101 protein-coding genes, 1 tRNA gene, 1 pseudogene and 1 riboswitch (2 of these 104 cut by a window edge) are annotated in these 115,343 nt (G+C 66.0%); of the genes and pseudogenes, 58 read left to right on the forward strand and 45 right to left on the reverse strand.

Annotated elements, in window-relative coordinates:
* Positions 1-465, reverse strand: the 5' portion of a protein-coding gene (locus tag CGLY_RS14455; RefSeq protein WP_038550306.1) for a response regulator. The gene continues 216 nt to the left of window position 1, outside the view; only the first 465 of its 681 coding nucleotides appear in the window; the start codon lies at positions 463-465; its stop codon lies off the left edge, out of view.
* Complete coding sequence (locus tag CGLY_RS14460) at positions 462-830, reverse strand: sensor histidine kinase (RefSeq protein WP_038550307.1); 369 nt, start codon at positions 828-830, stop codon at positions 462-464. Before CGLY_RS14460 ends, CGLY_RS14455 begins: the two co-directional genes overlap by 4 nt.
* 122 nt (positions 831-952) lie before the next feature.
* Here CGLY_RS14460 and CGLY_RS17865 point away from each other — a divergent pair, with 122 nt between their 5' ends.
* The 8 genes and pseudogenes from CGLY_RS17865 (at position 953) to CGLY_RS14500 (ending at position 9,183) form a co-directional block, all read left to right on the forward strand.
* A complete protein-coding gene (locus CGLY_RS17865; RefSeq protein ID WP_227590297.1) occupies positions 953-1,096 on the forward strand; it encodes a hypothetical protein in 144 nt (47 codons plus the stop codon).
* Positions 1,097-1,111: 15 nt separating this feature from the next.
* Positions 1,112-2,275: pseudogene (locus tag CGLY_RS14465) on the forward strand (IS256 family transposase).
* Positions 2,276-2,961: 686 nt separating this feature from the next.
* The gene (locus CGLY_RS14470; protein ID WP_052540295.1) at positions 2,962-3,897 is read left to right on the forward strand and encodes an ABC-three component system protein; all 936 of its coding nucleotides are present in this window, start codon (positions 2,962-2,964) and stop codon (positions 3,895-3,897) included.
* On the forward strand, positions 3,894-4,142 hold the full coding sequence (locus CGLY_RS14475; RefSeq protein WP_038550309.1) for an ABC-three component system middle component 6: 249 nt from the start codon (positions 3,894-3,896) through the stop codon (positions 4,140-4,142). The genes CGLY_RS14470 and CGLY_RS14475 overlap by 4 nt, the downstream gene beginning before the upstream one ends.
* Complete coding sequence (locus CGLY_RS14480) at positions 4,142-5,881, forward strand: ABC-three component system protein (protein WP_038550312.1); 1,740 nt, start codon at positions 4,142-4,144, stop codon at positions 5,879-5,881. Before CGLY_RS14475 ends, CGLY_RS14480 begins: the two co-directional genes overlap by 1 nt.
* Before the next feature lie 271 nt (positions 5,882-6,152).
* On the forward strand, positions 6,153-6,881 hold the full coding sequence (locus CGLY_RS16900; RefSeq protein ID WP_052540297.1) for a hypothetical protein: 729 nt from the start codon (positions 6,153-6,155) through the stop codon (positions 6,879-6,881).
* Between the two features lie 280 nt (positions 6,882-7,161).
* Positions 7,162-7,350 (forward strand): hypothetical protein, encoded by a 189-nt coding sequence (locus CGLY_RS14495; RefSeq protein WP_144313702.1) that lies wholly within the window; start codon positions 7,162-7,164, stop codon positions 7,348-7,350.
* Between the two features lie 627 nt (positions 7,351-7,977).
* Positions 7,978-9,183: a DUF4062 domain-containing protein gene (locus tag CGLY_RS14500; protein ID WP_052540299.1), complete on the forward strand. Its 1,206-nt coding sequence runs from the start codon at positions 7,978-7,980 to the stop codon at positions 9,181-9,183.
* A gap of 396 nt (positions 9,184-9,579) precedes the next feature.
* Here the strand turns inward: CGLY_RS14500 and CGLY_RS14505 are convergent, their stop codons facing one another.
* The 15 genes from CGLY_RS14505 to CGLY_RS14565 form a co-directional block, all read right to left on the reverse strand.
* Positions 9,580-10,314: an HIRAN domain-containing protein gene (locus tag CGLY_RS14505; RefSeq protein WP_038550317.1), complete on the reverse strand. Its 735-nt coding sequence runs from the start codon at positions 10,312-10,314 to the stop codon at positions 9,580-9,582.
* On the reverse strand, positions 10,311-10,463 hold the full coding sequence (locus CGLY_RS17630; protein WP_158407403.1) for a hypothetical protein: 153 nt from the start codon (positions 10,461-10,463) through the stop codon (positions 10,311-10,313). The genes CGLY_RS14505 and CGLY_RS17630 overlap by 4 nt, the downstream gene beginning before the upstream one ends.
* Positions 10,464-10,491: 28 nt before the next feature.
* Complete coding sequence (locus tag CGLY_RS17635) at positions 10,492-10,647, reverse strand: hypothetical protein (RefSeq protein WP_158407404.1); 156 nt, start codon at positions 10,645-10,647, stop codon at positions 10,492-10,494.
* Positions 10,648-11,177: 530 nt separating this feature from the next.
* A complete protein-coding gene (locus CGLY_RS14510; protein WP_038550318.1) occupies positions 11,178-11,942 on the reverse strand; it encodes a hypothetical protein in 765 nt (254 codons plus the stop codon).
* A 60-nt stretch (positions 11,943-12,002) separates the two neighbouring features.
* Positions 12,003-12,272: a hypothetical protein gene (locus tag CGLY_RS14515; RefSeq protein ID WP_038550320.1), complete on the reverse strand. Its 270-nt coding sequence runs from the start codon at positions 12,270-12,272 to the stop codon at positions 12,003-12,005.
* Between the two features lie 42 nt (positions 12,273-12,314).
* The gene (locus tag CGLY_RS14520) at positions 12,315-12,998 is read right to left on the reverse strand and encodes a TrmH family RNA methyltransferase (protein WP_038550321.1); all 684 of its coding nucleotides are present in this window, start codon (positions 12,996-12,998) and stop codon (positions 12,315-12,317) included.
* Positions 12,995-13,723 (reverse strand): lysoplasmalogenase family protein, encoded by a 729-nt coding sequence (locus tag CGLY_RS14525; protein ID WP_052540301.1) that lies wholly within the window; start codon positions 13,721-13,723, stop codon positions 12,995-12,997. Before CGLY_RS14525 ends, CGLY_RS14520 begins: the two co-directional genes overlap by 4 nt.
* A complete protein-coding gene (gene pyrE / locus CGLY_RS14530; protein ID WP_038550322.1) occupies positions 13,723-14,274 on the reverse strand; it encodes an orotate phosphoribosyltransferase in 552 nt (183 codons plus the stop codon). Before pyrE ends, CGLY_RS14525 begins: the two co-directional genes overlap by 1 nt.
* Positions 14,275-14,331: 57 nt before the next feature.
* Positions 14,332-15,981, reverse strand: a complete 1,650-nt coding sequence (locus CGLY_RS14535) for a type III secretion system chaperone family protein (protein ID WP_038553372.1) — start codon at positions 15,979-15,981, stop codon at positions 14,332-14,334.
* A gap of 92 nt (positions 15,982-16,073) precedes the next feature.
* Positions 16,074-16,466, reverse strand: coding sequence for a glycine cleavage system protein GcvH (gene gcvH, locus CGLY_RS14540; protein ID WP_038550324.1), 393 nt, complete (start codon positions 16,464-16,466; stop codon positions 16,074-16,076).
* A 59-nt stretch (positions 16,467-16,525) separates the two neighbouring features.
* Positions 16,526-17,710, reverse strand: coding sequence for a glycine cleavage system aminomethyltransferase GcvT (gene gcvT / locus CGLY_RS14545; RefSeq protein ID WP_038550326.1), 1,185 nt, complete (start codon positions 17,708-17,710; stop codon positions 16,526-16,528).
* A complete protein-coding gene (gcvP, locus tag CGLY_RS14550; RefSeq protein WP_038550327.1) occupies positions 17,710-20,625 on the reverse strand; it encodes an aminomethyl-transferring glycine dehydrogenase in 2,916 nt (971 codons plus the stop codon). Before gcvP ends, gcvT begins: the two co-directional genes overlap by 1 nt.
* 50 nt (positions 20,626-20,675) lie before the next feature.
* Positions 20,676-20,768, reverse strand: a riboswitch (glycine riboswitch).
* Positions 20,769-21,105: 337 nt separating this feature from the next.
* On the reverse strand, positions 21,106-22,008 hold the full coding sequence (locus CGLY_RS14555) for a hypothetical protein (protein ID WP_038550329.1): 903 nt from the start codon (positions 22,006-22,008) through the stop codon (positions 21,106-21,108).
* Positions 22,005-22,628: an ABC transporter ATP-binding protein gene (locus CGLY_RS14560; RefSeq protein ID WP_081803954.1), complete on the reverse strand. Its 624-nt coding sequence runs from the start codon at positions 22,626-22,628 to the stop codon at positions 22,005-22,007. The genes CGLY_RS14555 and CGLY_RS14560 overlap by 4 nt, the downstream gene beginning before the upstream one ends.
* Before the next feature lie 11 nt (positions 22,629-22,639).
* Entirely contained in the window at positions 22,640-23,194 is a 555-nt protein-coding gene (locus CGLY_RS14565; protein WP_038550331.1) for a DUF6886 family protein, read from the reverse strand.
* Between the two features lie 86 nt (positions 23,195-23,280).
* Here CGLY_RS14565 and CGLY_RS14570 point away from each other — a divergent pair, with 86 nt between their 5' ends.
* From CGLY_RS14570 to CGLY_RS14580, 3 genes are all read left to right on the forward strand, one after another.
* A complete protein-coding gene (locus tag CGLY_RS14570; RefSeq protein ID WP_038550332.1) occupies positions 23,281-23,880 on the forward strand; it encodes a TetR/AcrR family transcriptional regulator in 600 nt (199 codons plus the stop codon).
* A complete protein-coding gene (locus tag CGLY_RS14575) occupies positions 23,877-25,058 on the forward strand; it encodes an MFS transporter (RefSeq protein ID WP_038550333.1) in 1,182 nt (393 codons plus the stop codon). Before CGLY_RS14570 ends, CGLY_RS14575 begins: the two co-directional genes overlap by 4 nt.
* Before the next feature lie 110 nt (positions 25,059-25,168).
* A complete protein-coding gene (locus tag CGLY_RS14580) occupies positions 25,169-26,041 on the forward strand; it encodes an SDR family oxidoreductase (protein WP_038550335.1) in 873 nt (290 codons plus the stop codon).
* An 18-nt stretch (positions 26,042-26,059) separates the two neighbouring features.
* Here the strand turns inward: CGLY_RS14580 and CGLY_RS14585 are convergent, their stop codons facing one another.
* The 7 genes from CGLY_RS14585 to CGLY_RS14615 form a co-directional block, all read right to left on the reverse strand.
* Complete coding sequence (locus CGLY_RS14585) at positions 26,060-26,452, reverse strand: hypothetical protein (RefSeq protein WP_052540306.1); 393 nt, start codon at positions 26,450-26,452, stop codon at positions 26,060-26,062.
* A gap of 25 nt (positions 26,453-26,477) precedes the next feature.
* Complete coding sequence (locus tag CGLY_RS14590; RefSeq protein ID WP_081803955.1) at positions 26,478-27,062, reverse strand: PTS sugar transporter subunit IIA; 585 nt, start codon at positions 27,060-27,062, stop codon at positions 26,478-26,480.
* A gap of 103 nt (positions 27,063-27,165) precedes the next feature.
* The gene (locus CGLY_RS14595; RefSeq protein WP_038550336.1) at positions 27,166-28,050 is read right to left on the reverse strand and encodes a sulfurtransferase; all 885 of its coding nucleotides are present in this window, start codon (positions 28,048-28,050) and stop codon (positions 27,166-27,168) included.
* A gap of 63 nt (positions 28,051-28,113) precedes the next feature.
* Complete coding sequence (locus CGLY_RS14600) at positions 28,114-28,728, reverse strand: response regulator transcription factor (RefSeq protein WP_038550337.1); 615 nt, start codon at positions 28,726-28,728, stop codon at positions 28,114-28,116.
* On the reverse strand, positions 28,725-29,915 hold the full coding sequence (locus tag CGLY_RS14605) for a sensor histidine kinase (RefSeq protein ID WP_038550338.1): 1,191 nt from the start codon (positions 29,913-29,915) through the stop codon (positions 28,725-28,727). Before CGLY_RS14605 ends, CGLY_RS14600 begins: the two co-directional genes overlap by 4 nt.
* A 24-nt stretch (positions 29,916-29,939) precedes the next feature.
* Positions 29,940-30,785, reverse strand: coding sequence for an ABC transporter permease (locus CGLY_RS14610; RefSeq protein WP_038550339.1), 846 nt, complete (start codon positions 30,783-30,785; stop codon positions 29,940-29,942).
* An 11-nt stretch (positions 30,786-30,796) separates the two neighbouring features.
* Positions 30,797-31,750: an ABC transporter ATP-binding protein gene (locus tag CGLY_RS14615; protein ID WP_038550341.1), complete on the reverse strand. Its 954-nt coding sequence runs from the start codon at positions 31,748-31,750 to the stop codon at positions 30,797-30,799.
* Between the two features lie 166 nt (positions 31,751-31,916).
* On the opposite strand from CGLY_RS14615, the gene CGLY_RS14620 reads away from it, so the two are divergent.
* The 5 genes from CGLY_RS14620 to CGLY_RS14640 all read left to right on the forward strand — a co-directional run bounded on the left by CGLY_RS14620 (position 31,917) and on the right by CGLY_RS14640 (position 37,611).
* The gene (locus CGLY_RS14620) at positions 31,917-32,972 is read left to right on the forward strand and encodes an iron-siderophore ABC transporter substrate-binding protein (protein WP_038550343.1); all 1,056 of its coding nucleotides are present in this window, start codon (positions 31,917-31,919) and stop codon (positions 32,970-32,972) included.
* Entirely contained in the window at positions 32,969-33,832 is an 864-nt protein-coding gene (locus CGLY_RS14625; protein WP_038550344.1) for an erythromycin esterase family protein, read from the forward strand. Before CGLY_RS14620 ends, CGLY_RS14625 begins: the two co-directional genes overlap by 4 nt.
* Positions 33,833-33,872: 40 nt before the next feature.
* On the forward strand, positions 33,873-35,774 hold the full coding sequence (locus CGLY_RS14630) for a DEAD/DEAH box helicase (protein ID WP_081803956.1): 1,902 nt from the start codon (positions 33,873-33,875) through the stop codon (positions 35,772-35,774).
* Complete coding sequence (locus CGLY_RS14635; protein ID WP_038550345.1) at positions 35,774-36,352, forward strand: SWIM zinc finger family protein; 579 nt, start codon at positions 35,774-35,776, stop codon at positions 36,350-36,352. The genes CGLY_RS14630 and CGLY_RS14635 overlap by 1 nt, the downstream gene beginning before the upstream one ends.
* Positions 36,353-36,588: 236 nt before the next feature.
* Positions 36,589-37,611, forward strand: coding sequence for a hypothetical protein (locus tag CGLY_RS14640; RefSeq protein ID WP_227590298.1), 1,023 nt, complete (start codon positions 36,589-36,591; stop codon positions 37,609-37,611).
* Between the two features lie 91 nt (positions 37,612-37,702).
* On the opposite strand, the gene clpB is transcribed toward CGLY_RS14640, so the two are convergent.
* Positions 37,703-40,297 (reverse strand): ATP-dependent chaperone ClpB, encoded by a 2,595-nt coding sequence (gene clpB, locus CGLY_RS14645; RefSeq protein WP_038550347.1) that lies wholly within the window; start codon positions 40,295-40,297, stop codon positions 37,703-37,705.
* Positions 40,298-40,486: 189 nt separating this feature from the next.
* Between clpB and CGLY_RS14650 the strand changes: the two genes are divergently transcribed.
* The 5 genes from CGLY_RS14650 (at position 40,487) to CGLY_RS14670 (ending at position 46,646) form a co-directional block, all read left to right on the forward strand.
* On the forward strand, positions 40,487-41,674 hold the full coding sequence (locus tag CGLY_RS14650) for a ferredoxin reductase domain-containing protein (protein ID WP_038553386.1): 1,188 nt from the start codon (positions 40,487-40,489) through the stop codon (positions 41,672-41,674).
* Complete coding sequence (locus CGLY_RS14655; RefSeq protein WP_227590299.1) at positions 41,671-42,438, forward strand: AraC family transcriptional regulator; 768 nt, start codon at positions 41,671-41,673, stop codon at positions 42,436-42,438. Before CGLY_RS14650 ends, CGLY_RS14655 begins: the two co-directional genes overlap by 4 nt.
* Positions 42,439-42,544: 106 nt before the next feature.
* Entirely contained in the window at positions 42,545-43,381 is an 837-nt protein-coding gene (locus CGLY_RS14660) for an ABC transporter ATP-binding protein (protein ID WP_052540311.1), read from the forward strand.
* 11 nt (positions 43,382-43,392) lie between these two features.
* On the forward strand, positions 43,393-44,553 hold the full coding sequence (locus CGLY_RS14665; protein WP_052540313.1) for an ABC transporter substrate-binding protein: 1,161 nt from the start codon (positions 43,393-43,395) through the stop codon (positions 44,551-44,553).
* The gene (locus tag CGLY_RS14670; RefSeq protein ID WP_038550349.1) at positions 44,550-46,646 is read left to right on the forward strand and encodes an iron ABC transporter permease; all 2,097 of its coding nucleotides are present in this window, start codon (positions 44,550-44,552) and stop codon (positions 46,644-46,646) included. Before CGLY_RS14665 ends, CGLY_RS14670 begins: the two co-directional genes overlap by 4 nt.
* On the opposite strand, the gene CGLY_RS16905 is transcribed toward CGLY_RS14670, so the two are convergent.
* From CGLY_RS16905 to CGLY_RS14710, 7 genes are read right to left on the reverse strand one after another with little or no spacing between them, the layout of a single operon-like run.
* Positions 46,591-48,495 (reverse strand): FAD/NAD(P)-binding protein, encoded by a 1,905-nt coding sequence (locus CGLY_RS16905; RefSeq protein ID WP_052540315.1) that lies wholly within the window; start codon positions 48,493-48,495, stop codon positions 46,591-46,593. The two genes, CGLY_RS14670 and CGLY_RS16905, sit on opposite strands and share 56 nt — an antisense overlap.
* Positions 48,492-49,238 (reverse strand): LLM class flavin-dependent oxidoreductase, encoded by a 747-nt coding sequence (locus tag CGLY_RS14685; RefSeq protein ID WP_038550351.1) that lies wholly within the window; start codon positions 49,236-49,238, stop codon positions 48,492-48,494. The genes CGLY_RS16905 and CGLY_RS14685 overlap by 4 nt, the downstream gene beginning before the upstream one ends.
* A complete protein-coding gene (locus CGLY_RS14690) occupies positions 49,235-50,578 on the reverse strand; it encodes an NtaA/DmoA family FMN-dependent monooxygenase (RefSeq protein ID WP_052540317.1) in 1,344 nt (447 codons plus the stop codon). The genes CGLY_RS14685 and CGLY_RS14690 overlap by 4 nt, the downstream gene beginning before the upstream one ends.
* Positions 50,571-52,313, reverse strand: coding sequence for an ABC transporter ATP-binding protein (locus CGLY_RS14695; protein WP_038550353.1), 1,743 nt, complete (start codon positions 52,311-52,313; stop codon positions 50,571-50,573). The genes CGLY_RS14690 and CGLY_RS14695 overlap by 8 nt, the downstream gene beginning before the upstream one ends.
* Positions 52,310-53,209: an ABC transporter permease gene (locus CGLY_RS14700; protein ID WP_038550355.1), complete on the reverse strand. Its 900-nt coding sequence runs from the start codon at positions 53,207-53,209 to the stop codon at positions 52,310-52,312. Before CGLY_RS14700 ends, CGLY_RS14695 begins: the two co-directional genes overlap by 4 nt.
* Positions 53,206-54,237: an ABC transporter permease gene (locus tag CGLY_RS14705; RefSeq protein ID WP_038550357.1), complete on the reverse strand. Its 1,032-nt coding sequence runs from the start codon at positions 54,235-54,237 to the stop codon at positions 53,206-53,208. The genes CGLY_RS14700 and CGLY_RS14705 overlap by 4 nt, the downstream gene beginning before the upstream one ends.
* A gap of 2 nt (positions 54,238-54,239) precedes the next feature.
* Positions 54,240-55,868, reverse strand: coding sequence for an ABC transporter substrate-binding protein (locus CGLY_RS14710; RefSeq protein ID WP_052540319.1), 1,629 nt, complete (start codon positions 55,866-55,868; stop codon positions 54,240-54,242).
* 156 nt (positions 55,869-56,024) lie between these two features.
* On the opposite strand from CGLY_RS14710, the gene CGLY_RS17985 reads away from it, so the two are divergent.
* On the forward strand, positions 56,025-56,150 hold the full coding sequence (locus CGLY_RS17985; protein ID WP_265101952.1) for a hypothetical protein: 126 nt from the start codon (positions 56,025-56,027) through the stop codon (positions 56,148-56,150).
* Positions 56,151-56,390: 240 nt separating this feature from the next.
* Here the strand turns inward: CGLY_RS17985 and CGLY_RS16915 are convergent, their stop codons facing one another.
* Positions 56,391-56,654, reverse strand: a complete 264-nt coding sequence (locus CGLY_RS16915) for a hypothetical protein (protein ID WP_052540322.1) — start codon at positions 56,652-56,654, stop codon at positions 56,391-56,393.
* Positions 56,655-56,778: 124 nt separating this feature from the next.
* On the opposite strand from CGLY_RS16915, the gene CGLY_RS16920 reads away from it, so the two are divergent.
* Complete coding sequence (locus CGLY_RS16920) at positions 56,779-57,138, forward strand: ferredoxin reductase domain-containing protein (RefSeq protein ID WP_052540323.1); 360 nt, start codon at positions 56,779-56,781, stop codon at positions 57,136-57,138.
* Between the two features lie 6 nt (positions 57,139-57,144).
* Here the strand turns inward: CGLY_RS16920 and CGLY_RS14720 are convergent, their stop codons facing one another.
* Complete coding sequence (locus CGLY_RS14720; protein WP_038550358.1) at positions 57,145-58,035, reverse strand: carbon-nitrogen hydrolase family protein; 891 nt, start codon at positions 58,033-58,035, stop codon at positions 57,145-57,147.
* 36 nt (positions 58,036-58,071) lie between these two features.
* Between CGLY_RS14720 and CGLY_RS14725 the strand changes: the two genes are divergently transcribed.
* From CGLY_RS14725 to CGLY_RS18050, 12 genes are all read left to right on the forward strand, one after another.
* Positions 58,072-59,547 carry a SulP family inorganic anion transporter gene (locus CGLY_RS14725; RefSeq protein ID WP_038550360.1) on the forward strand — a complete coding sequence of 492 codons (1,476 nt, stop codon included), beginning with the start codon at positions 58,072-58,074 and terminating at the stop codon, positions 59,545-59,547.
* 161 nt (positions 59,548-59,708) lie between these two features.
* Positions 59,709-60,032 carry a hypothetical protein gene (locus tag CGLY_RS14730; protein WP_038550361.1) on the forward strand — a complete coding sequence of 108 codons (324 nt, stop codon included), beginning with the start codon at positions 59,709-59,711 and terminating at the stop codon, positions 60,030-60,032.
* Entirely contained in the window at positions 60,032-61,429 is a 1,398-nt protein-coding gene (locus CGLY_RS16925) for an alpha/beta hydrolase (protein ID WP_052540335.1), read from the forward strand. Before CGLY_RS14730 ends, CGLY_RS16925 begins: the two co-directional genes overlap by 1 nt.
* Complete coding sequence (locus CGLY_RS14740; RefSeq protein WP_038550363.1) at positions 61,429-62,574, forward strand: NAD(P)-binding domain-containing protein; 1,146 nt, start codon at positions 61,429-61,431, stop codon at positions 62,572-62,574. The genes CGLY_RS16925 and CGLY_RS14740 overlap by 1 nt, the downstream gene beginning before the upstream one ends.
* Before the next feature lie 96 nt (positions 62,575-62,670).
* Positions 62,671-63,756, forward strand: coding sequence for an LLM class flavin-dependent oxidoreductase (locus CGLY_RS14745; protein ID WP_038550364.1), 1,086 nt, complete (start codon positions 62,671-62,673; stop codon positions 63,754-63,756).
* A gap of 54 nt (positions 63,757-63,810) precedes the next feature.
* A complete protein-coding gene (locus tag CGLY_RS14750) occupies positions 63,811-64,737 on the forward strand; it encodes an exodeoxyribonuclease III (RefSeq protein ID WP_038550366.1) in 927 nt (308 codons plus the stop codon).
* A 143-nt stretch (positions 64,738-64,880) separates the two neighbouring features.
* On the forward strand, positions 64,881-65,534 hold the full coding sequence (locus CGLY_RS14755; RefSeq protein ID WP_038550367.1) for a GyrI-like domain-containing protein: 654 nt from the start codon (positions 64,881-64,883) through the stop codon (positions 65,532-65,534).
* A gap of 102 nt (positions 65,535-65,636) precedes the next feature.
* The gene (locus CGLY_RS14760; RefSeq protein WP_038550370.1) at positions 65,637-67,007 is read left to right on the forward strand and encodes an alpha/beta fold hydrolase; all 1,371 of its coding nucleotides are present in this window, start codon (positions 65,637-65,639) and stop codon (positions 67,005-67,007) included.
* A 21-nt stretch (positions 67,008-67,028) separates the two neighbouring features.
* Positions 67,029-68,546: an amino acid permease gene (locus CGLY_RS14765; protein WP_038550371.1), complete on the forward strand. Its 1,518-nt coding sequence runs from the start codon at positions 67,029-67,031 to the stop codon at positions 68,544-68,546.
* Positions 68,547-68,573: 27 nt separating this feature from the next.
* The gene (locus CGLY_RS14770; RefSeq protein WP_038550373.1) at positions 68,574-69,422 is read left to right on the forward strand and encodes a PhzF family phenazine biosynthesis protein; all 849 of its coding nucleotides are present in this window, start codon (positions 68,574-68,576) and stop codon (positions 69,420-69,422) included.
* Between the two features lie 11 nt (positions 69,423-69,433).
* Complete coding sequence (locus tag CGLY_RS18045; RefSeq protein WP_320406893.1) at positions 69,434-70,192, forward strand: MFS transporter; 759 nt, start codon at positions 69,434-69,436, stop codon at positions 70,190-70,192.
* Positions 70,189-70,713, forward strand: a complete 525-nt coding sequence (locus CGLY_RS18050) for an MFS transporter (RefSeq protein WP_320406894.1) — start codon at positions 70,189-70,191, stop codon at positions 70,711-70,713. The genes CGLY_RS18045 and CGLY_RS18050 overlap by 4 nt, the downstream gene beginning before the upstream one ends.
* Here CGLY_RS18050 and CGLY_RS14780 read toward each other — a convergent pair.
* Together CGLY_RS14780 and dnaJ are read right to left on the reverse strand one after the other, a co-directional pair.
* Positions 70,690-71,172, reverse strand: coding sequence for a heat shock protein transcriptional repressor HspR (locus tag CGLY_RS14780; RefSeq protein WP_038550374.1), 483 nt, complete (start codon positions 71,170-71,172; stop codon positions 70,690-70,692). The two genes, CGLY_RS18050 and CGLY_RS14780, sit on opposite strands and share 24 nt — an antisense overlap.
* 20 nt (positions 71,173-71,192) lie before the next feature.
* Entirely contained in the window at positions 71,193-72,413 is a 1,221-nt protein-coding gene (gene dnaJ / locus CGLY_RS14785; protein ID WP_038550377.1) for a molecular chaperone DnaJ, read from the reverse strand.
* A 190-nt stretch (positions 72,414-72,603) separates the two neighbouring features.
* On the opposite strand from dnaJ, the gene CGLY_RS16930 reads away from it, so the two are divergent.
* From CGLY_RS16930 to CGLY_RS14800, 3 genes are read left to right on the forward strand one after another with little or no spacing between them, the layout of a single operon-like run.
* Complete coding sequence (locus tag CGLY_RS16930; protein ID WP_052540339.1) at positions 72,604-73,659, forward strand: hypothetical protein; 1,056 nt, start codon at positions 72,604-72,606, stop codon at positions 73,657-73,659.
* Between the two features lie 17 nt (positions 73,660-73,676).
* Complete coding sequence (locus tag CGLY_RS14795) at positions 73,677-76,463, forward strand: hypothetical protein (protein WP_038553412.1); 2,787 nt, start codon at positions 73,677-73,679, stop codon at positions 76,461-76,463.
* 22 nt (positions 76,464-76,485) lie between these two features.
* On the forward strand, positions 76,486-77,592 hold the full coding sequence (locus tag CGLY_RS14800) for a hypothetical protein (RefSeq protein WP_038550379.1): 1,107 nt from the start codon (positions 76,486-76,488) through the stop codon (positions 77,590-77,592).
* Between the two features lie 133 nt (positions 77,593-77,725).
* On the opposite strand, the gene grpE is transcribed toward CGLY_RS14800, so the two are convergent.
* Positions 77,726-78,379 (reverse strand): nucleotide exchange factor GrpE, encoded by a 654-nt coding sequence (grpE, locus tag CGLY_RS14805; protein WP_038550380.1) that lies wholly within the window; start codon positions 78,377-78,379, stop codon positions 77,726-77,728.
* A 2-nt stretch (positions 78,380-78,381) separates the two neighbouring features.
* A complete protein-coding gene (gene dnaK / locus CGLY_RS14810; RefSeq protein ID WP_038550382.1) occupies positions 78,382-80,244 on the reverse strand; it encodes a molecular chaperone DnaK in 1,863 nt (620 codons plus the stop codon).
* Positions 80,245-80,464: 220 nt separating this feature from the next.
* Between dnaK and CGLY_RS14815 the strand changes: the two genes are divergently transcribed.
* The 7 genes from CGLY_RS14815 to CGLY_RS14845 all read left to right on the forward strand — a co-directional run bounded on the left by CGLY_RS14815 (position 80,465) and on the right by CGLY_RS14845 (position 87,621).
* A complete protein-coding gene (locus CGLY_RS14815; RefSeq protein WP_227590300.1) occupies positions 80,465-81,397 on the forward strand; it encodes an alpha/beta hydrolase fold domain-containing protein in 933 nt (310 codons plus the stop codon).
* Positions 81,398-81,527: 130 nt separating this feature from the next.
* The gene (locus CGLY_RS17715) at positions 81,528-82,667 is read left to right on the forward strand and encodes a hypothetical protein (protein WP_052540341.1); all 1,140 of its coding nucleotides are present in this window, start codon (positions 81,528-81,530) and stop codon (positions 82,665-82,667) included.
* A 92-nt stretch (positions 82,668-82,759) separates the two neighbouring features.
* Positions 82,760-84,016, forward strand: a complete 1,257-nt coding sequence (locus CGLY_RS14825) for a pyridoxal phosphate-dependent aminotransferase (protein WP_038550386.1) — start codon at positions 82,760-82,762, stop codon at positions 84,014-84,016.
* A 12-nt stretch (positions 84,017-84,028) separates the two neighbouring features.
* A complete protein-coding gene (locus tag CGLY_RS14830) occupies positions 84,029-85,345 on the forward strand; it encodes a sensor histidine kinase (protein ID WP_038550388.1) in 1,317 nt (438 codons plus the stop codon).
* A gap of 33 nt (positions 85,346-85,378) precedes the next feature.
* Positions 85,379-85,642, forward strand: a complete 264-nt coding sequence (locus CGLY_RS14835) for a hypothetical protein (RefSeq protein WP_038550390.1) — start codon at positions 85,379-85,381, stop codon at positions 85,640-85,642.
* 26 nt (positions 85,643-85,668) lie between these two features.
* Complete coding sequence (locus CGLY_RS14840; RefSeq protein WP_038550392.1) at positions 85,669-86,400, forward strand: response regulator transcription factor; 732 nt, start codon at positions 85,669-85,671, stop codon at positions 86,398-86,400.
* Between the two features lie 36 nt (positions 86,401-86,436).
* Positions 86,437-87,621 (forward strand): lipase family protein, encoded by a 1,185-nt coding sequence (locus CGLY_RS14845; protein ID WP_052540343.1) that lies wholly within the window; start codon positions 86,437-86,439, stop codon positions 87,619-87,621.
* 367 nt (positions 87,622-87,988) lie between these two features.
* Here CGLY_RS14845 and dcd read toward each other — a convergent pair whose 3' ends face one another.
* A complete protein-coding gene (gene dcd / locus CGLY_RS14850; RefSeq protein ID WP_038550394.1) occupies positions 87,989-88,600 on the reverse strand; it encodes a dCTP deaminase in 612 nt (203 codons plus the stop codon).
* A 104-nt stretch (positions 88,601-88,704) separates the two neighbouring features.
* On the opposite strand from dcd, the gene CGLY_RS14855 reads away from it, so the two are divergent.
* The 3 genes from CGLY_RS14855 to CGLY_RS14865 all read left to right on the forward strand — a co-directional run bounded on the left by CGLY_RS14855 (position 88,705) and on the right by CGLY_RS14865 (position 90,082).
* Positions 88,705-88,778: transfer RNA gene (locus tag CGLY_RS14855), tRNA-Gly, on the forward strand.
* Between the two features lie 101 nt (positions 88,779-88,879).
* Positions 88,880-89,389, forward strand: a complete 510-nt coding sequence (locus tag CGLY_RS14860; protein ID WP_038550396.1) for an adenylyl-sulfate kinase — start codon at positions 88,880-88,882, stop codon at positions 89,387-89,389.
* 135 nt (positions 89,390-89,524) lie between these two features.
* On the forward strand, positions 89,525-90,082 hold the full coding sequence (locus CGLY_RS14865; protein ID WP_038550397.1) for a hypothetical protein: 558 nt from the start codon (positions 89,525-89,527) through the stop codon (positions 90,080-90,082).
* A 36-nt stretch (positions 90,083-90,118) separates the two neighbouring features.
* Here the strand turns inward: CGLY_RS14865 and CGLY_RS14870 are convergent, their stop codons facing one another.
* The 4 genes from CGLY_RS14870 to CGLY_RS14885 form a co-directional block, all read right to left on the reverse strand.
* Positions 90,119-91,918: an oleate hydratase gene (locus CGLY_RS14870; protein WP_038550398.1), complete on the reverse strand. Its 1,800-nt coding sequence runs from the start codon at positions 91,916-91,918 to the stop codon at positions 90,119-90,121.
* 16 nt (positions 91,919-91,934) lie between these two features.
* On the reverse strand, positions 91,935-93,608 hold the full coding sequence (locus tag CGLY_RS14875; RefSeq protein WP_038550400.1) for an AMP-binding protein: 1,674 nt from the start codon (positions 93,606-93,608) through the stop codon (positions 91,935-91,937).
* A 55-nt stretch (positions 93,609-93,663) separates the two neighbouring features.
* Positions 93,664-94,662: a GDSL-type esterase/lipase family protein gene (locus CGLY_RS14880; protein ID WP_081803958.1), complete on the reverse strand. Its 999-nt coding sequence runs from the start codon at positions 94,660-94,662 to the stop codon at positions 93,664-93,666.
* Positions 94,663-95,075: 413 nt separating this feature from the next.
* Positions 95,076-96,545 (reverse strand): GntR family transcriptional regulator, encoded by a 1,470-nt coding sequence (locus tag CGLY_RS14885; RefSeq protein ID WP_081803959.1) that lies wholly within the window; start codon positions 96,543-96,545, stop codon positions 95,076-95,078.
* A 180-nt stretch (positions 96,546-96,725) separates the two neighbouring features.
* On the opposite strand from CGLY_RS14885, the gene CGLY_RS14890 reads away from it, so the two are divergent.
* Positions 96,726-100,352, forward strand: coding sequence for a proline dehydrogenase family protein (locus CGLY_RS14890; protein ID WP_038550403.1), 3,627 nt, complete (start codon positions 96,726-96,728; stop codon positions 100,350-100,352).
* A gap of 65 nt (positions 100,353-100,417) precedes the next feature.
* Positions 100,418-101,149 (forward strand): DsbA family oxidoreductase, encoded by a 732-nt coding sequence (locus tag CGLY_RS14895; RefSeq protein ID WP_038550405.1) that lies wholly within the window; start codon positions 100,418-100,420, stop codon positions 101,147-101,149.
* Positions 101,150-101,161: 12 nt separating this feature from the next.
* Here the strand turns inward: CGLY_RS14895 and CGLY_RS14900 are convergent, their stop codons facing one another.
* Positions 101,162-102,823: an MFS transporter gene (locus CGLY_RS14900; protein WP_227590301.1), complete on the reverse strand. Its 1,662-nt coding sequence runs from the start codon at positions 102,821-102,823 to the stop codon at positions 101,162-101,164.
* Positions 102,824-103,059: 236 nt separating this feature from the next.
* Here CGLY_RS14900 and CGLY_RS14905 point away from each other — a divergent pair, with 236 nt between their 5' ends.
* The 5 genes from CGLY_RS14905 (at position 103,060) to CGLY_RS14925 (ending at position 110,180) form a co-directional block, all read left to right on the forward strand.
* The gene (locus CGLY_RS14905) at positions 103,060-104,649 is read left to right on the forward strand and encodes a sugar transferase (protein ID WP_227590302.1); all 1,590 of its coding nucleotides are present in this window, start codon (positions 103,060-103,062) and stop codon (positions 104,647-104,649) included.
* On the forward strand, positions 104,650-105,759 hold the full coding sequence (locus tag CGLY_RS14910) for a glycosyltransferase family 4 protein (protein ID WP_038550408.1): 1,110 nt from the start codon (positions 104,650-104,652) through the stop codon (positions 105,757-105,759).
* Positions 105,737-108,466 carry a polysaccharide biosynthesis tyrosine autokinase gene (locus tag CGLY_RS16940; RefSeq protein WP_081803960.1) on the forward strand — a complete coding sequence of 910 codons (2,730 nt, stop codon included), beginning with the start codon at positions 105,737-105,739 and terminating at the stop codon, positions 108,464-108,466. The genes CGLY_RS14910 and CGLY_RS16940 overlap by 23 nt, the downstream gene beginning before the upstream one ends.
* Before the next feature lie 74 nt (positions 108,467-108,540).
* Positions 108,541-109,707, forward strand: a complete 1,167-nt coding sequence (locus tag CGLY_RS14920) for a hypothetical protein (protein ID WP_038550409.1) — start codon at positions 108,541-108,543, stop codon at positions 109,705-109,707.
* A 35-nt stretch (positions 109,708-109,742) separates the two neighbouring features.
* Entirely contained in the window at positions 109,743-110,180 is a 438-nt protein-coding gene (locus tag CGLY_RS14925) for a hypothetical protein (RefSeq protein ID WP_052540351.1), read from the forward strand.
* Between the two features lie 9 nt (positions 110,181-110,189).
* On the opposite strand, the gene CGLY_RS14930 is transcribed toward CGLY_RS14925, so the two are convergent.
* Positions 110,190-112,673 (reverse strand): glycosyltransferase, encoded by a 2,484-nt coding sequence (locus tag CGLY_RS14930; RefSeq protein WP_038550411.1) that lies wholly within the window; start codon positions 112,671-112,673, stop codon positions 110,190-110,192.
* A 172-nt stretch (positions 112,674-112,845) separates the two neighbouring features.
* On the opposite strand from CGLY_RS14930, the gene CGLY_RS14935 reads away from it, so the two are divergent.
* The 3 genes in view from CGLY_RS14935 to CGLY_RS14945 are tightly spaced (at most 22 nt apart) and all read left to right on the forward strand, a layout consistent with a single transcriptional unit that may run on beyond the window.
* Entirely contained in the window at positions 112,846-113,937 is a 1,092-nt protein-coding gene (locus tag CGLY_RS14935) for an acyltransferase family protein (RefSeq protein ID WP_038550412.1), read from the forward strand.
* Positions 113,934-114,458: an arsenate reductase/protein-tyrosine-phosphatase family protein gene (locus CGLY_RS14940; RefSeq protein WP_038550414.1), complete on the forward strand. Its 525-nt coding sequence runs from the start codon at positions 113,934-113,936 to the stop codon at positions 114,456-114,458. The genes CGLY_RS14935 and CGLY_RS14940 overlap by 4 nt, the downstream gene beginning before the upstream one ends.
* Positions 114,459-114,480: 22 nt before the next feature.
* On the forward strand, positions 114,481-115,343 hold the 5' portion of the coding sequence (locus tag CGLY_RS14945) for an acyltransferase family protein (protein ID WP_038550415.1). 229 nt of this gene lie beyond the right edge of the window; the window shows 863 of its 1,092 coding nt (coding positions 1-863); its start codon is at positions 114,481-114,483; its stop codon lies beyond the right edge, outside the window.

A 115,343-nucleotide genomic window follows, 5' to 3' on the forward strand; every position in this document is an offset into this window, starting at 1 on the left:
TTCCACTGACGGAGCCCTCGGGCATCCCAGACGCGCGAAGTCCGCGATCAAACGCCGAGTGATTGACGGAGCAATGATTGCATCACCGCTAGCCACCGTCCGGACAGCATCGGCAAGCTCACTGGCGGACGCTTCCTTCAGAAGAAACCCCGCAGCACCCGCCCGTAGGGATTCATAGACGTACTCGTCAATGTCGAACGTGGTGATGATCAGAACGTGGATAGCGGTCTCACCGCTTGCCTGGCGCGCGCGGGTAATGACACGGGTCGCCTCCACCCCATCCATCTCCGGCATGCGAATGTCCATCACCACCACGTCCGGTTCCAATTGTTCGGCCAGGTCCACGGCGGAGGCACCGTCGCCAGCATCTCCGACGACCTCAATATCTGGCCGGGACGACAGGAACGTGACAAACCCGTCGCGGACCATCTGTTGGTCGTCGGCCACGATGACCCGGATAGTCACTGGACCTCCACAGGTAGTTCCGCGTGCACCCGGTAGCCGGTCAGCGCGTGCCCGACTTCGAGGGTCCCTGCAACGCTGTTGACGCGTTCCAGCATGCCCTGCTGGCCATATCCGGCTTCCTGCCCCGACATGGATGGAGTCCGTGTCGGTTCACCGTTGGTGATGTCGACGACAACCGTGTCTCCGCCATGTCCAGCGTGCGCGGACCGCCTGATACGCACCGTCGTCGGTGCGCCTGGAGCATGGCGACGCACATTGCTCAAGGATTCCTTGACCACACTATGGATCACCGAGGCGACACGACCTGGCACTTCGCCCCCGGTGAGGTCGACGTTGAGTTCAACAGGATGCCCCGATTCTTCCAATGACCGAACGAGTCCTGAAAGTCCAGAGAGATCCCTGATCGCTGGCGCAAATGGTGTCTCCTGATCATCACGGAGTCGGCCCAACGGTTACGTCCTTTAGCGTGGTGTATCTGTAACTGCCGGTGACCACCCCGTCAACGACGACGGCGACCACCGCAGGTACCTTTCGAGTCAACTCCTACATCTCCTCGAAAGGGCACTCCACGATGGCCACCAGCCCCCATCATATCGACCCGTCCACCTACCTCGACGAACTGCTCACCTAAGCCTCCTCGGACCTGATGCGCCAGATACTGCAGAACTTCATCAACGAAGATCCTGTCCACCCAAGCCGGCCAGATCTGCGGCGCGGACTACGCCACCACCAGCGAGTCGCGCACCAACACCGGCAACGGCTACCACCACCGCGACCTCGACGCCCGCGTCGGCACTGTCGACGTGGCCGTTCCCAAACTCCGTTCCGCCGCGTTCTTCCCCGACTGGCTGCTGGAACGCCGTAGCCGAGCCGAACGAGCCCTGAGCACCGTCCGCAACGTGCTACCTCAAGGGCGTCTCCACCCGCAGGATGAATGACCTGGTCGCCAGCCTGGGGATCACCAACCTGTCAAAATCGCAGGTATCCAACATGGCCAAAGACCTCGACACCATGGTCGAGGACTTCCGAACCCGCCCCCTGGACACCGGGCCGTACCTGTACATGTCCTGCGACGCGCTGACGATGAAAGTCCGCGAAGGCGGACGAGTGGTCAAGACCTCCGTGCTGCTGGCCTGCGGAGTCAACAATGAGGGCTACCGGGAACTACTGGGCATGCAGGTCGCCACATCCGAGTCGGTGGCGTCCTGATCCGGCTTCTTCCGGGATCTCAAGGCCCGCGGGCTGGACCGGGTCTACCTGCTCACCAGCGACGCCCACCTGGGCATCCAGCACGCCATCGGCGAGATTCTGCCGAACGCACCCGTGGCAGCGGTGCCGGACGCACTTCGCCAAGAACCTGTCAGACATGGTGTCGAAGACCCAGTCGCCGACGTTGTCGGCGATGTTCCAGACAATCTTCCAGCAACCCGATGCCGCGGCGGTGTGGGCCCAGGCCCACGAAGTCGTTGAGTTCTGCCACCAGAAGTTCCCGCACGTCGCCAACTACCTGGAGGAGGCCCTTGATGAGCTCTTGGCGTTCACCAGCGTGCCGAAGGTTGTGTGGACGAAGGTGTGGTCCAACAACCCCACCGAGCGGCTCAATCGCGAGATTCGCCGGCGCACTGACGTGGTCGGAATTTTTCCGAACCGTGATGCGGTCGTCCGGTTGGTCAGGACGGTGTTGGCCGAGCAGCATGACGATTGGATCCAGCAGAACCGCTACATGTCGTTGGTGAGTCTGGAGTAGACGCGCACCATGATGAACGCCAACGTCTTTGACGCCGACGAGCCGGTGCCGGAGGCAGCATGAGCCGATCCCAGCATCAGCCTCTTGATGGTCCCTGACCTGGCGTCATGCGCACTGTTTCAGCGGAAGGGAGCTACACCACTTCCCAAGACTTAACCTCTGAACCTCGCCCATCACTAGATGTAAAGCAGGGCGTCACACGCTCCTAGACATTGTAGCCGTGTCATCGCGGCAGAGACACAGCCCCGATACAACTCAGTCCTAAGCGGCGGGGAAGCGACGGGCCTCATCGACTGACTCACCGATCATACGAGCAGTCCTTCTGACTCTAGAAGCAGGTCAGAACGCCTCTCGAAGTGCAACATGCCTGTGGCCGACCCCTCTGACGAGAGGATCCGCCGCCCGGGCAAGGGTGGTTGTCAACTCACGAGCCTCGTCGAGGAATGGAAAGACTCCCCGGTTGCTTGACATCCCCGGCCCCCTCGGGCACCCGCACGAGGCACCCGACAGATGTACAGCCAACCGACGAGGCCAACTAAGTCACAATCTTTCCGCCTCCGGAAGTGGCGGTAGCGCCTGGATCTTGACCAGGCGATCTCTGCTCAACCACAGACGCAGCATCCGGGCGATGACATTGTTAAGCCGAATGAAGGCGGACACGCCCGCACGAACACAGCGGTTTCATCACGACAGGCTCGCAGTCAGGTAACCTCTGCCTAAGAGAGGAAACATCAGAGAGGAGGGACCGATTGGACTTCTACGAGCGCCTTTCTATGCGTGGAGTGCTCTGGGCGCACCTACATGAGCTACACGGCAACTCCTTCGAAGCGTTCTTCCATGACGTGATGACCCTCTGCGTTCCCGGATTTGTGGATGTGCGCACTGCAGGTCAGCTCGGAGATCAATCAAGCGACGGTCTCGACTTGTTCGGCCACAAGCTCTACGCTTGCTACGCTCCTGAAACCGTCGACGCGAAGGCGACCATTCGAAAGTTTCATTCCGATCTTTGTGGAGCACTCGCCAAACGCTCCGGTCAGTTCACGACCTTTGTATTCGTGCACAACGACGTGCGCGGCGTACATCCAGAGATATCGACAGCACTTACACAGGCAAGAACCGATAACCCCGACCTATCTTTTGAGATCATGGGAATGCGTCACTTCAGAGACATGCTTGGGAGACAGGATTTCCACGATGTTGAAGCAGTCCTGCAGAAGCAGCTACCGCTGCAATATGCCGTATCTATAGGTCTGCAGGAGATGGAAGAACTGCTCACAGACTTAGCCGCTGAGCGAATACCTGATGCCGCGCCGGCCTCCATCGAGACAGTCTCCTCGAACAAGCTCAGTTACAGCGACCTAACAGAGGAGAGTCAGTCCGAGCTACGCTACGGTACGCGGCATTCAGCCATGATTACTAGGTACTACGCACGAAGAATTGACGTCACTGAGCGCGACGACGTCGCGGCCCGTTTCCATTCGGAGTATTTGGAAGCGGTGGACGCCGGACTGGAGCCGGAAGACGTGTTACTCAGGATCCGAGAGTTCCTGGCGGGCAATCGACTCACATCTGCTCCCATGTACCGCGCACAGACCGCTGTCCTGGCCTACTTCTTCGAAAGCTGCGACATCTTCGAGAACGCGCCCGATGGCTGGATGCCTAGCGACCAAGCGATCGCACGATGATCACCCCCACAAAAGGCATCGCGCCGCAACGGGCACTACTGACCGTCGGCGCTCAAATCTCGATGGTGCTCAAGGAACCTATGACTGTCAGCCAAGCTTGGAACGCCCTCAAGACGTGGCGTGCCCATCATGGCAACAGCCCCGTGCTACCGTTCTCCTGGTTCGCGCTTTCGCTGGATCTACTGTACGCGCTTGACGCGATTCACTACGAAGATGGGATGCTCTACAGAAAGCGGGTGAACTGATGCTCCAGCAGCTTCGATCCACCGATGAACGATTCAAGTCGATCAGTTTCAAGTCCGGTCGCAATATCCTAATCGCCGACAAAACGGAGCGGTCAACTGACACGGATAGCCGCAATGGCGCAGGGAAGTCTTCTCTCATCGAGATCTTGCATTTCCTCCTCGGGATGCGTGATCTCAGGGGATCTGTGTTGAAGAACCCTGCGCTTCAGGCCGATACGTTCACGTTGCGCTTGGATTGGCCAACTACACCGGACGAGTTGACCGTAAGCCGATCATTGAGTAAACGCAGTCGAGTGCTCCTGGAACCAAACGTCGCAGCTGAGTTGATGCCCTTAGAGACCGCTGGAAACGTCACGATCCCGGAATGGGTCACAGCAATCGGGCGAGATCTATTTGCGTTTCCGGAAGAACACACAGGTGTGAGTGCACGGAATCTGTTGTCGCTCTACATCCGCCGGGTCAACCAACATGCCCTAGATGACCCGGTAAAGACTTACCCAACCCAGTCAATTGCCGAGGCGACCACGAACGCCGCCTATCTCCTGGGTCTGGATTGGAGGCTTGCCGCAGGATATAAGCAACTCGCCGGTCGAGAGACACTCCGCCGCAAGCTCAAGGAAGCGATGAAGGATCCAGCCTTCGGGCTGGTCGTCGGCACTGTGTCAGAGCTACGCGGCCAAGTCGCTTCAGCCGGTGTGCGAGCCCGCAATCTCGAGAAACAGGTCGCAGCGTTCCGTGTCGTGCCTGAGTATGAGTTCCTACAGAACCGTGCCGACGAGATCGATGCCAGGATCCGCCGCATGCGAGCTGAGGATGCTGCCGATCGCCGCAATCTCCAAGACTTACAGGACTCCCTTCGCGAGGAACGCGAGCCGGCTACCGACTACCTGCGCCGCGCATATGAAGAGCTCGGGATCGTGCTTCCCGACGCACTTCTGCGACGTTACGACGATGTTCGGGCGTTCCACGAATCTGTTCTCTCCAACCGACGGTCGTATCTCGAAGAGGAGATCGCCAGTACCGAGTCGCGGCTTGAGACGCGGAAAGACGAGCGGGAGCGCCTCGGAGATGAGCAGGCAGAGCTCTTGCAAACCCTTCGCGATGGTGGCGCTCTGGATGCATTCACTGGCTTACAAGAACAACTATCCATTGCGCGCTCTGAGCTGCAGACCGTCACGGACAAGTTCGAGACGGCGAGACAGCTTGAAGCCACGCAAACCGAAATCAAGTTCGAGCGAAGTAGGCTCCAGCAAGAGATCAACCGCGACCTAGCCGAACGAGAGCCCCACATTGAAGATGTCAACATTCTTTTCCAACAGTTTGCCACAGCCCTCTACGGCCCCGGTCGCGATGCGTACATAGACATCAGAGCACTCGATACGAGTCTCCACATCTCCCCCCACATCGGAGGAGAGAACAGTCAGGGCATCGGCAAGATGGTCATTTTCTGTTTTGATCTAACGTGCGCTGTGCTTGCCCATCGGAACGGACGCGGACCAGATTTTCTCGTCCACGATAGCCATCTCTTCGATGGTGTAGACGAACGTCAGGTCGGTGAAGCTCTCAAGCTCGCAGCAAGAGTGTGTGCCGGGGAAGGCATCCAGTACATCGCGACGATGAACAGTGATGACCTTGCGAAAGCAGCCGCCTTCGACACCAGCGTGAAAGACGACATCATCGAGCCCCGCCTTACTGATGCCTACGATGACGGTGGCCTGTTCGGCTTCCACTTCGAATAGTAGTAGGGGTGAGATGGCCCGGCATGAGCCTAGTCATGCCGGCTACAGGTGAGAATCTACGCGGCGAAGTGATGCGCTCATGGCGGCTGATCCGTGTGCAATCTGTCAAACTTGGCCCATGACGAAGGCGTAGGTTCCTGACCGGTGCGAGCGGCTGCCCCTCTCCGCGGAGACAAAGCGTCGGCTGTGGGCCGAGCCCGGCGGCTACTGCCAAAGACCCGAGTGCCCGAACTACCTGTTCTCCGACCGGGGTGACGTTCACTTCGCAGAAATGGCCCACATCATCGCCGCCACAACCGGTGGTGCCCGCGACGTTGCCAAGAAGGATATGTCGGAGTGCGACAGGGCAAGCCACTCCAACATCGCGGTACTGTGTGCCAACTGCCACACATTCGTCGACAAAGATCCCAACAGCTACCCGACCGAGCTCATGCACGCTTGGAAGGCCCGTCATCAACAGGCCCTCGAGCAGGCGCTCAGCACGCCAAATTTCAAGGACAGGTCGTCCGCGCGTGCGTACATCGAATCTCGCCTCGCTGACAACCGCGCCGTATTCCTCACCTATGGTGCCGTCGAGGACGACTTCTCCGAGGAGAGAGCCCACCAAAGAAGTCAGCTGGCGGTCAAGCGACTAGTGCCGAACAACGCCGAAGTTACCCGAGCTCTACGGAAAAATCGTCATCTGTTCACCCCCGACGACCTGGAGCATACGAAAGAAGAGATGAGCGAACTACAGTTCGTCGTTGTCATCAAGCGCCCGATGGCGAACGCCGCCTACTCTCGTGCGGACGACCTCGGCGTCATCGTCGGTAGCGTGAGGCCCTACACGCGGCATTGCGTGATTGCGACGATGTCGGAACCTACAAGTCGAAGAACCACGAGTTCGTCCACTCGCGACTCTCAGGAAAACGCCATGTCGCCAACTAGCGGCGAGTCGGCTACGACGCATACGCGATTGAGCGTCGAGACGACTTGCGGACCCTTGTCATCGTCACACTAAACCCATATGAGGTCACCCAAGAGGAGGTCTACAGCCTTATCAACGCGCACCCCGAGGTCACCGTTGATGCCTTGGTGACCACTAACCCCAACTGCAGGGAGTCCTCCACGGCCACCCTCGAAGCGGCCTCGCACGCCAGGATCGAGATCCGGACGTTCCGCGATTTCTTGTCTTCGCTTGGAGACTCGTAGGAGGACTGACAAGGTGGCCGCATCTTGCCGGGCTGTATCGAGTGGTGCAGACCCGATCAGCAGTCCAAATGTGGTTGTTCGGGTCGGCGTTGACTAGCCACAGGTCGGCTGACCTCGACGTGCTCCTGGTCTACCGCGACCTTGCCGACATCGCGGCCATCCGGGTTGCACATGCCTGGGCGGATGAGATCCCACCGATCAACATCATTGCGATGACTGTCCAGGAGGAGAGGGATTACGCATTCATCCGGGGCACACGCGCCAGACGCGTCATTTGAAGTCAGCACTCTTTTCGGGGACGCTCCCAAAGGCACTGCTCATCGCTGTCTTCATCCTGTCCGGCCTCGCTACGTCCACGCCCGTCGCGCTTTGAGTGTCTCAGTACGTCCCTTATATCGTGACGGACGACAAGCCAAGGAACTGGCAACTCGAGCCACTTCAAGGTGACGTCGTTCTGCGCAGTTTGGCACTCGTATCCCCGTCTGTCGAGCACCTGAACGTCAACGCCAGCGGGGTGCAGTTGCCATTTCTGGAGCCTCAGCGCCCAACGGAAAGTACACCCCAGTTGACAAGATCCTGTCAGAGTACCCGTCCTGACTCGTTGCGCCAACTACGAGGACCTAAGACTCTTCTGAACGATGCATCAGATAGCGCCCCTTCACCGGGACAGGTCAGCGGACGAGTCTTACGGGACACCCACTCAGACATCCTGCCGTCGTCCGAGATCAAAGATGGGTGAGGTTCAGCTTGCGGGACACGACCGTAGATCGTTCCTCCGTCTGGACCAGGGAACTAGCGGTCGGCCGGAATGTACGGATATGCCATTGGAGGTAAATGTTCGAAGCTTCGACGGCAAGCCAATCTGGGGACACCTGCTGTCGGCCTCGGCGTCTAGGATTGTGGTCATGGCGATCGAGAAGCGCGAGCAGGTCTTCATCAGTTCCACGTTCAAGGACTTGGTGGAAGAGCGCCGCGCTGCCATTCAGACTCTTCTCGAGGCCGATTGCATCCCCGCCGGCATGGAACTATTCCCGGCGTCTGACACCGAAAAGTGGGACCTCATCAGGGGTGTCATTGACCTCTGCGACTACTACGTCGTGATCGTGGGTGGACGCTACGGCAGCATGGACGACGTTGAGCAGCTCTCATACACAGAGATGGAGTTCGACTATGCCGTGAAGACCAAGAAGCCCGTCATGGGCTTCTTGCACGGCGACCCAGGCAAGCTGCCTGGCAACAAACTCGACCTCGATGGGGAACTGCGTGAGAAACTGGACGCCTTCCGTGCCAAGATCGAAAAGAAGATGGTCAAATACTGGCACGAGCCGGGCGACCTTCCGGGTCAGGTCGCTCTTGCGATCATGCAGATCCGCAAGTCACACCCGGCCGTCGGGTGGATCCGGGCCAGCGAGGCTATGACGCCAGCGGTTAAGGCGGAGCTGGCCGAATTACGGGCGAAGGTACGTGAACTCTCGGCGGACCTCCACGACGAACAGCGGCAGAATGCTTCGGTAGTGGACTCATCGGATCTCGTGCAGGGCGAGGAGGGCGCCCCGCTCGAGTGCAATATCGAGTTCCACTGGAAACGGACGTTCGACGCCAGGAAGGCATATAAGCACAACCGATCGCACGGACTATGGACGGTTAATCCGACGTGGAATGACATCCTTAAACACCTGGGTCCCGAACTCATGGATGAGGCGTCCGAGGAGTACCTCCGCGAGCGGTTGTCGGCTCTGTGCGACAGGCTGGCTCGGAATGATCTCATCAAAAACGACGACAATGATGACAATGACACTGGCGAAGCGACGGTTGGTGACGAAGCGTCCGCCGACAAGTCCGGGGATGACGAGGCCGAGGAAGACGACCGTGTCGGGCGGATCTACGCCGTCGAGGTCACCATTGAGAGCTTCAACGACGTGAAAGTCCAGTTCGCGGCCCTCGGGCTCGTCGAGAAGGGAACTAAGCGCCGTCCAGGCAGTGACACGAACACGTACTGGTGTCTCACGGATCGGGGGCAGAAACAGTTGCTGCGGCTGCGCGCGATCCGCGAGGCCGTGCTGGTCGAGACCGAGCGTGAAGCAGTCGAAGGGGATCCGGCCACAAAGTAGCGGCACTTTCGCTGCCTAGCAAGATCAGAGGCCCCTTGTACGTTGACATGATGAACTGACATGAACGGCCGACTCGACCGATGGCGTCGGTCTTCACCAGTACAGGTGTATTAATTGGCATCCTTCTGCGGCACGGAACCTCGAAGTAGATGTGGTGGAGCGTCGGGCACCGCCGCGACACCCACTAACAACCTGTAAGCCGCAGGGGCGGTCACCCTAGCGATTGCTACGCTTGAAGCGTCCGACCACACACCCCACGATGTAACCCAATGATCCAAGAACCATGAGGCCACCAAGCACCACGCCAGTCGTGTCTCCAGGACCGAGTTCGCTCCGGGAGTAGTAAGCGAATCGCTGAGAATCCATCCGCCTTTGCGGCTTCCAGGGAGGGCAACACTACGCGAGCTTCTCTAGCCGCTGTTTGATCCGGCTGCCTTCGCGACGATCTGGCGGGCAGATGGCGAGCCACCTTCGAAGCACGGCAATCTCATCATCACGCTGATCAAGTTTGCGGTGGATGATCGCAGCCTGTTCTGTGTACCACGGCGCGGGCGCACGTCCTTCGCGGGCGGCTTCGGCACCTTGAATCGCCGAGTAGCAGAGCACCAGTGCGTCTTCCATGCGACCATCGCGCTTGAGCTGCTTAATCGGCTCGACGAGCTGAAGATAATGGACGCCGCGCACCATGCCTACTTCAAAGGACGCTGCTCGAGGACCACCGGTCGCGAGCGCATCGGCGACCATTTTGTTGATGTCAGCCTGGCGTGTTGCGACCTTGGCTCCAGATGAGAGCGGAGGGCGGTTAGTCTCCGACCATTGCCAGTTGGGATCACCGATCGCGAGCCACGCCCAAACTTCAGCGCGGAGTCCCTTGGGCAGAAGCTCCGTGAAGATCTGCACGCGCACTTCACGCGCAGCGCCAACCGAAAGGTCGACGTGCCGAGCAAGGTAGCCAGGGAGGTAGCCGATCTTCTCACCCTCAACATGTACCGCAACGGCCATCGGATCAGCGGGGTTTTCCGGCTCACGCTGGAGGGTCCCGCCGGACTCGAGGTACCCGCCGGTGTCTGTACCATAGCGCTGGGCGAGGCACGCGACGGCAACCTTCGCGAAAGTTGTCGTACCGGTCAACCGACGAGCTCCTGCTCGCCACCTGGTGAATAGGTGACCTCAAGGCGTGGCGTGTGCGGACTATCCGACGTCGATCCGGGCGCGGGCATCGCGACCTCCTTCGACGACGATGCATTCTCACCACCAAGGAGGCGCTTGAACAATCCCATACTCCGATACTGCCAGATACGACCCATATCAGAGACAGCCACACTGTCGAACCGTCTCTTTTCTCGCTCCGACCCCAGCAGCGACCACGTGGGTCGGATCGGTCGGCGGGGCATACTCCTGCCGCTGGTCAGCGATCATCAGCAGAGCCCGCTCCTTCACAGCGGCATCGATCTTCTTCGGCATGTGCTCACCCTCGTTGACTCACAAGGAAACGGCACCAAACCCGTGACGGCTCACTATCAGGTTCATCCGTGCCGCGGTCGGAGCGCCGGCCGTGTGATCAGCTCATCTGCTGGTTTCGATCCGCCGCGCTGGTCGCATTGACGTAGACCGCCTCGAGCTGATCGCGAGCAGATGGTCGGCCAATGTCCGGCACCGAGATACCCACATGACCTAAGGTTTTGACGGAAACGTCCACTAAGAAAGACTACTGGTGAGCACCTTCGTAAGACGTAGGGGATAGTACGAAACCCGCACTCACCCTGGGTGCCAGCCGGGCTCGCTAACTCATCAGCCGACAGCCTCATTGCGGCCATGAGTCAATGGCACCGCCGGGTGTAGCTATCATCTCTCGTGCCTCAGCGAGCAACAGGACACCCCCCATCCATAATCCTTGATTCTAGTGGCGGCGAATACGGTCGTCAACGCCATGGAATGAGTCGACATGAGAGTAATTTTTCTCGGAACAGGAGCTCAGTAAATATAGTCTATCGCTATGCTCCGACGCTGTTCATCCGCGCGACCTGATCCGCAGCCAGCTGCTGCACGACCTCATTATCGACCTGCCCGACCACGAGGAAATTGAACGTGCGGTCTCCGAGAGCGCCAGTGATGTAGCGGGCTGTCTGGCCTACCGTCTCGGCGCCGACGTCCTCACCGTCCAGAAGCAGCCCCGTCACCGTGATGTCGGCAGCGGCCAGGTCATCAACGCCGTCGACGCTGACATCCACCGGGGTTGCCTGGAATGACTTCGACATGGAACCGAACTCACTGTTCGACTCACTGGAGAACTCCCCGCACCCCGCAATGTCCGGCATGCCGCCCTCCGGTGCCCCGGTGGTCACCCGCACGAATACGCCGGACTCATCGTCTTGATCCTGCACAAAGGACGCGACCGCCGTCTTATCCGCTGGTTCCATCGACCACTGGAGGACCAAGCCGAGGTCGACCGCCAGCGGCGCGCACTGGGGCGGGGTGACAACGTCACCGCTATCCTCCCCTTCGTCTGCGAAGAGATCGCTGAGATCCTCGTCGCCTTCCGACCCCGCGGGTTCAAAGGTGTACCCCTCCGGGGTGCTTGCGTCATTCAGGATCAGGTCAGCCGGAGCATCGGACGCCGGCGGGTTCTGCAGTGCCTCCTGGGAAGCTGCGTCCTCCCCAGCAGCATCTGAGTCGTCTGAACTGCACGACACGAGGGCACCGGAAACTGCCAGTGGCAGCACGGCGAGGGACAGGGGCTTGGCGAAGCGACGGATCATAGGGAACCGAACATCCTTAACTCTCTGAAATATAACGTCCAGAGAAATGTACCCCGCCGCTCACAGCAACGAGAACTCGTCCCTCTCTCCGCGCGCATCACGTTCAAGCCGTTTCTTCCGGTACCGACGGAAGAAGACATAGTTCATTACGAAGAAGCCGACCAGATACCCCGCGCCCGTCGCGACTAGGTTCCCGTCCGTGACCAGGTACATCACCGCAGCCAGCACCACACCAAGTGCTCCGTCAATGAACGTCGTGTTGTACAGGGACTTCCGGTACAGCACGTCATCCGACTTCACGCCCGTGGTGAGGTACTGCCAGTAGTTCATGGCAGCGATGCTAACAACCCGTCGATACGTACGGCACCCTGGTCACCACGCATCCCCCAGGTCCGCGTGCTGGCGGACCCAGGCGTGCATGGCGATACCGGCGGCGACCCCGGCGTTGATCGATCTCGTCGAGCCGAACTGGGCGATCGACACCGTCAACGCCGCAGCGTCCTGCGCCTGGGCCGTCACCCCCGGGCCCTCCTGGCCGAACAGCAGCAGGCACCGCTCCGGCAGCCGAGCGGTCTCCAGCGGCACCGAACCCGGGGTGTTGTCCACCGCCACCACCGTCAGCTCATGCTCCCGCGCGTAGTCAGTCACCGACTCCGTGTCCACATGGTGCATCAAGTGCTGGTAACGGTCGGTGACCATCGCACCACGACGGTTCCACCGCTTACGCCCCACGATATGCACCGTGTCCACCGCGAACGCATTCGCCGTGCGCACCACGGTGCCGATGTTCGAGTCGTTCTCGAAGTTCTCGATCGCGATGTGCAGCTTGTGCCGTCGGGCGTCGATGTCCGCGACGATCGACTCCAACCGCCAGTAACGGTAGCCGTCGACGACATTGCGCCGGTCGCCGTTCTCCAGCAGCTCCGGGTCGAAATGGGCGTCCTCGGGCAACGGGATGCCCGGGTACTCCTCACCCCACGGGCCGACGCCGACCGGATGATCGAACCACTCCGTCGGGCCCCGGCCGGGTGACTGCTCTGCCGGCTCCCCACTCACTTCTTCCGCCCCGCCTGCCCGGTCTTCGCCGTATGCCCCGTCAGCCCCTCGACGATCAGCAGCTGCGCCGCCACATACGTCGCCATGACCAGGCCGTCCACCAGCCCGTCGAGCCGCTGCACCACCGGGGACCCACCACGCAAGAACGCCAGGCGCGCCAGGATCAGACCGTCCGACAGGACGAACAGATTGCCGCCAAGGCCGAGCCCGGACAGGTCCGCCGACGAACCGTCCGTACGCGCCCCCGGGTCCGCGGCCAGCACCGACGTCGCCGCCAACGCCGTGCCGTAGCCGGCGGCAGCAGGAAGAGCCGCGCGTGCACCCGTCGCCGCGGTGACGATCCCCGAGGCGAGCACCGGCGCGCGCAGCACCAGCGTCGAGCGACGCGGTCGATAGCCCCGGCGCCACAGCTCGCTGATGTAGGCCACCTGGTTCACGCTGAACGCGGCGGACCCCAGGTTGAGGTTGCGGGCGCGCACGGACGCATCGTCGCTACGGCCGTCCTTCCCCATGAGGATCACATCGCCCAGTAGGCCACCGGCAAGCCCGGCGAGCACCACGGGCAGACGGGCACCGCGGGAGGCCCGGGAGCACGCATGAGCACCCAGCAGCGGCATCAGCGCGGGCTTGACCACCCTGGTCACCCGGTCGCCGCGACGTCCCGCCGCAGCGGCCGCCACCGACACCGCACCGACGGCAAGGTACGCCGCCCGCCAGAACCGCATCAGGCCAGGCCCAGATCTTCCAGGCCGAGCAGGCTGCGGTACTCCACGCCCTCGGCCTCGATGACGTCCTTTGCACCGGTCGCACGGTCCACCACGGTGGCTACACCCACCACGGTCGCCCCCGCTTCACGGACGGCGGCGACGGCCGTCAGCGGCGAGTTTCCGGTCGTGGTGGTGTCTTCGACGACGAGCACGCGCTTACCTTCGATGTCCGGCCCTTCGATACGGCGCTGCATGCCGTGCTTCTTGGTCTCCTTGCGCACCACGAAGGAGTCGACGTTCTCACCGGCGTGCATCACGGCAGTGGCCACCGGGTCCGCGCCCAGGGTCAGCCCACCGACGGAGACGTAGTCCCAGTCGGCGGTGAGCTCGCGCAGCAGCTCACCGATCAGCGCCGAGGACTCGCGGTGCAAGGTGGCCCGCCGCAGGTCCACGTAGTAGTCGGCCTCTTTGCCGGAGGACAGTGTCACCCGGCCGTGGACAACAGCGAGGTCGGTGACCAGCTCGGCGAGGCGCTTCAACTTGTCGGCGTTGACGGTGGGCGTGCTCATGGAGGCGTCCTTACGTGTTTCAGACTGTGGCGGGTACTGCTGTGGATCTTACGGGGTTCAGTTGTCCTCGGGATCAACGACCTCGGCGTCGACCTCCGGATAGTCGGCCTGCTCACCGGACTCGCCTGCATGACGTGCATGCCGCGCCGACGGCGCACGGTGACGCCCCCCGGACGCCGGACCCGCTGCCCCACCGATGATGTCGACCTCGGCGGAGGTGGTGCCGGCTGAGTCCTCATCATCACCGAAGATGGTGGAACGCTGGTCGGCCGCACGGATCACCCGTGGGCCGCCCCCCGAGGCCGTCCGACTGTGCTCCGGATCTTCCCCGACGGCCGGAATCGGATCCGCATCGACGGCCTCCTCATCCTCCTCATCGGGGAAACCCGAAATGTCGCCCATCGTCTGACTTTCCGAGCGGGTCGGGAAATCGACCGGCGTGGTCGAACGCTCCATCCGGGGCCGGTCTACGCCCACGTCCCCGTCCGGATGGTTCTCTGCGGAGGTCTCGTCCACCCCGTCCGCCTCGTCGGGCGTGGACTCCGGTGGCGCCGTGTCCGGCACCGCGCGCAGGTGGCCCCGCTGAGCCGGCGCTTCGTCCTGCGACTCCTGCTCCTGTGCCTCCCCGGCGTGCTCCTCGACGACGGCCGCTTCCACCGTGCCGCGCACGCGCGGACGGGTCGGATCGGCGTTGGTCATGTCCAGCTCCTGCGAGGTCACCCGCGGAGGGAGCACACGGGACGCCGCCACCAGTGCACGACCCTGCACAATCACGTGGTCCCAGATCGGCGGGTCCGTGCGCCGGGCCATCTTCATCGCGACCCACGTTGTACTGAACGCGATATCCGACACCGAACCGGCCAGCGCGTGCAGGGACGCATCGACGCGACTGTCGAGCATCCGGTCGAGCGCCCGGTTGTCCGAGGAGTACCCCGTGTACGGGGGCCGGTCGCACAGTTCGGAATGTCGCATCCCCGCCGGCATCGCCGCCCCGTCGGACAGGTGCACCTGCACCGGGGAGAACACCTCACGGCGCAGCGCCACCACGGTGATCCCGTTGACCTCGGCAAGGTGGAACTGGTGGCCGCCGGTGAACCCGGAGACCAGGTCACGGGCCACGGTGGTGGCCGACCCTGCGGCGGCATCAGCCCTGATCAGCGTCATCAGGCTGTCCGGCCACTCCCCCGGCAGGTAGCGGTCCTCCTTGGCGTACTCGTAGCCGTGGGACTGCGCCCACTGCCGGCGTGCACGCCGCCCGGCAAACAGGCCGTTGGAGGACGTCTCGGACGCCGGTGACGCGGTGTCGTCTGCCTCGTCAACCCCGCTGGCCACGTCCTGACGGGACGCCGGGATCGGTTCCCCGACCGGCGCCGCACCCGGCGCAGGATCAGCGGGGACGTCCGCCTCCGTGACCACGTTCTCCAGCTCAGGTGCGGGCTCGGGGTCGGACACAGAGTCGGGTGCGGGCCGGGGTTCTTGCTGAGATTCTGGCTCAGGCGCGGGAGCTGACTCTGTGAGCTGGCCTGCAGGCGGGACCGCGCGCTGGTCCGTGAGTCCGCCCGACGTGGGGTCGTCTTCCACCTCCGCGGAAGCAGGGACCTGACGTGACTGCCGTGCCGACGGCTGTTTCGACGCACGCCAGAACAGGCCCGCGGCGGAAACCAGCAGCGCGAGCCCGAGCAGAAGAGCAACAACAGCGACAGACATCATGCCAAGCATAAACGAGGCAGCCACGACGGACGATCTCGGACAGCGTCCGACACGGCCCGAGGCAGCGCGGAGCCCCCGGCAGCCGGGAACTACTGGTTGGCCGCGGCGTACGCCTCGTGGTCGAGCAGGTCGCCGTCCGCGGGGGCAGCGGACACCGCCACCTCGTAGAGCCAGCCTTCGCCGTAGGGGTCGTCGTTGATCACACCGGCGTTGTCTTCCAGGTCCTCGTTCACCGCGGTGATCTCACCGGACACCGGGGCGTAGATGTCGGAGACGGACTTGGTGGACTCGACCTCGCCGTAGGGCTCCCCGGCCTCGATCTCGGTGCCGACCTCGGGCAGCTCGACGAAAACGATCTCGCCCAGAGCCTCGGCCGCGACGTGGGTGATGCCGACGCGGACGGTGTCGCCCTCGGAGACGTCGGTGGAGTTCACCCACTCATGCTCCTCGGAGTACAGGCGGTCGGTGGGCAGTGCAGTCATGGTTTTCTCCTCAGGGTCGTAGAACAGGGGCCGAACAGGACCTGCAGTCAGGGTGGATGTTACTTCTCGCGCGAGTAGAACGGCAGCGCAACGACGGTGTAGGGGTGGGCCTTCCCCCGGATGTCGACGGTCACCGTCGACCCCACGGCCGCGGCCCCTCCCTCGGCGGCGGCGTCGGCGGACACGTAGCCCATCGCCACCGGGTAGCCCAACGTCGGCGACAGGGCGCCGGAGGTGACCGCGCCGAGGCGGTTGCCGTCGCCGTCCTGAATCTCGTAGCCGCCGCGCGCGGCGCGACGTCCCTCGCCGACCAGACCGATGAGGGTCTGCGTGGTGCCTTCCTCCTTGGCGCGGACGATGGCGTCGCGCCCGACGAACTCCTCCTTGGACTTCGTCGCCGCGAGGATCCCCAACCCGGCGTCCACCGGGGTGAGCTCCAGGCTCAGCTCATTGCCGTAGAGGGGCATGCCGGCCTCCAGACGCAGCGTGTCGCGGGCGGCCAGCCCGCAGGGGCGGACCCCGTGGGGCTCACCGGCGGCCAGGGCCGCGTCCCACACGGCGGTCGCCTGTGCGCCGTCGGCCCCGTTCTCGACGAAGATCTCGAAGCCGTCCTCGCCGGTGTACCCGGTGCGGGCGATGATCGCCGGGACGCCGGCGACGGTGCCCTGGAAGGCGGCGTAGTAGCCGAGGCCGGCGACCGCGGTCTCCACGGTGTTGTCGGCACTCGATGCTCCCGACGCCTCAGGGGCATCGGTGACCGCCTCGACGATCTCCAGCATCACCGCGGCGGCCTGCGGGCCCTGCACGGCGATCAGCGAGATGTCGTCAGTCTGGTCGGTGAGCTGCACGTCGAAGCCCTCCGCCCGCTCACGCAGAGCCTCGGCGACGGCGGGGGCGTTGCCGGCGTTGGGGATCACCAGGTACTCGTTGTCTGCCAGAACGTAGGTGATCAGGTCGTCGATGATGCCGCCGTCGGCGGTGCAGATCATGGAGTACTTCGCCTTGCCGACCTTCACCGCAGACAGCCGGGAGATCAGCGCGTGGTCGAGGAAAGCGGCGGCGTCCGACCCGGTGACCCGGACCTCGCCCATGTGCGACAGGTCGAAGACGCCGACAGCCTCGCGGACCGCGCGGTGCTCCTCAAGCTCCTTGTCGTACTTCAGGGGCATGTCCCAGCCGCCGAAGTCGGTGAACTTCGCGCCGAGCTTCTCATGGACCGGGTGCAGTGCGGTGTGCTTGGTCATCAGTTCTCACTCTCGATGTCAGCTTCGATGTCGAAGTTCTCCAGCGGCGGGCAGGAGCACATCAGGTTGCGGTCGCCGTAGGCGTCGTCGATACGACGCACAGCGGGGAAGTACTTGTCGCGGCGCAGTGTGCGCACCGGGAACGCCGCCTTCTCGCGGGAGAAGTGACCGTGCGAGACAGCGTCCTCGAAGTCGTCGCGGATGACGGACTCGGCGGTGAACGGAGCATGGCGCAGGACGGAGTCCTCGACGGCGACATCCCCGGCGATGACCTCGTCGATCTCCGCACGGATGGTGCGAAGGGCGGTGATGAACCGGTCCAGCTCGTGCTTGTCCTCGGACTCCGTCGGCTCGACCATCAGCGTGCCCGCGACCGGGAAAGCCAGCGTGGGGGCGTGGAAGCCGAAGTCCATCAGACGTTTCGTCACGTCGGCGGCGGTCACGCCGGACTGCTTGGTCAGGTCGCGCAGGTCCAGGATGCACTCATGGGCGACCAGGCCGTTCTCGCCGGTGTACAGGGTGGGGAAACTGTCGGCGAGCTGGCGGGAGATGTAGTTCGCGTTCACCAGCGCCATCCGGGAGGCCTCGGTGAGGCCCTCGTCGCCCATCATCGCGATGTACGTCCAGGAGATCGGCAGCACGCCGGCCGACCCCTGGTTCGCGGCAGACACCGGACGTCCCTCCTGGGCATCCGGCTCCACGGTGACGTCGGCCCACGGGTCGGAGGGGAGGAACGGGATGAGGTGCTCGCCCACGCACACCGGGCCGACGCCCGGGCCGCCACCGCCGTGCGGGATGGTGAAGGTCTTGTGCAGGTTCAGGTGGCTGACGTCGCCGCCGAACTCGCCGGGCTGCGCCAGGCCGACCAGGGCGTTGAGGTTCGCACCGTCGATGTAGACCTGCCCGCCGGTGGCATGCACCTTCGAGCACACCTCGCGGACATGTTCCTCGAAGACGCCGTGGGTGGAGGGGTAGGTGATCATGATGCCGGCGATCTGCTCGCCGTACTTCTCGATCTTCGCGTCGAGGTCGTCCAGGTCGACCGACCCGTCCTCGGCATTCTTCACGCCGACGACCTTCAGACCGGCCAGGGCGGCGGACGCGGCGTTCGTGCCGTGCGCGGACGCCGGGATCAGGACGAGGGTGCGCTGGTCATCGCCGTTGGCGACGTGGAAGCGGCGGATCGCCAGCAGGCCGGCGAGCTCGCCCTGCGACCCCGCGTTGGGCTGGACGGACACGGCGGCGTAGCCGGTGATCTTCGCCAGCCGGCCCTCCAGGTCGTCAATGAGCTCCCACCAGCCGGTGGCCTGGTCTTCCGGGACCATCGGGTGGATGCCGGCGAACTCCGGCCAGGTGATCGGCTCCATCGACACCGCGGCGTTGAGCTTCATGGTGCAGGAGCCCAGCGGAATCATCGTGCGGTCCAGCGCCAGGTCCCGGTCCGCCAGACGACGCATGTAGCGCATCATCTGCGTCTCCGAGGACACCGAGTGGAACACCGGGTGAGTGAGGATGTCGTCGGTGCGCAGCAGGTCGGACAGCGGGCCGTCCTGCGCGGTGAACTCCGTGGTCGTCACCGAGCTGGCGACGTTACCGATGACCTGCAGCAGTTCGGCGATGTCGCCGTCCGTGGTCGACTCGCCGACAGAGACGCCGACGTGGGTGTCGTCGACGTGCCGCAGGTTGAAACCCTTGTCACAGGCCGCGGCGACGGTGGCCGCAGCGTCCTGCACCTGCACGGTGACCGTGTCGAAGAACCGGTCGTGTGCCAGGGTCAGCCCCGCCTCGGACAGGCCGACGGCCAGGGCGGTCGCCCGGCCGTGCACCGCCGTGGCGATCTCGCGCAGTCCCTGCGGTCCGTGCCAGACGGCGTAGAAGCTGGCGACCACGGCCAGCAGCGCCTGGGCGGTACAGATGTTCGAGGTCGCCTTGTCACGGCGGATGTGCTGTTCACGGGTCTGCAGCGACAGGCGGTAGGCCGGAGTGCCCTCCGCATCCACCGACACACCCACGATGCGCCCCGGGAGTTTGCGCTGCATGTTCTCGCGGCAGGCCAGGAACGCCGCGTGCGGGCCACCGAAGAACAACGGCACACCGAAACGCTGCGCCGAGCCCACCGCAATGTCCGCGCCCAGTTCGCCGGGCGAGGTGACCAGCACCTGCGCCAGCAGGTCGCAGGCGACCGTGACCAGGCCGTCCTGCTCATGGACCGCGGCGATGACCTCGCCGAGGTCATCGCGCAGCCCACCGGTGGTGCCCGGGTTCGAGACGACGACGCCGATGAGGGCGTCCTCGCGGGCGGCGACGGTCTCCGCCGTGATGTCGACGATCTCCACCGGGATATCCACCGCAGCGGCGCGGGCACGGGTGATGTTGATGCTGGAGGCGTGCAGGGCGGCGTCCAGCAGGACGACACCACCCTTCTTCGCCGCCTTGGTGTTCAACCGCGCCATCATCTGCACGGCCTCGGCGACGGCGGTGGCTTCGTCCAGGAGAGAGGCGCCGGCGATCGGCAGACCGGTGAGGTCCTCCACCATCGTCTGGAAGTTCAGCAGGGCCTCGAGCCGACCCTGGGAGATCTCCGGCTGGTACGGGGTGTAGGCGGTGTACCAGCCCGGGTTCTCGACCACGTTGCGGCGGATGACCGCCGGAGTGACGGTGTCGTAATAGCCGGCACCGATGAGCTGCTTCTTCACCGTGTTCTTCGCAGCGAAACCACGCAGAGTGGCCAGCGCCTCGGTCTCGTCCAGCGCGGGAGCGAGACCGATCGGACCCTGCTGGGCGATGCTGGCGGGCAGGGCTGCGGCAGCGAGTTCCTGCGAACTGCCGTAACCGAGGGTGGTGAGGATGTCCGAGGTGGCGTCGGCGTCAGGGCCGATGTGACGGTTCGGGAATGCGTCGTGGGGCGTTGCCATGTGTCAGGGGGTCTCTTCCTGTGTGCTGTCGTGCGGACACGGGTGTACTCCCTCCCCACTCTGTCGATGGTGCCTGAGAGCTTTTTCTCCTTCGGCGGCCGAGTCACGGACGACGGTGACCGGCTCTTTCCAGAGCTGCCTCGCCACAATGGTGCTGGTGCCTGAGAGTGTCGACGGGGAGGTGTTGCTCCTACGGCGGCCGGCGCTGGGCCTGGCCTCTCCCACAGTGGCTGCGAACGGCGGATTCAGTTGTGGATGATGCGTCGATCGGGGTCAGTATAACCGGAGAAGTGATGTGTCACACCTGGATCGACGGATTGCGGGCCCCTTGTCGCTCCCCCTGCTCCCCCTCCGTGGCGTTGGGAGCCTGGCATCGGATCTTTACGTCGACCCCTGGGGTCGACTGATCCTGGTTCAGGTTTCAGGATCAGTCGTTCCGTGGCAGCGAGACCCGATTCCGGTAACCCACCCCAGGATCACTCACGGAACGAGACCAACCGCCAGCACCGCCGGGATCACAGCGACCCACCCGGAGAACCAGTAGCCGATCATCCCGAAAGGAATTCCGCCGAAGAGTCCGTCCTCGATGACCGCGAAATCGTCATTCGCGCGCGGACGTCCCCGCAGGATCGCGCCCGACATGATCGTCACCGCAGCGAGAAGAGCGAACACTACCGGGTAGTCCGGCACTCCCAACAACCATTGCGCGCCCACTCCCACCGCGGTGACGACGCCGAGGACTGCTCCTCGCCACGGCATCTCACCGGCCATGCCCAGGCTCGTAGCGCGCCACACCGCCGATGACAGCACCGCCCACGCGAGAAGTACCGCGATCCTCGCACCGTTGTCGAAGGCGGGCACCGCGACATAGCCGAGCAACACGGTCACCAGGAAAAGCGCTGGAATATAGGAGCGTCTGCAGACCCTGCGGATCATCAATGCCGGCAGGATGGGGCCTCGTACAGGTCGGGGGTGGATCGTGGCGTTTCGCAACCATCCGGCGGCGTAGATGTTTGCGGCCGACTCCGAGTCGAAGAGCATCGAGGAAGCGGAGAACATCGCCCGGGTCGTGCCGTTGTCCAGCGTGCGCGGAAGGCGTTGTCGCCGGATGACACCGACGATCCACCGTGTAGCGGCGACAAGAATTCCACCGATCACTGCACCAATAAACTCCGCCAGAACATAGCCGGTCAGGAGACCGAGCCCCCCGAACAATGCGACGTGGCGGACGCTGAAAGAGTCAATACCAGGGAACATCCGCTGCGGCCGGTAGTGCCATTCCCATCTGTCACGTTCAACAGCCCGCAGCGGAAGAATACGTTCGGCCACCCCGATGAGGATGGCTACCGCAAGGACGGAACAGATGACTCTGACGATGATCACAGTGCGATGACCCGATCGGCGATGTCAGCGATCTGCGGAGCATGCGTGGCGACGATCACCGCGGAGCCGTCCTCAGACCGCTCCTTCAGACGTCGACACACTTCGTCGATCCAGGCAGCGTCGAGGTGCCGTTCAGGTTCGTCCAGTGTCGTCACAGCGGCCCTCTGGGCCAACTGCAGACCCAGGTAGGCACGCTGCCTCTGCCCGCTCGACAATCGGCTGGGGAGGCTACCGAGCAGTTGGGTGATATCCCACCGCTCCACAGCCACGAGGAGCGCCTCCTCAGAACGACCGACGTGGTGCGCCATGAGAGAGACGTGCTCACCGATCGTAAGGTCCGGGAAGAAAGACGGCTCAGAAATATGGAGGACCGCTCCTGCCCCCTCTGGTGACGCAGGATCAACGGCACCGTCAGAGGTGCGCACCCGGACAGTGCCCTCAAGAGGCTCCAGCTCCCCTGCGACGGTGTCCACCAACGTAGATTTTCCGGCACCGTTGGATCCGGTTACGGCGACAATCTGTCCCGGCGACACTGTCGTATCCACCGTCCCGACGATGTCCCGGTAGCCGAAAGTGCAGGACATGGTGAGAACGGGAACATCGTGGGACATCATTACCATCCGACAGTACCTTATGGACTTCCGCTACTCCCCTCAGCCCGGACTGCATTCCCCAGCCGTATACCGCTAAAACCGAGCGTGCTAGATACCACCTCGTCCCAGAAACCGAAGAGGTCCGGAAGGCAGCGCAACTGAATCCCGGCCTGCTCATGGAGCTCCACCAGGTTCCCGACCAATTCGGGCGGCCCCAACGGGACTACGGCGGTCCGCGACACGTGCGCGTGTGGAACCGGCGTTCCGAACTCCACAAAGTCGCGCGCATCGAAGCGATAGGCGAAAAGTTGCGTGTCCAGCATCCGTGACAGCCACCGGTATTCGATGACATGGACCCGGTGTCCGCCGCCCGGACCGATAATGCGTCGCTGGTCATCTGCCGTAGCCTCGCAGGTCACCCATGCCATGGCTCGCGGACAGTCCCGCGGAAACCAGTAGTCCGGTGCACGCGCCGCGCCTACAGCCCACACCAGAGGTTCACCCAGCTGTGCGGTGGCAGCGACATGTGGCTCGAAGACTCCGATACCGGGGTCCTCACTGAAATGGAGGACCTCCCCTGGGGCAGGTCGCATGGTCAGAGCCTATCGCGGGTCAGTGCGCGTACATGCGGATAAAGTAGATTTCAACGTTTTATCACACATGTGATAAATTAGCGCCCATGCCGAAAGTAGTGGACCCCGACCAGCGCCGAACACAGATCCTGGACGCCGCCCTCCGACTCGTCGACACCCGCGGGCACGACGGACTTTCCTTCCGCAACGTCGCGACCGAGAGCGGCCTGAACATCGGCAGCATCCGGCACACCTACCCCACCCAGCATGACCTGCTGGCGGATGCCGCCGTCCACGTCGGCCGGCAGATGGACGAGCGCCTCACCCGCCACGACCTCTCCGGAGATCCCGGCACCCACACCATCAGCAGCGCCGTCGACGCCCTCTCCGAGCTTCTCCCGCTGGACGACGACAGACGACGCGAGAACGTCGTGCTCGGCGAGTTCATGCTCGCCTCCCGTACACAGGCGGTTTTCCACAAGATCACCGACGAGATGTCGCGCTCCATGGAGTCCGTGGTCTCGCAGGTACTCGCCGGGCTGAGCGTCCCCGCCGACGAACTTCCCCGACGCGCGGCGACGGTCAAGTCCCTGATGGTGGGCATGACCTTCGACGTCACCACCGGGCACGGCGACCTCCACCCTGACGGGATGCTCAGCCTCCTGATTGACACCCTCCGAGACACGACGCACGGACACCCGTCATGACGTTCCCTCTCTGGCTCCTCGCGCTTCTGTTCACCGCGCTGGTCTTCTACACCGACGACTACGTGATTGCCGGTGTCCTCCCCGACCTCGCCGCCGACCTGGGCGTGTCCGAGCCACAGGCGGGGCAGCTGGTCACCGTGTTCTCCCTGACCGTCGCCCTGTCAGCGCCCGTCGCCGCGGTGACCCTCACGCGCGTGCGGCGCAGCACCCTTTTCACCGTGACCCTGACCCTGTTCACGCTCGCGAACGTTGCCGCCGCAGCCACGTCGCAGTTCTGGATCCTCATGATCCTCCGCGTAGTCGCCGCGCTGTGTGCAGGTGCCTCGACCCCTGCCATTTTCTCCTGGACTGCCCGCCAGGCCCCGGCGGAGAAGATCGGCCGCTACATCAGCGTCGTCGCCATGGGTGTGACCGGGGCGATCGCGCTCGGCGTCCCGATCGGCACCACCGTCGCACAGCTCTGGTCCTGGCGGGGCAGTTTCCTCGTACTGGCCGTCAGCGCCTTGGTGGCGCTGGTCGCCATCCGAAAGACCATGGTCACCGACGTACAGGGGGATGACGAGATCCCGGTGACGCACCAGCTCCGCGCGCTCACCGCCCCACCGGTCGCGCTCACCCTCGGAGTGAATGTGGTGGCGATGTCTGGCTCAATGATGGCCTTCACCTACCTCGCACCCTTCCTCGCCGGTGCCGCGCCAGGCCACGAACTACGCGCGGTCGCCTTCGCCGTCTCCGGTGTCGGCGGCATCATCGGCGTCTGGTCAGGCGGTGTCCTGACGGACCGAATCGGCCCCCGTCCGACGATCGTGCTGGCCCTGCTTACTCTCGGCACAGGGTGCTTCGGAGCGTGGCTGCTGTGGTCCCTGGCACCGCTGGACTCCGCCATGATCATTGTGCTTGTGGCGCTGGGCGCGGTCCAGGCCCTCGGCGCGTTCGCCCTGTCGCCCGCACTGACGGCACTCCTCTCCATGACCGCCGGTGACGGGGCGGATGCCGCGATCGCTCTGAACACCTCCGGAACCTATCTCGGCGTCACGGCTGCCGGGGCGCTCGGTGGCGTGGTCCTCGCGACGCAGGACGCAGGTGCCGTGGTCGCCGTCTCCGGCGCGATAGTCTGTCTCGCTGCGGGACTGTTCGCCCTGACCGCGCGAGCCCGCCCACATCCCGCGTCCACCTGATCGTGGCTGGGCGCCATAATCCAGGCTCCGCCGACGCGGAAACCCGTTTTCGGTAACCCAAACCAGGATCTGGCTCACGGGACAACGACGAAACGGGTATCACTGGTTGCATGGCGAAAACATCCTTCCTCTCCCGTTACCGGACCCCCAAGCTCCCCGTACCCCGGCAGGGCGACACAGCACTCGTCACCGGCGCCACCTCCGGCATCGGGCAGGCCACCGCGAAGGAACTGGTGAAGCGTCAGTTCCGGGTGATCGGCACCTCCCGTAACCCCGACTCCGATGCATCCCGCGCAAACACCCCCGACGGCGTCGAGCTCATCCCGCTGGATCTCGGCGATCCGGACTCCATCTCCGCTGTCCCCGATGAACTGGAGAAACTCGGCGCCGGACCGGTGACCGTCCTGGTCAACAACGCCGGCGAGAGCCAGAACGGCCCGCTCGAGGAGCTCCCCCGCGACGCCCTCGAGCGGCTCTTCCAGGTGAATGTCATCGGGCACGTCCAGCTCACCCAGGTTCTGCTCCCGCAGATGCGCGACGCCCGGCGCGGCCGCATCGTCTTCGTCGGGTCCATGCTCGGCAGCTTCCCGCTGGCCTACCGGGGCAGCTACGGCGCATCCAAGGCCGCGATCAAGGCCTTCGCGTTCTCCGCCCGGCGCGAGGTCAGCCGGTTCGGGATCGGGGTCAGCGTGATGGAGCCCGGCGCCATCAATACCGGCCTGTCGGAGCGTCGCACCATCTACATCGATGACGGCGGCCACTACGCCGACGAGTTCCAGACGATGCTCACCCACCTCAATGACAATGAGGCCACCGGCATCTCCGCCGAGCAGGTCGCCACGGAGATCCTCAAGGCCGTCGGTGACAAGCGCCCCCGCCCGCTCTACGCCACGGGGTCGAGTTCACATCTCGCCTTCCCCGCCGCACGCCTTCTGCCCCGAGACACCATGGGCGGGATCATTGCCGCCAAGCACGGGCTGTGAGGCTACGCCAGAGACAGGTCAGGGGCGTCGCGAGTAGAACAGGTCGCGCCACGGCCGGGCGGACAACGCCACAACCGCGGCACCGACAATGCCGGTGAACATGCAGGCACTGGCGATCACGTTGACCCACAGCAGCATCCCGCTGCCCAGGACGAGTTCCAGCATCAGGACGACCGCACCGATCGTTCCCACCCAGCTCAGCCCGGTGAACACCCGGTTGACCGGATGCCGGGCCGGACCGAAGTAGCCTCGCTCGGTGAAGACGATCGCGCTGAGCATCAGCAGTATCAGCACACCGAAGTACGAGTAGAAGATCAGTTCCCCCCACTGCGGATCCACCCGGTCCCCGAGGCGGGTGACCCCCAGCAGCATCAGGAGGACGCACGCTACGGTGGTGAATCGACGGAGCATGGCACCAGCATAGGCGTTGCCGGGGTCAGAACCGGAACAACACGTCCCCCGGTTCGGACGGCTCCCCCGGCATCAGCCCCTCCTCGACGCCGCCGTCCTGCTGCATCATCACCACGGACACGATGGGGTCGAACCCCAGACGGCCGATGGACAGCGGGGCATAGGTGGTGATCCGTTCCCCGACCTGCACGCGGCGCCCCTGCTCCACGTGCAGTGAATAGCCCTGACCGTCCAACTGTGCGGTGTCGATGCCGATGTGCACCAGCACTGGAAGCCCCTCGTCGGTGAGGATGAGGAAGAGGTGCGGCATCAACCGGGTGACCACACCCTCCACCGGCGCGCAAACGGTCACGTACTCGACTCCAGGGTCCGGGACGACCGCCATCCCCGGCCCCACGGTGCCGGCGGCGAACAGCGGGTCAGGCACTGCGGAGAGCGGGGCGACCGTGCCCGGCATGGGGGTCACGACATCAAGCGTTCCCAGGCGCCGTCCGGGACCGGCCGTGCCGGTGGCGTCGGCGGTATCCGTGGTGTCCCTGGTGTCCCTGGTGTCCCTGGTCTTCGGCGCGCTCGACTTCCCTGCGTCCCCTGTGTCCCCTGTGTCCTCCATGGGGCCTCCGTATCCTGTTGCGGTGATGTGTGGCGGTGGCAAAAGGATAAACCGTCAAACACCTCCGGCGCGGCGTAACCGCATTATTTCGCCGTGAAAAGTTCTACCCCAGGGCTGCGGGACGTGAACGGTCGGACGCCCACTGCGACCATCCGCCCACATAGTGCCGCGCGACCGGCAGGCCGGCGTGCTCCATCAGCGCGATGAACAACGCGGAGCTCACCCCGGACCCGGAGTAGACAACCGTCTCCGCTGCGACGTCGTCGCCGGTGACGCCGTGCCCCGCGAGACGCTCGCGCACGATCTCCGGCGGCGGGACACGACCCTCGTCCAGAAGCTCGGAGACCGGGACCCCGATCGCCCCGGGGATGTGGCCGGCGCGGCGGTCCAACCGCTCTCGTCGTCCCTCGAAACGGTCCGCGGGGCGCGTGTCGATCAGCAACGGCGCGGCGGCACCGGTCGTCGCCGTCGCGGAGATCTCCATGACGTCCTCCAGGTTGGCCGTGGGCATCGTCGGCGCACCACCTGCCAGCACCTCGAACGTCCCGCGGCCGCGCAGACAACCGATCCCGGCGGCAATGTCACCCCCCGCGGCGAGCCAGGCAGGCGTCCCGCCGTCCAGGATCCGGACGTCCGTGACCCCGGCCCACCGCAGGATCCACCACGCGCGGGCGGCGTAGATCAGCCCACCCCGGTCATAGATACGCACCGGCAGGCCGGGCTGGATGCCCCAGTCATCGACGTAATGCTGTAGGACGTGCTTGTTCGGTAGCGGATTCCGGCCGGCTTCCGCGGACGGTGAACCGGAGAGCATGGTGCCCGGGTCACAGAAGAAGGATCCCGGAATATGCCTGGTCACGTACAGATTCCAGGCGGCATGTTCGCCCCACTCCCAGTCGGAGTCGAGGACGGTGACAGGCTCGCCACGGCTACTGGCCTCGAAGAGGTCCTTGGCGGAAATGAACGGTTCGGTCTGGCTCGGCGTCATGGCGGCCAGTTTACGAGGGAAAGCGTCCGGCCGCTGCCCGGAGCGTCCGGTACATGCCCGGGATCACAACCAGCCACGCTCGCGGGCGATGCGCCACGCCTCAAAACGCGTGGACGCTCCCGTCTTCCCCATGGCCGACGACAGGTAGTTGCGGGTTGTCCCTGCCGCCAGATGCACCGCGGCGGCGATCTGCTCCACTGACCCGCCCTGACCCGCGACCTCGAGGACCTGGCTTTCCCGCTCGGTCAACGGTGACTCCCCCACCCCGATCGCCGCCGCCGCAAGCTCCGGATCCAGATAACGACGCCCGGCGTGGACGGTCCGCACCGCCGTGGCGAACTCCCCCGCCGAGGACGTCTTCGGGACGAACCCGAGCACCCCGCCTGCCAGGGCACGTTTGAGCTGGCGCGGACGGCCATGGCTGGTGACGATGAGGACATTCACCCCGTCCGGCAGGGACTCGGCGGTCTCGATGCCGTCGATGCCGCCCATCTGCAGGTCCATGACGACCACGTCCGCCACCGGGTGGCGTTGACACCAGTCGAGCACTTCCTCCCCGGAGCCGAGCGTCGCGACGACGTCGAGGTCATCCTCCAACGACAGCAGCGTCGACAGGGAACTCGCGACCAGGGACTCGTCGTCCACCACAACGACACGGATGACGGTGTCTGCACTCATGACTGCTCCTTGAGGGTGAGGGTGACGTGGAAGAGGCTACCGTCGCGTTCGGCGATGAGTTCCGCTCCCAGCGGCTCCGCACGGCGGCGGATACCGGCCAGGCCTGACAGCCGTTCGATACCTCTGGTGACGCCGTCGTTGCTCATCCGGACGGACTCGGTGTCACCGGACGAGAACGCCAGCCGCACCCGGGTCGCCGAGGAATGGCGGACCACATTGGTGGTGCCTTCGCGGACGAGCCATGCCGCCAGTTCCCGCATCGGCGCCGAGAGTTCTGTCGGGTCACCCTCGACCTCCAGATGGACTCCGGCGCTGTCCAACAGCTGGCGGGCTCCCTCCACCTCAGTGGACAGGTTGACCGCGCGGTAACCGTCGACGACCTCATGCATCTCGGTGACCGACGTCCGGGCCAGCTCCTGCAGCTCTGCAAGTTCGCCGTCCAGTCGGTCATCGTCCCGCTTCGCCAGAGCGCGGGCCAGCTCCGCCTTGACCGACATCGCCGCCAGCCGCTGCCCGAGGGTGTCATGGAGTTCCTGGGAGAACCGCAGGCGTTCCTCGCTGACCTGCAGCGCCGACTCCGTCAGGCGGGCACGGTCCAGCTGCTTGGCGACTCCGACCGTCCAGGCGGACAGTGTCGATGTGCAGAGCAGGAACGTCCCCCAGAACATCGGCCACCACATCAGATCCGACCACATCAGCACTGCCGTCACGGTGGTCAGCACCAGGGTGACAGGCCAGCGCCACCGCAACCACGGCAATACACCCAGCGGCGCCAACGTGATGGCCACGAGCATCAGGAAGATACCGGTCAGCGCCAGCGCACCGTCTCCCAGCAGGTACATGAGTACTCCCATGCCCCACACGACGAAGCTCAGCAACGCGGCCGCCAGCAGCAGTCGCTGCGTCTGAGGCCTCGCCCGGGTGTTGAACTCCGGACGGTACTCGGTGATCACCAAGGTGACCGTCATCAACACCAGGGCCAGACCGATGACGAGCAACTGCTGTCGGCCGGAGAGCGGCACATCCGGATTGAGGTTCAGCAGGGGCAGAACGATCGCGACGACACCGATGCTGACGATCACAGAGTGCATGGACAGCCGCGTGTACAGAGCGAGCTTTGCGCCCGCACCGAGACCCCGCCACGTACGGCGGGGCCGGGTGACGGCGTCGATGAGGGTCGTGGACATGTGCTCCATTTAATCAGTGGAGAATCAGTGCCGGACGTCCCAGCGGACGTACCGCGCTCCCGCCCAGACACAGACTGCGGCCCAGAGGATGAGAATGAGCATCATCTGCCAGGTTTCCCCGATCACTTCGCCGGACGTCAACGGAGCCACGTCATTCATCCGGTCCACCGTGGTGTTGCCGGCCCACCCGTACTGGGCGAGGTCGAAGATCAGGGCGAACGGAGTCCGGGAGAGGACGTCGTCGACGCTTTCCGGATACAGCTGACGGAAGTTGCCCATGGTGGCGAACATCAGCAACATCACCGGCATGGAGGTGATCTGTGCAGCCTCCGGATTCTTGGTGAATCCGCTGGTGACCAGGGCCAGACCACTGGTCACGACGAGTCCGAGCAGGACAGCGACGATGATAGGAACCACATTGACCGGACCCGGCGCGCCGAATGCCATGAGCAGTCCGGACATTACGACGGTGAAGAGGATGGTCAGCACGGCTCCGGGGAAGGACGAAGCGCCGAGGATCTCGGTGTCCCGGGCTTCGCCGGTGCGCAGCCGTTTCAGCACGCCTTCATCACGTCGGGTCGTGACCATGGACAGCACGGTGTAGAACTGCACGAACATCAACGCGAAGAGCAGGAAGTACTCCATGGCCATCGCGCTCGCCTCGATTTTCGACTGCTCGTCGTCCCCGGAGAGAATGAAGTACATCGCCATACCGAAACCCATGGGAACAAGGGTGGCGTTGACCAGCAACGTCTTGTTTCGGAGGAACTGCAGCGTCTCGGCCCGTGCCAGGGCGATGAAACGTGTGACCGGCGAACCGCCGGTGCGGGTGGGCGTGCGGTCGGTGGTGGGGGCTGTTGCGGTACTCATGGCTGGTCCTTTCAGACGGAGGTGTCGGTGCCGGCGATCTTGCTGAAGACGCGTTCGAGGCTGGCAGGGCGGGCGGAGAAGTGGCCGAGGGAGACGTTGTTGGTGGCGGCCCAGTCCAGCAGCCTGTGGGTGTCTTCCTGCAGTCGCGAGGTCTCGATCCGCAACTGTTCGCCGTCCCTGGTGACCTGCGCCCCGGGGAAGGACGGGAAGATGTCCTGCATGCGGCCACCACTTCCGGCGGCTCCGGACTGTGGCAGGGTGAAGCTGATCTCGGCGCCTTCGGTCGCGGCGAGCTCGTCCAGCCGTCCTTCCACGGCGATGACGCCGTTGTTCATGATGGCGATCCGGTCGGCGAGCCGCTCCGCCTCCTCCAGGTAGTGGGTCGTGAGGATCATCGTCACGCCACGGTTCTTCAGCGTGGCGAGCAGCTCCCACGTCCGACTGCGGGACTCCGGGTCGAGGCCGGTGGTCGGCTCGTCGAGGATGATGATGCTGGGATCGTTGAGCAGGGCACAGGCGAGGTCGAGCCGACGCTGCTCACCGCCGGAGAGCGAGCCGACGCGGACGTCGGTGCGGTGGTTGAGGTCAACTTCGCCGAGGACGTCGTCGACGGGCAGCGGGGTGGAGCACGTGCCGGCCCACATGCGCATCGTCTCGGAAACGGTGAGCTCCTTGGGCAGGCCGCCGGACTGCAGCATGATGCCAAGTTCGGGACGGATCTGCGCGCGGGCGGCGACCGGGTCCTTGTCCAGGACGCGGACGGTGCCGTTCGTCGGGGCGGCAAGGCCCTCGACGATTTCGAGGGTGGAGGTCTTCCCGGCGCCGTTGGTGCCGAGTAGTCCGTAGACCTCACCCGGCCGCACGTCGAAGGAGACACCCTTGACGGCGGTGTAGGCGTCCTTCTTCTTTTTCGACTGGTAGGTCCGTGTCAGGTCCTGAACGCTGATGGCTGGTGTCGTGGTCATGACATCGATCCTGCCGGGAGAACAACGCAGCAGGTAGAGGCGTTTGTCATGAGCTGCACCGCGGATGTCACGTGGTTTTCATGACAGATGTCACCACTGAGCACCTCAAAACAATAGTTTAGGCTATCCTTTTAAGAATTCCATCCGTTCATCACCGAGGATCCCCATGACCATCACCCTGCCCGCACCCGTACGCCGTCTCTCGGCAGTTGTCTGCGCCAGCGCCCTCGCCGTCTCACTCGCCTCCTGTTCCAGTGACTCCGGCGACTCCGACGACTCACGTACATCCGGCGACTCCGGCGCCAGCTCGTCGTCCTTCCCCGTCACCATCGACTCCGCCCTCGGCTCCACGACGATCGATGAAGAACCCGAACGCGTGGTCACCATCGGCTGGGGCAGCCAGGACGTCGCCCTCGCTCTCGGCGTCACACCCGTGGGTATGCCGGACATGAGCAGCGACACCACGGACGGCACCGGCATCCTGCCCTGGGACCGCGAACACATCGACAGTAATGACAGCAGCACTGGCCCCGAACTGCTCGACGCCACATCGGACGACCTCCCCTACGAAGACATCCTCAATCTCGAGCCGGACGTGATCCTCGCCGTCAACTCCGGGGTCACCGACGACCAGTACTCGCGACTCAGCGACATCGCGCCCACCGTCGCCTACCCCGGCGAGGCATGGCAGACCAGCTGGGAGGATCAGACCACCATCGTCGGCGAGGCACTCGGCTGCAGTGACCAGGCCGAGAAGCTTGTCGAGGACACCCACCAGCTCATCGCCGACGCCAAGGCGGAGCACCCCGAGTTCGAGGGGAAGACCATCGCCTTCGCCTCCGGCACCACTAACGAAGGTCTCAACACCTACCTCGCCACCGACTCACGGATCAGTCTGCTGGAACAGCTCGGCTTCACCGTCGCCCCCAGCGTCCCGAGCACCGGAGACTCCTTCGCCGTGCAGGTCAGCAAGGAGAACTGGGCGTCGATAGACTCCGACGTCCTGGTCTCCTGGTACCTCAGCGAGGATATCCGGGAATCGCTGGAGTCCGACCCCGGGTTCGCCCGCATCCCCGCCGTGGAACGTGGCGGCTATGTGCCGTTGACCGACCCACCGATGGTGTACGCCACCAGTGCAATCTCGGTCCTGAGCCTGCCGTGGATGCTCGACAACTACCTGCCGCTGCTGCAGTCCGCAGCCGAGGGTGAGTCCCCGCTGTGACTGACGGGAGCCTCCTTCCCGTCCTGGACCCCGCCAGCATCCCCGCCCTCGAGACCCTCGTCGCCGATGCACGCGTCGTCGGCTGGGCCGAAGGCCTACACAACTGCGCCGAGTACCTGTCAGCCCGCAACGCCGTGATCATCCACGGTGTGCGCTCAGGCTGGTTTCAGCTGATCGCGGCAGAAACCAATGTCGACGCGGCCCAGTCAGTCGACCGCTACCTCGCCGGTCACGGGCCTGACGATCCCCCGGACGATGTGGTCACCGCGATGTGGTCCTGGTTCCGGACCCCGCTGGCGCACAATGCCGCGCTGCTGCGGTGGCTTCGCGGACACAACGCCGGCGTCCCGTCCTCACGGCGGGTGACCTTCGGCGGGCTGGACGTCTTCGGCGACGGGGACAGCGGCGGCGCCCACCGGGACCTCGCCGTCCGTGACCGGGCCCAGTTCGACAACCTCCGCCAGCTCGCGGCCTGCCATCCGGGCGAGCGGATCCTGCTGTTCGAGCAGACCGAACACCTCGACCCCACGCTCGACGGCTCCCTCGGTGCGCACCTCGCCCGGGAAGAACTCGGCACCTACCGAGTCGCCGGCGCACTGTGGACTCCCGGTGACCCGCGGGCCCGCTACCCCCTCGGGGCATACAGGCCACTCGCCGAGGCCGCTGTTCGCGCGGGTACCAGTTCCACGCCCGTCGTCGACGGCATCACCCTGTTTCCTGGCGCCTGTGCAGGCCCATTCGACCTGCTCCTCATGTCGGACGTCCTGCACGATGCGCCGACACAGGCACCGCTCGGCCACACCCGAAAGTGTTGTACCCGCGCGCACTCCCATATGCGCGAAGACCCACGGTTCCCGTAGCCTTGCCCGGCGCACCTGCCCATCCTGCGAGACCGGAGAGATGATTCCTCTGGCCGTTCAGTCCACATCACGCCTGCAGGCGACCTATCTCCCCGACGAATACGGATTCGCCTGGTGGGGAGTCCCGGACATTCCGTCCACGATGGCCGCCGCAGGTCTGCCCGCCGGGCGCAGGACGACGACGCGCCTCGTCGTTCCCGAGGGCGAGACAGTCACCGTCGAGGACGTCGACGTCTGCGTCACGGACCTCAGCACGACCGTCCGCTGTCTGTCGACGCTGACCCGGGTACGTCACCTCGACGATTCCGCGAGAGCATGGCGTAGAGCGAGCCGGTTCGCCCTACGTCCACGCACCAGACAGGGACGCGGCGCCGACGACGTGTTCACCGAAGTCGCCACCACCCTCCCACCGGCGGGGCATGCCGTCCCGAACGCGGAGGGGACGGCGATCCCGACCGCCGACGCACTCGTCGCCCGGTTCCGGACGGACCTGGACACCGCCGAACAGCTCCACACCGGTCAGGTACAGGCCGACCTGCGCCCCTACCAGGCACACGGGGTGTCCTGGCTCCGGGACCGCGTGCGCGACGACGGAGGCGCGGTGCTCGCTGACGACATGGGTCTCGGCAAGACGCTGCAGGTCATCGCCCTACTTGCGACGCGCACCGCCGAACGCCCGCATCTCGTTGTCTCCCCGACCTCACTGCTGGGCAACTGGACGCGCGAGCTGCAGCGCTTCGCACCACATACAACGGTCCTGCGCTACCACGGTTCAGACCGTCGACTTCCCGACGAGATTCCGGCAGGCGCTGTCGTCCTCACCAGCTACCCGCTCCTACGCACAGGTGACGGGATACTGCCACGCGCATGGGACATCGCCGTCTTCGACGAGGCCCAGCAACTCAAGAACCCCTCCTCACAGGTCACCCGGGCCGCCGTGGGTGTGGACGCCACCGCACGGGTCATCATGACCGGCACACCGGTGGAGAACAACCTGGAGGAACTCTGGTCGTTGTTCTCGGTGGCCGTCCCCCAGGTACTGGGAACCAGGGCACGGTTCCGGACACGGTTCGCCACGCCGATCCGACAGCGGCAGTCCCGCACCGCGGCGGCCCGGCTGTCGAACACCATCGCGCCATACATGCTGCGGCGCACCAAGGACGAAGTCGCCCTCGAACTCCCGGAACGTCTGGACTCCACCGTGATCTGCGGCCTCACTCCGGTGCAGCGCACCCTCTACCGCGATGCGGTGACGGCCGCTTTCAGCACGGGTTTCCGTGCCGGCGCCGGTCGCAGCGGCCAGATTCTCACCCTGCTCACCTCGCTGAAGCAGATCTGCAACCACCCTGAGCAGTACCTGCGGACGGACGACCCGAACCAGCAGCTGGATCGGCGAGACGGTCGCTCCGCGAAGTACGACCGGGTTGCCGAGATGGTGGACGAAATCGCTGAGGCCGGGGAGCACACGCTGATCTTCACCCAGTACCGGACCATGGGCGAGATCCTGGCCACTGGACTCGCCGAGCAGCTCGGGTACGCCACCCTGCCGTTCCTCCACGGGGGTCTGCCCGCAGCAGAGCGGGACGAGATGGTCCGGCATTTCCAGGAGGACGAGGACGCCCCGCCCGTGCTGATCCTCAGTCTGCGGGCCGCTGGCTTCGGTCTGAACCTGACCCGGGCATCGCACGTCATCCACTATGACCGCTGGTGGAATCCGGCGGTGGAGGAACAGGCGACGGCACGGGCGCACCGCATCGGTCAGAAGAACAAGCTCAGCGTCCACACCCTCGTCGTCGGTGGGACGTTCGAGGACTACATCGAGAAGATGCACCGGGCGAAGAAAGGCCTGGCCGACGCCGTCACCGGTGACGACAGCGCCGAGCTGACCAGCATGTCTGACGAGGAGCTGCGCGACGTCCTCGAATTGAAGGAGGTCTACTGATGGTTGACGCAGAATTCGGGGCTACACCCTGGGGCCGGGCCTGGCTGCGCACCGTTGAACGCACCGACGGGTCACCCCGCCCCCAGCTCCCCAAGGCACGCAGCCTCGCCAGGAACCACAAGGTTGACCTGACGCTGTCCGGGTCACCGGGATCACCGACGGCGACTGCGACAGTGCGCGACGGGTCTTCGAGCCCGACCGTCACCCTGAACCTGTCTCCGTGGACTGAAGAGGAGGAAGCGGCGGCGTCCGCCGTGCTGGCCACGCACCGTCCGGATCCCAGCGGCGATCTGCCCGACGATCTGCTCACACAGCTCACCGAGGCCGACGTGTCGGTCACCCCTGCCGCGCCGGACGAAACCGCGACCTGCACATGCCGGGCACGAAAACAACCGTGCCCGCATATCCTCGCGGCGATCTACACCCTGGTACTGCAGATCGACGAGCGGCCCGTCACCGCGTTGGAGCTCCGGAGCACCGCGGTGCCCTGGGGCGACGGTGCGGGGACGTCGACCGCCTGGATTCCGCTGGACGCGATCGACGCGGCCACGTTCTTCACCGCACCGTCGACGCCGTAGCTGCCCCGGCGGAAATAGGCACCATCCTGTGAACGCAATCGGAGCGGATCGTGTGCACAGGATGGTGCCCATTCCCCGGGCTGTGGATAAGCCCCGGCCGCACCCACGGTGGTGGTGTTAGATCAAGTCCCATGGGGACACAATTCGGGGGATACGGCTGGAACAAGGCGGAGAAAAACGGGCGCATCAGGCCCGGGCGGGGACCGCTCTTCACGCGTCGCGTCTACCCTTCGCGGGTGCCCCGGCTCCGAAAAGACGCCCTCAACGCCGGGGTGTCCCGGCGCACGGCCGACAGGTGGGACGCCCCGGTTCGCAGCGTGCTGCTGCCACCCGCAGGCCCGACACCGCCATGGATGACAGGGCACCGCCTCGGTCCCGACGGTTGGACAGGTTGTGAACCGGAGCCCTACCAGTGGGACATTCTCACTCGACTCCGCTGCCACTGGCTGCTGGCCCAGGACTGCGTTGGAGCAGGCTGGTGTGCGGCGGCCGCACACGGGCTGCCGTACTGGGCGGACAATGAGCGCGTCGTCCTGCTGTCCCGCAGGCTACGTCGCAACCCGACTACCGCAGGCGGCCCCGTCTTCCGCAGGTTGCGTGACGACCTGCCGACTGTGAACGTCGACCCCCGGTTCCCCGGGCTCCGGGTCGTGGATGCACCGACCGCCGCCGCCCAGTGCCTGGCCACGGTCCTCGCCGGGAAGAAGACCTGGTGGACGCCCGCCGTTCCGGGACTCACGGACCGAGAGGTCCGTGCCGTGCAGTTCATCGACGCCTTCTACCAGTGCACGCTCGTCACCGCCGAGGAGGTTCTGGCTGGTGCACGACACATCGTGGACCACCGCCGGCTCCGGGGGCTCCTCGCGCTCGGCGACACGGGAGCACAGTCCCCCATGGAGACGATCATGCGGCTCATCGTCCGGGACGAGCTTCCCTCCCCCTGCTCCTGGACCTCGCAGGTCACCATCTCACTGGAGGATGGTGAGGTGCTCGACGAGGACGAGGCACGGCACTTCCGCGGCAAGAAGACCACACCAGATCTCGCCTGCCCGGATCTGCGGGTGGCCCTGTACTACGACGGCAGGCACCACACGAACGCGGAACAGCAGGAGACCGATTTCCGGCTGTACCAGAAGCTCAAGACCCTCGGCTGGGAGGCGGTGCGGATCAACAAGAACCTCATCCGGGATCGTGATGAGATGCTCGAGCACGTGCGCCATGCTGTCGCCATGGCCCTGCGACTACGGCGGACCCCGTGACACGTGAATTGGCACCATCCTGTGCCCGCGATCAGGGTGATACGCGTGCACAGGATGGTGCCAATTTCCGCCGGGGCAGGGTATCGGTGACCTACCCCTCGTGCGCGACCGACTCGATGGACAGCGCGTCCGCAGTCGGGTCGGCGGCACCGGAGGCGTCGCGCGGCAGGTCCACCTTCACGGTGTCCCCGTCACGGACCTCGCCGGCCAGCAGCTTCTTGGCCAGCGCGTCCCCGATCGCCTTCTGGATCAGGCGGCGCAACGGCCGGGCACCGTAGGCCGGTTCGTAGCCGCGCTCGGCAAGCCACACCTTAGCGTCCTCGGTGACCTGCAGCTCCAGGCGTCGTGCAGCGAGTCGCTCGGCAAGCTGCGCGACCTGGATCTCCACGATGGAGGTCAGCTGCTCGGCCGACAGGGCGTCGAAGATGACCACGTCATCCAACCGGTTGATGAACTCCGGCTTGAACGCGGCCTTCACTGCGTTCATGACCTGCTCATCGGAGCCACCGGCGCCGAGGTTCGAGGTGAGGATCAGGATGGTGTTGCGGAAGTCCACCGTCCTGCCCTGGCCGTCGGTCAGACGTCCTTCGTCCAGGACCTGCAGCAGCACGTCGAAGACATCCGGGTGCGCCTTCTCCACCTCGTCGAACAGCACCACCGTGTAGGGGCGGCGCCGCACGGCCTCGGTCAGCTGGCCACCGGCGTCGTAGCCGACGTATCCGGGAGGTGCGCCGACCAGGCGGGCCACGGAGTGCTTCTCGCCGTACTCCGACATGTCGATGCGGACCATGGCGTGCTCATCGTCGAAGAGGAACTCCGCCAGGGACTTCGCCAGCTCGGTCTTACCGACACCGGTCGGTCCAAGGAAGAGGAAGGACCCGGTGGGACGGTCCGGGTCGGCGACACCGGCCCGGGCACGACGCACCGCATCCGACACCGCGGTCACGGCCTCGTCCTGGCCGACAACACGTCCGCCGAGGACCTTCTCCATGGCCAGCAGCTTCTCGGTCTCACCCTCCAGCATCTTGCCGGCGGGCACACCGGTCCACGCGGAGACGACCTCGGCGATGGTGTCGGGGGTGACCTCCTCGGTGAGCATGCGCTGCTCCTCGGCCTGGGCAGCCTCGTACTCGGCCTCGCCGACCTGCTTCTCGAGCTCCGGGATACGGCCGTAGCGCAGTTCGGCGACACGGGCGTAGTCCCCGTCGCGCTCGGCTATCTCGGACTCGGTGCGCAGGTTGTCGAGTTCCTCCTTCAGTTCACGTAGCCGGTCGATAGACCCGCGCTCGTTCTCCCAGCGTGCCATGAGCCCGTTGAGCTTCTCGCGCTCGTCCTCGAGCTCGGCACGCAGCTTGACCAGGCGATCCTTGGAGGCGTCGTCGGTTTCCTGGCTCAGCGCCATCTCCTCGATCTCGAGGCGACGGACGATGCGCTCGGAATCGTCGATCTCCTCGGGACGCGAGTCGATCTCCATGCGCAGCCGGGACGCGGCCTCGTCGACCAGGTCGATGGCCTTGTCCGGCAGGAACCGGCTGGTGATATACCGGTCCGACAGGGAGGCCGCGCTGACCAGCGCGGAGTCCTGGATGCGGACGCCGTGGTGCACCTCGTAGCGTTCCTTGAGACCGCGCAGGATACCGACGGTGTCCTCCACGGTCGGCTCGCCGACATAGACCTGCTGGAAACGACGCTCCAGGGCGGCGTCCTTCTCGATGTACTTGCGGTACTCGTCGAGAGTGGTCGCGCCGACGAGGCGGAGTTCACCGCGGGCGAGCAGCGGCTTGATCATGTTGCCGGCATCCATGGCGGATTCACCGGTGGCACCGGCACCGACGATGGTGTGCAGCTCGTCGATGAAGGTGACGACCTCTCCCTCGGCCTCCTTGATCTCGTCGAGGACGGCCTTGAGGCGTTCCTCGAACTCGCCGCGGTACTTCGCGCCGGCAACCATGGAACCCAGGTCGAGGCTGATCAGCTTCTTGCCGCGTAGTGACTCAGGGACGTCGCCGGCGACGATGCGCCGGGCCAGTCCCTCGACGATGGCGGTCTTGCCTACGCCGGGCTCACCGATGAGGACGGGGTTGTTCTTCGTACGCCGGGACAGCACCTGGACCACGCGGCGGATCTCCTGGTCACGTCCGATGACGGGGTCGATCTTGCCTTCGCGGGCCCGGGCGGTGAGGTCGGTGGAGTACTTCTCCAACGCCTGGAACTGGCCTTCCGGCTCCTCGGTCGTGACCTTGCGGTTGCCGCGCACGGACTCGAACGCCCCACGGATGGCCTCGAAGGTGCCACCGCGGGTGTGCAGGGCCTTGGCAGCCTCGGAGTCTCCCTTGGCGATGCCGGCCAGCAGTACCTCGGTGGAGACGTAGGAGTCGCCGAGTTCTTCGGCGAGTTCCTGGGCCGCGGTGAGGGCGTTCAGGGCATCCCGGTTGAAGTTCGGGTTGGCCATGCCGGACCCGGACGCCTGCGGGTAACCGGCGACAAGGTCGCGGGCGTCACGCAGGACGTCGTCGGCGTCGACGCCGGCCGCCTGCAGGACGGGGCGGGCGATGGAGTCCTCCTGGTCGAGGATCGCCACGAGGAGGTGGGCCGGACGGATGTCCGGGTTCCCGTTGGCGCTGGCGGACTGCAGTGCCGCCTGCATCGCCTCCTGGGTACGGGTAGTGGGGGTGAATCCGCTCATCGTCAGTCTCCTTTTCTGCGTGTGCGTGCCGGTGTCTACTTTAGCGCGTTCGTGTCAACTTTCGCTTACGGTCATTCCAACGCCGTCAATCTTGAGTCTGTTCCACTCAAGTCGCCGTTATTGGTGTGATGTGCATCACTTTCTATCGTCGGCCCGGACGATCTCCGTCGACATGCCACAATGGTCTTCATGACACAGGAGAGGGGACGCACCACCGATCTCGGCGACCTGGCTTCGGCAGTGCAGGTCGCACGCGAGCGCATCGACAGCATCACCACACGTACCCGCACCCACTTCACCGCGCTCGCCACACCCCTTGTCCCCGACCATTCCCCCGCCACCGCGGATGGTGTCGTCGCCCCACCGGCACCCGTCCCACGCGAGATGGTGCGCCGGGCTGTCCTGTACGCCTCGAACGGACTCACCGGCGACCAGGCGGAGTTCACCACCGATCACACCGCATACCTGGCCTACCTCGGCCGCGACCTGCGTAAATTCGGCGTGACAATGCAGCACTACGAAGCCGCGGCCGAAGCTGCCGGTCGTGCAGCCTGCGAAGAATTCGGCTACCCCTATCCGGGGATCGACCTGACCTACCGACGTGCCGCCGAACTGGGCATTCCCGACGGCCTGACAGAGCTCCTGCAGGCCGTGGACAACGCCGTGCGCATCGTCGCGCTCGGTGCAGTCGAGGACGATGACGCTGGCGTCCCCGCCTCCCTGTCAGCGACGGTACTCGACGTCGCACACCGCACCGCACAGACCACCGTCGTGCGCCTGCAGGCATCTTCCCCCGAGACCGGATGGGCCGGGCAGACACTGGAGGTCCGCATCCCCGCCGCCCCGAACGAGTGGCAGCAGTACGCCTCAGCACTACCCCCGAACCAGGCCGGCTACCTGGAATTCCACTGTCCCGCGGCCGCGGGTGACCCCAGGGTCGGCGAGACCTGGGTCGTCGCCAACCCCACCGGAGGACTCGGCATTCCCACCGGCGACGACGCCCCCGCCGCAGTCGTCATGATCGCCGTCAACGCAGGTCTCGCCGCCCTGCGTGCCCTGATCCTGGACGTGTCCGGCATGGACGACCCTCCGCCGGTCCACCTGTTATGGGGCACTGACACCTCGCGCGACCTGCACGGACTCGACGACATGCGCGGCCTGGAACGTGGTTTCCCCTGGTTCAGCGCTACTCCCGTCGTTGCCGACGAGGACCACGTCACCGCCGCAGAGGCGGCGCTGGAATCCGTCCTGGACCCGGCCCACCGGGACAACACACTCGTCCTGGTCTCCGGGGAGGACCCCGCCACCGTCCGCGACCAGGTCCGCATCCTCACCGACGCCGGTGTCGACGCAGACCAGATCATCGCCGAGCCGTGACAGCCGCATCCCCTGTGCCACCCGCCATCATCACCGCCGGAGCGACAAACCCGCCGACCAGCTGGCCCACACACAGTCACGACTGCCATGAACTGGTGTGGGTTCGCCGTGGCGCGATGATCACCCGCGCCCACGACCGCATCTTCGCCGTCCCCGAGGGGCGCGGCATATGGATCCCCGCCGACACCGCACACTCCGGCGACGTGACCTCGGGGGTCACCCTCTACGGCACCCTCTTCTCCCCCGGGCACTCCCCCGAAGGCTTCACGCCACCGTCCGACGTGACCGTGGTGGCCATGAACCCCGTCCTCGAATCCTTACTCACCCACCTCGGGCAAGACACCCTGTCCGAGGGTGAACGACGCCGCGCCGAAGCTGTGGTCTTCGACGTCCTGCATCCCGTGACCACCCCACTGGACCTCCCCGTGCCCGACGACCCCCGCATCGCCCCCGTCGTCCGCGCACTACTGGCTGACCCCGGCGACCTCAGCGGGCTGGAGGCCTGGGCCAGACGGCTCGGCACGAGCGAACGCACCATCACCCGCGCCTTCCGTGAATCCACCGGCCTGCCCTTCGGACAGTGGCGCCTGACCCTGCGCATCCAACGGGCACTCACGATGCTCAGTGAGGGAACGCCCGTGCAAGACGTTGCCAGCGACCTCGGCTACGCCCAGACCAGCACGTTCATCGACACCTTCCGGCGGATGATGGGCACGACACCCGGCGCGTACCGGCCGGGCCACCACATCAGGGATGTCCGCTAAGCCGAACTTGATGTCCTGAAAACGAGATTGCGGACACGGGTTACGCTGCCCTACTCTTCTTGAGGTTAGGCTATGCCATCTCCCCTGAAGGATCACCAGCGCACCCATGTCCACCCCATCTGCCCGCACCCTGGAGGGCGAACACCTCACCCTCGGCTACGGCAGATCCACGGTGATCCACGGCGTCTCCCTCATCCTCGAACCAGGCACCGTCACCGCACTCGTCGGGCCGAACGGTTCCGGGAAATCCACGTTGCTGCGCTCCCTGGCCCGTCTCCACCCCGTCAACGACGGCACCGTCCGCCTCGACGGTGGCGACGTCTCCCTGCTCAGCCCCCGCGACGTCGCCACCCGCCTCACCCTCTTCTCCCAGTCCCGGCCCACCCCCGACGGGCTGACCGTGCGCGAGATCGTCGGCTTCGGACGCCACCCGCACCGCCGCCGTTTCGCCGGGCTGAGCCCCGACGACCACACCAGTATCGACCATGCACTGCAGGTCACCGGCATGGCAGACAAAGCTGACCGCAACGCCGGTGAACTCTCCGGCGGCGAAGTCCAACGCGCCTGGCTGGCCGCCTGCCTCGCCCAGGACACCGGCGTCATCCTGCTCGACGAACCCACCAACCACCTCGACCTGCGCTTCCAGACCGAGATCCTCGACCTCATCCGCGATCTCGCCGACGGACACAACTCCACGCCCGTCGCCGTGGGCGTCGTCCTCCACGACCTCGACCACGCCCTGCGCGTCGCCGACAACCTCGTCCTGCTCACCGACGGCCGCGTCCTCGCGACCGGGCCGCCCCAGGACGTCCTGACCGCCGAGAACATCAGCACCGCCTACGACATCCCCGTTGACGTCGGCGTAGACCCCCGCACCGGCCGCCTGCGCATCGACCCGATCGGACGACACCCTGACCGGGGACGCGTCCGGGCCACCCCCTGAAAGGACCACCCATGCACCTCCGACGGTTACCCACCGCCGCCACCGCGCTCACCGCGGCCGTAGCCACAGCGACGCTCACCCTCGCCGCCTGCGGCACCACCGACACCGGCTCGTCTGATTCGTCCGACGCCGCCGGCGAGGCTCCCACCTCCGGTGCCGCCGGCTGCGACGGCGACATCGAGACCAGCACCGATCCGGTCTCCATGACCGACGACCTCGGACGCACCGTGGAACTCGACAAACCCGCCAGCCGCGTCGCCGTCCTGGAGTGGCAGGAGATCGAGGACGCGATCAGCCTCTGCGTCGACCCGGTCGCCGTCGCCTCGCCCGACGACTACAGCACCTACGTCAGCGCCGAGGCCCTGCCCGACGACGTCGTCAACGCCGGCGAGCGCGGTGAACCCGACCTCGACGCCATCTACGGTGCCGATCCCGACCTCATCATCGTCGAGGCGTTCAGCACCGACGACGCCGTGCTCACCCAGCTCGAGGAACGCGACGTTCCCGTCCTCGCCGTCAAGGGTGCCGACGCCGCTGACCAGATCGGCACCGTCAAGAACGTCCTCACCAAGATCGGTGAAGCCACCGGTCGCTCCGCCCGCGCCGAAGAGGTCAACAAGGAATTCGACGACCACCTCGCCGCCGCCCGCGACGACCTCGCGGACACCGTCGCCACCCTCAAGGACCGCGACGACTCCGACTTCCTCTACTTCGACGGCTGGGTCGAGAGCGGCAACCTGACCATCCGGCCCTACACCACTGGCGCATTGATGACCCAGCTCGGCGAGGAACTGGGCATGACCTCCGCCTGGACCGACGACATCAACGACTCCTACGGTGACGGTGGGGTGGATCCCTCCTACGGCCTCGCCCAGACCGACATCGAGGGCCTCACCGCCGTCGGCGACGCCAACCTCTTCTACACCGGCTCCCAGGGCGGCACCGACGGCGCCGACGACTACGTCAAGGCCATGACCTCCAACCCGATCTGGAACAACCTGCCCGCCGTCAAGGACAACCGCACCCACGAGTTCCCCAATGACCTCTGGGCCGCCGGCGGTCCGCGTTCCTGCATCCAGCTGATCGACGCCTTCGTCGACGCCGTCACGGCTGTGGAGGCCGGGAGCGCCGGAGACAGCGGAGACAGCGGAGATACCGCCGAATCCAAGTGAGAAAGACCAGAACACCCCTCGCCCCGCTCGGCCTGATCGCCACCCTCATCCTGGCGATTGCCGGCGTAGGACTGTGGCACCTGACCCAGGGCACCTCCGGTCTCGGCATCCGCGACCTGCTCCTGCATGTCGTGGGACACCCGGACGCGCCCCGGGACGTCAACGGTGTGCCCGTCAGCAGTATCCTCTCCGGATCGCGGATACCCCGGCTGCTCGCCGGGGTCACGGTCGGCTTCGCCCTCGGCGTCGCCGGTATCCTCCTGCAGTCAGTCACACGCAACCAACTGGCCTCCCCCGACACCCTCGCGGTGACCGCTGGATCCTACGTCACCCTCACCGCAGTGGCGGCGTTCGGCATCAGCGTGCCGTTCTGGGCCTCCGGCCTGGTCGCCTTCGCCGGCGGCCTGGCCAGCGCCACCCTGGTACTGGCCCTCACCGGTGCAGGATCCGGCCGCGGCGGCTCCACCGGAACAACCAAACTCATCCTCGCCGGCTCCGCGATAGCCATGGCCCTGGATGCGGTCACCGGCATGCTGCTGATCCTGTTCAGCCAGAACACCACCGGCCTGTTCGCCTGGGGATCCGGATCCCTGTCCCAGCTCAGTGTGGACGCCTCGGCCCGCGCGGTGCCGATCATCCTGCTCGGACTCGTCGCCGCGGTCGTGATGTCCCGCCGCCTCGACGTCCTCTCCCTCGGCGACGATGACACCGCCACCACCCTCGGCATCCCGGTCCGTGCCACCCGCGCCATCGCCGTGGTCATCGCGGTCCTGCTCACTGCCCTGTCCGTGACGGTCGCCGGCCCGCTGGGGTTCATCGGGCTGGGCGCACCGGTGCTCGCCCGGCTGCTTTCCACCCGCATCCGCGGCCTCCGCCACCACGCTGTGCTCATTCCCGTGACCGGTCTGATCGGCGCACTGATCGTCCTGTTGTCCGACGCACTGCTGCGTGCGGTCCTCGGCGCCGAGCAGGCCGCGTCGATCCCCACCGGCATCCCGACGTCGCTGCTCGGCGCGGTGGTCATCGTGATCCTCGCGATGCGCATGCGCGACCAGGGGGTGGTGCGTGCCGCCCGCGCCAATGCCGGCGCCCGCCGCGGGACTTTCACGCCCGCTCAGGCCCGGCGTCGCTTCCTGGTGGTGCTGTCCGTGGCCGTGGTCCTGCTGATCATCGCTGCGGTGGTGGGGCTGCTGGCCGGCAGTCTGTGGCTGAAGACCGGAGACATCGTCCTGTGGCTGCAGTCTTCCGCACCGCGGCTCGTGGACGGAGCGTTGGACGACCGGGCGCCACGGGTCCTCGCCGCGATCCTCGCCGGCGCCGCCCTCGGCCTAGCCGGTACCGCAGTGCAGGGGACGGTGCGCAACCCGCTGGCCGAACCCAGCCTGCTCGGCATCACCGCCGGTGCCGGTGTGGGTGCGGTGATCGCCGTGACCCTGGTGCCGTCCGGTGGACGCACCGCGCTGGTCATCTTCGCCCTCGTCGGTGGTCTCGCCACCTTCGCTCTGGTCACGTCGCTGGCCTGGCGCGGCGGGCTACTGCCGGACCGGTTCGTGCTCATCGGCATCGGCGTCGGCTACGGCCTGTCGTCGATCAGCACCTTCCTGCTGTTGCGGGCGAACCCCTACGACACCCCGCGGATCTTCACCTGGCTGTCCGGAACAACCTACGGCCGCACCTTCCCCGACCTGGTACCGGTGGCGGTCGTCCTGGTGGTGGCGGTCACCTTGCTGTTCATCCTGCGACGGGACGTGGACCTGCTGTCCGTCGACGACGACACCCCGCGCATCCTCGGGGTCTCGGTCACCGGCGCACGGCTGGCCCTGCTGACCATCGCGGCGGTGCTCGCCGCGGTCAGCGTGGTGGCGGTCGGTGTGGTCGGTTTCGTCGGCCTGGTGGCACCTCACCTCGCCCGTGCGTTGGTGGGTGCCCGCCACGACCGGGTGCTGCCGACCGCGATGGTTCTGGGCGCGCTGCTGGTGTGCATCGCCGATGCGGTGGGACGCTCTGTCATCGCGCCGTCGCAGGTGCCGGCCGGGCTCATGATCGCGCTGATCGGAGCTCCCTACTTCGTGTGGCTGATGCGTCGCGTGTGAGAGCGGTGTCCAGCACCGTCGCCGCGAGCGCGTCATTGGCCGGGAAGACCTGGGTGGCCTGATTCGGGCGTCCGAAACCGCCGATCACCGGCGAGGAACTCGTCGGCCCGATGAGGAAGAGGCTGTCAGCCACCGAGCCGTCGGAGGCCACCACGCGGTCGTCGGGGTCCACGGTGATAACGGCGGACTGCCCCCGTTCCTTGACCACGATCTCGCCCTCGGCGAGCAGACCGCTGAGCAGATCATCGGTCAGCCGGTCGGCGCTGAGGGGCGCCAACCGGGCGTCGACGAGACGGTCGGCGGCAACTTCCACGGGACGGTCGGTGAAGGAGGTCGACACGGACGACGAAGCGTACCGGTGCGGGGAGCCCTCCGGCAGGGTCCTGAATTCCGCGTCCGGACCGAGGAACCGGACCACGCCTGCGCGGTGCAGCGCCACCAGATTCGCCAGGCGTTCCGGAGGAGGTCCGGAGCAGACATAGGAGAATGTCGAGGCGAGCGAGGCGACGTACTGCTGGTCGGCCGCGGACAATGCTCCGCCGGCGGCCAGCGAACCCGCGGCGAAGAACGCGGTGACCAGTGTGGAGTAGAGGGCACCGTCCTGCGGGAAATGCCGAGAGGCGACACGTCGCAGGTTGGCCACGACGATGTCCTCCACGGCGTCTTCCACGGCATCCCCGTCGACCTCGCGGTCGGCGAACGGCCGGTCGAGGCGTTCCAGGTCCAGCCGGTCCTCCGGGTCGGGGACGGCGGCCTCGAGGATTTGCAGTGCCTTCGCCCGCAGGTCCTGTGCCCCGTCGCGGTCACCGGCGATGAACCCGTCGACCCAGGGATCGACGAGCGTGTGGATCTCGTCCACGGTCAGCGAGATCCGGCCGGACTCCGCCACACCGGACTCCGCCAGCGTGACGTACCAGGCGTCGGTGATCTCAGCGTTCAGCAGGGACTCCAGCACACCGTCCGGAAGTACCCCGCCACTGGTGCGCGGCAGCCTGGCGAGCACGTCCTCGGCGAGGTAGCGGGGCGTGACCTGCGGTGGACCATCCGGCAGCTTCGAGCGGTACGGCACACCACGGCGCGAGCCGACCCACAGCACCGGCTCCCGACCGGAGGGGTGGTACTCCGGTATCAACTGGGAGTCGATCGGGGTGTCCTCCCACGCGAAGCGTCCGCCGCGCCCCTCGGTGAGCATCATCATCAGGTCGATGAACGCCAGTCCGAATCCACGAACCAGCACGTCCTCTCCTGCGGGCAGGTGGGAGAAGTCCTGGTCGACGGTGTAGCCGGGCGGGGTGTGGCCGGGATGGGCAGCGCCGTCCTGCCGGACGTCGAGATACCCCTGGGCCAGGACGGTGACGTCGGCGTGCAGCTTCGTCCCGTCGTCCAGCCGGATGGTCCGGGAGCCGTCCGGGGTCTCGGAGCGGGCCGCGGAGACGGCCTTCGCCCGGTGTTCGGTGACGGTGACGCCCGGAGGGAGGGCAGCGACCGCCTTGTCGAAGGCATCCCGCAGGTAGATGGCCGCATCCCGGCGGGGGATGAACTTGCCGCCCTCACCGATCCAGTCCGCGATCGTCGGTCCGGCGAGAGCGCCAGGCACGTGGGGATCGCCGTCGGCGTAGATGGTCATCTGGTCGGAGGTGTTGTTCATCCACACCTGCTCCGGCTGCTCGGAGCGCCAGATGCGGCCCGGTCCGGCGGGGTACGGGTCCACCACGTGGATGTCCAGTGCCCGGTCAGCCGGCGGGGTGCCCGCCTCGCGCAGACGCGCTGCGATGGCGAGCAGCGTGCCGGTGGTGCGCGGACCTCCGCCGACGAAGACGACGGTGGGTAGAGAAGGAACAGCGCTCACGCCGCCACCTGGGAGGCGAAGGTCAGCAACTCGGAGGTGTCGTGGAGTTCCACCACTTCACCCCGGTCGCCGTCGCGGGAGACGAAACGGTCACCGACGACGAGGATGTCCTGCGGGTTCTTCAGGGCGCTGTCCACCACGGCCACGCACTCCGGGTCGCCCACCGTCACGACGACCGGCAGCTCCCCCTGTGGCGGGCGCGGGACGATCGACGGTCCCTTGACCGTGTAGGTCTCACCGACGGAGTCGGTGGCGCCGGCGTCGATGTAGTGCAACTTCTCCCGGTCGACGAAGCGGTGCGTCTCCTCGTCGCGGATCTCCGCGTCCCCGTCCCAGGAGGTCCACAGCTCCCGGACGATCCGAGCGACGTCCCCGGTCTCCTTCCATGCCTCGTACCCGGCGGCCTCACGGCGTCCGGTGAGTGCGGCGGTGGCCTCGTCGGTCTGCGCCGTCGGCGACCAACCGGCGCGGCCCCGGGACACGTAGTCCAGCGTGGCCGTGGAGGTGGCGACGTGGAAGGGTTCGGTGTGGGTCACCGGGGTCTCGGCGACGATGCGCACCCGTTCCGTCTGGGCTGCCAGCCAAGCCGCCAGGGAGACGGCGTTCTGGCCGGTGGCGTGATCGTCGCCGAGCAGCACGATGGATCCGGGTTCTGCGGAGTCGAGAGCCTGGACCACGGCGCGCACCGCGGAGAAGTCCAGCGCGGCGGACGGGGTGATGCGGACGATGCGGGTGTCACTCATGCCGGGATCTCCTGGAGGGTGCGGGGTGTGTAGGACGGCAGGCCGAGATTGTCGCGGAGGGTTCCACCGCCACTGTCGGGGTAGCTGGTGCGGTACACCCCACGGTCCTGCAGTTCGGGGACGACCTTGTCGACGATGTCGTCGAGTCCACCCGGGGTGATGTGCGGGACGAGGATGAAGCCGTCCGCCACCCGCTGCTGGGTGAGGTCGTCGAACTTCTCGGCGACCTGGGACGGGGTGCCGACCAGGGTGCCGCCACGGCCGGAGACCTCGATGACCAGCTCGCGGATGGAGTAGTTCTTCGCCTCAGCGAGCTCGCGCCACTTCTTCACCACCGCGCCCGGGTCCTTCTCGTGACGGACCCGCCCACGGGTGATGTCGGCGTTGCCGAGGTCCGGGTCGAAGGACGGCAGCGGGCCATCCGGGTCGAGGTCGGTGAGGTCGGCCCCCCATACCTGTTCCAGGAAGGCGATCGCCCCGGGTCCGCTGACCTGCTGGCGGCGCACCTCCTCGTACCGCTCCTGTGCCTCCTCGGCGGAGTCGCTGAGGATCACGGAGATGGCCGGGTAGATCTTCAGGTCTTCGGGACGACGCCCCGCCTTCTCCAGGCGGGCGTCCAGGTCCTGCCGGAACTTCCGGCCGTCCTCGGCCTCGGAGTGGCGGGAGAAGATCACGTCGGCCTGGCGGGCAGCGAAGTCACGTCCCTCCCCGGAGTCCCCGGCCTGGAAGATCACCGGGCTGACCTGAGGAGTGGTCGGGACCGGGAAGGTCCCGGAGATGTCGAAGAAGTCGCTGCTGTAGGAGAACTGCCCGTCGCCCTCGATGTGCGACTCCCAGAGGGTGCGCGCGGCGTCCAGGAAGTCGGACGCCCGGTGGTAGCGGTCGGCGCCGTCGAGGAAGCCACCGCGACGGAAGTTCTCGCCGGTGAAGGCGTTGTGGGTGGTGACCAGGTTCCAGGCTGCACGTCCGCCGGAGAGCCGGTCGATCGTGGCGAGGGTGCGGGCCAGGTCATAGGGCTCGTTGAAGGTGCTGTTGAAGGTCCCGGCGAGGCCGATGTTCTCGGTGACTGCGGCGAGACCGGCCAGCACGGTGGCGGTCTCAGGTCGTCCGACGACGTCCTGGTCGAAGATCTGTCCCTTGTGCTCGCGCAGGCGGAGACCTTCGGCGAGGAAGAAGAAGTCGAAGAAGCCTCGTTCGGCAGTGCGCGCGAAATGCTCGAAGCTGCTGAAGTCGATGTGGGACCCGGAGGCGGGGTCCGCCCACACGGTGGTGTTGTTGACCCCCGGGAAGTGGGCGGCGAGGTGTACCTGACGCTTGTCGCCGTTGTTCTGGTCAGTCATGGTGTGCTCCGTTCTGTGCGGTAGATGCGGTGACGGCGGTGGCGGGCAGCTCAGGTAACTCAGGCACGGCAGCGAGGAGACGGGCGGTCACCTCGCTGGACGGGTCGGCGAACAGCTCCCCGGTCGGTCCGTGGTCGACGACCTGGCCGGAGTCCATGACGATGACCTCGTCGGCGATGTCACGGACCACGGCAAGGTCATGGCTGATGAAGAGGTAGGTCAGCCCGAGCTCGTCCTGAAGTTCGGTGAGGAGGTCGAGGATACGAGCCTGCACCGAGACGTCAAGGGCGGAGACCGGCTCATCGAGGACGAGGAGGTCCGGCTCGACGGCGAGTGCCCGTGCGATGGCGACGCGTTGGCGTTGTCCGCCGGACAACTCCGCGGGTCGCCGGTCGGCGGCGTCGGACGGCAACGCCACCAGGTCGAGCAGTTCCGCGACACGGTCCCGCCGACTGGCCTTGTCGCCGATCCCGAACCCGACGAGAGGTTCGGCGATGGTGTCGGCGATGCTGAACCGCGGGTCGAGGGAGCCACCGGGATCCTGGTGGATCACCCGGGCCTGCCGGGACAGGGCGACGGCATCCCCGCCTCGCCTTGCCCGGATGCCGCGGCCGTCGAGGGTGCGTCCCAGGACGGTGGCGTCCCCGGCGTCGAAGGGCTCGATACCGAGCAGGATGCGGGCGGTGGTCGACTTCCCCGAGCCGGAGGGTCCGACGATGCCGAGGGTGTTGCCGCGGTGGACGGTGAGGTCGACGTAGTCGACGGCCGGGGACTCCCCGCGGCGGAAGACGCGGGTGAGGCCGGTGGCCGTGATGACGGGTGTGGTGTCTGAGCCGTCCTGCCGTCGCGACCGTGCGGTGTCGCGGGGGTTTCTGCCCGGGACCGCGGCCAGGAGAGAACGGGTGTACTCCTCGGTCGGGTTGGTGAGCAGATGCCGGGCCGTACCCTGTTCCACCACGCGCCCGTCCTTCAGGACGATGATGCGGTCGGCACGGTCATAGGCGATGCCGAGGTCATGGGTGATGAGCAACAGTGCGGCACCGGACTCACGGACGCGACGCTCCAGCAGGTCGAGCACCTGCTTCTGCACGGTGACGTCGAGGGAGGAGGTCGGTTCGTCGGCGACGACCACGGCCGGGTGGCCGATGAGTGCCAGGGCGATGAGGACGCGCTGGCGTTGGCCGCCGGAGAGCTCATGGGGATGACGGTTCCCGTGGACGTCGGCGTCCAGTCCCACGTCGGCCAGGGCGGTGCGCACGGCGGCGCGTGACTCGGAACGGCTGAGCCTGCCGGCTCCGCGGGTCCCGGGGCGTCCGCTGCTCTGCCGGAAGGCCTCGGCGAGCTGGCTGCCGATCGTCCGCACCGGGTTGAGGCCCTCCCCGGTGTCCTGGGGGACGTAGCCGATGCCACCGCGGTAGAGCCGCTGCCATGTCGCCGGTGATGCCCCGGTGACCTCGGATCCCAGGATCCGGTGCCCGTCGGCGGAGACGGTCAGGGATTCCCCACCGAGGCCGATGGCGGCGCGGGCGGTGGTCGATTTTCCGGAGCCGGACTCCCCGACCAGGGCGACGGTCTCACCGACCGTCAGTGAGAGGTCGACGTCCTGCACCGCCGGAGCTGCGCCGTAGGAGGCGGTGAGACCGTTCAGTTCGAGTGCCGCGTCCTGCGGTGACTGCGTGTCATCGCGGCTGTCTTCGGTGTTGTTCGTGGTGGGTGCGAAAGCGGTGCTGGTCATGATGTCCTCCTGGTGGCGGTGAGCGTACGGGACAGTTGGTTGACGGCGATGACGGTGACGGCGATGACGAGTCCGGGCAGGGTGGCGAGCCACCAGGCGCTGGCGAGGTAGCTGCGCCCGTCGGAGACGAGCAGTCCCCACTCCGGTGCCGGCGGCGGGGAGCCGAGTCCGAGGAAGCTGAGGGAGGACACGGCGAGCAGGGCGGTACCGAACTCCAGGACGGCGAGGCCGACCAGGGGACTGAGTGAGTGGGGCAGGATGTGCCGGAGCAGGATGCGTCCGGTGCCGATGCCCGAGAGCCGGGCCGCCTCGACGAAGTCACTGGACCTCCACCGCAGGACCTCGGTCCTGGAGACGCGGACGAAGGTCGGGACCGAGGCGATACCCACGGCGACGGCGACCTTGCCGGGGCCGAAACCGAGACCGGCGACGACGGCGATGGACAGCAGTAGGCTGGGGATGGACTGCAGGACGTCGGTCAGCCGGGCGAGCAGAGTGTCCACCACACCGCCGATGTACCCGGAGACCGTGCCGATGAGGGTTCCGGCGACGATGGCGACGAGGACGGCGGACGCCGCGGTCACGACGGATTCGCGGGTGCCGTGGATGACCCGTGTCCACACGTCACGGCCCAGGTGGTCGGTGCCGAAGAGGTGGCTGAGGCTGGGCCCCTGCAGGCGGTCCGCGGGTTCACCGACGAGCGGGTCGGCGGAGGTGAACAGTCCGGGGACCAGGGTCCAGAGCAGGACCACGAGCAGGATGACGGCAACCAGGATGTTGCCCGGGGTCAGGAGGCCCCGCCGGCGTCGTGGAGGGAGTGCACGGGTGATGACTGAGGTGCCCCGGCTGTCCGGGACGGTGCCCTGGGAGTCGGGACGGGGCAGTGTGGTGGTCATGCGGGCACCGTCTCTTTCTGCTCTTTGTTCGCTGTGTTGTCTGTGTTCCCTGTCTTCCCTGCCGGCGCACTGACCCGGGTGCGGGCGTCGACGACGGGCAGCAGCAGGTCGGTGACGATGTTGACGATCACGAAGATCACCGCGGAGACCGTGACGACCCCGAGGACGACGGGGATGTCCTGGGAGGTCACCGAGGTGACCAGCAGGCGGCCCAACCCGTTGCGGGTGAACACCGTCTCGACAACGACCGTGCCGCTGAGCAGCTGCCCGGTGAGGACGCCACCGATGGCGAGCACCGGTCCGAGGGAGGCACGCAGTGCGTGGGTGGTGAGCAACCGTGGGGTGGAGTAACCGGCGGCCCGGAAGGTGGTGGTGAACTGCTGCTGCCAGGAGGCGGTGAGGCTTCGTTGCAGAACCTGGCCGACGTGCGCGGCGACCGGTGTGGCCAAGGTGATGGCCGGAAGAATGAGACCGGCGATGCCCGTGGACCCCAGGGCCGGCACCCAGCCGAGCTGGAAGGAGAAGATCTGTAGCATGATCAGCCCGATCCAGAAGATCGGCAGCGACACACCCAGCACCGGCAGTCCCGCGAGCCCGTCACCGAGCCGACGCAGCCGCGGCGAGCGGCTCGTCGTCGCGGCCACGGCAGCGACGGCCAGGGCGGTGCCGACGACGCCACCGATGACGAGGGCGGTGACGGCGAGCTGGAGCGTGGTGGGCAGGGTCTCCGCCAGGGAGGCGGTCACGGTCTCCCCGGTCATGTAGGAGGTCCCGAGGTCACCGGTGAGCAGGCCGCCGAGGGCTGCCAGGTACTGGCCCGGCAGTGACTTGTCGAGTCCGTACTGCTGTCGGAGCTCCTCGATCTCCTCCGGGGAGGCGTCCACCTGACCGGATCCGGAGAGCATCGTGGCGACCGGGTCGCCAGGGAGGACGTAGAGGATCAGGAAGGTCAGTGTCCAGGCCGCCCAAATGATGATGAGGCCGTAGACTACGCGCAGCAGCAGGTGCTGTGCCTGGTGACGGTTCATGGTCATTCTCCTTTAGCCAGCCAGGTGTCGAAAAGTTGGAGGCGACTGGAGGCCTCGTACTTGTATCCGTTCACGTTGGGCGCGGTGGCGGAGATCCCGGAGAGCTCGACGAGTGGGATGACATTGCCTTCATCGACGAGTTCGGTGGTGGTGTCGGCGATGATCCGGGACCGCTCCTCGTCGTCGGTGGCGTAGAGACCGTCCAACAGCAGTTCGTCGACGTGGTCGGTGTCCCTGGTGTTGACGTCGCGTCCACCGGAGTCGAAGACCGTGCGGAGCACGTCCGGGTCGGAACGGGTGAGGTTGTAGAACTCGACGTCGTTGTCGTGGGTCTCTTGTGAAGCCGAGGTCTCCGCCATCGTCTGCTCCTTCAGCTGCAGGTCGACGCCGACCTCACGCAGCTGCTGCTGGACGAGTTCGAGGAAGGGTGCGGTCTGCCAGTAGCCGACGGTGAAGCTGAGCCTCTCGCCATCCTTCGTCCGGAAGCCGTCGTCGTCGCGTTCGGTCCAGCCGGCATCGTCGAGCAGCTCATTGGCCTTGTCCGCGTCGTATGCGAGGATGTCGGACTGGTCGGTGTAGCCGGGGGTCGTGGAGCCCAGGACGTTGGTCGCCGGCTTCTGCCGCTTCGAGAGCACCGCGGTGAGCTCGTCGCGGTTGATCGCCGCGTTCACGGCCTGGCGGAGGCGCTTGTCGGCGAAGGGCCCCTTGCTCCAGTTGGGGAAGAAGGAGTAGTTCACACCCGGGTTCGGCCGGTCGATGATCGGGAAACCGGACTGGTCGAGCAGTTCCTCGTCCTGCGGTTGGACGGCGGTGTCCACGTCGATCTGGCCGGACGCCAGGCTGCCGTTGCGGACGCCGGACTCGGGGACGACGGTGAACTCGATGCCGTCGAGGTAGGCCGGGCCGTCGTGCTCGGCGAGGGAGGAGCCCCAGTCGTAGTCGTCGTTGCGGACCAGGGACGCTCCCCCGGACGCGCTGAAGTCGGCGATCTCGAAGGGTCCGGTTCCGACGAGGTCGCCGGTGCAGCGCTCCTCGGGGGTCTTCTCGAGGGTGCTCGGGGCGTAGAAACCCAGGGTCATGGTCGAGCTGGCCTGGAGGAACTGGGCGTTAGGTTCGCTGAAGCGCACGGTGACCGTGTTGTCGTCCGGGGTGTCGATGCCGTCCAGGCCCGCGAGGTAGGTCGAGCCCAGCGAGGACTTCGCCCCGAGGTCGACGATGGACTCGAAGTTGTCCTTCACCGACTGGGCGTTGAACTCGGTGCCGTCGGCGAAGGAGACCCCGTCGCGCAGGTGGAAGGTGAAGGTCGTCGAGTCGTCGCTGACGTCCCAGCTCTCGGCGAGCCACGGCACGATCTCGCCGGTCTCGGGATCCTGATCGGTCAGGGAGTCGGTGAGCTGGCGGGAGACGTTCAGGGCGGAGTTGTTGCCGACCTGCTGTCCGTCGGCGCAGGTGATGTCTCCGTCGAATGCCACACGCAGCGTTCCACCGGACACGGGCGGACCGGAGTAGTCCGCCCCGTCCTGTCCGGTGGCGGAGCCACAGGCGGCGAGACCGGCGACCGTGCCGAGCACGAGCCCCACGGCCGCCACCTGCTTCACCGCATACTTTCCACTAGACCGCTCTGTCTGCATGTGTGGCCACGGTAGTCCTGCAATCCCGCAGGTCGAACACTTCAGTTCACGGCGAAACCAAACCCCGGGTCAGGTTGCACCCCGGTTCACCTCCGCCACACCCTGGCACACCTCAAAGCCCGACCGTCCGACGGAAACAATGTCAGAATGTCTCTCATGACAGCTTCAGGCTCCGCTCTGGACGCGTCCCTGGCGAGGGCGCGGGAGAACCTCGACGCCATCCTGGACCGAGGCCGTCTCCACTACGCTCGCACGGCACCAGCCGCCGAACCGGTCGACTAGCCCTCCGGTACCGGCGCCGCGGCCACCGTGGACCTGACGCTGGTGCGCCGCGCGGCACTGTTCGCCTCCACCGGCGTCACTCGGGACGGCAACTTCGAGGACCCCCAGACGGCCGTCCTCGCGGACGTCGGTCGTGACCTCCGCAAGTACGGGGTCGGCACCGGCCACTACGCAGCCATCGGGGAGGCTGCCACCCGGGCGATCACCGAGGTCTTCGGCTGTCCCGACCCCGGCACCGACCTAACCTACCGTCATGCCGAGGAGCTGGGAATCCCGGAGGGGGTCACCGAGCTCCTCCAGATCGTCGACCACGCCGTGCGCATCGCCGCCCTCGGTGCCGTGGAGGACGAGGAGGCCGGCATTCCGGCGACCCTGCCAGCGACCGTGCTCGAGATCGAGCAGCGCACCCCGCGGGTGACGGTGGTGCGTCTGGCCGCCGACCTGTCCCGTCCGAAGGCGAACACCGGGTGGCCCGGGCAGTACCCGGAGGTGCGTTCCGCCCACTCCCCCCACGTCCTGGCCGAAACTGGCGTCCGCGATCCCACCGAACCCGGACGGCTACCTGGAGTTCCACCTCTCCCACCCCGTCGGGGACACCCCGGCGGTCAGCACCGGCAACACCTGGGTCGTGGCGAACCCGACCGGTTCGCTGGAGGTGCCGGAGGGCGCCCGCAACGTCCTGATGGTCGCCGTCGAACATGGGCCGGCAGCTCTGGGGTCATTGGTGCTGGACCTGTCGTCGAAGCAACAACGACCGCAGGTTCACCTGTACTGGTCCACCGGAAACCCGGAGGACCTGCACGAGAAGATCGGGCTGGAGGGCTTCGACCGCGGCTTCGACTGGTTCACGTTCTCCGTCGGCACCGCCGCCGACGCGGTGGCGGACGCATCGCTGATGGACGGAGCGTCCTACGACACCGTGCTGGTGGCCGGGGCGGACACCGCCGCGCTCACCGGACTGCCGGGGACGCCGCGGGTGATCAAGTGACCGGCGCTACTCGCCCTTCTTGCCGATTTCCAGGTCCTGCCGGTGCCCCTTGAGCACAGGAAGCCCCTTGCGGACCTTCTCCACATGGTTCGGGTCGATGTCGACCATGAGGATCTGGGCGACGTACCCGGACTCCGCCAGCCGGGCCCCACCCGGGCTGACGATCACGGAGTGCCCGATGCCCGTCGGCCCGTCGTTCTGCCCGTAGCGGTCCGGGGAACCGGGGCGAGCCTGTCCGGCAGCGACGAGGTAACTCGTCGTGTCGAGAGCACGTGCAGCGGTCAGCGTGCGCCACTGATCAAGTTTTCCGGGGCCGTCGGTCCAGGCGGTGGGGACGACCATGACCGTGGCACCCTCCTCTGCCAGCGCGTAGAAATGTCCCGGGAAACGGATGTCGTAGCAGGTCGCCAGGCCGATGGTGACCCCGTTGATGTCGTAGGTGACCCGACGGGTACCGGGCTTGACGGTGTCGGACTCCCGGTAACCGAAGGCGTCGAAGGTGTGGATCTTGTGGTAGTGCTCGGTGCCCTGTGGGCCGGTGATCAGCAGGGTGTTGTGCACGCGTCGGAACTTGTTCGCCTGTCCGGAGCCCTCCACCGGCTCCGTCTGCAGCTCCCCCGACGGCAGCCGGTAGACGGTGTCGGCGGGGGTGAACATGCCGACGACGGCGGTCGTCCCAGCGTCCTTCGCCGCCTTCTCGACGGCGCGCGCGAAAGGACCGTCGAGCGGCTGGGCGATGACATCGAGGCGTCCTGCATCGAAGGGGAACATCGCAGCCTCCGGGAACACCACCAGGTCGGCACCATTTTCGGCGGATCCGGCGATATAGGATCTTATTTTCTCGAGGTTCTTGTCGACGTCCGGCACGGAGTTCATCTGGATGACGGCGATGCGCATGCTGCCAAGGGTACGTGACCGGCTTAGGATTGTCGGGTGAGTTCTTCTGCCGCCGAACGTTCCCCGGCCAGTGTGTTAAGCGCCCTCCGCAACCCCCGCCTGCTCACCGTCGAGGTCCTCGGTGGTCTGGTCACAGCCTTCGCACTGATCCCGGAGTCATTGAGCTTCGCGATCGTGGCAGGTCTGGACCCGATGATGGGCCTGTACGCGGCGTTCACGATGGCGTGTGTGACGGCGGTTCTGGGCGGACGCCCCGGCATGGTGTCGGGTGCGGCGGGGTCGATCGCCCTGGTGATCTTCCCCGTCGCCCGCGACCACGGTGTGGAGTATCTGCTCGCCACGGTGATTCTCGGCGGCGTACTGCAGATCGTGCTGGGTGCGCTGGGGGTGGCGAAGCTGATGCGCTTCATTCCCCGCTCGGTGATGGTGGGGTTCGTCGATGCGTTGGCGATCCTGATCTTCTCGGCGCAGCTGCAGCACCTGGTGGGTGTGCCGTGGCTGGTGTATCCGTTGACGGCGGCCGGGTTGCTGGTGATCATCCTGTTTCCCCGCTTTACGACGCATTTCCCGGCGCCGTTGGCGTCGATCCTGTTGATCACCCTGGCGGTGATGGTGTTCAGCTGGGATGTTCCGACGGTGGGTGACCAGGGGGAGTTGCCGTCGTCGTTCCCGGGGTTCGGAGTACCGTCGGTGCCGTTCTCGGTGGAGACGCTGGGAATCATCGCACCCTATGCGGTGGCGTTGGCGCTGGTGGGGCTGATGGAGTCTCTGCTGACGGCGAAACTGGTGGACGATCTGACGGACACGCATTCGGACAAGACCCGCGAATCACTGGGGCAGGGTGCGGCGAACGTGGTGACGGGGTTCTTCGGAGGCATGGGTGGCTGCGCGATGATCGGGCAGACGATGATCAACGTCAAGCAGGCCGGTGCGCGGACCCGGGTGAGTTCGTTCCTGGCCGGGGTGTTTCTGATCGTATTGTCGGTGTCCTTGTCGGATCTGGTGGGACAGATTCCGATGGCCGCATTGGTGGCGGTGATGCTGGTGGTCGCCTTCACCACCTTCGACTGGAACAGTGTGCGCACATTGCGGGTGATGCCGCTGTCCGAGACGGTCGTACTGCTGGTGACGGTGGTGTCCACGGTGGTCACGGACAATCTGGCGGTCGGTGTGATTCTGGGGGTCATCACGGCGATGGTGGCTTTCGCCCGACGCGTGGCGCACCTGACCAGGGTGGAAAAAGTCGGTGGAGAAGGCAGCGGACGGTACCGGGTAGACGGTCAGCTGTTCTTCGCATCCTCCAATGACCTGGTGTACCAGTTCGATTACGTCGCCGATCCGGATGAGGTCACGGTCGATTTCTCGGGTGCGACGGTATGGGATTCCTCGACAGTCGCAGCACTTCAGGGCGTCCGCGAGCAGTATGCGCGACGGGGGAAGTCAGTGGCGTTCACCGGCCTGGATGCCACGAGCAGGGGGTACATAGACCGGTTGGAGGGTCGTCTGGACTGAGCTCCGGACCGGCAGGTTGTGCACAGAATCTCGGAGTGTGGTGGAGAATCCGACGAAAGTTATGCACAGTATCCGGCCCCCAGGACCCTGTTCTTCCGCCGGGGCATCCAGCCGTCGTAGCCTCCGTGGACCGCAGTTCACCGATTCTTTCAGGAGGCAGCATGCCCACCGTGTTCGGTATCCATCCGTCGCAGGTCAGGACGACCGCACGAGAGTTGAACGAGGAAGCGTCCACGGTGACGGCTGCGGCTCAGGTTCTTGCTGCATGTGTACCGGCACCTTCTGCCTTACCGGGCGGGCGAACCGTGAGCGCGTTGGCCGAGGGCGCCGGGCGGATCTCCCGCACCGTCGACGGAGAGGCCCGGGTAATCGAGGTACTCGGTATCGATCTGCGTTCCTTCGCTGACGTGGTGGAGTTCGCCGAGCAGGACGCCGTGGGCTCGTTGTCCGCACCACCGACGGCGCCACCGGCAGGTGTGCGCTGATGGACGTGCACACACTCGCCGGAGCGCCGGTGGAGGAGGCCACCGATGTCGCCCGGCAATGGTCCTCGACAGCAGATGATCTGACCTCCGTCGGCACAGATCTACGGGCGCACGGGGAACTACCGGGATGGGCCGGCACCGCGTCCGAGGCAATGCGTCACCGCGTCGACAGTTCCGCCAACCGGCTGCTCGCAGTCACCGTGGCCGCCCGGTGGGTGGGTCTTGTTCTACGACATCACGCCACGGTACTGGCCCGGGTGAGGTCCCAGGTCACCCCGGTCCTGGCACTGGCCCGGACGTCGGGAATGCGGGTGTCACCCGGCGGCACGGTGACTCCACCTGCACCGGTACCGCCGTTGACGGCCGTGGCGGCCGCCTGGTCGCTGGTACTGCATGCCTGCTGCACGTTCGCCACTGCTCTGGACGATGCGACGGCAGCGGTGATCACAGCGATGTGTTCGGTGCGCGAGGCACCCCTGGTCTCTGCAGTCGACCGCGGAGCACTGGACACCGGAGCTACCGCTGAACTCGTCGCCGACCCTGGGGCGACATCCGCGGCAGTGACCCTGCCGACAGGGTTGACCACACCGCTGGACGATGCCCGGGAGACGGTGCTACGGAAGGCTGTCGTCTCTGCTCGTCAGGAACTTGCGCTGCGGGGGCTGGACCCGGATGCTGTCGGGGTCGCAGTCGAGCAGATCGACGGGGAGGCGATGGTCGTCGTCGGCGACATCCGCACGGCGGACAAGATCACCACACTGGTCAGTGGCGTCGGTTCGTCGGCGGACGGGGCACTGGTGGGGTCTGCCGGCGGTGCGGGGCGTATCGCCGGGGCCGGACATGCCGTCATCGCCTGGCACGGCTACAGCGCACCGCGGACCGTGGGACACGGAATGAACCCGGCCTACGCGGGAGCCGGTGCACCAGCGCTGCGGAGTGTGCAGTCGGCCCTGCGGGACCAGTCTGCCGACGGTACCGAACTACAGATCGTGGCACACAGTTACGGCACAACTCTTGTCGGCGCAGCCGCACGGGACCCGTCGGCCCCGCTGGATGCGGACACCATCCACCTGCTCGGCAGTCCCGGCACCGGAATGCGCCGGGCGGACCAGATGCATGTCGACGCCCTGGACGGTCAGGCGGAGATCCACACGTGGCGGGCGCCGGGAGATCTTATCGGTGCGACGACCGGTACGTTCGGAGGTGTCCACGGCGTTGACCCGACATCCGCGAGCTTTGGTGCGGACACGGCCAACGGATCCCCGGCCGGGCAGCAGGGTGGTGTCGTCGGACGTATCCTGAACCGTATGACCGACGGTTACCTGTGGTTCCGGGGCGAATGGGACTCCCACAGCAGCTACCTGTCCGACGACCATGTTCTGGAACAGGTGCGCTGATGTACTCGGTGATCATCGTCGGCGCCGGGCAGGCCGGACTCGCCGCCGCACACGCACTGGCGCGCAAGGGCATCGCCCCGGGAGACGAGATGCTCATACTCGACGGCAACGACGGTCCTGGCGGTGCGTGGCGGCACCGGTGGGACTCGTTGACCCTGGGAAACGCCCACGGCATCGCCGACCTTCCGGGCCTTCCGATGCCCCGGCCAGACCCTGAGGTCCCCGCGTCCGACCTGGTGGCCGACTACTACGGCACCTACGAGGACACCTTCGATCTGCAGGTCAGACGACCCGCCCGCGTCATCCGGGTCGACGGGAACGCGCCGGGGCCGCTCACCGTGACGGCGATGATGGACGGACAGTGCTCCTGCCTGCAGACCCGGATGCTGATCAACGCCACCGGCACCTGGACACACCCTTACATTCCTTACGTCCCCGGCATCGACCGCTTCACCGGACGCCAGCTGCACACCACCGACTACAGGCGGAAGGAAGATTTCGACGGTGAGAGAGTGCTCGTCGTCGGTGGTGGTCTGAGTGCGGTCCAGTTCCTGCTCGAACTCCACGAACCCGGTGGGGCCGCGTCCACGGTGTGGGCCACACGCCGCCCACCGAACTTCGTGGACCGGACCTTCGACAATGACGACGGCACCTGGGGGCGGGCCGTGGAGCGCCGGGTCCGTGCGGACACCGAGCGTGGCCGGCGTCCGGCCTCCGTGGTGCGCAACACCGGCATACCCGCCCTACCGAGGTACCTGGACGGTGTGACCGCCGGAACGCTTGTCTCCCGCGGCATGTTCACCCGCATCGACGAAAGCTCGGTGACCTTCGGCGGAGCCGGCGATGAGATCCCGGACCCGGACCTGGTACGCCCCGACAGTTGGAGCCCTTTTCCTGCAGGGCACCGTGAACCAGTGGACGTGATCTTCTGGAACACGGGGTTCCGGCCTGCTCTGAACCATCTGTCGCCGCTGCATCTGCGTGAGCCCGGAGGCGGGATCACCGTTACCAACGAGGTGGAGGTGGTGCGCGACGACCGCGTCCTGTTGGCAGGTTACGGGTCGACGGCATCGACGGTGGGGGCGAACCGCGCGGGACGCCTCGCCGGCCAGGTGGCGGCCCGACGACTGGCGGGGAACGACTGATCGTGTCCTGCCGCCTCCTGGTCAAGCGCCCTTGTGGTGGTACCTTTTCTGCCATATAGTTGACGTGTCAACTACTTTAGATCTCCAGGAGATGTCATGAAGGCTTTCGGCTTCCTCAGTTTCGGCCACTACGACCTCGGCGCATCCGGACGCTCCACCCCGGGACGCACCATGCCCGGCGCGAAAGAGAACATCAAGAACGCCGTGGACATTGCTGTCGGCGCTGATGAGATCGGCGTGAACGGGGCCTACTGGCGCGTACACCACTTCGCTCCACAGCACGCCGCTCCCATGCCGATCCTCTCGGCCGCTGCGGCCAGGACCACGCACATCGAGGTCGGCACCGGTGTGATCGACCTGCGCTATGAAAACCCACTGCATCTGGCGGAAGAGGCGGCGCAGCTGGACCTGCTCTCTGACGGCAGGGTGGCCCTCGGCGTCTCTCGCGGATCGCCCGAGCCGGTGGACCGCGGTTACGCCGAGTTCGGTTACCGCCCGGACGCGGATGATCCGAAAGGCGCGGAGATGGCGAGACAGAAGTTCGATCGTTTCATGTCCGCCGTCGACGGGGAGGGAATCGCCACCGCACTCCCCCTGGATGAGCAGTATCCACGGATGTACCAGCCGAATGCACAGGTGCCGGTGATGCCGACATCACTGTCACTGCGTAAGCACGTCTGGTGGGGCGCAGGTTCCCGGGACACCGCCGTGTGGGCCGCTCAGAAAGGTGTAAACCTGATGAGTTCGACGCTGCTCACCGAGGCCAACGGCGACGAATTCGCCGACCTCCAGGCTGATCAGCTCCGATTGTTCCGTCAGGCATGGAAGGAAGCGGGCCACCCGTGGACTCCCCGGACGTCGGTGTCCCGGTCGATCTTCCCGATCCTCTCGGAAACGGACCGCCGCATGTTCGGCTCAGGCGACGACGGCGGGGTCGGCTACATCGACGACAGCACCGCCACCTTCGGACGGACCTACGCCGACGAGCCCGATAGGCTCGTCGAGGAGCTGAAGAAGGATGCGGCCGTCATGGAGGCGGACACTCTGATGCTGACGATCCCCAGCCAGCTCGGGGTGGATGCCAACCTGAGGATCCTCTCCGCTTTCGCCGAGCACGTCGCCCCTGAGCTGGGCTGGGAGCCGAACACTGCAGGTCCGGTGAAGGGCTACCCGATCTCCTGATCCTGTCAGTGGTCGGGATGCTGACCGCGCTGCGACAGAATGTAGCCTCAGGGGATGCTCCGCATCGCAACTGCCAATGTGAACGGGATCCGGGCCACACACCGGAGAGGTTTCGACGACTGGCTGGCCACCCGTGACTGTGATGTCGTCGCCCTCCAGGAGGTGCGGGCGCAGGCCGACAAGCTTCCGGAACGAGCCTTCGGCGGCTACCACGTGGCACTGGAGACCGGCGACATCCCCGGGCGCAACGGGGTCGCCGTCCTCACCCGGCAGCAGCCTGCAGCAGTGCGCAGCTGGAGCGGCAGTGCATTACTCGGTGGCCCCGATGCCGGTCCCGACGACCTCCAGCAGGTTCCGGCACCCGATCACGTGGGACGTGCCCGGGAACTTCGGCCGTTCGCCAGCCAGGGCCGCTACCTCGAGGTTGACCTCGCCGGCGAACCTGTCACCATCGCCAGTCTCTACCTGCCGAAAGGCGGACTCCCGGCGGAGCTCCAACGACCAGAGCGTATGCGCGAAGCGCCCGACGGCGGAGCACGGTACAACCGCAAGATGAGCTTCATGGCGGGATTCTCTCGCTACCTCACACGCACCCGCCGGGCAGCCGCTTCTGCGGGCAGGGAGTTCCTTCTGATGGGCGATTTCAACATCGCCCATACCCGTCAGGATCTCGCGGCCTGGCGCCGCAACCAGAAGAATGACGGCTTCCTGCCGGAGGAACGTGAGTGGTTCGGCAGTCAGTTGTCCACCCGGACACTCATCGACGTCGTCCGGCACCTGCACCCTGAAGCGGACGGCCCGTACTCGTGGTGGTCATGGCTCGGCCAGTCCTTCGCGAATGACACAGGGTGGCGGCTGGACTATCACCTCGCCACTCCCCGTCTGGCGCGCGCAGCGGTACACACCACGGTCGACCGAGATCATCGTGGAGTGCGCCTCTCCGACCACTCCCCCGTGGTCGTGGACTACGACCTTGGGTGACCCGCACCGATCCGGTCACGGAGCTCAGCTGAACCGTCGCCGCCGAGCCGTCCACAGGTATCCTTTCGCAGTACAGGCACCATCTGCCCTCACCAGTACTCGAGTCGGCGCTACTCAGAGAGAGGACCCGTTACCGGGCAGCCATGACCACCAGCAAGATCGATCTCAAGAAATCCCTCGACTCCTACCGCGCACCGCGCGGCACGTTCCGCATAGTGGACGTGCCACCACTGCGGTACATCATGATCGACGGGCACGGGGACCCGAACACGTCCCCCGCCTACGCCTCCGCGCTCGAGGCAATCTACCCGGTAGCCTATGCGATGAAGTTCGCCAGCAAACGCGAGTTGGGTCGCGACTACGTGGTTCCGCCACTGGAGGGACTGTGGTGGGCCGAGGACATGTCAACGTTCACCACTCACCGGGACAAGTCCCGGTGGAACTGGACGATGATGATCATGGTCCCGGACTGGGTCGGCAGCGACATGGTCAACGCTGCAGTGAACCAGGTGAAGAAGAAAAGCTCACCCGCCCGACTGGGAGATGTGAGGCTGGCGGAGCTCTCGGAAGGACTCTGCGTCCAGACGCTGCACATCGGCTCCTTCGATGACGAAAGTGCCGTCCTGGAACAGATGCACCATAACTTCATCCCGGACAACGCCCTGCAATTGAGCGGGACCCACCACGAGATCTACTTCAGCGACCCTCGCAAGACTGGGCCTGAGAAGCTTCGCACGCTGTTACGGCAACCAGTCACGCCTATCGAAGCTGCGACCAGCGTCTCTTTTGAGGAATGATCTGGAGCTCGGACGACGAAGATGTGGACAACCACCGACCTGTGGACGAACTTCCGTCCCCGGGCCACTCCACGTCCACCCGCTCCGGTAAGACTGGAGGACATGAACTCCAGCGCCTCCCCCAACCTCCGGACAACTTCGACCCGCCGCCACGGACACACCGTCCGGGAACATGTCCTCACCGCGCCGCTGGTCCATCACTCTCCTGACCCACGTACCGTCGAGATCTACGCCCGCGAGTATGTCCCGGACGGCGGCGAGGATCGCCCCGCGCTGCTGTTCCTCCAGGGCGGACCCGGCCACGGGGCACCCCGTCCCACAGCGAACGGTGACGGCGGATCCCTCTCAGGGTGGCTCGGCGAGGCGCTCAACCACTACCGGGTGATCCTGTTCGACCAACGCGGCACCGGCCGCTCAACTCCCGTCGATGTCGCAGCTCCCGAAGCACTCGGACCCACACCCCAGGACCAGGCCGACTACCTCACCCACCTACGTGCTGACAGCATCGTGGAAGACGCCGAACTGCTTCGCCGGGCACTCGGTGACGATCCCTGGACGCTGTTGGGCCAGTCTTTCGGTGGATTCTGCATCACCTCCTACCTCTCCCGTCGACCCGAAGGAGTCCGTGAAGCTTTCTTCACCGGCGGACTGCCCGGTTATGCCAACGACGCGCACACCCGGGTGGACGACATCTACCGCGCCACCTTCGCCAAGACCGCCGTCCGCAACGACCGCTTCTACACCCGCTTCCCGTGGGCGCGGCACCGTGTGGCCGAGATCTGCCGTCACCTGGACGACACCGAGGAGACACTGCCGACCGGCGAGCGTCTGACGTCACGCAGGTTCCGCACCGTCGGCATGAACCTGGGCCGCACCGGGGGTTTCGACATGTTGTCCTACCTGCTGGAAGACCCCTTCCGCACCGTCCCCGGCAGCCCGGGGGCCGCGGGACGTCGCCGTCTACGCACACCCTTTCTCACCGAACTGGCCGGACACCTCAGTGTGTCGGACGCCCCGCTGTACGCGGTGATGCACGAGTCGATCTACGGCATCGACACCGCCACCCGCTGGTCGGCACACCGTCTCCGCGAGGAGGTCTCCGGTTTCACGGAGAACACCGAGAACACCGACCGTGCCGGCGGTCCGCTCTATCTCACCGCCGAGCACTTCTTTCCCTGGCAGTTCGAAGAAGATCCAGCGCTGCGCCCGTGGAAGGAAGTCGCCGACCTGCTCGCCGCAAAGGATGACTGGACGCCGCTCTACGACGCCGACCAACTACGGCAGACAAGCGTCCCGACCGCCGCCGCGGTCTACCTCGACGACATCTTCGTCCCGTTCGAGCTGTCGATGGAGACGGCCTCGACGATCCGGGGATTGCGCCCCCGCGTCACCAACCGCTGGGAACACAACGGAATCAGCCAGGATGGCGCCGCTATCCTGCGGCATCTGCGCGCGCTGGTGAAAGATCACTGATCCGGGATACTCTGTCTCCCCGTGACTGACACCTCCACCGACCCCGGCACGCTGCCCCGGCGGGACACCGTCCGCCTGCCGACGCTGGTCTCCCTCATCGTCGGATCCTGTGTGGGCGCAGGCATCTTCGCCCTGCCGCAGAACATCTCAGCAGTGGCCTCGCCGGGTGCCGCGATCATCGGCTGGGTGATCACCGGCATCGGTATGTTGTGCGTCGCCTTCGTCTTCCAGGCATTGGCACAGCGCAAACCGAACCTGGACTCCGGGGTGTACAGCTACGTTCGGGGAGGCCTCGGCGATTTCGTCGGGTTCGCGTCCGGCTGGGGATACTGGCTGGGCAGCATCATCGCCCAGGTCGGCTACGCCACCCTCTTCTTCGGCTCGCTCGGCCACTTCCTCCCCCTCTTCGCCGACGGCCAGTCACTCGTCCAGGCATTCTTCGTCTCGGGGCTGAACTGGGTGATCTTCCTGGCATTGTCGCGAGGAGTACGCCAGGCAGCCGTCCTGAACGTGGTCACGACCGCGGCGAAACTCCTGCCGATTCTCGCGTTCCTCGGGATCCTGGTCTTCGCCGGTTTCCACACCGAGATCTTCACCGCCGACTTCTGGGGATCAGCGAATACCTTCGGCGACAACGCCGATGAGGCAGCAAGTCTGTCCGACCAGGTCAAGGGCATGATGCTGTTCACTGTGTGGGCGTTCATCGGTGTCGAAGGGGCTTCGACATACTCACGCCGGGCACGCCGCCGCAAGGACGTCTCCATGGCCACCTTGCTGGGCTTCCTCACCGTGTTCCTCCTGTTGGTCATGGTCAGTTTCCTGTCCTACGGCGTAGCGCCACGCGAGGAGCTCGCTGCCATGGGTGACAACTCCATGGCCGAGGTCCTCGAACTCGTCGTCGGCCCGTGGGGTGCCGGTCTGGTCTCCATCGGCCTGTGCATTTCCGTGCTGGGTGCCTACGTCTCCTGGCAGATGCTGTGCGCCGAGCCAATCACCCTGATGGCGCAGGACGGCCTGCTCCCCCGCAAGCTCGGATACATCAACCAGCGTGGCGCCCCGGTCGTCGCCCAGCTGTTCTCAGCGATCGTCATCCAGCTGTTCATCGTGATCTTCTACCTCAACGAGTCCGCCTACACCACGATGGTGCAGCTGGCGACATCGTTGTATCTGATCCCGTATCTGTTCTCGGCACTGTACCTGGTGTTCCTGTGCACCCGCGGCGAAGGAATCTCCCACCCCGATGCCGGGACGAAGTTTGACCTGTCCGGTCCCACCGTGGGCGCTCCGACCAACCGCCGGCACCTGCTGATCGGCGCGTTGGCATTCGTGTACTCACTGTGGCTGTTCTACGCCGCAGACGTGAAGTACGTCCTGATGGGCATGGTTCTGATCGTCCCCGGCATGATCGCCTACGTTGTCACCCGCCGCCGTGCCGGGGGACGCGTCTTCAACGCCTTCGAGTGGGTCATTGCCGTCGGAGTCACCGTGGCGGCGGTCGTCGCGGTGGTGCTGATCGCCCAGGGGACGCTGAGCCTGTGATACTTAGGGTCATCTACACTCCGTACCATGACCCACCACCGCTTCGCCCAGGTCGACGTCTTTTCTGACGACCCCTACCTCGGCAATCCTGTCGCCGTCATCCTGGATGCCGACCGCCTCTCCGATGAACAGATGGGACGGATCGCCCGCTGGACAAACCTGTCCGAGACGACGTTCGTGCTGACGCCTACTGCTGACACCGCCGATTACCGGGTCCGGATCTTCACCCCGGGTGGGGAGCTCCCCTTCGCCGGGCATCCCACCATCGGCACCGCGCACGCATGGCTGGAGAACGGGGGGTCACCCAAACGGCCCGGCGTCATCGTCCAGGAGTGTGCGGCGGGGCTGGTGGATGTCCACCATGAGCCGGGAGCGGCCACACCTCTGGCCTTCACCGCCCCACCGACGACCCGGTCTGGACCACTGTCCGATGAGGTGCTCGCCAAAATCTGTACCGCGCTGCGTGTCGGACGGACAGACGTGATCGCCCACCAGTGGGTGGTCAACGGTCCACAGTGGGCGGCAGTCCAGTTGCAGGATGCACAGGCGGTTCTGGACCTCGTGCCGGACTTCAGCACCGTCAACGACCTCGACATCGGCGTCTTCGGTTTCTACGACGCGTCCAACATCGAGATCCGGGCATTCACTCCGGCCGACGGCATCATCGAAGATCCCGTGACGGGATCCCTCAACGCGTCAGTCGGCCAGTGGCTCTTCCGCACAGGCATGGTCCAGGGCCCCTACACCGCCTCCCAGGGGACGGTGATTCGGCGGACTGGACGGGTACAGGTCGTTCCGGTCGACGACGGCACTGTCCGGGTCGGCGGTGTCGCCACGACGCTGTTCCGCGGAAGCGCCGAGACTCCCGCCTGCTAGCATCCGAGCTCATGGAGCTTCCGGAGAACGCAGATGCCGTGAACACTGCGGACACCCTGGACGCTGTCGACATCGACCGTATCCACCAGCGCACACTGCGGGTCGTGATCCTCAGTCAGATTCTCGGCGGCGCGGGACTCGCAGCGGGCATCACCGTCGGTGCCCTGCTGGCGCAGGAGATGCTCGGCTCTGACCGCCTCGCCGGCCTGCCGACAGGTCTGTTCACCCTCGGTTCCGCCCTCACAGCATTCCTTGTGGGCCAGTCCACCCGACGGTTCGGCCGACGCGCCGGCCTGGCCTCCGGGTTCCTCGCCGGCGGCCTCGGCGCCGTCGGTGTCCTTATTGCCGCCGTGCTCGACAACCCGGCGCTCCTCTTCGTCTCGTTGTTCATCTACGGTGCCGGCACGGCGACGAACCTGCAGGCCCGCTACGCCGGGGCCGACCTCGCCCCCCCGAGGACCGACGTGGCCACGGCACGTCGATGGCGATGGTGGCCACCACCATTGGTGCTGTCGCCGGACCCAACCTCGTCGAACCGATGGGGCGGGTGGCCGAGTCCCTGGGAATCCCGACGCTCGCCGGCCCGTTCCTCCTCGCTGCGGTGGCGTACGCCGGCGCCGGTGTCGTGCTGTTCCTCCTCTTGCGTCCCGACCCCTACCTGCTGGCCCGTGAGATTGCGGGCCTCGCTCCAGCCGGCGGCACCGCGACCCCGACCGACGGTCCCGCCACCGGCCACCCGGCCGGTGTACGCCTGGGTGCGGCGATCATGATTCTCACGCAGATCACCATGGTCTCGATCATGACGATGACGCCGCTGCACATGCAGGCCCACCACCACTCCATCGGCGCGGTGGGGCTCGTCATCGGTCTGCACGTCGGCGCGATGTGGTTGCCGTCCCTGGTGACCGGACGACTCGTGGACACCGTCGGACGTCTTCCCGTGGCCATCGCCGGTGGGACGGTCCTGCTGGCCACCGGCGCACTGGCCGCCCTGGCTCCGGGCGACTCGTTGGTTCTCCTGGTCGTTGCCCTGATGCTGCTGGGACTCGGCTGGAACCTGGGATTGGTCTCCGGCACCGCCATGGTCGTCGACGCCACCGTGCCGGACAACCGACCACAGGTCCAAGGCACCATCGATGTCTTCGTCGCGGTCGCCGGTGCAGCAGCCGGACTGGCCTCCGGTGCACTGATGAGCGCAGTGAGCTACCAGGCACTCGCCGTGGTCGGCGGCCTGATCCCGCTCGTACTGCTGCCGCTGATGCTGCGGTCAGCGCTCACCGCTCGACGATGAGCTGTCGCCCCCGTCCTGACCACCACCCCGGCCGCCGCGCCCCCTGCGCCGCCGTTGCTCCCACAGCACCACCGCGGTGGACCGCGGGACGTGGACGATCTCACCGCGTCGTCCACCCCGCGCCGTCTGTCCGGAGTTCTGCTCAGCGGCCGCGAGGCGCAGCTGCAGGACGTCGACCTCGTCCTTCAGGTCCCGGACCTGGTTCTGAAGGTCGATGATCGCCTTGATCCCGGCGAGGTTCACCCCCTCGTCGTGGCTGAGCCGCTGGATCTCCAGCAGTTGGTCGATGTCGTCGCGCGAATAGCGGCGTCCACCGCCACTGGTGCGCTCGGGCGAGACCAGACCCAACCTGTCGTAGGTACGCAAGGTCTGTGCGTGCATCCCCGTGATCTCCGCGGCGACGGAGATCACGAACACCTCCCGGGATTCGCCCGGAACGTCTCCGTTCCTGTCACTCATCTTCAATCACCAGCTGTCTGTCAGTTGCCGGACCAGCCCGCACGGGGGTCAAAACCGGTTCGTTTCTCTTCCTCAGCGTAGTGACGCAACGCACTCGCCGCGCCCTCGTCGAGATTCTTCGGCACCGCGACTTTCACCGTCACCAACAGGTCACCGGATGCACCATTGCGTTTGGTGACACCGCGGCCGCGGATACGCAGCGTCGTCCCGTCTGCGGTTCCCGCCGGGATCTTCACCCGCACGCGGGTGTCCAGTGTCGGCACGGTGACCGCCCCGCCGAGGGCGAGTTCGGTGAAACTGACCGGCACGGTCATCTTCAGGTCGTCACCGTTGCGGGTGAACAGGTCATCGGGACGGACATGGACGGTGACGAACAGGTCACCGGCGGGCCGCCCGCGCTCGCCTGCCTCACCCTGGCCGGCGAGCCGGACCTTCTGCCCGTCGACGACACCGGCGGGCACGCGCACGGTGATCGTCCGGGTGCGGGTGATCCGGCCGGTCCCCGAGCAGTCGTGGCACGGGTCCTCGATCCGGGTTCCGGTTCCGTTGCAGTCAGAGCAGGGGCGGGAGAACCCGAAGGCACCGCGGTTCTCCGACACCACACCGGTCCCGGAACAGGTGCCGCACCGGGCGCTCGACGTCCCCGGTGTCGCTCCGGATCCGTGGCAGGTCGTACATGCCGCCGGGCTGGTCAGACGAATCGGGACGGTGACACCCTTGGTCGCCTCACGGAAATCCAGGGTGATCTCCGTCTCGACGTCCGCCCCACGGGTCCGTCGCTGGGTACGGGTGCCGGCACCCCGGGTTCCTCCACCACCGAACATGTCACCGAAGACATCGCCGAAACCGCCACCGCCGCCGCCCGCGCCGGCACGGTTGAACAGGTCACCCAGATCAAAACCGTCGAAGCCACCAGCGCCACCAGTGCCACCAGCGCCCCCGGTTCCACCGGGCGCACCACCGAAGCCGCCGAAGCCACCTCCCGGAGCCCCGTAGCCACCGCTGGCAACCATCTGCTTCAACTCGTCGTATTCGGCACGCTTGTCCTTGTCACCGAGTACGGAGTAAGCCTCCGAGGCGGTCTTGAACCGGTTCTCGGCCGCAGTGTCGCCCGGATGCGCGTCGGGATGGTTCTCCCGCGCGATCTTGCGGTAGGCTTTCTTGATCTCGTCGGCCTCCGCGGTGGACGACACGCCGAGGTCGGCGTAGTAGTCCTTGTCGATCCACTCCTTCTGGGCCACCTGGTTCCTCTCTTCCTGAACAGTCCCGGTTGTGCCGGGGTCTCCGGTCTTCTGCTGACTCTCCGGGGGCCGCCGCCACTGGCCGCAGAGCCCGGAACCCTCTCATGAAACTTGAGCCTATCACGCTAAGGTCTATCTCCTCTAACGCACGCCGCGCGGCAGACATTCCCGGCTGTTAGGGTAGGTTCCCATGTTCTCCAGAGACGGTCGGAAGCGGCCCACCCCACGGCGGGTCGTCGACCCGGAGGCACCCGACGCAATGTTCCCCCACCTCCCCCGTCAGCGTGCTGACCTGCTGCGGGAGGAGACGATGCGGTACCTCCACGCCGAGGGGTTCGACACCACCTGGCGCCCGGACGGGTACATCGTCGCCACACCCGCCCGCGGGCAGGAGGGGCAGGACGAGCAGGACGCCCCGCCCCCGCAGTCCCGCCACCTCATCGGACTGGACAACCTCTCCCTCCAGATCGCCGCCGCACCACACGCCCCGGCGTCCGAGATCACCGAGCTGATCCGATACTTCCTCGCCACGGTTCTCACCGACATCGACGTCGAGGCGCTGACCGACGCCGATTTCCTCCGGCAGCTGCACGTCCGTCTCGCTGCCCGCGGCACCCTGGACGCCGCATCCGGTGCCGTGGACGACGCTACCCGCGATTTCACCGGTGACCTGCACGTCTCTCTCGTCCTGGACACCCCGGACGCCATCATGACCCTCAACGACGAGGCACTCGCCGCCCACGGTACCGCTACCCGGGAACAGCTCGCCGACCTCTACCGCGTCGGGTACCGCAACACCTGGCAGGAACTCCACGACGCCTCCGTCGACGTCAATGAGGTCCGTGGGGATGTGCACGGTGACGCCCCCGGCGCGCACTTCCACGTCGTGGAGTCCGATTCCTTCTTCCTCGCCAGCGCCCCCTTATTTCTCGACGAACTGTTGCCCCGCTGGCTCCCCGACATGGACACTTCCGCCGGAGTGATGATCACCGTGCCACACCGCCACCTGATGCTCGTCCGGGAGGTCACTGCGGGGCAGGACCTGCTCGACGGCATCAACACCATGACCTCGGTCGCGCTTGCCCAACTCACGGCCAATCCTGGCCCGCTCACTGCCCGGCTCCACCTGTCACACGAGGGTGACATCCGTGTCTTCACCGACATCACCACCGGCGACGACGGGCAACGAATCCTCCAGATCGACCCTGACGACTACCTGCTGTCCCGGCTCGAGAGCGAGAACTGACCACGGTGAAGAAGAAAGTGAACACCGCACGTACGTCCGGCGGACTCAGTCGGCGGGCCTTCCTCATCGGTGGTGTCGGCGGCATCGGTGTCCTCGGAGCGGGTGCTGTCATCGGCGGTGGGGCGCTGCTCCGCAGCCGTGGCAGTGGCGACGAGTCCGACGGGCTTCCCCGCGCCGTGGATCCCGGCCCGCTGCAGCTGCAGGTCGGCGGCGACGGCCATCCCGGGCGGGTCACCGTCCTGACCACTGCAGGACGCCACCTGATCCACTTCGACGGATACCGGCTGACCACCTCCACCGGCACCCGTGGCGCCACCGTCGACGACCCCGGCAACGGCCGTCCCAGTTCCGGTCCTGTCCGCATCGACTTCGAGGTGACCGACCCGGACTACACCGCCTCGGTCACCTACCGTGCCGACGGGGGACGGGTCACCGCCGACTGGGAGTTCACCGCACCTGGTGACGGTCTCGATTCCGCGGGTCGCCCTCTGCTGCGCGGTGGGCGCGTCTACCGCACCCTCGTCGACGCCCGCGCGACATCCGAACTCCACGTCCCCGCCAGCCGGTGGGTACGTGACAGCCGCGGCGGCGTGCCCGTCCAGGAGCGCGTCGCCGAACTCAATTTCGTCGACTGGGACGTGCCGGGGAGCGAGGGGGGCGACGGGACATCCCGTCTCTACGGCTGTATCACCACCGCCACCAGCACGTCCCGCAGCACCACCACACTGCACGCCGCCCCCTCCCGGGACGATGACGGGGTCTGGCGCTCCCGTCTTGAATTCCGCGCCGACACGACCGTCGGCGCAGCCCGCAGCCTCGTCGACAACGGACGGACACTGCTCGCCGGTGCCGTACTCGGGAGCACAGGGTTGCCCGACCCCACCGTCGACATCACCAGTGCTGCCACCTACAACGTCGTCGCCAGCAGTGGCCCGCGCACCTTCACCATCGGCCTCGCCGGACGATCCGCCCGGTCCCAGCACAGCACCAGCATCGAGGTCACCGCCCGTGATTTCGACGGCACTGAGATCCACCGCTCCCGCCATGAGGTAGCCATCCCGCAGGACGCCGACTACGTCGACACCGACGTGACCATCGACCTGCCCGGCCCGCGGTCCTGGTGCTCGATCGAAGCCACCAGTGCCGACTCTTTCGCCCGTACCGCCGCCGCCGTCTGGCCCGACCACGACTTCGGGCCGTCCGACCAGTCCATCATCGGACTCGGCGGTTTCGCCTCCACCCCGTCCCCCGGCAGCGCGCAGAGCCCCGGGCTGGAGTCACGCGGTGCCGAACGCTCCCTGTGGCGTCGCCTCGGTATCCGGCACCTGCGTAACCCCTGGCTGACCGCGGAGGAATCCAGCGAACTCGGCATCAGCACCGCCGCACAACCCGGCGGGTCCCCCGGGCAATTCGACGACCCCTCCGGCGACGACAGCTTCCGCGAATGGGCGGAGAAAGCCCTCGACCGTGGGGAGGACGCCGGTGCCGCACATTACGAGCTCCTCAACGAATGGAGCCTCACCGGTGTCGACACCGTCGAGCTCGCCACCGAGTACACCGACCAATGGCTCATCCCCTTCCGCGCCGAGATGGACCGACGTGGCACTGACGCGAAGCTGCTCGCCATGCCGCTGGCAGGATGGGACGCTGAGTTCCTCGACACCATCCGCGACCGCGACGGGTGGCATCTCCTCGACGGCATCGCCGAACACGCAGGTCGCGGAAACTACGTCCCGGACTACGACGGTGGGAAATGGAACTTCCTCGGCCAGGTCCGCACCGCCCGCGCCTATCTAGACGGCCATGCCACCGACAGCGACTCCCCCACCGAGCTCTGGCTCACCGAAACCTACGCCTGCACCCGTCCCAACGCCTGGTGGTACGACGATGAACGCACCGCCGCAGACTCCGTCCTGCTGACCCTCATGCTCTCGAAGGCGGAGGGCGTCGCCGGGGTGCACTGGTTCCAACTCGCCGATGGACTCTGGCACGACAAGTACGGTGTGAACCCCACCGAATCCGAGTACCACTACGGGCTCCTGCACGTGGACCGCTCACCCAAGCCGTCCCTCCCCGCCTTCGCCTTCGCCGCAGAGATGCTCGACGGTGCGTCCTTCCTCGGTTGGATCGAGTCCCCTCATCCTGACCTACGGGGGTTGCGGTTCTCCCGCGGTGGTTCGGCATTCTGGGTGCTCTGGAGCAGACAGGACGGCTATCTCAACAACGCCACCCACGGCACCGACAGCTACTTCCCCCACCCCGAGCCATGGATCCCGCCCGAGGGTGCATCCCTGAAGGTCACCGTCCCCGGTGCGACCTTATGCCAGGACGTGCTCGGCCGCGACATCGATCTCGACGGCGGGAGCGTCACCGTATCCGGCTCCCCGGTGGTGGTGACCGGCGATCTTGATCTCGAGCTCCCCGGCCCCGAGGAGGTCAGCGGAGACATGAGCGTCGCTCTGACCGACGTCGCCGTGCGTCGCGGTGACCGCCCGGGCACGCTCATCGTCGAGGGCGTCAACGGCACCGGGGGACGGCTCGGTATCCGCGTCATGGGACAGCAGGTCCGCGGGCTCGTCGACGAGACGTCACTGGTCGTCGCTGAGGGCCGGTTCACCGAGACCGTGGACCTGGGTGATGCCCTGCCGGACGACCCGGAATCCTCGTCCGACAGCGCCGTGACGGCCGTCGGCGCCCGGGGGGGACGGCCCCAGGTACGGATCATGGCGCAACGTCGTGCCAAGGTCAGCGCGTCCGCGGCGGAGTCTCAGGTGTACCGGGCGGAGTACTACCGCGCCGTGTGACCGGTTGTTAGTGTAGATAACCATGTTCTTCCGAGACCGCCGGAAGCGCCACGCCACCCGGGGCAGCGCCGACCCCACGGCGCCGGACGGCATGTTCCCCCACCTTCCGCGGCACCGCGCGGACTTCCTCCGCGAGCAGACGATCCGGCTGCTCAACGAAGAAGGGTTCGACACCTCCTGGCGGGCCGACGGTCTCATCGAGGCACGGTGTGTGACACCGCCGTCACGCCCCGGGGGCACGGTAGGCCCAGTGGGCACGGCGGGCACAGAACCCCCGTCCACGACAACGCTGCTGATCGGTCTCGAGACCCTCTCGCTGCAGCTCGCCGATGCGGGAGCCCACGCCAACCTCTCCGAACTCCTCGACCTGATCCGCAGACACATCCATACGGTCACCACCGGTACCGGCGCCGAGGCCCGCCCCGACCTCGCGGACCTGCCCGACGCCGACTTCCTGCGACACCTCCGTATCCGGCTCGCAACCGGAGAGACACTCGCCGCCATGTCGGGAACCGTCAACGACGCCTCCCGGGAGTTCACCGGTGATCTGCACGTCTCCCTGGCCCTCGACACGCCCGACACGGTCGTGGTGCTCGATGACACCGCGCTGGCCGCCCATGGTTCGGCGACGGCCGAGGAACTCAGCGATCTGTACCGTGTCGGCTACCGCAACACCTGGCAGGAACTCACCGACTGCCAGGTCAGTACGACCCCGGTCCAGGAGATCGTTCAGGGGGCTGTCCAGAAGGCCGATACCGCGGCGCGATTCTGGACGGTGGAGTCCGACTCGTTCTTCCTGACCAGCGCAGCCCTGTTCCTCGATGACCTGCTTCCCCGGTGGCTTCCGGGCCTCGACATGACCCACGGCGTGCTCGTCGCCGTCCCCCACCGCCATCTGATGCTGGTCCGTGAGGTCAGCACCGGCCAGGACCTGGTGAACGGAATCAAGGCCATGAGCACGGAAGCCCTGACCCAACACCGGAGTAATCCCGGGCCGCTCAGTGCCCGACTGCACCTCTGGCACGACGGTGAGACCACGGCCTTCACCGACATCTCCACCAATGCCGACGGACAGCAGGTTGTGGCGATACACCCGGACGCCTACCTCGCATCACGCATCGAGTCCTGAGCGGAGCCCTCAGCGGCACAGTTGCCGATGCCGGAGCCGGCTGACGCTGGAAAAGTCTCCGCCCGTGCACGCTAATCAGGGAAAAGCGTGCACGGGCGGAGACGTATTCAGAGGCTCCAGGAGGAGCGGTCGGTCAGCGGTCTGCGATGACCACCATGGCGGTGCGCAGCACGCGGTCGCCCAGGCGGTAGCCCCTGCGCAGGACGGTGCCGACAGCCTTGTCGTCACCGCTGGAGGTGTCCTGCACGGCCTCGTGCTTCGACGGGTCGAACTCGTCGCCCTCGGCGCCGAAGGTCTCGACCTTCAGGCCGTTGAGCACGGAGTCCAGCTTGTCGGCCACGGCCTTGAGCGGACCGTTGAGATCACCGTGCTGCTCGGCGAGATCCAGATCGTCCCGGATCGGCAGCAGTGAGGCTGCGACATCCGCCTTCGCTGCCTCACCGATGCCCACCCGGTCCCGCTCGGTACGGCGACGGTAGTTCGCGTACTCGGCGCTGACACGCTGCAGGTCGGCGGTGCGCTCGGCGAGCTGGGTCTCCGCATCGGAGAGTTCACCGGAACCGTCGATGTCGGCGTCCGCGGTCTCGGGGACCCCGTCCTCGACATCGCCGGCCAGTGCCTCGGTGGTTTCCTCGGCAGCTTCCTCGGCCTCGACGGTCTCGGCGTCAACCGCACCGTCGGAAGCCTCGGCGTCGATGACAGCGTCCTCTTCCGGGGTGGTCTCGGCCAGGTCCGGCGAGGTGTACTCCTCGTCGGTCACGTCCGGGTCACCGGGGTTGTCGGGCATGGTCACTTGGAATCATCTCCGGACTTGTTGTCGTCCTCGTCGACGACCTCGGCGTCGACGACGTCGTCGTCAGCGGCGCCCTCGCCGGCGGCACCGTCGGCACCTTCAGCGTTGGCGGCCTCGGCCTCGTAGATGGCCTTACCCATCTCCTGGCTCTCGGCGGACAGCTTCTCGACGGCCTCCTTGATCGCCTCGATGTCGTCGCCCTTCAGCGCTTCGTCGACGGCGGTCGCAGCCTCCTCGACCTTGGTCTTGGTCTCCTCGGAGACCTTGTCCTCACTGTCGGAGAGGAACTTGCGGGTCTGGTAGGCCATCGACTCGGCGGAGTTACGGACCTCCTGCTCCTCGCGACGCTGCTTGTCCTCGTCGGCGTGAGCTTCGGCATCCTTGACCATCTGGTCGATCTCCTCCTGGGTCAGGCCGGAGCCGTCCTGGATGGTGATCGAGGTTTCCTTGCCGGTGCCCTTGTCCTTGGCGGTGACGTGCACGATGCCGTTGGCGTCGATGTCGAAAGTGACCTCGATCTGCGGCACACCACGCGGAGCGGGGGCGATGCCACCGAGCTCGAAGGAACCGAGCAGCTTGTTCTGCTGGGCCATCTCGCGCTCACCCTGGAAGACCTGGATCTGCACGGAGGGCTGGGAGTCCTCGGCAGTGGTGAAGGTCTCCGACCGCTTGGTCGGGATGGTGGTGTTGCGCTCGATGAGCTTGGTCATCACGCCGCCCTTGGTCTCGATACCGAGGGACAGCGGGGTGACGTCGAGCAGCAGGACGTCCTTGACGTCACCGCGCAGCACACCGGCCTGCAGGGCAGCACCGACGGCGACGACCTCGTCCGGGTTGACGCCCTTGTTCGGCTCCTTGCCGCCGGTCAGTTCCTTGACCAGGTCAGAGACCGCGGGCATGCGGGTCGAACCACCGACGAGCACCACGTGGTCGATGTCGGCGACCTTGAAGTCGGCATCCTTGAGGACGGACTCGAACGGCTTCTTCGTCCGGTCAAGCAGGTCCTGGGTGATGCGCTGGAACTCGGTGCGCGACAGCGTCTCGTCGAGGAACAGCGGGTTCTTGTCCTGGTCGACGGTGATGTACGGCAGGTTGATGCTGGCCTGCTGGGAGCTGGACAGCTCGATCTTGGCCTTCTCCGCTGCCTCACGCAGACGCTGCAGGGCCATCTTGTCCTTGGACAGGTCCACGCCGTTGGCCGTCTTGAACTTCTCGACGAGCCAGTCGACGATGCGCTGGTCCCAGTCGTCGCCACCGAGGGAGTTGTCACCGGAGGTGGCACGCACCTCGACGACACCGTCGCCGATCTCCAGCAGGGAGACGTCGAAGGTACCGCCACCGAGGTCGAAGACCAAGATGGTCTGCTCCTTGTCGCCCTTCTCCAGGCCGTAGGCCAGGGCAGCTGCCGTCGGCTCGTTGACGATACGCAGGACGTTCATGCCGGCGATCTGGCCGGCGTCCTTGGTGGCCTGACGCTGTGCGTCGTTGAAGTAGGCCGGGACGGTGATGACGGCGTCGGTGACGTCCTCACCCAGGTAGGACTCGGCGTCCCTCTTGAGCTTCTGGAGGGTACGGGCGGAGATTTCCTGGGCGGTGTACTTCTTGCCGTCGATCTCGCCGGTGGTCCAGCTGTCATCGCCGATGTGGCGCTTGACGGAGCGGATGGTGCGGTCGACGTTGGTGACCGCCTGGTTCTTCGCGGACTGTCCGACGAGTACCTCACCGTTCTTGGCGAAGGCGACGATCGACGGGGTGGTCCGGGCACCTTCGGAGTTGGCGATGACGGTGGCCTCGCCACCTTCCAGCACGCTGACGACCGAGTTGGTGGTTCCCAGGTCGATTCCGACTGCACGTCCCATGTTGACTTCCTCCTGCTGTTCTTGAGCTTGTTAAGTGAGCCGCGCTCAAGTCTGCACCCGACGTTCCGAGGTGTCAACCTGAGTTGAGTGCTTGCGACTCAATGTCTGACATCCTGTACAACTCACGGCGCGACAAAGTTGTTCCCGATCCACTCAACTTTTTTCGGAGCTTTTTTCTGAGCTTTCTGGAGCGCAGCGCAGTCCCCTAGGATCAAGCCCCATGAGCCTGCAGATGCGCCTCCTCGCCGCCTTCCCCGGACGTTCGGGGAGAGCATCCTGGTCCTCGCCGGAGAAAGTACGCGATCTCATGGGTCGACCGCATCCCTCCGTACCTGTGCCCCACGAGCTCTACCAGGTCAACCACGTGGTCAAGGACACCATCACCACCCCGGACGGCGAGTTCACCACGCACAGCCTCGTGCCCGCCACCGACGATCCACGGGACACGCCGCTGGACATCTGCATCTACGTCCACGGCGGCGGTTACGTCCACGGCCTGAGCACCGCCCACTGGGCCTTCATCAGTGACATCGCAGGGTCCGGAATGAAGGTCATCGTCCCGGACTACGGGCTGGCACCGGAGTACGAGGCCACCGCCGCTGCCCGACTGCTTGACGCCGTCCTCGACCGCGCCGTCGCGGAGGCCGACGCTTCAGGTCTGAGCATTCGCCTCGCCGCAGACTCCGCCGGTGCCGGACTCGCACTGGGCTGGATGCTTGACCGTCTCGACGGCGTTGAGCACCCCGGAACCCGACAGATCGACAGGATCGACCGGATCGACCGGGTCCTCCTCAGCTCCCCCTGGCTCGACGCAGCATGCAGCAGCCCCGGCACCGATGAACTCGTCGCCGAGGACCCCTGGCTGCACCCGGACGGGCTCCGCGTCGCAGGGAACGCGTGGGGACGACAGGCCGGCGTCGGTTCGGTACTGGTCAGCCCATTGAGCGCGTCCGATATGTCACTCGCGTCTCTGCCGCCCCTGCATGTCTGGAGCGGCACCCGGGACGTGCTGCACGCCGACGCGACACTCCTCTCCCGACGTACCGGATGCGGCATGACTGTCGTCGACGGTGCGCTCCACAACTTTCCGTTACTGCGCACACCGGAGGGCAAGACTGCACGCGGCGAGATCATCTCCCGACTCTCAGCGTGACCCGGGCGACACGTCCGACGTCGCCGAGGATTAGTGTGACAGTCCTCGGGGGCTAGAATAGACCGGACCGTTCCGTGCGCCGGTGCCACACAGCACGGCGCAGAACCGTGTGACGAAACGAAGAGACCAGATGAGCAATCCCTCAGACCCCCACCGCCACCATGGTGACGACCTCCCGCGCGACACTGACGCGTTCGAGGACACCGAATTCTCCATGGGCACCAAGGATGCCAACGATGCCACGGCAACATCCGACGGCGGTTCCACCGGCGCACCTGCGGGCAGCTCCAGCGGCATCGAGGGAGCCGAGGGATACGACGCGGAGGTTGCGTCCTCCGGCGACGTGCAGGACGACACCACCGGGTCGGAGGGCGACCGAGAGGTCATTGACGCCGAGTCGACAGAGGTGACCGACGACGAGCCGCTGGGCTCCGCCCGCGACCCCGAGGTCACCGGCATCATCCCGGTCGTCAATGACGACCGCATCTCCGAACACGAACAGAGGCTGGCCGAAAGCAACGAGAATTCAGACACCACCGTCATCCCGACTGCCGGCCCAGCCGAGTCAGCCGGTGCGGCAGGCGCAGCGAGCACAACCGACGGTGATGCGTCGTCCGCCCCCACCCCGGCTGCCGGCAGCGGAGGGGATTCCGGTGGGCCACCGCCGGGCAGCGGTTCTCGCCCCTGGTACGCACGGTTCCCCACGTGGGGATGGATTCTCATCATCGGTCTGGGACTGTCCGTTATCGGCGCAGCCACGGCTGTCGCACTGATGCGCACCGGCGATGGTGAAGAGCGCCATTCCCCCTACTCCAGTGTCGTCCCGAACTACCCACGTCCAGAGGCGTGGGACTCGAGCAGCCCGATCCCCAGCGCTCAGCCCGACAACAGTGCCGGCACCGACTACTACTATGAACCGGAGTACGACGAGCCTGAGGAATACACCCCCTACACCCCGGACGAGTCCGAGGATGCTGCACCGTCCTCCCAGGCACCGGCCCCGAGTGAGCAGAACCCCGGAAACGGCGGAAACGGCAGTAACAACGGTAACGGGGGGAACACCGGTGGCAACAACGGCGGCAACAATGGCGGCGGCAACCAGACCACCCCGGGCGGCGGAAACGGCGGCGACGGTAACGGCGGTGGCAACAACGGTGGTGGAAACGGTAACGGCGGTGGCAACAACGGTGGGACCGAAGGTGGCACCGAGGGCGGGGGCGGCAACACCGGACCCGGCACTGGTGACGGAGACGGCGCCGCCGAGGAGTAACCACCCGATTCAGGGTTGACCCACAGCGTTGATTCCGGCGAGTTCGGACGGTCGGCTGTCACGGCGGCAGGGCGACTGGCACAATTACAGAAATGAGCACTGAAGAGAAGAACGCGGCGGGAACTCGGCAGCCACGCCCGCTGGACCAGTCGACGAAGCTCCAGAACGTCCTCTACGAGATCCGCGGTCCGGTCAACTCCGAGGCTGAGCGGATGGAGGCGGACGGTCACCGCATCCTCAAGCTCAACACCGGCAACCCTGCGGCTTTCGGTTTCGATGCCCCCGACACGATCGTGCAGGACATGATCGCTGCACTGCCGTATGCGCAGGGGTACTCACAGTCGAAGGGCATTCCGTCTGCCCGGCGAGCGATCGTCGCCCGCTATGAGGTCGTGCCGAATTTCCCGGCCTTCGATATCGACGACGTGTTCATCGGCAACGGCGTCTCCGAACTGATCACCATGACCACCCAGGCCCTGCTCAACGACGGCGACGAGGTGCTCATCCCCGCGCCGGACTACCCGCTGTGGACGGCGGCGACCACCCTCTCCGGCGGCAAGCCGGTGCACTACCTCTGTGACGAGGAAGATGACTGGGCACCGTCGATCGAGGACATCGAGTCGAAGATCACCGAGCGCACCAAGGCGATCGTGATCATCAACCCGAACAACCCCACGGGCGCGGTGTACAGCCGCGAGGTCGTCCAGAAGATCGTCGACATCGCACGCGAGCATTCCCTCCTGCTGCTGTCCGACGAGATCTACGACAAGATCCTCTACGACGACGCCGTGCACGTGAACACTGCGGCGCTGGCCCCCGACCTGCTGTGTATCACCTTCAACGGCCTGTCCAAGGCGTACCGGGTCGCCGGATACCGGGCCGGTTGGGCCGTGATCACCGGGCCGAAGGAACACGCGAAGGGCTTTATCGAAGGGCTGACACTGCTGGCCTCCACCCGCCTGTGCGCCAATGTGCCCGCCCAGTACGGGATCCAGGTGGCCTTGTCGGGACGGCAGTCGATTGACGACCTCGTCCTGCCCGGTGGCCGGCTGCTGGAGCAGCGCAACACCGCGTACACGAAGTTGAACGAAATCCCCGGTATCAGCGTGGTCAAACCGATGGGTGCGTTGTACGCCTTCCCGAAGATCGACCCTGAGGTCCATGAGATCCACGACGACGAACAGTTCATGTTCGATCTGCTGCGCTCCGAGAAGATCCAGATGGTGCAGGGGACAGGCATGAACTGGCCCTCCCCCGACCACTTCCGTGTGGTCACCCTGCCGTGGAAGCAGGACCTGGCTGAGGCGATCGACCGCCTGGGGAACTTCCTGTCCTCCTACAGGCAGTAGGGTACCCCTGACGTGAACGCCAGTTCCCGGACGCCTCACCGTCCCCGCCGGCTGCTCTCCTTCCTCCGCACCCGTCGGCTCACGCAGCTCGGCGTGATCGAAACGGTTCTGGCGGCTGTCCTCACCGTCGTCGAATTTCTGCAGATACCGGCACCAGTCCCGCTGACGACGGTGGTCTTCGCCACACTGACCCTCGTTCTTGTCGCCTGTACGGCGAGTTTTCCCGTGGCTGCCTCGATGCTGTCCCTGGTGTTGATCCTCTCCATGTTCGCGGTGGCTGACGTCGCACCGCTGTACTCCATATTCTTCACAATGCTTGTCGTCGAAGTCGTCGCAGCAAGCGGCCAACTGCTGCTCGCCGGCTCCCTGGCGCTCGCACACTGGGCCCTTTCCGCATTCGACCCGCAGGCAATGGCCTTGTCCACTGACGTGGCGGCACTGACGGTCGTCGCCCTGGTGCTCGCCGCCGCATACATGGTGGGATGGTCCCGTGCGAGCCACGGGAGACAACAGGAGAAGCTTCGAGCGTCACTCGCCGAGCAGGAACGCCGTCAACGCCTGGAACTCGCCCGGGAACTGCATGACTCCGTGGCCACGTCGCTGACAAGCGTGGTGATGCAGGCACAGGCGCTCACGCTCTTGCCCACATCCCATGATGACGCCAGGTCACGTCACGGTTTGGAGACGATCTCCGAGAAATCCAGGGAAGCGCTGTCCAACCTCCGGACAATGGTGCAACTGCTCAATGAGAAGCCCAACCACACGTCATTCCGCACGCGCACCGACAGTCCGCCGCTCAGCGTGGCCCTGGAGAAGGCACAGCAGGAACTTGAAGCCCATTCGCTGGAGGTCTCGGTAAGGATTGACCTTCCGTCCGAGATAGCCACGGTCGTCGATGCCCCCGATACCCCGGATCCACGGCACGCATCCCTGCCCCCGTCACCGCCCGCGGCCAGTACGTGGATCGACCGGGACACCGCGACCAAAGTCCTTACGGAGATGACCTCGAACGCGGCAAAACACGCACTCAAGCACTCGACGGTATCCCTGACCTGCACTGTGACCGAGGGGACGTTCATTCTCTCCATGACCAATCTCCTCGCACGCCCTACCGGTTCATCCCGGGACGGCCTGCTCTCCGGAGGTGTCGGCCTGGGGTCGATGCACGCTCGAGCTGCAAAGGCCGGGGGTGAACTGGAAACGGAGTTAATCGACCCCCGCACCGGTACGGGCAGTGTGAGCCCCGGCGGTACCGCTGTAGAGGGGGGAGCGGCGGCCTGCTTCTGGCGTGCGACCCTCCGACTCCCTATAGTTGTTATCAAATCTTGATAAACACCCCTCACGCCGATTCAAGGAGTACGCATGCCCTATTCTCCGACGTCCCGCCCCTCTTCGACGTCTCGCCGTCTCGTCCTCGCTGCGACGGCCGCCGCGCTGACCGCCGGCCTGTCCACCGGGATCGCGTCCGCCGACACTCCAGAAGCTCCGGAAGCCACTGCCGCCACTGCCACCTCATCCATCCTGGGTTCGTCCGGTTCTTCCTCCTGGACGGATACGAAACGGGCGATCTCCGACATCTTCAGCTGCAAGTACAACCCGAATCTTCCCTGGTGCCGTAACCGCTGAGAGACTCGACCAGCACTCTGCCTGATATGCCCCCTCCGCTTGTCCGCCTCCTGATCGTGGACGACGACCCCCTCGTCCTTTCTTCCCTTCGCCTCTACTTCGGGTCACCCGCCGGTGAATCGATCCTGGTCGTCGGCGAAGCGTCCACCGGCCAGGAAGCCCTCGATATCCTGAATGCCTGCGCCCGGGACGAACCCGTCGACGTCGTCCTCGCTGACATCCACCTTCCCGGCATGGACGGTGTGGAGTTGCTCGGCCGTGTCCGCCAGCTCCCGGACCCGCCCGTGTTCGTGGCGATGACCGCGCTCGACGAGGAGGAGACGATGCTCTCCGTACTCGCGCAGGGCGGCCGGGGTTATATCCTCAAGAGTTCACGCCCCGAGTTCATCATCGACACCGTCCTCGCCACGGTCAATGGTGGAACTGTGGTCAGTCCGCAGCCGGCGTCGAACCTGGTGAGGCACCTGGCTCCGGAAACGAGCGAGACCGTCCCGTTGGCCCCGCCCGGCGATGCGTCGCCGGCGAAAAAGGTACCCGACGCACCCGTGCTACCCCGACTGTCTGCCTCCGAGGAGAAGATACTCTCCTTACTCTGCATCGGCCTGTCCAACGCCGAGATCAGCCGCCGGAGCGGACGCTCGTCCAGCATGGTGAAGAAACAGGTGTCTCAACTCCTGAGCAAGTTCGGCGCATCGACCCGGGTGCAGCTGGCAGTGCTCGCCGTGGAAGCCGGCTTCCGTCCCGATGACATACGGTGACGCGCACCCGACCTCACCCGGTCTAGTATCCGTGCTATGACAGCCCACCGTCGCCCACGGCCCTGCCTCGCCACCACGCCTGCTGCCCTCCTCGTCACCGCTCTCCTGGGGGCGGCCACAGCCACGTCCGCAACGGCCGGCACCGCCGGCAAACCCGAGAGTGCCGATAGCCGAGGCAGCATCGTCCGTGTCGAGCCCCTCCCCGATGACCTCGTGCTCACCCACGCCTCCCGCGGTTGGCTGTTCGAGTACACGACCTCCGGCCCGCAGGGCGGGACGGCCACCAGTCTCGGGACGCTCTACCTTCCCGACGGAGACGCCCCGAACGACGGATGGCCCGTCGTCGCTTACGGTCACGGAACCCAGGGGCTCGGAGACAAGAACGTCAGCTACACCGGGTGGATCGGTGAGGACAACACCGGTGACCAGTACCTCGCTGAATGGCTGGATGTGGGCTTCGCTGTCGCCGCACCCGAGTACGTAGGGCTGGGGACCGACGGCGTCCACCCGTACCTGAACACCCGCAGCGCTGGCGCGGCGATGATCGACATCGTCCGGGCCGCCAACACCGTCACAGCCGATGTCTCCCCCACCTTCGTCACCAACGGGTACTCGCAGGGCGGCCACGCCTCAGTCGCCGCCGCGTCGATGGTTGGTGAATACGCCCCCGAACTCCACCTGGCTGCTGCGACCGCGGGAGGCGTGCCGGCCGGGGTCGCCGACGAGATCACGAAAGTCGCACCATGGATGCAGATCAATCAACCCGATCTGATGACGTATTTCGCCTACGTGCTCGCCGGGTTCCGTGCCGCCGACCCCACCTTCCCGCTGGACGACTATCTCACCGACCGTGGCCGAGAGCTCGTGGATGCCGCCGAGGAGCTCAACTACGCCGACATGGCAGAGGCGGTCGGCTCCACGACAGTCGGTGAGCTGGTGACCCGCCCCTTGTCGGACGGGCCGCTACGCGACGCGCTGGCACAGCATCTCAATCTCCCCACCAGCAGTTGGGACGCGCCTGTGTTCATCTACCAGCAGGCATTCGACATGGTTTCACCGATGCCCTACACCAGCAATCTGGTGGCGAAAGCCCGGTCGAACGGGCAGGACGTCACCTACCGGGTGGACCGGGATCCTTCCGGACACGCCGGGTGGACGGACGGTCTTCCCCAGGCCCTGGAGTTTGCGACCGCTGCGGTGTCGGCAACAACACGGCAGTGACCCTTCAGTGACACCGCACCGCGTTGCCATGGATCTTTAATCCACGGCTCGTAGATTGAATATCAGCGCCTCCGGAGGTCGCTGAGACACCACGATCACGGTGGTCACCGGAGCCAACGCAGGTGAACTCACCGTCGCAACGACGGTACCCGGCGAAAGGACCCGTATACGGCAGCTGAGCATTCTCCTCTTGAAACGTCAGCACCTCGCCCCCGGCAGCAGCAATGCTTCCGGGGGCGAGGTGTGTGCGGAGGAGAGAATCCCGCGGCAGATCCGCGACGGAGGCGGTTTCCGAGCAGGATGACGCTGAGTCGGGGAACTCGCCGCCGTTATGCTCGCAAACCGCCCCGGAACACCGCCTTCTGAACTACGTCCGGAAGTTCAGGTAGGCCTTCGACGGAGTCGGGCCGCGCTGCCCCTGGTACTTCGAACCCAGCGGGCCCGAACCGTAGGGAGACTCGGCGGGGCTGGAGAGGTTGAACAGTGCGAGCTGCCCGATTTTCATCCCCGGGTAGAGGGAGATCGGCAGGTTCGCGGTGTTCGACAGTTCCAGCGTGATGTGCCCGGTGAACCCGGGATCCACGAAACCCGCCGTCGAGTGGGTAAGGAGTCCGAGACGGCCCAGCGACGACTTCCCCTCCAGACGGGCCGCGAGGTTGTCCGGCACGGTCACGAATTCCAGAGTGGACCCGAGGACGAACTCACCGGGGTGCAGGATGAACGCCTCGGCGGCCACGCCACCGTCGTTGACGTCGGTCCCGTCCTCACCGGTACCGTCGCCGACCTCGACGAGGGTGGTGAGATCCTCCTGCGGCAGGCGCGGATCGATGTGTGTGTACCGGGAGTTGTTGAACACCCGGAAGTAGCGGTCGAGACGCACGTCGATACTCGACGGCTGGATCAGGGTCGGGTCGAACGGGTCCAGGGCGAGGTCACCTGAACCGAGGGCTGCGCGGATGTCTCGATCGGAAAGAAGCACGTCACTTACCCTAGCGGACCAGCTGCCACCCCGTTGTCTCACCCCGCCGCTGGACTGTGTTAAAGTCATCGGCAGTGCGAAAGCCCAACCGCAGAAGCACCAGCGCCGATGTAGTTCAATGGTAGAACATCAGCTTCCCAAGCTGAATACGCGGGTTCGATTCCCGTCATCGGCTCCACAGCACGTCAGAGGGCGTCTCCGGAAAGATCGGAGATGCCCTCTGCGTATATCTGATATCGGTTCCTCAGATGATACCTGCCACTGTGGCATTATCTGGGCATGACCAGCACACACGCGCTTTTCCTCGGGGGACGTTCCGGAGTCGGTAAATCCACCGTCGCATTCGCCCTCCATGATCTGCTGTCGTCGAGGAACGTCACACATGCCGTCGTCGAAGGCGACGCCCTCGATCTGGCGTACCCCTCCCCGTGGAAACACCAGATGGCAGAACACAACCTTCGAGCAATATGGGCGAACTACACAGCGAACGGATATCACCGGCTGATCTACACCAACACGGTCTCCGTACTCGAAACCGACAAGCTGGCTCAGGCCATCGGCGGCGATCCGATTGTGACGTCGATACTGCTTCAAGCATCGGATGAAACCACCGCCGAACGCCTGGAGCGTCGGGAGCAAGGGAGGAGTCTCGACGAACACATCGATAGGAGTGCGCGATCTGCGGGTTTCCTCGACGCGAAGTCCCCCGCCTCCGTACTCAGAGTAACTACCGACGGGCGTACGCCCGTCGACATCGCCGAACAACTCGTCAGCATTCTGGGCTGGTAGGCCCCAACTTACAATCACGAGTCTGGACCTCCTGGCCCGTCAGGAGAGCCACGTCGTCGGCAGCACGCAGCACCACACACACATTCGTCACCTGCGTCCGAAGGCCAGTGGAAACCGCCCGGTACGCTCGACGCCATGAATGACGACGAAACTGACCTCGGACTGCGCGCGGATGAGATCCACCCGACCGATGCCACTTGCAGCTTGTCCCTCTTTGAGAACAGCTACCTCGGCATCAAACCCTGTGTCATGTTCAATGTCGACGTTGAATGTGAGGAGATCGAACGCGATGACGACGATGACGAGTTCGACGGAACACTGGGGATAGCCATCGAAGGGGCTCGCTTCCAAGGAAAATCCTGGAGAGACCTGGATAGTTTTCACTTGGACAATGTGGAGTGCTTCACCAATATTGATGATCCAGATATCTCGGTGTACTTCGACACGATGCACCGACGCATGGGGCGGTTGACCATCGAAGTAATCCAGCGACGAGGGGACCTCGTCGACCTGCGTATCGCCGCCAGTGAGGATATCGACGACCTGGGACTGGACAGCTTTTCAGTGAACGTCACGGCGACGTTCACAGGAGTGAGTGCCACTCTCACGAGCAAAGAAGTGGCAGTCTCGGATCTGATCGACCTCGACGGGCTCGTAGAGGGAAGCCCAGGTCATTGGAGTGTCCCGCAATGATGTGTCGTCGACTCCCCGAGCAACTGGGCTCGCCGATCAGCGCTTCAGCAACCCGGAGTCCTGCAGCAGCTCCTCCACCCACGTGCCGTTGAGCTTGGCGCGCAGCCGGGACTTGAGGAAGCCCGGGACGGGCAGCTTGAACTTCGTGGTCAGCGGCTGTTCGTCGAAGCTCTTCCGGTCCCGGAGGTGGTAGGTCGCCTTCAGCAGCTCGCGCAGGTCATACACCGACCCGAACACCTCGGGGATGCCGCGCTCGACGTTCATGAAGGTGTAGACGGCCTCCATGGCGGTTCGTACGGAGTACTCGGTGGTGAACACGGTGTCCCGCGACGGTGATTCAGCGAAGTTGCCGATGAAGGCAAGGTTCTTCGACCCCTCCGGCACCACGTCCGGACGGTCACCGGCACGACGCGGCATGAAGTACGCCGTGATGAACGGCATGTACACCGGGTTGGTGTTGATCGACTCCTGCTTCGACATCTCGGCGATCTGTTCGGTGGGGACGCCCAGGTGGTAGAGCCACTCCTGGGTGATCTCCTCACCCGTGCAGTCGACGATGGGCTTCTTGATGTAGTCGCCGTCGACGTCCGAGTAGAGGGCGTAGATCCACACGATGATCTCGTTCTCGTTCTGGGACATGAAGTGCGGCTGACGGTGCACCGCGAAGCTCATCAGCCAGGTGGAGTCCGCGACGGTGATGATGCCACCGGTGTTGACCTTGCCGTCATGCAGGGAACGCCTCGTCAGCCGTTCGATGAACGGCTCGACCTTCCCGTCCTTCAGCGTCGCCGTGGCAGCGACGTACCAGCTCTTCTCCGGGAGGTTCTTGTAGAACACCCCCGGGCGTCCGAAGTCCTTCGACTTCGCTGCGAGGTTCTCCCACAACGTCCAGGCTCCACCGGGTTCGGTAGTGACGGGCGCCGGGGTGTTGTGGTCACCGTAGGTAGTGGACTCGGTGATGGACCCGTTGGTCACGAACACGAAGTCGTTCTCACCCAGCGCGATGGTCTGCGCGCCGTCCTCGGTCTCGACCTGCAGCGCCGTTGCTGTCTTGGACGACCCGGTGACCTCGACATCGATGTCGACGACGGTGGTGCCGTAACGCACGTCGACGTCATGGTCGAGGAGGAACGTCAGCACCGGCAGGACCATGGAGTCGTACTGGTTGTAGCGGTTGAACTTCAGCGCCGTGAAGTCCGGCAGACCACCGGTGTGGTGGATGAACCGCATCACGTAGCGGCGCATCTCGATGAGGGAGTGCCACTTCTCGAAGGCGAACATCGTGGCCCAGTAGAACCAGAAGTTGCTGTCGAAGAACTCGTCGGAGAAGTAGTCCTCGATCGTCCGTCCTTCGAGCGTGTGCTCGGAGGCGGTGACCAGCTTGACGATCTCGAGCTGCGCCTTTTCGGTGAGGGTGAAGTCGCCGTCCGAGGGGACCCGGTTGCCACGGTCGTGGATGAGGCGACAGTTGGACGAGTTGGGATCGTCCTTGTCCAGCCAGTAGTACTCGTCCAGGTAGGACGCTCCGGGGATCTCGAGTGACGGGATCGAGCGGTACATGTCCCAGAGACACTCGAAGTGGTTCTCCATCTCACGCCCACCACGGGTGATGAAGCCGATGTCCGGGCGGTCCGCACCGTCAAGCGACCCGCCGGCCAGCGGGAGTTCCTCGATGAGGTGGATGTTCTTGCCTGACATCTGGGCGTCCCGGATCAGGAAGGTCGCTGCGGCGAGACCCGCCAGCCCCGTCCCGACGATCCAGGCGTGCTTGTCCTCAATGCCTTCAGGCTTCCGCGGACGTGCGAACGCCTCGTAGTTTCCGTTGGAGTAGTACATGTCGGTCCTCTACTTTCTACCGGGTCGAGCCCGGGATCTCGGGGAGAAGCCGCGGAACCACTTTCCCGGAGTCGTTCCGGGGCAGTGTCTCCACACGGACGATGTTGTCCAGGGCGCAGAACTGGTTGACACCGGAGAGGACCGCGGTGTTCAGGTCCTCGTCGGTGATGTCGGTGTCGGTGATGATGTAGGCGTTGATCGTGGCCACCAGGTCGTCCTGGTGTCCGATGACGAAGGCGTCCCGGATCTGCGGCAGCGTCAGCAGGAACTCCTCGATGGTGCGCGGGTGGATGTTCTCGCCGCCACGGATGACCATGTCGTCGGCACGACCACAGACGTAGAGTTTCCCGTCGTCGTCGATGAACCCCTTGTCCCCGGTCGACAGCATGCCGTCGAGCACGTCGCCGGAGTCCTTGTCGGACAGGAAGCCCAGGGAGGTCATGGAGTTCGACGAGTAGATGACGCCGGTCTGGCCGTCGGGCAGTTCGCGACCGTCGTCGCCGATGATCGCCAACCGCACGCCCGGTCCGGGGCGTCCTGCGGTGGTGGGGTCGACGACCATGTCCGCGGCGGTCGCCAGGGTGATCTGGCCGTGCTCGGTGGAGCCGTAGAAGTTGTGCACCACGCCGGTGCCGTCGCCGAAGCGGTCGTTGAGCTCGACGACAAGTTCCGGCGGGATGGCGTTGCCGGCCGAGACGATGTAGCGGATGCCGGAGACATCGACGCGGTTGTCGACGACACCGGCGAGGACCTGCCGCAGGTAGACCGCCGCAGAGACGATGCCGGTCACCTTGTGCCGGGAGATGTCCCGGATGTCGGTGTCCATGTCGAACCAGCGCCGGGTGAGCAGGGTCGATCCTGTCGCCATGGAGATGTGCAGGTTCAGCCATCCCCAGGCGTGGAACATGCCGACGGACAGCTGAATCACGTCGCCGGAGCGGAACGGGATGCGTTCCAGGATGCTGCCGAGCACCTTGGGCGTCCGCGGGACGGGCAGGACGACGGCCTTGGGAACCCCACGGGTCCCGGACGACATGACGACGGTCGATTTCTGGGTGGGACGCTCCGGCAGCACGACGTGGCGGTACTCGCGCTGCCCGGCGGCCACGAGGGCGTCCAGTGAACCCGGCGTTCCCGACGCCTGCCCGGCGTCCGACCATTCAGCCACGCTGATCTTGTTGTCGGCGGAGAGCTTGTCCAGCACCTCGTCGAACTCCGCGTCGATGAACGTGACGCTGCTCGGGTATTCGGCGGCGATGTCCTGGAGCTGGGCCAGCGATGACCCGGGGTTGAGGATCTTCGCCTCCGCACCGAGATATGCCGCGGCAATGAGGGGAAGGACAAGTCCGCGACTGTTCCTGGCGATCACCGAGATCGACGAGATGTCCGATCCATCGTGGTCAGAGTAGGTCCGCAGGCTCCGTGCCAGTGCCCGGGCCTGCTCCCGGAGCTCCGAGTAGCTCAGGGAACCACGATCATCGATCAACGCCGTGCGGTGTGGGAATGAGGTAGCCCCCATCTCAGCCAGGGCCGCCAGGGACATTCCCCACCTGCCCATGGCACCGATGAGTCCGGCCGACTCCTTGGGCCCTCCCGTCCTCAGCACCCCGGCCTTGACGAGCGGCTTGAGTGAGCCGAACATCTGGGTGATCTGGGTACGTGCGGAGACGTGTGTTCCGTGTTTATGCATGCTGCCTCCTTCAGGCATCGTGAATTCCCGGTACTCCCCGGGAACCGGGCAAGGGTCAGAAGGTTGCCGCGATGACTTCAGCGGTTCGGGTGACACCCCTGTTGGTCATGTGGACCGGCAGGTTGTAGCCGGACACGTTCGTGGTGTCGATGACGCCGGCGATCAGGCGGACATCGTCGGGGGCGCATTCGCCGCGTCCTGCGGTGGCACCACGAATGTCGGCGAAGACGACATTGTCGCGTGAGCGGGCGGACACGAGTTCCTTCGACCAGTTGTGGATGTTCACCTCGGCGTCACGAATCCAGAAGGCAGGGATTCCGATGTCCCCCGGGATCATCTCGACATGGAGGAGGCACTGCTCAGCGGTCTCCGGCTTGGAGATCGTCGGGTAATCGGCCACCGTGATCCTGGCGTTGGGGGCGGCCGCCTTGATGCGGTTGATCGCGTCGTTCATCGCACGGGTCCACAGACCCTTCTGCTCCGCATAACGCTGGTTGAGGTTGAGGTAGGTGTCGGGCAAGCCGTTGGCCAGGACCTTGCCCATCAGCCAGCTGTAGGAGTCGTTGAACCCGAACTGGATGACCACGTTCGTCGTGTCGGCGTTAAGCGCCCTGTCAGCGAGCGCGTTGTCGATCTCACCCTTCAGCGTCATCGCCGGAGCTGCGGGTGAGTACGCCATCGCACCCGGGCAGGAGTAGTCACGGACGGCGAGTCCGGTCATCCGCCCGATCTGCCGCGGGGTGTTGGTCGAGGACTGGCCGCATCCGTGGGCGGTGTACTGGGACAACGGAGCCGCCAGACCGGTGTCGATCGGGATACCGGCCTGCTCCGCGGCTTGCCGGACCTTGGCACCGACGGTCTCGGCCGGGGTCGGGTTCGAGAGGTACGAGTCGCCGAAAGTGACCAGGTTCCTCGCGTCTGCCGCCTCTGCATGCGGGCTCGCTACGACCGCCCCTGCGACCACAACGCTCCACGCTGCCACCAGAGCGAGGGCAGCCCCCCTCACCGTCACTTTACCGGCTGTGATGTTCTTCGCCACTGAAGTACCTTCCATGCAGAAATAGTGCCCCAAGAGAAAATTCGAACCGCGGTCCCTTGCTTTCTCCGCGTTTGAGGGCAGGACGGTATAACAGTACTCCGACGATTAAATATCGGCGATAATTCCGGGGGGAATATGCGGTCCATATGGACCATGCATCTTCTTTATGCCTCCTCCTCCGGCAGGCGAATTTAACACACTCTAAACATTACTACTACAGTGCTACCACCTGGTTAAATATAAAAAGCAGTAATGACCGTCAGGACATTTTCCTGTCGGAGACGAATACTTCCGCAATACTCACTTATACAGTCTCGTCGAGCACCGGAGAAATACCTCGCCGAGGCGCCGCGGATTCGACCTGTTCGATCATCTGCGCCTTAAAGACCGGCCACGGTCACGAACACGGAAGATTCGCTTTCCGCCCCCTACGCCTCCCCCACGAGCCGTGCCCACAGCGCCGGATCAAAGGTCGTGGGCGACACATGCACCATGTGCCGCACCGCGTTGTCGAGCTTCGCCCGCCATACCCGGAGGGCGCCGTCGACATTGCCCGACAACAGCGCGTTGAGAATGTACCGGTCATCGCCCACAATGCGCTGTACCGCCGGGGTGTAGTCCAGCTGCAGCACCGATATGAACATGCGTAGGCGCAGCGTGAGCGCGTGGAACACCCGGGATGACTGCGGCAGGCCACTGGCGTCGGCAAGTGTCTGCTGGAAATGCAGGTCCGCCTGGTCCACGTCGGACGCGGTACCGTGCTCGGCCGCAGCCACGACGGCACGCAACGCCAACTGGGGTGCCAGCATCTGCTGTCGGGAACGGCCCGAGCACGCCCGCAGCAGGACGCGGCCCACCTGCAGCCGCGCCGCGTACAAGTCGATGATGTCGCTGCCGGTGACCAGCGGCAGGGCGAACGAGCCACCCGTCGCGGTGAGCAGGCCGTCGTCCACCAGCCGTCGCATCGCCGACCGGACCGCTGACACGGGAATCTCCATGTGGTTCGCCAGCCGGGTACTCGTCACGCGGTCACCGGGGCGGAATCCGGCGTTCATGATCTCCTTGCGCAGGGCGATCGCAATCTGTTCGGTGACCGATATTTCGTTCTGAAGACGTCTCGGTGTCGCCTCCGTGCGTGCGTTGGAGGGCGGGGGATACTCGGCAAGAGATAAGTAATTCGAGTCAAAATCAGGATCGTTTTTCGTCCGACGGCCCCCGGCGGCGCCTCCCTCGGCACGTTCCCACTGCAGCCCGTGCAACCCGTGGCCCACGGCGACAGACACCTGTGCCAGCAGGTCACCGGGGATCGCGTCCACCGTCGGGACACACGCGTCCAGGACAGCGGAAAGCTGACCAAGGAAGCCATCCCAACTCTGGCCACCCGGCTCCCACATGACGCGGACCAGCCCGGCCGGCAGGCTCTCATCACCAGCGTCGAACGTCGCCTGACTCTGCGGCCACCCCGACACACCCGCCACCCTCAGCGCCGCCATCAACGACGTCGCACGTCGCTCCGACGCCTGCCGCTCACCACTACGCACACTGCCCTGACCAGTTCCTCTACCACCGTCACCCTCGCCGTCGCGTTCCTCGAAAAACAGGGTCACCCGCGGGTACTCCACCCGAAACCCGGTAATCCACAAGTCACCCGATGTCGGCACCACAACTGACGTCGTGTCGTCCGACCCCGCCCGGATCCGGCGCATCGCCCGGCTGACCACCGGCTGGCTCAGCCCCGTCATCAACGCGATGCGGCGGGTGGAGTAGTCACGCCCCCCGACCCGCGGGCCTGCGGTCGCCAGGACGCCGGCGACGACCTCATCCGCCACCTCCTGAACTCGGGGCCGCCCCCGGGGTGGCGACGTCTCCGGAATGTCAACGGGGGAATCAGGACCCATAAGCACATCGTGCCACACCGTCACCCTCGTTTACCGATTTTTGACTCAAAGTGTCTCCCGTGCCGTAACTGGCACTGCCGGTGATGCGGAGGATGCGCCGATACTCGACCAGTATCGGTGCCAAGACAGGCACGTCACCATGAACAACATCGATCAAGAAAGCATCCGAGGAGGACAACCATGACGACCGCGAAACCCGCAGCTGACAAGGGAACGACCACCACAACCGGCTCCCAGGCGAGCGCAACAGCCGGACACACCGGCGTCTCCACCGACCACCTCGGATCCCTCGCCGACGCTGCCGTCGCCAAGGTCACCGCCTGGCTCACCGCCAGCAGGAACTCCACGGCGAAGGCCAACCCCTCCGCCGAGCGTCTTTCGGCAGTCCTCTCGGACCCCAACGGCCTGGACTTCACCGTCGGCTTCGTCGACCGCGTCGTACGCACCGAGGACCAGCGCGCCGCCGGCCGCGCACTCTCCGAACTCGGCGCCATCATGCCTGACACCCTCAGCGCCCTCGACAAGGCCCAGATCAGGATGGGCTCTGCCCTGGCTCCCGTCCTGCCGCAGGTCGTGGTCCCTGCCGCCCGGCAGCGCATCCGCTCGATGGTCGGCCACATGATCGTGGACGCCCGCGACAACAAGCTCGGCAAGGCCGTGGCAGAGCTCACCGCCGGCGGCCACCGTCTCAACATCAACCTTCTCGGCGAGGCCGTGCTCGGCGAGAAAGAAGCCGACAACCACCTCGAGGAGACCCGTCGCCTGCTCGCCCGCGAGGACGTCGACTACGTCTCCATCAAGGCGTCCTCCATCGCCTCCCGGATCAGCCTCTGGGGCTTCGACGAGACCGTCGACTACATCGTCGAGCGTCTCACCCCGCTCTACATCGAGGCCGCCCGCGCGCCGAAAGGCTCCAAGTTCATCAACCTGGACATGGAGGAGTACCGCGACCTCACCCTGACCATCGCCGTCTTCCGTCGTCTGCTCAGCCTGCCGGAGACGAAGAACCTCGAGGCCGGCATCGTCCTGCAGGCCTACCTGCCCGACGCCCTCGGCGCGATCCAGGAGCTCTCCGCCTTCGCCGACCAGCGCGTCTCCGACGGCGGCGCCGGCATCAAGGTCCGCCTGGTCAAGGGCGCCAACCTGGCCATGGAGACCGTACACGCTGAGGTCGCCGACTGGCCGGTCACCACCTGCGATTCCAAGCAGTCCACCGACGCCAACTACAAGCTGGTCCTGGACTGGACGATGCATCAGGAGAACATGCGCGGACTGCGCCTGGGTGTCGCCGGGCACAACCTCTTCGACATCGCCTTCGCCCACCTGCTCTCCGTGGAGCGCGGCGTGACCGACCGCGTCGAGTTCGAGATGCTGCAGGGAATGGCCACCGAGCAGGCGGACGCCGTGAGCTCCGACGTGGGCCAGCTGCTGCTCTACGTCCCGGCCGTGCGCCCCCAGGAGTTCGACGTCGCCATCTCCTACCTGGTGCGCCGCCTCGAGGAGAACGCCGCCAGCGCCAACTTCATGTCCGGCATCTTCGACCTCGAGCCCGGCAACGACATCTTCCGCCGCGAAGAGGCCCGCTTCCGGTCCTCCCTCGGTGACCTCTCCGAGCTGCTCGAGGCCAACGGCTACACCGCTCCACTGCCGAACCACCGCCAGGACCGCAGTGCCGAGGTCGAGCCGTCCTCCGATGAGCTCGCCGCGTCCTACACCGCGGCGGACGGTGGCCTGCCGGTCTTCCACAACGAGCCCGACACCGACCCGTCCCTGCCCGCGAACCAGCAGTGGGCCGCCAACGCCATCGACACCTCCACCAAGGACGGTTGGCTCGATGCCCAGACCGCGCCGACAATCGTCGCCGACGATGAGATCGACGCCCTGGTCACCTCCACCCGCGACGCCGCCGACGAGTGGGCCTCCCTGCCCGCCGCCGAGCGTGCCGCGATCCTCTACCGCACCGCCGACCTGCTCGCCGCCCGCCGGGGCCACCTGGTGTCCATCGCTGCCGCCGAGGTCGGTAAGGCCGTCTCCCAGGCCGACACCGAGATCTCCGAGGCCATCGACTTCGCCCGCTACTACGCACACCACGCGCTGGAGCTCGGCGACGTCGACAACGCCCGCTTCACCCCGGACCAGGTCGTCCTGGTCACCCCGCCGTGGAACTTCCCGCTGGCCATCCCCGCCGGCTCCACCTTCGCCGCCCTGGCGGCCGGCGCCGCGGTGATCCACAAGCCGTCGAAGCCCACCCCTCACTGCTCCATGGCCATCCTGGACGCCCTGTGGGACGCCGGCGTGCCCCGCGACGTCCTCCGCGGCGTCTACCCCGCCGACCGCACGGCCGGCCGCTCCCTGGTGAGCCACCCGTCAGTGGACCGCGTGATCCTCACCGGCGCCTCCGAGACCGCCGCGATGTTCGAGTCCTGGCGCCCCGAGCTCACGATCAACGCCGAGACGTCCGGCAAGAACGGCATCATCGTCACCCCCGCCGCCGACCGCGACCTCGCCGTCGCCGACATGGTGTACTCCGCCTTCGGCCACGCCGGCCAGAAGTGCTCGGCAGCTTCCCTGGGCATCCTCGTCGGCAGCGTGTACTCCTCGGAGCGCTTCCGCCGTCAGCTCGTCGATGCCGCGTCGTCGATGATCATCGACTGGCCCACCAACATGCGTGCCGACATGGGCCCGCTCACCGAGCTGCCCAGCGACAAGCTTGAGCGCGCCCTGACCACCCTGGAGGACGGTGAGACCTGGCTGCTCAAGCCGCGGCAGCTCGATGACTCCGGCCGTCTGTGGTCACCGGGCATCAAGGACGGCGTGAAGCCCGGCTCGTTCTTCCACCTCACCGAGGTCTTCGGCCCGGTCCTGGGCCTGATGAAGGCCGAGGACCTGGATGAGGCCATCACCCTGCAGAACGCCACCGACTTCGGTCTGACCGGTGGTATCCAGAGCCTCGATCCTGCCGAGGTCCGCACCTGGGTGGAGCGCATCGAGGTCGGCAACGCCTACGTCAACCGCGGTATCACCGGCGCGATCGTGCAGCGTCAGTCCTTCGGCGGCTGGAAGCAGTCTTCCGTGGGCCTGGGGTCCAAGGCCGGCGGCCCGAACTACGTGATGCTCATGGGCAGCTGGTCCGACGACACCGCCGTCCCCTCGGCAGTGGCTCCCACCGGCTCTGCACCTGTGGACGGCTACATTGCCGAGCTGCAGCGCACCGGCGCATTGTCGGACGCCGACGCTGCCTGGCTCGCTGAAGCAGGGCGCTCCGACATCGACGCCTGGGAGACCGAGTTCGGCACTCCTCGTGATGTCACCGGCCTGACCGCCGAGGCGAACATCTTCCGGTACCGCCCCGCGCACGTGGTGTTGCGGATCAGCGCAGACGCCCGTCCCGTCGAGGTCGCCCGGGCCGTCATCGCCGCCCACCGCGCCGGCTCCCCGGTGCGTGTGGTGGTGGACCCTGCGGTCCGCTCCGAGGTCTCGGACGTCCTGGCCGCCTCGGTCCGGCTCGGTGTCGGTGAGCAGCCGGTCACCGCAGACGACGATTCATTCGCCACCCGCCTGTCCGCCGGAGTGCTGGACGACGGCGTCGGCGCCCGGGTACGCGTGATCGGCACGCGAAACCCGGAGACGTTGGAGCAGCTGGCCGACCGTCCCGAGGTGTGCCTGCTTAACGACGAGGTCACGGCGTCGGGCCGCGTCGAGTTGCGCCTGTGGCTCAAGGAGCAGGCCGTGTCCATGACACTGCACCGCTTCGGTAACCCGAGCACCGAGTTCCACGCCCTCGCTGACGAGATCCGGCGCGGGTAGGTCCGCCGGCGGTTGCCCCGGAGGTACAGCGGAATAGCAGCCCGGGCATCCGCGTTGAACCGGTCGTGAACATCGATATCTGGTCCGACGTCGCCTGCCCCTGGTGCTATATCGGCAAACGCCGGTTTGAATCCGCTCTCGCAGCTTTTCCGCAGCGTGATGAGGTCACGGTGACCTGGCACTCCTACCAGCTCGACCCGTCGCTGCCCGAACACGACGACCGCTCCGAAGCGGAGTATCTCTCCACCGCCAAGGGAATGCCTGTCGACCAGGTCCGCCAGATGTTTGGTCACGTCACGGAACAGGCCGCCGCAGAGGGGCTGGAATACGACTTCGATGCACTGGTCGTCGCCAACTCGATGAAGGCCCACCAGCTGATCCAGCTGGCGAAGGAATCGGAGGGCAAGGACGCCACCGGCGCCGTGGACATCGTGGAGGAAGCCCTGTTCCGCGCCCACTTCGAGGACGGCGAAGACATCGGCTCGGCGGACGTCCTGACGCGCATCGGCGTCGCCGCAGGGTTGGACGCCGAGGACATCGCCGCCGAGCTGCAGAGCGGCTCACGGATCCCCGCCGTGCAGGCCGATGTCCGGCGGGCTGCGTCCCTCGGCCTGAACTCGGTTCCCACGTTTGTACTCGACATGAACCTCGCCGTTCCCGGCGCGCAGCCCGTCGAGGTGTTCAGCCGTGCCCTGGAGCAGCAGTGGGAACGCTCCCACCCGGCACCGGCAACCATCCCGACGGTCACCGGCGCCCGGGATGACGCCTCGTGCGGTCCGGAGGGCTGCCAGCTGTAGCCAGCTGTAGCTCTACGGCTGCTCCTGCTTCGTGCGTCCCGTGCCGTCCTTGCCCCGGATGAAGATCAGGCTGGCGAGCGCGCCGATCACCGCGAGAATGGCGGCGATGATGAAGATGCCGTGCAGCCCGTCAATGAAGAAGCCGAGGGTCTCACGGGCGAACTCGGGCGACATCTTCGCGATCTCCTGGAACAGCCCCCCTTCGGCCGCATCGCGGAGCTGCCCTTCCATTGCCGGCGGCATCCCCGGCGGGAACTGCATGCCGTCGATGCCCGCGTTGACGCGGTCGGAGAGATAGGCCCCGTAGACCGCCACACCGAACGCGGTACCCAACGGCAGGGCGGTGTTCGCCAGCCCGGTGGCCATACCGGTGCGTTCGGACGGCACCACCGCCACGGCCAGGGACATCACGTGCGGCAGCATCAGCCCGGTGCCGGCGCCCAGCACCAGGTACATCGGCAACAGGTCCGCCCAGCCGGAGTCGACGTCCATCACCAGGCCCAGCATCAGCCCGCCGGCGACGACCAGCATGCCCACCGCCTGGACCACGCCGACCGGCACCCAGCGCACCAGAGCGATCCCCACCGCGGAGAACACCACCATGGGTACCGCCAGGGCACTGGAGACGTAGCCGATCTCCAGGGCGGACAGTTCCAGCTGCCCGGCGAGCCACAGGATGATGAAGGGCATCATGCCGAAGCTGAACATGCGGGAGGCGAAGGCGTTGAAGGTGACCGTGGCGAAAGAGGGGATCCGGAAGAGTCGGAAGTCGACCATCGCACGATCCCGTTTGGACAGTTCGAAGAGAACCAGGGCGGCGAACAGCAGCACGCCGGCGGCCAGCGCGGCAATGATGATCTCGCTGGTCCACCCCTGTTCCTGCCCGTCGATGATGCCGTAGTTGACCAGGACCAGCGAAACAATGATGAGCACCATCGCCCATGGCGAGATCCGGGCGCCGCGCAGGGCACCGGACGTCCCGCCGACGCTGTCCTGCCGGGCCGCACGCCGGGCCTCCCGCTCCTCGCGGTGCAGGTCAGGGATGAACACGAGCGTGGCGATCATGACGACGATGCCGATGGGGATGTTGATCGCGAAGATCCACTCCCAGGTACCGGTCTCCACCAGCGCGCCACCGACCAGGGGGCCGAATGCGCTGGCGGCACCGCCGATGCCCATCATCGCGGCAACCGACCGGGTGCGCTTCGCCGAGGACGTCGGGTCAGCAGGGTCGAAGGCGTCAGCCAACAGCGGGGTACATGTCCCGAAGACCAGCGCGCCTCCGGCACCCTGCAACGCACGGAAGGCGATGATCCCGGCCTCCGTCCCGGTCAGGATGCAACCGATCGACGCCCCGAGGAACAGGACATGACCGATGAGGAAGATCCGTCGTCGTCCGATGATGTCCGACAGGCTCGCGGCGGCGAGCATGAGGGAGGCGAAGGTCAGACTGTAGGCGTTGATGACCCACTGGGCACCGGACAATGACAGTCCCAGGTCCGCAGTAATCGCCGGAAGGGCGACCAGGACGATGGTGATGTCGATGGTCATCATCACCGTCGACAGTGCTGCCACAGTCAGGCTCCAGCCCACGGGACGCGGGGCTGGCAGCCGGTGTCGCCCTGCGGAGCGTCGGAGGTTCGCCGAAGAAGGCGCCGGGGAGTTCGCAGTCATTCCCTCACTGTATCGGAGGAAAAACCGCCACCCCTGTCGGATCTCCCTGAGAGCCTCTCCGGTAGCCAGACCGACCATTAGTGGTTAGCATGACCAACGAGCGACACATACACCCCTCTCCCAACTTTTCCCCTCTCTCTTCCTCCTCCACCTCCTCCCTCAACCTCTCACACCCCTCACTCTCTCCTCTCTCCACGCCCGGCGCCGTCGCGCCGGGCCGAACAAAGTGATTCACCGTGATCCTCGGAAAAGCATCAACTGACCCCTCACCTCCGTCCCCCGATACATCCCCAGATACATCTCCAGATGCCTCGCGCCACCGCGGCGGGGGCACCAGCGTCCAGCGCATCTCGCACGCCCTGGACCGGCGCCAGGACCGCCATCTGCAGCGCAAGTGGTACTTCATCGTCTCCGACGCGCTGGCGGTCTTCGCCGCCACGTTCCTCGCCAATGCACTGAGCCTCTACCTGTGGAAACCCCTGGGCTGGGCACTGGTGGAGGAGTTCTTCTCCCTGCGCAGTCTCGGCATGACCTCATTGCTGACGATGTGCTGGGTGGCCGCGATCGCCGTCTGCCGCGGGTACAGCCACCAGGCACGGGCGTTCCCGTCGATCGGGCGGGAGTACGTCCTCAAGGGGTCGCTGTCCTACTTCGCGGTCCTGGCGTGTGTGGACGCCCTGTCGAACTACGGATTGTTCCGGCAGTTCGCGTTGATGGCGCTACCCGCCGGGCTGGTGCTGATGACCGTCACCCGTCACCTGTCACGCCGGTACACCTCACGGTTCCGGACCGACCTCCAGCGCCAGTTCCTGGTGATCGGCAATGTCGCCGACATCAACAAACTGCTGTGCACCTCGTGGCACGAAAACAACGAGAACAACACCGAAAACCCAGGTTGGATTCACGCGATCCTGGTCACCGACCCGCACAACCGCGACAAACTGGCCGACACCGGAGATGTCCCGATCAATTCCGTCTGCATCGACGAGTCCTTCTCCAACGAGGATTTCGTGGCCACCGCCGCCGGCTACAACTGTGACGCAGTGTGGGTCGCCTCCCTGGCGGACTTCGGCCACCGCAACCTGCGCCGACTGTCCTGGCACCTGGACCGGCTGAATATGCGTCTCTACCTCGACCCGATGATCGAGGGCATCGCCGGCACCCGGCTGAACGTGGTGCCGTTCGGCCCGAGTCACACCCTGTACGTGGACCGCCCCCGGTTCAATGCGGCCAACGGGCTGTCCAAACGGCTCTTCGACATCGCTGTCTCCGCGTTCGCGCTGGTGGCGGTCTCGCCGATCCTGGCTGTCACGGCACTGGCGATCAAGCTGGAAGACGGCGGGCCGGTGTTCTACGTCAGCGACCGCATCGGCTACCGCGGCCAGTCGTTCCGGATCTTCAAGTTCCGCAGTATGCACACCGACGCCGACGAACGGTTGCAGAAGCTCCGCGAGGAGGTCGGCGCGGACGGTCTGTTCAAGATGAAGGACGACCCCCGGGTCACGACGGTCGGCAGATTCATCCGGAAGACCAGCATCGACGAACTGCCGCAGTTCGTCAATGCACTGTTCGGCACGATGAGTGTCGTGGGGCCTCGCCCGCACCTGCAGCACGAGGTCGACGCCTTCGGCGATGACATGCGCATGCGCATGGAGGTGCGCCCCGGCATCACCGGCCTGTGGCAGGTCTCGGGCCGCTCGGACCTGACACCCGCCCAGGCGGAGAAACTGGACCTGTACTACGTGGACAACTGGTCACTCGTCTTGGACGTCCGCACCATCCTGCAGACCGTCCGCGCCGTCGTCCTGTCGAGGGGGGCGTACTAGATGACCACGATTCTGCACGTGACCGACTGCTTCGACGGTGGGGTAGCCACCGCGGTCAACCAGTACGCCCGACTGACCCCGGAGTACCGCCATCTGCTGCTGGCCAACAACGCCCGCAGCACCGCGCCCACCGCCGCACGCTCGCCCGGGGCATTCGCCGTGGACGAGCAGCTTCCGTCGTCCCCCGCCTCCGCGGTCACCGCGGTGCGCCGGGCCGTTGCCGGCCACCGCCCCGATGTGGTCCACGCCCACTCAAGCTTCGCCGGGGCCTACACCCGGGTCGCCCGTTCGATCGACCTGGTCACCCCCGGTCGCCCGGCACGACCGGTGGTGTACACCCCGCACAGCTTCGCCTTCGAACGCGCCGACATCCCCCGCTGGAAGCGCCGGGCGTTCCGCGCGATGGAGCGCTCCCTGCACCCGCTGACCACCGTCGGCGCGTCCTGCGCGCAGTGGGAAGGGGAGCTGATGGTCGGCCTCGGCCGGACACCTGTCGTCGTCGTCCCCAATGCGCTGATGAACGACCACCCGGCAGTGCCGGGGAGCTGGTCGCCCCCGCCGGACGCGTCACACCCGGTCATCGGCGTGGTCTCCCGGGTAACGCCCCAACGCGACCCGGCATTCTTCGCCGCGACCGCCCGGCTCATCCGGCAACGCATCCCCGACGCCCGGTTCGTGTGGATCGGCGACGGGGACGGTAAGGACGCGTCGCTGGTCGACGTCCTGACCGATGCCGGCGTCGAGGTGACCGGATGGCTGTCCGGGGAGCAGTTACGCCAACGGGTCGCCGGGCTGTCCCTCGTCCTGCACACCGCGCGCTGGGACGGATTCCCCATGGCGGTGCTCGAAGCGCGCCGGGTGGGCGTTCCACTGCTGGTGCGTGACATCCCCGCGTTGCGGGAGTGCCCGGCCACGGCGCGGTTCGACTCGCCGCAGGATGCTGCGGACAAGTCCGTGGCGATCCTGCGGGACTGCCGTGACCCGTCGCACTGGGCCGGTCTCGACGAATCCCACACCCCCGAACGCCAGCATGCGGCACTCACCGAGGCGTACTCGCTGGCCCTCGAACTCACAGGAAGGAGGACATATGCGAAGACGCTCAGACGCTAGGCCCCCGTCCCGGGACTCCCTGAATACGGCCTCGAACTCACCACTGAATTCACCACTCCTCGTCGCCGTGCTTCTCGGCGCCGTGGCGGTGGTCGTCGGCCTGGTGGCCCGCGCCACGATCACCGGACGCTTCGGTGGTTTCGGCAATGACGCCGGCACGATCCGGGAGATCATGACCTCCCCGTTCAGTGCCATGGACCTGGGCTACGGCTCGTACTCGGTGATCGCACAGTTCTACACCGCCCTCGGCATGGAGGACGCGCCCACCGCAGCCTCGGTGTTCGGCGCGGTGATCGGCGCGACAGCACTGGGCATCGTCCTGGTGCGCGTGGGCGGAGTACATGCCGGCAGGATCTCCCTGGTCCTGGCGTTGGCCGCTCCGGTGCTCATCGGCCTGTACCAGGCGACCTACACCAAGGAGATCCTGATCTCCCTGGGCATGATCGTGATCGTCCTGATGCCGATGAACCTGGCCGGGGAGGTCGTGGTCGTCGCCGCGCTCGCCCTGCTCGGCACCGAGTACCGGACGTACTGGTCCATTGTCGCGGTCATCTACGTCGTCCTCCGGCTGCTGCTGGCCCGACGGGCCACCGTCTCGGGACGCCGCATCGCCGCAACCCCCTGGCGGGTGCTGCGGATCCTGGCGCTGTTGAGCGCACTTGCCGGGCTCGCGGTCTGGATCGGCACCGGCGATCCGGCCGACTACTTCCGCACCGCGGTGAACGAGGGCGAGGCCCGGCAGGCAGTGACGGGGTCGATCATCGGCCGGTTCATTGAACTTCCGGAACCTCTCGGCGGTGTGGTGAACGTGGTGCTGACCACGATGTTCTTCATCGTCCCGCTGCCGATGGCCGCGAAATTCTCCCCGTACTACCTGGTCATCGGCATTCTCTTCGCCCTGATCTGGATCAGTGCCGTGGCCGCGGCGACGGCCGCCGGGCGCGCCCACGGCAGCGACCGCCACCTCATCCCGCCTCGCGACCGACGGATGATGGCCCGCTTCGCCGCGGTGCCCCTGTCCTTCCTCGTGGTCCAGGGACTCTTCGAGCCGGACTGGGGATCAGCGCTGCGCCACGCCACTCCGATGGTGCCGCTGATCGTGGGTGCCGTCGCACTCATGGAGAAGTACCGGACGCAACAGACAGAACACACCAACCAGAAAAGGACCCCCATGACCACCCCCTCCTCCCCTTCAGAACAGAACCATCTGGCCACCTATCTGGGATACCTGCGCACGTCGTTCTGGATGCTCATCGTGGGTGCCGTCATCGGCGGACTCCTCGGCTGGGGCGCGTCCGCCCTGATGACCAAGCAGTACACCGCCACCTCCCAGCTGTACGTCGGCGCAGCGAACACCGGCAACTCCACCGACGCCTACCGCGGCACGCTGCTGAGCCAGAGCCAGGTCGGGACCTATGCCGAGATCGCCACCAGCCGGGCGCTCGGTGAACGTGTCGCACGGGACCTCGGGCTCGACCAGAGCCCCGCAGAGGTTGCCTCGATGCTGACCGCCGGAGCCAACCGCGACACGGTGATCCTCAACATCAACGCCGTGGCCGAGGACGCCGAGGAAGCCCGCGACCTCGCCAACTCCGCGGCCGCCCAGCTGACCGCCATGGTCGCCGAGCTCAACACCACCACCGCACCCGACGGGCCGTCCAGCGCGCCCCAGCTGGCACCGTTGAACGACGCGCTGACCCCCGATGCGCCGTCCTCACCCAAGATCCTGCAGAACGTGGGGATCGGTGCCGGTGCCGGGCTGATCCTCGGTCTCGTCGCCGCCGTCGTGCGTGGCATGACCGACAACCGGATCCGTGATCGTCGTCAGATCGCCGACATTGTCGGCGCACCGGCGATCGGCACGATCAGCACCAGTGACAACCTCTCCGGGTCGGCCGGCTCCCATGTGCTCGACTTCGCCGCGGCCCCGGTGATCGCGGCAGAACAGTTCCGTGAGCTGCGCACGAACCTGCGCTTCCTCGATGTCGACAACCCGCCGACGGTCATCGCCGTCACCAGTGGCATGCCTGGTGAAGGCAAGTCCACGCTGGCCACCAACCTCGCCCTCGCCCTGGCTGACGACGGTGAGCGGGTCTGCCTCGTCGACGCCGACCTGCGCCGTCCCCGCGTCGCCGATTACCTGGGCGGAGACCTGCAGTCCGAGGTCGGCCTGTCGACCGTCCTGTCTGGCGCCGCCCATGTCGACGACATCGTGCAGGAGTCCGGTCGCGACGGACTGACGGTGGTCACCTCCGGTCCGCAGCCGCCGAACCCCGCCGAGCTGCTCGGCTCCCAGCGTTTCCGTGACGTGCTGACTGACCTGGACGCCCGGTACGACTACGTCATCGTCGACGCGTCACCGGTGATTCCGGTGACTGACGCCGCCCTGGTCTCCTCCGCGGCCGACGGGCTGATCCTGGCCGTGAGCCACGGTGACACCACCGTCGACCAGCTCACCCAGACCACCAGCAACCTCACCCAGGTCGGTGCCCACGTGCTGGGCACCGTGTTCACGATGACCCCGAAGTCCGAGGGCAAGGGCTACTACCGCAACGGATACGGGTACGGCTACGGCAACACCGCAGCCGCCGTCCAGCGGTCCGCCCAGGCAGCGAAGACGTCGGGAAGCTCAGTGGACGCGAGTGCCACAGGGGCCGCGGCGCAGCACGCAGTCGACGCCCGGGAGACGGTGGGAGCGGACCGCTGAGTTCGCCTGAGTCCGACGACACCGACGACACCGACGACACCGGCCGACGCGGCCGACTGTCATCGGTGATACGCATGGGGCCTGCACTGATCGGCCAGGGGCTGAACTTCCTGGCGATGCTCCTGCCGATCCTCGGCCAGGAGACCGGTCAGCTGGCCTACCTCATGCTGCCGCTGGCGTTGGCCACGGTGCTCTCGCGCACCACGATCCTCGGCTTCCACAGCCGGTACCTCACGCTGGCGGCTCCGATGCGACGCACCGCGACCTCGGTGTCACTGGCGTCGTTGTGGCTGACCACCCTGGTGTGTGGGGGTGTCGCCGCAGTTCTCGCCGCCACCGGTGCACCCGGGGCAGCGGCTGTCGCCGGATGGACAGCGCTGCTCGTCATCTCGAACGGGGTCTATCTCATGGCCGTCGCCGTGGCGACCCAGGAGCAGCGGATGGACGTCTACTCCACGGCACGGCTGGTCTACGGGGTGGTCAACGTCCTGGTGACCGTTATGGTGGTGTTCGTCGTCCCGTTCCAGGCGGGGCTCATCGTCGCCGCGATTGTGAATCCGCTCGTAGGCGCGGCGTTGATCGTGGTCCGCACCCGTAACCGACTGTTGCCGGAGGTCTTCCGCGACCTGCCTCGGCTTCTGGACCGGGAGCATCGCGGCTACCTCGCCGTCTCCTCGCGTGCCACGGGCGCGACGCTGCTGTCGGAGTGTGGTTTCCAGATCCAGGGGTTCCTCACCCCGTTCCTCGGCCCGTACCAGGAGATCTGGGCCGTTGTCGTGCGGCTCACCGGTGGTTTCGGGTCCCTGGCTCAACAGGTCATCGCCCCGTCGCTGGAGGCGAAGATCGCGGTGTCGATCCGGGAGAATGACACTGCACTGACCAGACGCTGGTGCCGAATCTGTGCCGTCGGCGGTCTGCTGCTCGGCGCCGTGTGCGCCGTCGTGCAGACCGGAGCGCTGGTCTTCTCACTGCCGGAGGACGACGCCCTCAGCCCGCTGGTCCTCGCGGCCACCGCGGTGTTCTGCGTGGCGTCGCTGGCGACGAACCTGTCGGTGAAGATCCCCCTGATGAAGGGCCACGACAGAGGATTCCTCGTGTGGTCGGTCGGGCGACTCGTGCCCCTCGTCGCGCTGATGGCGACCACCGGTGCCGTCCTGTTGGGAGGCATCGTTGTGGTGCAGACCCTCGCTGCGGTGGCCTTCCTGGTGATCGCACTGCGTCCGGTTCGATACCAGAACTGATATTGTAGGGAAAAGTATGACGAGGAGGGACCGCCGTGAAAAACACGCCCGTCGGCATAGCCGCCACTACTGCCGCGACAGCACTGCTGTTGTCCGCGTGCAGTGCGGACGACCAGACAGACGCCCAGCCGAGTTCAAGCACGGCGACAACCTCGGTGGCAGAGTCAGAGCAGGTCACAGAGCCGGTGCCCGACACGGTCGTCGTCTACCGTCCGGGGGCGATCGACAACAACTTCACCGCCGACGACGTGCCGGCATGGCCCGGGCCCGACCCGTCGGACGTCCTGGAGCCCAACCCGCCGTCTGGTGAGCGCGGCGCCATCAGCGGAGACGATGCCGCTGCGGTGTACCAGGCGGCGCTGGAGAACCCGGAAACGCTCCTGCAGGACGGGCAGGCGCCGCGCGATGTCACCGGCGCCGTCTGGTGGGTCAACAACCACGCGGAATGGCTGGTTGTCGAGCCTCAGTGGTGACAGAAGGCCCTACCGGGCTACCGCGCCGACCAGCGCCCCGTAGTCGCCGCGGACCAGGTCGGTAACGGATGCGCACGTGGTCACCGCACCGCCCTGGACAATGGCAATCCGTTCCAGGATCTCGTCGGCTGCAAGGTCGGGACGGTACTCCAGCACCGAGCCCAGGTCCCCGTACCAGTCGAACTGGCCACTGAACTTCCCCACGTAGCCGATTCCCACGGTGGGTACCCCGCTGCTCAACGCGGCCACGCAGGCATGCATCCGTGCCGATACACAGTGGTCCGCAGCAGCGATGGCAGCCTTTGCCTCGGCTGCCGTGGCGGGGACGGTCAGCGTGGCGTCCACGCCCACCTCCGCCAGGGCCTCGACGATGCGGCGACCGAGCGCAACGTCGCCCACGCTGTCGCGGACATCGTGGACGACGACCTCGACAGGGCGGTCGTCGCCCCGCTCCCGCATCCTGTGGCCGAGGTCCCGCCACAGTGTGACGAGATGCTCCGTGCCGACGCCGTACATGCCGCCGAGGTGGGCGTTCGGAACGAAGACGACGGGCGCGGCTGAGCGCTCGTGACGTGGCGCGGGCGGAAGCAATGCCGCAATGTCGGGGGTGCTCGGCACCGTCCTCCCGAGAATCTCCGTGGCACGCTGCGCCGACAGGTGGTCTCGGGCCCGCACGGCCACCGCCGGTTCGAGACCTCGGAGGATGCGTGCCGCGGCCGGATGGACCGTCGTCGGCAGGCTGAAGTTCACCAAGGCTGCCGGGTGACCTGCCGCGGCAGCGACGTTCAGCATCCGCACCCTGGTCGCCAACAGTGCCAGTTCATAGTCACCAGCGAGCGTGTCAGCGCCGATGACCACCAGCGGCCCGGAGGCGAGTTCCCGCACCGTCGTGGCGGTCGGGACAGTACCGCGTCCAACGGTCAGATCGCTCAGCGGCAGGACGCCGACACCCGCGGGAACCAGGCGCCGCCACGGCTCCGCGTCACCGGGGACCACGAGATCCACACCAGTCTCGGCACCAGCCTCGGACAGCAGGTCCTGCAGGGAGGATGCCGCGACCAGCCCCATGGCCTCATCGCCGAAGGAGCCGTGAGATGCAGGGAGCACCACCCGCACCCGTCCCGTCCCTGCCCCGCCGATGGCTGGACGGGCACGGGGCAGCGGCCGGTGGGAGTTTATTAGCCCGACAACGCGCTGGCCTGCCCACTTGGCCTGTGACACAGCCTGCTCCCGGCGCGACGGCACCGGATCGGTGGACGACGACGGAGTGGGATGAGCCTGCACGTCACCACGGATCAGGGACGCCAGATCTGACCAGTCCGGTTGCTCGGCCACACGACCAATCGCACCGGACGACAGCGTGCGGTAGAGGGCGGGATCAGTGAGCAGCATCTCGATCCCCTCGGCAATAGCCTCCGGAGTGACGTCGTCGGTGACCACCCCGAACCCGTCCACCTGGTCGGGGATCGCCCCCACGGGTGTGGCTACACAGGGCACCGCGTGTGCCAGGGCCAGGGTCACCGGACCGGACTGACTGGCCTCGGTATAGGGCAGCAGCATGATGTCGAAGCCCCGGACGACGTCGGTGACCTCCTCCTCCGGGATCCACCGGTTGTCCCAGGTGGCGTAGCGTCCGAGCGCGGTGTCGCGCAGCCGTTCCTCGGGTCCGGAGCCGATGATCCGCAGCTCACATGCCGGAGCGCCCCGCTCCGTCAGAATGCGCATCGCCGCCAGAGCGACGTCGATGCCCTTGTACTTCTGCAGTCGCCCGAACAGACCGATAACCGGCACCTGCCCTGAGCCGTCAGTACCGTGCGGCAGATCCCGCGGCTCGGTCGCCGCATCCTCCAGGTCGAACGGCGGGTGATCACCGGTCGTGATCGGCACCGTCACCTGATCGGCGAGGATCCCGGTCACCGCCTCCGAGAAGGTCACGACCCGGTCGGCTCGACGCAGCTCATTGTGCCGGCCCACCGATTGGACCACGCTGCCCTCTCCAGGGTGTGCCGCCCCGTCGTGGATGCAGGCGACGTACTCCACGTCGCCGGGAACCAGAATAGGCAGGGCGAGCGACTGGTAGACGCTCTCCATCACACACACGACACGCTCAATGCTGTGCTGCCGGATCCACCGACGTAGCCGAAACGAGCTCCACAGCAGGCGGGGAAGGCCGAGGACAACCCCGGCCTTCGACGTGTAGGTCGGTACGGGGAACGCCGGGACGCCGCCACGGGCCTGGGCGGCGAAACGGGGCGCGATCTCGGCGTCGGGATTGTAGGAGAGAAAGGACAGAGGGTACGGCGCCTGAGACACTGCGGACGTAGCGGAAGCCCGGACATGCTGGTCGGCGTCGCCGACCTGGAGAGATTCTCGGTTCTGATCCCCGTCGACAAGATCGGCGAGGAATCGGGGGCCGCCACCGGTGCGACCCCAGTGAACCCAGAGTGTCCTGGCTTCCGACGGCAGGGTGAGGGACCTGTCGACATTGGTCATGGAACACATTGTAGGGGGTATTCACGTTGCCCGCCTCGTGGAGCCTGCCTAGGATGAGAGGAACTTCAGGGGCACTCTCCGCCCTCCTCGTTCTCTCCTCTCCGCACGCTCTCCTCTCTTTCTCTCCCCCCCGCCCCTCCGATTCACCCCTCACACCTCGTAGGACGGTTCGATGACCTCCAACAAGATCCGGCAGGAGACTGCCGTGGCACCCGGCCGCGCCTCCAGCCCCCCATCGCGTAATCTCCCCGTCGACACCCTCCGCGGCGTCGCCTGCCTGCTCCTGGTGAGCTTCCATGTCATCGGGTACGACACCACTGACGGTCTCCACGTCACCGACGACAGTGCCCTGCGCTACTACACCGATTCCGTGGACTACCTGCGCATGCCGTTGTTCACGCTGCTCTCCGGCCTGGTGTACGCCTGGCGTCCATTGCATGCCCCGGGCGACTACCTGACGTTCATGGGAAAGAAAGTCCGCCGCCTGCTCGTGCCCTACGTGATCTTCGTCCCCGCCATCGGCGTCACCCAGGTCTACCTCGACGGCACGAACACTGCCCGCGAACTGGAGCCGGTGCACTGGCTGCTCTATTCCCTGAGCCCGTACTGGTTCCTGTTGACGACCTTCTGGCTCTTTGCCGTGATCGCCCTGCTGGATTCGCGGTCCCTGTTGTCCTCCCGCCTCTCCGTCGCCCTGGCGTTCTGCCTGTCTCTGGTCGTTGTCCTCGTCGCGCACACCGAACAGTTCCGGTTCCTCCAGGTGGGCCAGGCTCTCACCCTCGCCCCGTTCTTCCTCGCCGGCCTCGCCCTGAGCCGATTCTCACTGATCCCGTCCACCCGCACCACCCGGTGGGCCTGGACCGCGGTGTTGGCCACGGTCGCTGTGGCCGTCCAGCTCTCCCTGACCGGTCGCATGCCCGGGGTGGACGGCGCCTTCAACTCCCGCCACAGCCTGGTGGGTATCAGCCTCGGAATCCTTTTTCCTCTGGTCTTCCTCGGATGGCACCTGTCCAACCGCCCACTGGCCTGGATCGGCGGCTACTCCTCCGGCATCTTCCTGTTGCACTCCTTCGCCATCGGCGCCGTCCGTGTGGTCTTCTCCGCCGCAGGCGTCACTGCGACACCTGTGCTTCTGGTGACACTCACCCTTGGCGGCGTGGGGCTGTCGATCCTCGGGGTCACGGTTCTGCGCCGGGTCCGGGTCGGACAGGTCATCCTCGGAGAGAAGCCACGGGCACGTCGAACGGGAAAGGGTTCCTCATGAAGATCCTCATCGTCTGCACCGGCAACATCTGCCGCTCCCCCGCCGCGGCATACCTGCTGCGTGAGGCGATCCCGGCGGCATCAGGATCGACCAGTGGCACCGTCACAGTGACCAGCGCCGGGACCGCCGGGATGAGCGGATACCCGATGGATCCCCGCTCCCTGAAGTATCTCTCCGACCACGGCGTTGACGGATCCGGGTTCACCGCACGCCGGGTAAACCGTCGGGTCCTGCAGGACGTCGACCTCGTCATCGGACTCGAGAAGACCCATGTCGACCACTGCCTACGTCTCGCCCCTGCACTGCTGAAACGAACCTTCCGGCTGCACCAGCTCGCTGAATGGCACCGCAGCGGCGACCTCACCTCCCTGACTCAGCTGCCTCATCTGCGCCACCAGCTGCCCCGGATTCTCCACGACCACCGCGACCCCGTCGGATTCACCTCCACCGAGGAATACACCGCCCTGCTCGACGCCATCGCCGATGACATCCGTGCACTGGCCACTCTGGTGACCCACTGACCCTCGCCTAGGAGGCTTCCCTATGCCGCCCACACTCCGGCTCACCTGGATTGACACGGTGAAAGGCATCGCCGTGATCCTGGTCGTCCTCTACCACGCAGTCAGTCTGGCGCAGGACAAGTCCTGGTCAGGTGACCAGCTGTCCATGCTCACCTCGGCACTGCTGACAGTGCGCATGCCCTTGTTCTTCGCCATGTCCGGTTTCTTCATCCTACGCCGTATCGACCGCCCCTGGTCATGGCAGCTCCGTAACCGCATCGGACCGTTCCTGTGGTTGTTCATCCTCTGGACCGCGGTATGGCTCCTCGTCTTCGACATTCTGCCCTGGCACCGCGCGGGAGACTCCGGAACAACCTCGCTGCAGGACATCGTCCGGCTGCTCGTGGACCCCTCGATCGGCCCCTGGTACATCTACGCCCTGGCGATCTACATCATCGCCGTGAAGCTGATGCGCCCCCTGCCGGTGTGGCTGCAGTTCCTCCTCGGCGCCACCGTCTCCCTCCCGGTAGCCTGCGGTGTCCTGACCATCGACTCGTGGGTATGGACCTCACTCCTGTCCCACTTCATCGCCTTCCAGATCGGCGCGCTGGCCCACCGCACGCTCTCCACAATCGCCGACCATGCGACCCTGTGGTGGCTGCTCGGCTACGGTGCCCTGTGGGGCGGGTGCACCGCGGCCCTGTTCGTCCTGGACCTGGGCCTCGACAACCTCGCGCGCATCCCGGTCACGCTACTGGGCATGGCGATGGGAATCACCGCCGCTGTCCTGATCGACCGTCATGCGCCCTTCCTGAAACTCGCGTGGGTGGGGAAAAACACGCTACCGATCTACCTGCTGCACGTCCCGCTCCTCGGTGCCGTCTACAGTCTCGACCTGGGTCTCCC

This window comes from Corynebacterium glyciniphilum AJ 3170 (genome assembly GCF_000626675.1).
In the GTDB taxonomy this organism is placed as follows: Bacteria; Actinomycetota; Actinomycetes; order Mycobacteriales; family Mycobacteriaceae; genus Corynebacterium; species Corynebacterium glyciniphilum.

Excerpts from the sequence above, each read along its gene's own strand:
- CGLY_RS14475 (WP_038550309.1), top strand. The coding sequence starts at position 3,894 with ATGATCACCCCCACAAAAGGCATCGCGCCGCAACGGGCACTACTGACC.
- CGLY_RS14480 (WP_038550312.1), top strand. The coding sequence starts at position 4,142 with ATGCTCCAGCAGCTTCGATCCACCGATGAACGATTCAAGTCGATCAGT.
- CGLY_RS16900 (WP_052540297.1), top strand. The coding sequence starts at position 6,153 with ATGGCCCACATCATCGCCGCCACAACCGGTGGTGCCCGCGACGTTGCC.
- CGLY_RS14500 (WP_052540299.1), top strand. The coding sequence starts at position 7,978 with ATGGCGATCGAGAAGCGCGAGCAGGTCTTCATCAGTTCCACGTTCAAG.
- CGLY_RS17630 (WP_158407403.1), bottom strand. The coding sequence starts at position 10,463 with ATGGGATTGTTCAAGCGCCTCCTTGGTGGTGAGAATGCATCGTCGTCG.
- CGLY_RS17635 (WP_158407404.1), bottom strand. The coding sequence starts at position 10,647 with ATGCCGAAGAAGATCGATGCCGCTGTGAAGGAGCGGGCTCTGCTGATG.
- CGLY_RS14510 (WP_038550318.1), bottom strand. The coding sequence starts at position 11,942 with ATGATCCGTCGCTTCGCCAAGCCCCTGTCCCTCGCCGTGCTGCCACTG.
- CGLY_RS14515 (WP_038550320.1), bottom strand. The coding sequence starts at position 12,272 with ATGAACTACTGGCAGTACCTCACCACGGGCGTGAAGTCGGATGACGTG.
- CGLY_RS14525 (WP_052540301.1), bottom strand. The coding sequence starts at position 13,723 with ATGCGGTTCTGGCGGGCGGCGTACCTTGCCGTCGGTGCGGTGTCGGTG.
- pyrE (WP_038550322.1), bottom strand. The coding sequence starts at position 14,274 with ATGAGCACGCCCACCGTCAACGCCGACAAGTTGAAGCGCCTCGCCGAG.
- CGLY_RS14535 (WP_038553372.1), bottom strand. The coding sequence starts at position 15,981 with ATGTCTGTCGCTGTTGTTGCTCTTCTGCTCGGGCTCGCGCTGCTGGTT.
- gcvH (WP_038550324.1), bottom strand. The coding sequence starts at position 16,466 with ATGACTGCACTGCCCACCGACCGCCTGTACTCCGAGGAGCATGAGTGG.
- gcvT (WP_038550326.1), bottom strand. The coding sequence starts at position 17,710 with ATGACCAAGCACACCGCACTGCACCCGGTCCATGAGAAGCTCGGCGCG.
- gcvP (WP_038550327.1), bottom strand. The coding sequence starts at position 20,625 with ATGGCAACGCCCCACGACGCATTCCCGAACCGTCACATCGGCCCTGAC.
- CGLY_RS14560 (WP_081803954.1), bottom strand. The coding sequence starts at position 22,628 with ATGGTAATGATGTCCCACGATGTTCCCGTTCTCACCATGTCCTGCACT.
- CGLY_RS14565 (WP_038550331.1), bottom strand. The coding sequence starts at position 23,194 with ATGCGACCTGCCCCAGGGGAGGTCCTCCATTTCAGTGAGGACCCCGGT.
- CGLY_RS14570 (WP_038550332.1), top strand. The coding sequence starts at position 23,281 with ATGCCGAAAGTAGTGGACCCCGACCAGCGCCGAACACAGATCCTGGAC.
- CGLY_RS14575 (WP_038550333.1), top strand. The coding sequence starts at position 23,877 with ATGACGTTCCCTCTCTGGCTCCTCGCGCTTCTGTTCACCGCGCTGGTC.
- CGLY_RS14580 (WP_038550335.1), top strand. The coding sequence starts at position 25,169 with ATGGCGAAAACATCCTTCCTCTCCCGTTACCGGACCCCCAAGCTCCCC.
- CGLY_RS14585 (WP_052540306.1), bottom strand. The coding sequence starts at position 26,452 with ATGCTCCGTCGATTCACCACCGTAGCGTGCGTCCTCCTGATGCTGCTG.
- CGLY_RS14590 (WP_081803955.1), bottom strand. The coding sequence starts at position 27,062 with ATGGAGGACACAGGGGACACAGGGGACGCAGGGAAGTCGAGCGCGCCG.
- CGLY_RS14595 (WP_038550336.1), bottom strand. The coding sequence starts at position 28,050 with ATGACGCCGAGCCAGACCGAACCGTTCATTTCCGCCAAGGACCTCTTC.
- CGLY_RS14600 (WP_038550337.1), bottom strand. The coding sequence starts at position 28,728 with ATGAGTGCAGACACCGTCATCCGTGTCGTTGTGGTGGACGACGAGTCC.
- CGLY_RS14605 (WP_038550338.1), bottom strand. The coding sequence starts at position 29,915 with ATGTCCACGACCCTCATCGACGCCGTCACCCGGCCCCGCCGTACGTGG.
- CGLY_RS14610 (WP_038550339.1), bottom strand. The coding sequence starts at position 30,785 with ATGAGTACCGCAACAGCCCCCACCACCGACCGCACGCCCACCCGCACC.
- CGLY_RS14615 (WP_038550341.1), bottom strand. The coding sequence starts at position 31,750 with ATGACCACGACACCAGCCATCAGCGTTCAGGACCTGACACGGACCTAC.
- CGLY_RS14620 (WP_038550343.1), top strand. The coding sequence starts at position 31,917 with ATGACCATCACCCTGCCCGCACCCGTACGCCGTCTCTCGGCAGTTGTC.
- CGLY_RS14630 (WP_081803956.1), top strand. The coding sequence starts at position 33,873 with ATGATTCCTCTGGCCGTTCAGTCCACATCACGCCTGCAGGCGACCTAT.
- CGLY_RS14635 (WP_038550345.1), top strand. The coding sequence starts at position 35,774 with ATGGTTGACGCAGAATTCGGGGCTACACCCTGGGGCCGGGCCTGGCTG.
- clpB (WP_038550347.1), bottom strand. The coding sequence starts at position 40,297 with ATGAGCGGATTCACCCCCACTACCCGTACCCAGGAGGCGATGCAGGCG.
- CGLY_RS14650 (WP_038553386.1), top strand. The coding sequence starts at position 40,487 with ATGACACAGGAGAGGGGACGCACCACCGATCTCGGCGACCTGGCTTCG.
- CGLY_RS14660 (WP_052540311.1), top strand. The coding sequence starts at position 42,545 with ATGTCCACCCCATCTGCCCGCACCCTGGAGGGCGAACACCTCACCCTC.
- CGLY_RS14665 (WP_052540313.1), top strand. The coding sequence starts at position 43,393 with ATGCACCTCCGACGGTTACCCACCGCCGCCACCGCGCTCACCGCGGCC.
- CGLY_RS14685 (WP_038550351.1), bottom strand. The coding sequence starts at position 49,238 with ATGAGTGACACCCGCATCGTCCGCATCACCCCGTCCGCCGCGCTGGAC.
- CGLY_RS14690 (WP_052540317.1), bottom strand. The coding sequence starts at position 50,578 with ATGACTGACCAGAACAACGGCGACAAGCGTCAGGTACACCTCGCCGCC.
- CGLY_RS14695 (WP_038550353.1), bottom strand. The coding sequence starts at position 52,313 with ATGACCAGCACCGCTTTCGCACCCACCACGAACAACACCGAAGACAGC.
- CGLY_RS14700 (WP_038550355.1), bottom strand. The coding sequence starts at position 53,209 with ATGACCACCACACTGCCCCGTCCCGACTCCCAGGGCACCGTCCCGGAC.
- CGLY_RS14705 (WP_038550357.1), bottom strand. The coding sequence starts at position 54,237 with ATGAACCGTCACCAGGCACAGCACCTGCTGCTGCGCGTAGTCTACGGC.
- CGLY_RS14710 (WP_052540319.1), bottom strand. The coding sequence starts at position 55,868 with ATGCAGACAGAGCGGTCTAGTGGAAAGTATGCGGTGAAGCAGGTGGCG.
- CGLY_RS17985 (WP_265101952.1), top strand. The coding sequence starts at position 56,025 with ATGACAGCTTCAGGCTCCGCTCTGGACGCGTCCCTGGCGAGGGCGCGG.
- CGLY_RS14720 (WP_038550358.1), bottom strand. The coding sequence starts at position 58,035 with ATGCGCATCGCCGTCATCCAGATGAACTCCGTGCCGGACGTCGACAAG.
- CGLY_RS14730 (WP_038550361.1), top strand. The coding sequence starts at position 59,709 with ATGCCCACCGTGTTCGGTATCCATCCGTCGCAGGTCAGGACGACCGCA.
- CGLY_RS16925 (WP_052540335.1), top strand. The coding sequence starts at position 60,032 with ATGGACGTGCACACACTCGCCGGAGCGCCGGTGGAGGAGGCCACCGAT.
- CGLY_RS14740 (WP_038550363.1), top strand. The coding sequence starts at position 61,429 with ATGTACTCGGTGATCATCGTCGGCGCCGGGCAGGCCGGACTCGCCGCC.
- CGLY_RS14745 (WP_038550364.1), top strand. The coding sequence starts at position 62,671 with ATGAAGGCTTTCGGCTTCCTCAGTTTCGGCCACTACGACCTCGGCGCA.
- CGLY_RS14750 (WP_038550366.1), top strand. The coding sequence starts at position 63,811 with ATGCTCCGCATCGCAACTGCCAATGTGAACGGGATCCGGGCCACACAC.
- CGLY_RS14755 (WP_038550367.1), top strand. The coding sequence starts at position 64,881 with ATGACCACCAGCAAGATCGATCTCAAGAAATCCCTCGACTCCTACCGC.
- CGLY_RS14760 (WP_038550370.1), top strand. The coding sequence starts at position 65,637 with ATGAACTCCAGCGCCTCCCCCAACCTCCGGACAACTTCGACCCGCCGC.
- CGLY_RS14770 (WP_038550373.1), top strand. The coding sequence starts at position 68,574 with ATGACCCACCACCGCTTCGCCCAGGTCGACGTCTTTTCTGACGACCCC.
- CGLY_RS18045 (WP_320406893.1), top strand. The coding sequence starts at position 69,434 with ATGGAGCTTCCGGAGAACGCAGATGCCGTGAACACTGCGGACACCCTG.
- CGLY_RS18050 (WP_320406894.1), top strand. The coding sequence starts at position 70,189 with ATGATTCTCACGCAGATCACCATGGTCTCGATCATGACGATGACGCCG.
- CGLY_RS14780 (WP_038550374.1), bottom strand. The coding sequence starts at position 71,172 with ATGAGTGACAGGAACGGAGACGTTCCGGGCGAATCCCGGGAGGTGTTC.
- CGLY_RS16930 (WP_052540339.1), top strand. The coding sequence starts at position 72,604 with ATGTTCTCCAGAGACGGTCGGAAGCGGCCCACCCCACGGCGGGTCGTC.
- CGLY_RS14800 (WP_038550379.1), top strand. The coding sequence starts at position 76,486 with ATGTTCTTCCGAGACCGCCGGAAGCGCCACGCCACCCGGGGCAGCGCC.
- grpE (WP_038550380.1), bottom strand. The coding sequence starts at position 78,379 with ATGCCCGACAACCCCGGTGACCCGGACGTGACCGACGAGGAGTACACC.
- dnaK (WP_038550382.1), bottom strand. The coding sequence starts at position 80,244 with ATGGGACGTGCAGTCGGAATCGACCTGGGAACCACCAACTCGGTCGTC.
- CGLY_RS14815 (WP_227590300.1), top strand. The coding sequence starts at position 80,465 with ATGAGCCTGCAGATGCGCCTCCTCGCCGCCTTCCCCGGACGTTCGGGG.
- CGLY_RS17715 (WP_052540341.1), top strand. The coding sequence starts at position 81,528 with ATGAGCAATCCCTCAGACCCCCACCGCCACCATGGTGACGACCTCCCG.
- CGLY_RS14825 (WP_038550386.1), top strand. The coding sequence starts at position 82,760 with ATGAGCACTGAAGAGAAGAACGCGGCGGGAACTCGGCAGCCACGCCCG.
- CGLY_RS14835 (WP_038550390.1), top strand. The coding sequence starts at position 85,379 with ATGCCCTATTCTCCGACGTCCCGCCCCTCTTCGACGTCTCGCCGTCTC.
- CGLY_RS14840 (WP_038550392.1), top strand. The coding sequence starts at position 85,669 with ATGCCCCCTCCGCTTGTCCGCCTCCTGATCGTGGACGACGACCCCCTC.
- CGLY_RS14845 (WP_052540343.1), top strand. The coding sequence starts at position 86,437 with ATGACAGCCCACCGTCGCCCACGGCCCTGCCTCGCCACCACGCCTGCT.
- CGLY_RS14860 (WP_038550396.1), top strand. The coding sequence starts at position 88,880 with ATGACCAGCACACACGCGCTTTTCCTCGGGGGACGTTCCGGAGTCGGT.
- CGLY_RS14865 (WP_038550397.1), top strand. The coding sequence starts at position 89,525 with ATGAATGACGACGAAACTGACCTCGGACTGCGCGCGGATGAGATCCAC.
- CGLY_RS14870 (WP_038550398.1), bottom strand. The coding sequence starts at position 91,918 with ATGTACTACTCCAACGGAAACTACGAGGCGTTCGCACGTCCGCGGAAG.
- CGLY_RS14875 (WP_038550400.1), bottom strand. The coding sequence starts at position 93,608 with ATGCATAAACACGGAACACACGTCTCCGCACGTACCCAGATCACCCAG.
- CGLY_RS14880 (WP_081803958.1), bottom strand. The coding sequence starts at position 94,662 with ATGGAAGGTACTTCAGTGGCGAAGAACATCACAGCCGGTAAAGTGACG.
- CGLY_RS14885 (WP_081803959.1), bottom strand. The coding sequence starts at position 96,545 with ATGGGTCCTGATTCCCCCGTTGACATTCCGGAGACGTCGCCACCCCGG.
- CGLY_RS14890 (WP_038550403.1), top strand. The coding sequence starts at position 96,726 with ATGACGACCGCGAAACCCGCAGCTGACAAGGGAACGACCACCACAACC.
- CGLY_RS14900 (WP_227590301.1), bottom strand. The coding sequence starts at position 102,823 with ATGACTGCGAACTCCCCGGCGCCTTCTTCGGCGAACCTCCGACGCTCC.
- CGLY_RS14910 (WP_038550408.1), top strand. The coding sequence starts at position 104,650 with ATGACCACGATTCTGCACGTGACCGACTGCTTCGACGGTGGGGTAGCC.
- CGLY_RS16940 (WP_081803960.1), top strand. The coding sequence starts at position 105,737 with ATGCGAAGACGCTCAGACGCTAGGCCCCCGTCCCGGGACTCCCTGAAT.
- CGLY_RS14920 (WP_038550409.1), top strand. The coding sequence starts at position 108,541 with ATGGGGCCTGCACTGATCGGCCAGGGGCTGAACTTCCTGGCGATGCTC.
- CGLY_RS14930 (WP_038550411.1), bottom strand. The coding sequence starts at position 112,673 with ATGACCAATGTCGACAGGTCCCTCACCCTGCCGTCGGAAGCCAGGACA.
- CGLY_RS14935 (WP_038550412.1), top strand. The coding sequence starts at position 112,846 with ATGACCTCCAACAAGATCCGGCAGGAGACTGCCGTGGCACCCGGCCGC.
- CGLY_RS14940 (WP_038550414.1), top strand. The coding sequence starts at position 113,934 with ATGAAGATCCTCATCGTCTGCACCGGCAACATCTGCCGCTCCCCCGCC.